The following is a 113,187-nucleotide window of genomic DNA, read 5'->3' on the forward strand; positions in this document are numbered from 1 at the left end:
GGAAAACCGGGTGGCAGTGGCAGCACCGCCCGCTCCAAGGACACCGCCCAGCACGGCCGTCGACTGCATCAGGGAAGGGTCCTTGCTGGCGGCCACCAGCCGGGCTGCCTCCTGGTACCCGCCGAGATTGTGGCCCGGTCCCAGTCCGGCCTTTTCTCCACCCCGGACATAGAGGTCATTGGTCACTGTCACCGTGACTTGGTTCCGGGCGTCCCGGTTGGCCACGCCGTCGCTGCCCGGAACCCAGTCCGTGCGGTGTTCCAGATGGAGGGTGCTGACGTCGGGGGGAGGCGTGATGCGTGAAATGGGCGACCCTGCAGTCAGGACGTACTTCATGTCGTACTCCTTCAGGAACTCCCGGTCTGCCGCCAAGTTCATGGCGTGGATGCCGCCCTGGCTGTAACCCACTGCCACCACGTCCGCTCCCGGCCGGGCGCCGGCCGCCCGGAGCGCCTGGAGGACACCGGCATTCACCTGCCGGGAGCTGCTGCCAAGGGCATCGGCAATCCCGGCAAGATCGAAAGGATTGGTGCCGTTGTCTTCGTCATGCACCTGGGTTCCCGGCACCACCACCACGTATGCCTTCGCACCCCTGTTGTCCACCTCGATGACTTCGATGTAGCCGCTGCCGCGCTCCTCCACCAGCCTGACCCGTTCAAGCAGGCCGGCGGGAGTGGAGTCCAGGTCGATGGGCACACGTTCCTGCTGCCGGGCCGTAACCGCGCCCGGACGCAGCGCGGGGTTGATTCCCTCAACCAAAGACTTCAGCAGCGGCAGGTTGGTGACCGCATTCGCCACCAGCATCTCCATGGCATCTCCATTGAGGAATCCTGTCCGCCAGAAGTCCACGTGCTTCTGGAGTTCAACATCCGGATCCGACAGGCCCAGCATCCACTGCGTGTGGGCCGCCGATTCGGCGATATCGTAGTCCCGCCTGCAGCTCCGCACCTGGCTGCTGATCCGCTGCAGCTCCAGCCGGACCCGGAGGAGCGCGTCCCGCGCCTCCCCCACGGCAATGAGCGCGGCAGTCCCCGTGCTTCGCGGCTGGTTCTGGTAGGAACCAAGCTCCTGCCACGTCCCGGAAAGTTCCGCCTCGATCGAAGCGAGGCGGGCGGCGAGTCTGTCGAGCTTTCCGGCCCCCACATCCAATTCCTCCAACTGGACGGTGATGCCGCCCACGCCACCTGAAACTGTCAGGATCCCGTCCGGGGGCGGGGGTGAGACGTGGATGGGTCCTCCTGAGCCGGAGGGTGTTGCCTCGGCCATCAGGAACGGTTGCCAGGTGAACAATCGGCGGTCAACGCCGCCCGTGCGTGGGCGGCCACTGCGGCAGAAGCTTCCCGCAGCCGGTCCAGCGCCCTCCGCACCGCCACCGCCTGCAGGCTTACCGAATCGCGGTACGCCTGCCCGGCGGGCGATTCCCAGTTCGCCAACTGAATCTCGTGAAATCCTGCAAGTACCTCTTCCGTCCTGTCAGAGCATTGGGCCACCCTTCGGCCCAGTTCCTGGACTTCAAGGCTGACGCCCAGCCCGTGGCCCCATATTCCGTCCGTCGGATCGTTCCCCATGCCAGCTTCCTGTCGCCGCCTCCCGGGCCCATGATTCGCCCTGACCTTGCTGTTTCCAACGCTAGGGATGCCCCCTTCCCGGGGTAAGCGCCGCCGCCGGCTATGTGGATAAGTAACGTGGATACCGGGCTTAAGGCCGCGCGGGACTTCGTGAAAGAATCAGCACATGCCTGAAACTGCCGCCACAGCTGATACCCGTACGCCCTCAGGACGCCTGGCCCTCGCCGCGTCATCGGAAAAAATCGCGCTCGGACCCCTGGACGGCCGCTACCAGTCCGCCGTCGCGCCCCTCGTTGACTACCTGTCCGAGGCAGCCCTGAACCGTGACCGCGTTGCCGTGGAAGTCGAATGGCTCATCCACCTGACCAGCAACAATGTGCTGCCGGGCGCCGGGCCCCTGAGCCGGGCGCAGCAGGACCAGCTCCGCGCCGTCGTCACCGAATTCGACGCCGCCTCCGTGGCCGAACTCGCAGAGATCGAGGCCGTCACAGTCCACGATGTCAAGGCCGTGGAGTACTACATCGGCCGCCGCCTGCCCGCGATCGGCATCGAAAACCTGACCGCCATGGTGCACTTCGGCTGCACCTCCGAGGACATCAACAACCTGTCCTACGCGCTCGGGATCAAGGGTGCCGTGGAGGACGTGTGGCTTCCTGCAGCACGTGCCCTGGTGGCCCAGATCAGCAAGATGGCGGAGGACAACCGGGCCGTCCCCATGCTGTCCCGGACCCACGGGCAGCCGGCCACCCCCACCACGCTGGGCAAGGAGCTGGCTGTCACCGCGCACCGCCTGACCCGCCAGCTGGACCGGATCGCCAAGACGGAGTATCTGGGCAAAATCAACGGCGCCACCGGCACCTACGCCGCCCACGTTGCGTCCGTACCGGGCGCCGACTGGCAGCACGTCTCCAAGTCCTTCGTTGAAGGGCTCGGGCTGACCTGGAACCCGCTCACCACGCAGATCGAGAGCCACGACTGGCAGGCAGAACTCTATGCCGACGTCGCGCGTTTCAACCGCATCCTGCACAACGTCTGCACGGACATCTGGAGCTACATCTCCATCGGTTACTTCGCGCAGATTCCTGTTGCCGGCGCCACGGGTTCGTCCACGATGCCGCACAAGGTCAATCCCATCCGCTTCGAGAACGCAGAAGCGAACCTGGAGATCTCCAACGGCCTGCTGGACACCCTGGGCGCAACGCTGGTCACGTCCCGCTGGCAGCGGGACCTCACAGACTCCTCCAGCCAGCGCAACATCGGCGTGGCCTTTGGCCACTCGCTGCTCGCCATTTCCAACGTGGCCAAGGGCCTGGAGCGCCTGGACGTCGCTGAGGACGTGCTCGCCGGAGACCTCGATACCAACTGGGAAGTCCTGGGCGAGGCAATCCAGATGGTGATGCGCGCTGAGGCGATTGCCGGCGTCGGAGGCATGGAAAACCCCTACGAGCGGCTCAAGGACCTCACGCGGGGCCAGCGCGTCGACGCAGCACGCATGCGTGAGTTTGTGCAGGGTCTGGGCCTTTCCCCGGACGCCGAGGCACGCCTCCTGGACCTCACGCCGGGCAAGTACACGGGCATCGCTGACCAGTTGGTGGACCACCTGAAGTAGGCCCCGGAGCAGGGCAGGAACGTACGACGGCGGCGCCGGGCTCCCAAGGGGGCCCGGCGCTTTTCTGCGCCCCGGCGGCGTGACAACCCTTTCCGCCGTGCGTCGGCCACCTTCCGGGGTGCGAAACTGGAACCATGAAGTTGCTCCTGATCCGCCATGGCGAAACCCCCGGCAATGTGCTGGGCCAGTTGGATACCGACCACCCCGGCCCCGGACTGACCGAACTGGGCGAACGCCAGGCGGAGGCGATGGCGCGCTCCCTTGCCAACGAACGCATCAACGCCCTGTATGCCTCCACACTGATCAGGACCCAGATCACCGCTGCACCGCTGGCGCGGCTGCACACCCTTGATATCGAGGTACTGGACGGGCTGCACGAAATCGAGGCGGGCTCGCTGGAAAAACTCACTGACCACGAATCCCACAAGCGGTATATGGGGACGGTTATCTCCTGGGCGGCCGGGGACCTGGATCTCCGGATGCCTGCAGGTCCCGACGGCCACGCCTTTTTTGAACGGTTTGACGCCGCCATCGCCGAAGTGGCCCAGCGGGCCGAAAGACAACAGCATGGCACCGTTGCCGTGGTGAGCCATGGTGCCGCGATCCGCACCTGGGCCGGGCTCCGGGCGGACGGCGCCGACCACGAATTCGCCGCCCGCCACGTCCTGGCCAACACCGGGATCGTGGCCTTGGAGGGCGACCTGCGTGCGGGCTGGAACCTGATCCACTGGGACGGGAGCCCGGTGGGAGGCCTTGCCCTCGCAGACCCCACCGCCGAGGACCCTACGGGGCGGGACGTGTCCGCTCCCTAAACCCGCTGCCGGTGGCGCCGCGGCGAAAATATGCGCATTGCCCTGCACGGGACTGCGTCCGCCTGCATCCGCTGGGGGCTGTAGCTGCGCTGGCCGTCCCGGCTTCCTTCTCCGGGCACTGGCACCACGGGAATCAGGCGGGCCGCCATCGCTGCGGCGCCTGCCGCCGTCGGCCGTTCCCTGGGATCCATGGCGGTGAGGGCACGCAGCAGGACGGCCCATTCACGGAGCTGGTCCGGAACGTCCGGGGACCGAAGGGTCCGCGCCACGAGGGATTCGATGGCGGTGCCCGGAAACGCCTTGGAGCCGGTGAGAAGCTCCAGCAGGACCAGGCCCATCGAGTACACGTCCCAGGAGGGTTCCACTGCGCCGCCGGATGCCTGCTCGGGGCTCATATAGTGCATCGTGCCGAAGGAAATTCCGGGCTCGGGCGCAGACCCCGCTGCGGCGGCGATGCCAAAATCAATGATCCTGACGGGACTTCTGCGGAGGCCGCTCAGCATCAGGTTGGCCGGTTTGATGTCCCGGTGAACAAGTCCGTTGGAGTGAACATGCGCCAGCGCGCCGAATATATTCCGTGCCCACAGCGCAACATCGGCCGGACCGGGGTGCTGTCCCCGGATGGTTTCGGCCAGGCTCGTGCCGAAAGCCAGTTCCTCCACCAGAAAGGGGCGCCCGGAGTAGAGCCCGCCCCCAGGCATGACGCCCTGGGCGAGAAGCCGCGCAATGGAGGGGTGGTTGAGCTTGGCCAGCACGTCGGCCTCATTGCGGAGCCGCTGGTGCTGCTTGCGGCCATTGGCTGACGCGATCTTCACTGCAGCATCAGGACCACCCTCCAGGTCAACCGCGCGAAAGACCTCGGCAGCGGCCCCCCGGCCCAGGCGTTCCCTGAGCTGGTAGCGCCCGGCAATAAGACCGCCGGCCCCGGGTTTCATCGGGTCAAGCGGAAGTGCCGGCGCTGCTGGCGCCGCGATGCTCATGCGGAAAGGGTGACGGAGGCGCGCGGTGCGCGGAGATCGGCTGCAGGCGCGGCGTCCAGCTGGAACCCGCAGGCGCAGCGCCATACTGGCGGAAGCTCAACGCCTCCCGTATCGGCTGGCCTGAACGTGTAGCTGGCACCTTCCCATCCCACGGCCGGCGTCACCAACTGCATGGCGGCACCGCAGTGGACCGCCGGCTCTCCCTGCGGCGCAATGGTGCCGTCCAGGGGAACTTGCAGCAGCCCGCTCGTCACGTAAGGCACGGCAGCGCCGGGACGGGGCGGTGAAACTTCGGTGAAAGAAAACAACACACTCACGACTCCGTTGGGAAGTAACCTTGGGACGATCGTAAGCTTACATATAACTAGGTCATCTAGCTAGTCCAGCTAGTGAATTTTATTGTTGCCGGCTTCAGGAGCGTGAAGGGCGTCGGTCATCCGCTGGAGGAAAGCGACCACCACGCGAGCCTCCTCAGCGGTGAGCCCTTCAGCTACCTGCATCATCCGGCGATGCATGGCACCAAGCGTTTCGCGGACTTCCTTGTCCGATTCGACCGTGGGGATGACAACCACAGAGCGGCGGTCGGTGGGGTGCGGCTCGCGGCGAACATGTCCACTGGCCACCAGCCTGTCGATCAGGGAGGTAGTGGAAGCGCTAGTAATATTGAGGAAATGGCTCAGGTCCTTGGGGACCACCTGCTTGCCGGAGGCCTGCACGCGCAGCAGGTACCGGAGTGCAAGAATGTCGGTTTCCCCCATGCCCATGGAGTCCCTGGTGGAGCGGCGGACTTCCGTCTCGGCTGCCCGATAGTCCCGGAGTGACTTCAATACCGCAGCACTGGAGTCCAGCTGCCCGTCGGGTCCGTACCAGTAACCGGACCCCTCGTTGCCCATAGAAACCATGCAATTATTCTAGACCAGCTTGTAACTAGGCTGCCAAGCAACCCACGAATGCGTTCCAACTGCTCGTTATCCAGGTGCTAACCGCCAGGAAACACCTCCGTAACTCCTCCCGCCTAGCCTTATCAGGCATACCCCTCCGGCGAATCGAGGCAGATATGCAGACCAATCCAAGGCTGAACATCCGGCAGGTCTCCTGGTCCCACCCTGTTGGCGCCGACCTCCGCCGGGCCCAGCAGGCCGAACTTGACGCCCGCTTTGGCCGGCCTGACCACGAACCCGGCCAGCCGCCGTCGGGCGCCGACTGCGCAGTCTTCCTGGTGGCATACGACAAGGGCTCCGGGCAGCCAGTGGGCTGCGGGGGACTACGGCTCCTCGATTCATCAACGGCCGAAATCAAGCGTCTCTACGTACTGCCCTACACCCGCGGGTCCGGCGTAGCCAGCTCCATCCTGGCAGCCCTCGAAGCGGAGGCACACAAGCAGGGGATCACCCGCATCAAAGCGGAGGCAGGGTCAGCGCAACCGGACGGCCGGAACTTCTACGAGAATTCGGGGTTTGAGGCCATCCCGAACTTTGGCCCCTACCTGGGGGTGGAACACTCCTACTGCTACGCCAAAAGCATCAATGCCCGCAGCGCGGCCCACACCGCCATGGCCTAGCACCGGAGCCCTGGCACCGCGCGTCCTGCAGGTGTCACCCGGCACCGTCACACTGGGAGTGCAGGCGGTCCTGTCAGCTAATCTCAGCCTATGGAAACAGCGGACATCACTTTCCGGACCCGCAAGTGGGTCCGGCCCGAGGACCTCAACGCCAACGGCACGCTCTTCGGTGGCAGCCTGCTGAAGTGGATTGACGAAGAAGCCGCCATCTACGCCATCCTCCAGCTGGGAAACGGCCGCGCCGTCACCAAATACATCTCGGAGATCAACTTTGTCAGCTCCGCCGTCCAGGGCGACCTCATCGAGATGGGCCTCACGGCCACCCGGTTCGGACGGACCTCCCTGACCATGCGCGCCGAGGTCCGCAACATGATCACCCGGCAAAGCATCCTCACCATCGAGGAGATCGTCTTCGTGAACCTGAACCAGGACGGCAAGCCCGAACCGCACGGCTACACGGAGATCACCTACGACCGGGACCGGATCCCCACCCATCACCTGACCGGGACCGTCGCCAAGGACTAACGTTCGCCCCTGGTTCACACCCAGGGCCCCCACCGTTTTCCCAACTGGACCAATGTGGGCAGCCGGCTGTTTATCGAATCGATAGCTATAACAGCCCGGTTTTTGTCATGCCCGGCTATAGGCTGTGCGGACATGCTCCGATTCCAGTCCAGAAATGAGTCCTGATCGTGCGTAAATTGCAGACTTTGGTTGCCGCCGCCGTCGCCGTCACCCTCCTCGCCGGATGCGGTGGTGGTTCCACTCCGCCGACGTCATCGGGGGAAGCGACCGGCGCTCCGGCAGGTGGTTCCGGGGACGCTTTGGTTGTCTATACCAACTCCAACGGAGAGGGCCGGGGCGATTGGCTGGCCGGCAAGGCGGCCGAGGCCGGGTTCAAGATTGAGATCGTGGGGGCCGGCGGTGCCGATGCCACCAACAAACTCATTGCCGAGAAGAACAATCCCATTGCGGACGTCGCATTTGGCCTGAACAACATGTACTTTTCGCAAATCAAGAACGCGGGTGCGTTGGAGGCCTACCAGCCTGCCTGGGCCGGTGATGTGGACAAGGGACTTGGCGACGGGGAGACGTACTGGCCCCTGGTGAAGCAGGCCATCCTCCTCGGCTACAACTCTGACAAGTTCACCAAAGAAGCAGCACCGAAGGACTGGACCGACCTGTGGACCAAGGACGAGTTCAAGGACCGTTATGAAAGGGTCACAGGCCTGGGAACCGCCACAGCCCAGTTGGTTTTTGCCGGCATCCTCTCCCGGTACCGGGACGACTCCGGTGACTTGGGTATCTCGGACGACGGTTGGAAGCAGGTTGAGCAATACTTCAAGAACGGCAGTCCCGCCGTTGCGAAAACCGACCTGTTTGCCCGCATCGCGTCCGGCGAAGTGGACATGGGCCAGATGCCGTCCTCGATCATCGCCGAGCGCGAAAAGTCCTTCAAGGTGAACGTCGACACGGTCATCCCTACCGTTGGCGTCCCGCTGGCGGTGGAGCAGATCGCACTGGTGAAGGGCACCAAGAAGAAGGAGCAGGCGCAGAAATTCATCGACTGGTTCGGCAGCGTCGAGGTTCAGGGCGAGTTCGCCCAAAAGTTCAATTCCATGCCCGTCAACAAGGCGGCCCAGGCAAAGGCAAACCCCGACGTCGTGGGCTTCTTTGCCGACCTTAAGCAGCAGGACATCGACTGGGGCTTCGTCCAGAAGAACATGGGTGCCTGGGTGGAGAAGATCGAGCTCGAATACATGACGTAACCTGCCCTGCCAGCCGCCGTTCCCGCGTTCCATCAGACAGGTATGCCATGATCCGCTTGGAAAACATTGAAGTTACCTTTGGCGGCTTCACCGCCATTCCGCACCTGGACCTGCATGTTCGGCCCGGCGAGTTCTTCACCCTCCTGGGACCCTCCGGTTGCGGAAAGACGACGGCGCTGCGCACCCTGGCCGGCTTCATCCAGCCGTCCAGGGGTACGGTCCGTGTCGATGGCAAGGATGTGACCCGCCTTCCCAGTGATAAGCGGCAGGTGGGCATGGTGTTTCAGAACTATGCCCTGTTCCCGAGCATGAGTGTTTGGGAAAACATCGCCTTCGGACTCCGGGTCCGGAAGGAAAAACCGGCAGACAGCGACCGACTTGTGCGGGACATCGCACGGCGCGTGGAGCTCAGCGATGAACAGCTGGCGAAGAACGTGGCGGAGCTGTCCGGCGGACAGCAGCAGCGGGTTGCCGTAGCGCGGGCCCTGGTGCTGCGGCCAAAAATCCTGCTGCTGGACGAGCCACTGTCCAATCTTGACGCCAAGCTCCGCCACCAGCTGCGCCAGCAGCTCAAGGACCTGCAAAGCGAGTTTGGCATCACTACCGTCTATGTCACCCACGACCAGGACGAGGCACTTGCCATGAGTGACCGCGTTGCGGTCTTCAACAAGGGCGTCATAGAGCAAGTGGGTACGCCGCAGGACATTTACGACCATGCGGCTACTGAGTTTGTCTGCAATTTCATCGGCGACAGTTCCGCGCTTACACCTGAATTTGTCTCAGAGGTCAACAGACTCTCAGGCGCCGGCCTCAGCGCCGACGCCAGATCCTACCTGCGTGTGGAAAAGGCCTCCCTTGACCGCCCCGCTGACGGGGGCACCGCCGTCGGACTTCCCGCCACCGTTGTTTCCCGCACTTACCACGGCCTGCACAGCCGCTACGTGGTGCGCAGCCACGGCGCGGACATCCGTCTCCTGGTCAGGGAGGACGGAAGCAGCCACCCGGAGTCCGGCACGAACACAACCGTCTACGTCCAGCCTGAGCACATCCTCCAGTACCGTCCAGGCAGTGGTGCCGCACTACGCCAGGACCAGGCGGTTGCCCTGCCATGAGCACCAACACCACAGTGCGCAGCATGGGTCGATCACCTTTCGTCCTGGTGGTGGGCGTGATCCTCACCTGGTTTATTGCCGCGTTCCTGGTATGGCCCAACGTCAACATCCTGATTGCCACCTTCTTTCCTGACGGGAGCTTTTCGGGCCGCGCCGCGGAGAAACTGTTTTCCTCGCAGCGGGCCATGAAGGCATTGGGCAACAGCTTCCTCCTGGCCGTGGCTCTGTCTGTCACCGTCAACCTGGTGGGCGTCTTCATTGTCCTGGTCACCCACTACTTTCGGATCAGGGGCTCGCGCATCCTCTTCCTGGGCTACGCCTCCACCTTCATCTATGGCGGCATCGTGCTGGCCGCGGGGTACAAATTCATCTATGGCGACAAAGGAATAGTCACCACACTGCTGGTCAAGCTGATCCCCGGAATGGACCCAGCGTGGTTTTCCGGATTTTTCGCCGTACTGGTAGTCATGACCTTTGCCACCACCACCAACCACATGCTGTTCGTCGCGAACGCGCTCAAGGGCATCGACTACCAGACCATCGAGGCCGCGCGGAATCTTGGCGCCTCAACCTGGACCATCCTGCGGCGCATCGTCCTCCCAATGCTCAAGCCCACGCTGTTCGCCGTCACCATCCTGTCGTTCCTCACCGGCCTGGGCGCCTTGAGTGCCCCGCAGGTGCTGGGCGGCCGCGATTTCCAGACCATTACGCCGATGATCCTGACGTTCACCAACAGCCCCACATCGCGGGACCTGGCGGCGCTGCTAGCCGTGATCCTGGGCCTGGCCACTATGCTGATGCTCGCCGTCATGTCCCGGCTGGAGAAGGGCGGCACCTATTTCTCGGTGTCCAAGGTGTCCTCGGAGCTGCAGAAGCAGGACATCACCAACCCCGCAGCAAATGTGGCCGTGCATGCCGTGGCATATGTCCTGTTTGCCGTCTATACGCTCCCGGTGGTGTTGATCGTGCTTTACTCGTTTGCCGACGGCGCAGCCATTCAGACGGGGCAGCTGTCGCTGGCGAACCTGACGCTGGACAACTACGTCCGCGTCCTCACCCAGCAGTCCGGGCTCCGTCCGTTCATCGTCAGTGTTGTGTACAGCGCCCTGGCCGCCGTCATCGCCGTCGGCGGACTGCTCTTCGTGGCCCGGCTGCTGCAGAAATACAAAAACTGGGTGTCCTCGGCCTTCGAGTACCTGCTGCACATCCCATGGATCCTGCCGTCCGCGCTCCTGGCTTTGGGCCTGATTGTCAGCTACGACCACCCGAATCCCCTGGTGGGGGGCGCCGTGCTCACCGGAACCACGGTGATCCTGCTCATCGCCTTCGTCACTGTGAAGATTCCATTCACCCTCCGGATGCTTAAAGCGTCCTTCGCGTCCGTGAACTCTTCTTTGGAAGAGGCTGCGGCCATCATGGGCGCCAAGACCCTGTACGTCTTCCGGCGTATCCTCCTGCCGCTGGTGCTCCCGGCGGCAGCAGCCATTACGGCCCTGAACTTCAACAGCCTCCTGGACGACTATGACACCGCCATCTTCCTGGCCCATCCGCTCGTGCAGCCGCTGGGCCTGGTGATCAAGGCCAACACCGATGGGGCCGAAGGCACTGAGGGCGTCGCTAACACGTTCGTGTATACGGTGCTCCTCATGGTCATCACCGGGGTGACGATGTACCTCGTGTACGGCAGGTCCGGGCGGCGCAGGGCCAGAAAGCAACTGCCCACGGACTCTCCCGGCCGGCAGGCCTCCGGCCCGGTACTTCCCGGCACCCGGGCCCCGGGCGAGGACGACGCTACACGCCCGGCCGCTGCCGTCCGCTGACTACCTTCCCGCACCGCTGCCGACGGCGGCCCGCTTGTTCCGCCGTCGGGCCAGGTTGAGCAGGCGGTCGCGGAGCGGCTGGCCACGGTCAGCGAGGGCTATGCGTCCGAGCGCCGAGGAGGCGAGGCTCACGGCGCGCGTCCGGAGCCGCCGCCTGAGGTCAAAGGCACGGAGTGCCTGGTTTTCGGGCAAGGTGTTGAGCAGGTCTGCGAGTGTTACGGCGTCCACCAATGATTCGCAGGCGCCGCGGCCCAGGGTGGGCATCATTGCGTGTGCCGCATCCCCGATGAGCACTGCCCGGCCCCGGACGTAAGAGTGCAGATGCGGCACTGTCCACAGGCGCTGGACCAGGCATGCCTCCGGAGTGGCTGTGGCCAGCGCGCGCCGGATGGAAGGCGCATGGCCGGCGTAACGCTCCCGGGCCTGTTCCAGCACTAACGGCACATCGATTCCGTACGGGCCAAGTCCGGACCGGTAACTGGCGTACCAGAAGGACCCGCCCCGGGCGGCTGCCATGCCGAACAAGTCGCCGCGGCCCCAGTACTCGCCCACCTCATCCGGGGCGACGGGAGTCGGGAGGGTCCCCCGGAGGGCAAGGTAGGGCGTCAGGCGGGCATCTGTTCCGGGGCCCCACGCCTTGCTGCGGACCACACTGTGAACGCCGTCAGCGCCGACCACCAGTGCCCCGTCCCTGGGCAGTTCGCGTATTTGGCCGGTGATTCGATGGACGCTTGCAGGGACGGCGGCGTCGAGGAGCTGCAGCAGGTCGGCCCGGGAGATGCCGAACATGTCCCCGGCATCGACGGTGATCCACGGTTCGCCCTGGGCGTTACGGACCGATCCGCTGCCGAGGACCGGGCTCACCGCCCGCGCCTGGTCCAGTATCCCCAGCCGGGCCAGGGCGCGCTGGGCATTGGGCCACATCCCCAACGCGTTGCCCACTCCGGGCAGCTCCGGCCGCTTTTCGTACACCGTCACGTCGAAGCGGCCTGCGTCCAGGGCTGCCGCAAGGGCAATCCCGGCGATGCCGCCACCCACGATCGTGATGGTCTCCATACCCGCGATTTTACTACTTTTGTAGTGATTTGGAAGGGGCCACATTACACTGGGCAAATGCCGGACAGACGCATCCAACTGCTTGACGCTGCCCTGGCCGTGGTGGCTGACAAGGGCATGAAGGGACTCACCCACCGCGCCGTGGACGGCGCCGCAGGCCTCTCCCAGGGCACCACGTCCAACTACTACCGCAGCCGCACCGCCTTGGTTGAGGCCGTCCTGGACCGGCTGCTGGAGCTGGACTCAGCCCTCCTGGCCAATCAGGCGCCGGCAGGCCCACCGCGGGATATTGGGGAGCTGGCCGGACAGTTGGCGGCCCTGGTGCTGGCACTGGCCGGACAGCATGCCGACTTGACCCGCGCCAGGCTGGCACTCTCACTGGACAGGCCCGAGTCTGTGACCGCCGGCCACTTCCAGCTGGTGGGCGGCCTGGAACAGGCCCTTGCCGGGCTGGGAGTGCCGGACGCTCGAGCCCGGGCAAGGGATGTTGCCGACTATGGCGACGGGGTGCTGTTGCACCTCCTTACCGTAAGACGGGACGAAGAGCCCGACGCTGCCGCCATCGCGGCGGCAGTCCGGCGGCTGCTGGGTTCTTAGGCGCCGGCAGGCCGGCCCGTATACGCCTCAGCCAGGTAGGCCCTTCCATGGCGGGAGGAGACCACGGAGTTCAGTTCACCGAGCTGCCGGGCGCGGGAGAAGTCATCGGCGTCGGCGGGAGTGTGCAGCATGGTGGTCATCCAGTAGGAGAACTGCTGCGCCTTCCACACCCGGTCCAGGGCGCGGTCGCTGTAGGTCCCCAGCAGCAGGTCGGAGCCGGAGTTGTAGTGGCTGTCCAGCCCCTCGAAGAGGACCTTGACGTCGTTGATGGCCAGGTTGAGGCCCTTGGCGCCGGTGGGCGGCACGGTGTGCGCGGCGTCGCCGGCCAGGAAGAGGTTGCCATGGCGCATGGGAGTGTGGACGAAACTGCGGAAGGGGAGGACCATCTTCTCGATGACCGGCCCTTCCTTGAGTTCAAAGCCGTTGCCGTTGACCCGGCTGCGGAACTCTGCCCAGATCCTGTCGTCATCCCATTCGGCCACGTTCTCCTTGGGATCGCACTGGAAGTACATCCGCTGCACGGCCTCAGTGCGCTGGCTGATCAGGGCGAAGCCGTTGGCGGAGTTGGCGTAGATCAGCTCATCGGAGCTGCGCGGCGCTTCGGCCAGGATGCCGAACCAGGCGAAGGGGTATTCGTGGAAGTACCACTTGCGGTGCGCCTCCGGAACCTGGAAGCGGCAGTGGCTGCGCGATCCGTCTGCGCCCACCAGGAAGTCGGCCTGGATCTCGAAGTCCACGCCTTCGGAATCGGTGAACCAGACTTTCGGGCTGCCCTCCAGATCATGGACGGACGTGTCCGCGACGCTGTAGCGGACGTCGCCGCCGTCGTCCTTCCTACGTGCGGCAAGGTCCAGGAAAACGTCCGTTTGGGGGTACAGCCATACGGACTCCCCCACAAGGTCCTTGAAGTCGATGCGGTGGCTCTCGCCGTTGAAGCGCAGCTCGATGCCGTCGTGCCGGTCCCCGTCGCGCAGCACCCGGTCCGAGACGCCGCTGTCCACCAGCAGGTTGGCGGTGCCATGCTCCAGGATGCCGGCGCGCACCGTGTGGGAAATTTCTTCATGGCTGCGGACCTCGATCACCGTGGATTCGATGCCTGCCTTTGCCAGGAGATGGGAGAGCATCAGCCCCGCCGGGCCGCCTCCCATGATGGCCACCTGGGTGGTGATGACTTTTCGTGCCATGGCTGCGTCTCGCTTCGTTGCGGGGCCCGGGAAAGGGCCGGAATGGTTGCCTGGCTTCAGTGTGCGGGAAGGAGGGTGACACGCGTTACAACTGTTCCGTTCAACGGAAGAGACGACGACCGGCGCCTGGTCGAACCGCGGAACAGTCAGGCCCCGGCCAGGCCCCTGGCGATGCCGCGGGCGGCCGTTTGCAGTGCCGGCACCAGGGCCTGCAGGCGCATCTCCTGCAGCGGCACCACGACGCCCAGCGACGCAACGGCCTGCTGGCGGCGATCCAGCACGGGCACCGCGATCCCCCAGGTGCCGGCGTCCACCACGCCTTTGAGCTGCGCGAAGCCCTGGCGGGAGGTTTCGGCCAGCAGCCCCCGGACGTCCGCCGCAACCAGCTTCCCGTCGGGGTCGGCGAACTGGTCCAGGTACTCCTGCTGCAGCGCCTTGTCCTGGTGGGCCATGAGGGCCAATCCGGCGGATGAAATATGGACGGGCATCCGGCCCGCCACCTGGGCCCGGTTGGCCACCGAGCCCCGGCGGGACAGCCGCTCCACGAAGAGCGCTTCCCAGCCGTCCAGCACCGCGAGGTTCACATTCTGGTTCAGGACCTGCTGGATGTCCTCCATGAAGGGCATGGCCGCCTGCCGAAGCGCCAACGCCGGCGAGGCGCGGTTCACCAGCTCCCACAGCCGGAGTCCGGGCCGCACCATGCCGCCGGGAGCGGTCTCCAGCAGCCCATGGCCGGCGAGCTGCTGCACCAGACGGTGGGTGGTGGTCAGCGGAAGGCCTGCCCGGTCAGCCAGGTCGGACAATCGCAGGGCACCGATGTCCTGGGGGAAGGCGGAGATCAGCCGCACGATCCGGTCCACCACCGAATCCCCCGAGCTTGAGTTCGCCACGGCCGCATCCCTTCCGTTCAATGGGAAGTCCAGCGTACCGCGCACGGCGCAAACGCAGGCTGGAAACCCGGGCCGGAAAGGCGGTCAGGCCGCCATCGTCCGCTCCGTGATCCTGCGCCGCTGCCTGATGCGGCGCCACGCGCCGGGAGCCAGCACCACGGCGATGCCGACGACGGCGCCGATCACCGTCTCGATGATGCGGTCCCGCAGCAGGATGGAGGGTGAGGCCGGGACCACCAGCAGTGTTGAGACCAGGGCGAGGGGTGTCACGAACACCTGGGCCAGCAGGTACTGGCGGATGATGAACATCTCCGCGCCGAACTGGCACAGCGCCATCACCAGCACGGTCTGCCACGGCTGCAGGCCCACCAGCAGCACGGCAGCCAGGACCAGCAGGCCCAGGACGGTGCCGATGATCCTTTGGATGCCGCGCCGCACCCGGTGCCGGGTGGTGTGGCCCACCAGCGGCACCACGGCAGCCACCATGGCCCAGTAGTTGTGCCCGAACCCCAGGCGCTCCCCGGCCCAGGTGGCCAGGGCACCGGCGAGGCCGGCGGCCAGCAGGTACCCGAGCCCCTCAAGCCAGGCCGCGCGCTTCTCCGCGGGCGTGCGCCGGATGCGGGGAGGCCGGGTCCAGGGAGTGCGGTGGCTGCGCAGGATCCGGGACGAGAAGCCCACCAGCAGGGCGAACCCCGTGGTGAGGACGGCCACCAGCATGCCCTGCCACAGCGGCGGCTGGTTGGGAATGGAGGCGATGGCGGCGAAGGCGAAGATATGGAACAAAGAGCCCGCCGGGCGCAGTCGAAGCCAGGAAATGGCAACGGAACAGGCTCCTGCCACCAGCGTGGTGGCCAGGACCAGCAGCCAGGTGTTGGCGGCGGCGTCCAGGCCCCAGGCCGGACCCATCCGGGCCGCGAGCGCTGCCAGGAGCATGACCAGCAGCATCAGCAGCCCGGCCCGCAACTGCAGCACAAACCGGACAGCGTGGGGTTCACCGCGGCCGTAGATCCCGGTGAAGGCGCCGAAGGACGCGAAGATTGCCAGGTCCAGCCTGCCGAGCAGCACCAGCGTGATCAGTGGAACGAAGACGCCCACGGCACACCTCAAGGCGGGGTGGTGGTCCTTGTTGCCGGGGCCAATGCTGAACATTTCAGCAAGCATCTTCACGGGCAGCGCCTTCCTGCGGTTCCTGGGTGGATTTTCACGGGCGGCCGCGCTGACGTTCCTGGTAAATCCTACGGGGCGGGCCCTGGAAGTGCCCCGGCGCGTTCCCCTGAATGGAATCAGGAGGCAACGCAGCGGAAACAGCGCAGGACGATGCTGGTGTCATGAAGCGCCCTGCAAACCACACGCCCGCTGCCGAATTGCGCTGCGAGGTCTGCGGCCTGATGCCCGACCCGCCCAAGGCGCGGCTGACCCTGGCCAACATCGCAGTGATGCTGCCCATAGAGCTGCTGGTCCACGCCCTGATAGTGGAAACCCACCTTCCCTATGTGGCCAAGGTCCTGGTGCTGACCCTGACCGCGACAGTCCTGGTGATCTGGGTGGCCGAGCCTTCAGCGGCCCGGATGCTGCTGCGCTGGCTGCACGCCCCGGCCCTCCGGCACCGGCGGCAGCTGGCGTCGGCGCCGTCCCTTTGGCGGGCGCGCACGCTGCTCAGGGACCAGCCGGGGTCACTGCAGCGGATCACGGCGGCATTGGCCCGGCTGGACACCAACATCCTGAGCATCCACGTCCACCCGGTACCGGACGGGGTCCTCGATGAATTCGTCCTCTCGGTCCCCGGCGAGGTGGGCGAGCACGAGCTGCTGGCGGCATTGCACGACGGCGGCGGCAGCCGTCCGCACGCCTGGCCCACTACTGCGCTGGCCATGGCGGACGGGCAGACCAGGGCGCTCAGCCTGGCCGCGAGGATCGCTGCCGCCCCGGACGAACTGCCCCTGGCGGTGGCCGAGCTTTTGCACGCACGGATTGTGCCGTCGTCGGACGCCGGCTTAAAAGTGTCCGACGACGGGACGCACCTCAAGATCCCCACCGCCTGGCACGGCCCCATCACCTTCGCCCGGCCGGGAGAGCCGTTCACTCCCGCGGAGTCGGCGCGGGCCCACCGGCTGGCGGAACTGGCCGAGATCATGTCCTACCGGCTGGCCGGGTCCCCAGCAGCGCGTTGAGGCCCCACCCCACGACGGTCACCAGGACAATGGCGCCGGCCATGGACGCCAGCTGCACCGGTGTGGACAGGATGCCAAGGCTGACAATCAGCGTGGTGGCGCCGGCAGGAGGGTGCGGCAGGCCAAGCCAGGTCAGAAACAGGGTGGTCAGCCCAACCGACAACACGCCGCTGAGGACATGCAGCGGCGTCAGCCCGCCCACCGCAGCGGAAGGCTGGTCCTGCAGGCCCAGCCCATACAGGCAGAGCGCCCCCGCGGCCAGCCCCACGCCGTGGCCGACCAGGGTGTTGATGGGCCTTGATGCCTTCTGCTCAGGCGACTCGAAGAACAGCATCACCGTGGGGCCGAGGCTTGGGAACAGCCAGGGAAGGTGTAACAGGAGGCCCACCAGGCCACTGACGGCAAGGACCAGGATACTCAGGACGCCGGCGTAGATGGCGGCGCCCAGCTTGTCCCAGCGTTGCTTTGCGCGGTCCAGGAGTGCGGTTGTCATGGCTGCTCCTCTCTGCGGGTGCGTCTGGCGGCCGGGGAGTTTTCCATGCCGCCCTCCCCCCGGCCTTACCCCATGCGTGGCGGTCACAATCCGTCAGAAAGTCCCTGCCGGCTTCCCGGGAGCAAAAACCCTTGACAGTGGTCCGTGTCACTTCTACCGTTGTTTTTGGGATCCCAAAACGGGATCCCAAAAGCGCACTTCCCGCTCTACGCTCCGGATCGTCCAGCGGGCCTTTTCCCCACCGGCAGGCCACCGCCCTGCCAGGCAAACTACTCCACATCCATTCGCATCCTCCCCATCCGTAAACTTCCCCGTGAAGGAGAAGCTGTGTCCATCCCAAACACTGAAACAACGGCCACGTCTGACGAGGCCACGCCCGGCACTACCGAAACGCGCGGAAAGGACGGAACGCAACGGCGCACTTCCGTCCGCTGGAAAATGTTCCTGCTCCTGCTCGTCCTGGTTGCCGTCAACTACATCGACCGCGGCTCCATTTCAGTCGCGCTCCCTATCATCCAAAAGGAATTCAATCTCGCCCCGGAGCTTGTGGGCCTGCTGCTCTCCGCCTTCTTCTGGACCTACGCCCTCATGCAGATCCCTGTGGGCCTGCTCATCGACAAGTTCGGTCCCCGCAAAGTGATGACCGCTTCCTGTGTGGGCTGGGGCGCGGCAACTGCCGCATCAGGGATGGCCGGAGGCTTCCTGAGCATGTTTATCGCCCGCCTCGGCATCGGCGTGACCGAAGCAGGTGTCATGCCGGCCGGCGGCAAGCTCAACGCCATCTGGATGCACAAGTCGGAGCGCGGCCGCGGAGCCACCATTTTGGACGCCGGCGCCCCACTGGGTGCAGGCCTCGGCGGCATCCTCATCGCCGGCCTCATCGCCGCAACGGGCAGCTGGCGGAGTTCCTTCGTCATCGCCGGCGCCGCAACAGTCCTGATGGGCCTGGCCGTCTGGTGGTACGTCCGCGACAACCCGCGGCAGCACCGCGGTGTCAATGCCGCCGAAGCCGAGTACATCGAAGCCTCGCACGCTGCCGAGGATGCCGAAGCCGAGCTCGACGGCAGCCAGGGCAAGCGCGCGCTGCTCCCCTACCTTAAGTTCCGCTCCTTCTGGGCCATGTGCTTCGGCTGGCTCGGCTTCAATGGAGTGTTCTATGGCCTGCTGACCTGGGGCCCGCTCTACCTCGCCCAGGCCAAGGGCTTCGACTTGAAGACCATCGGCTGGTCCACCTTCGTCATCTTCGGTGCCGGCTTCGTGGGTGAAATCCTGGGCGGCACCATTGCGGACAAGTGGCGTGCGTCCGGCGCCTCAGCCAACCGGGTGATGCGCACCCTCCTGGGCATCTCCAGCGCCGTGGTGATCGGCGGCCTGGTGGGCGTCACCGTGGTCCCGGACCCCACCACCGCGGTGGTCCTGCTCTCCCTCGTCATGTTCTTCCTGCGCTGGGTAGGCCTGTTCTGGAGCATCCCCTCCATCCTTGGCGGCCGCACCAACGCGGGCGTCCTGGGCGGCGCCATGAACTTCAGCGGCAACATCTCCGGGTTCGTCACTCCGATCGCCGTCGGCCTGATCGTAGGGGCAACGGGTTCCTACACCTGGGCGCTGCTGTACTTCGTCGCTTCCGCGGTGATCATGGGCGCCTCAGTGCTCACCCTGAACTACAACAAGCGGCTTCCTGTCTAAGCTGACCCTCGCAGGGAAACTTGCAAACAACGCCCCCGCAGCCGGGAGCAGTGCCACACGAAAATCCGAATGGAGCATCATGCTGACCGCCGAAGAGACCCAGGACAAGGACCGCCCCCTCCGCGAAACCGTCCGGGACACCCTCCGCACCAGGATTTTCGAAGGACACTACGCTCCCGGCACGCGGCTGGTGGAGCGCGACCTGGCAGCCGAATTCTCCGTTTCCCGGCTGCCGGTCCGCGAGGCCCTGCGCATGCTCCGCCAGGAAGGCCTGATCAGCGACCGCGGCGCACGCGGGGCCGAAGTGAGCAGCCTCAGCCCCAAGGACGTGGAGGACCTCTTCGACGTCCGCCAGTCCCTGGAAGTCCTGGCCTGCCGGCTCGCCGCCAGGCGGGCCACCGCAGAGGATCTCGCCTATTTGAAGGGGCTGCTGGACAACGCGGAGGCCTTCCTGGCCAAGGGAGCGGTCATGGAGGCGCACCGCTCCAACAGCGAATTCCACGACGCCATCACCGCCATCGCGGACAACAACTTCCTCAAATCCGCCCTGGAACCCCTCCAGGGCCGGATGCACTGGCTGTTCCGGCACGTCAGCGACCTGCCCGAACTCATCCGCGAACACCGCGACCTGTACGCCGCCATTGCCAGCGGCGATCCGGACAAGGCAGCCGCCCAATCCGCATCCCACATCGGAAAGTACCGGGACCAGTTCCCGGAGGACTTCCAGAAGACCGAACCAGAATTCCACCGGAAGAGAAAATGAAACTCCTGGTCATCAACCCCAACATCAGCGCCGATGTCACGGCGCTGATTGAATCCGAGGTGCTCCGATCCGCCTCCCCCGGCACCGAACTGCTGGTCCGGACGGCCGGCCACGGCGTGGAATACATCGAGACCCGCTTCGAATCGCTGATCGCCGCCGGCGCCGTGGCGGAGCTCATCGCCGAACACACCCGCCCCGGCGCTGACCCGGTGGATGCCGTGGTGGTGGCAGCCTTTGGCGACCCGGGCATGCCGGCCCTGAAGGAACTGGCGGACGTGCCGGTCATCGGCATCACCGAAGCCGCATTGTGCGCAGCCGCACTGCAGGGCCACCGTTTCTCCATCATTGCCATCTCGGACCGGATCAAGCCCTGGTACCGGGAGTGCGTGGAGCAATTCGGCCTTGCCGGGAGGCTGGCCTCCATCCGTTCCATCAATGACTCCCTGAACAGCATCGCCTCCGTGCAGCAGGACTTCAGGGAAACCCTGCTGGCACTCAGCCGGCAGGCCGTGGCTGAGGACGGCGCCGACGTCGTCATCCTTGCCGGTGCCCCGCTTGCCGGCCTTGCCCGCGAACTCCGGGGGCAGATTCCCGTCCCTGTGGTGGACGGCATCTCCGCCGGCGTCCGGATGGCCGAGGCCGTCGCCGCACTCCAGTCCGGTCCGCACCGGGCCGGCGCCTTCGCCCCGCCCCCGGCCAAGGACCGCAAGGGACTGTCAGGCAACCTGGACGCGGCCCTCGCCGCCCGCCAGGAACATGCCGGCACTCCCCAGCCCACCGCCTAGCCACAGCCCACCAACTTCAGGAGGACACCGATGTCCCGCCAGCCTCAACTCGTTATTGCCAACGCCACCGTGGTGAACAGCCACGGCCGCCAGGAAGCGCACATCGTGGTGCAGGACGGACGGATTGCCCGGCTTGTCGACACCGCCCAGCCCGTGCCCGCGGCGGACAACACCATTGACGCCACAGGCAAGCTGGTGATCCCCGGCGGCGTGGACGGACACTGCCACGTTGCCCAGGTGACCGGGCGCTTCCGCACCCTGGACGACTACCGGACCACCTCCACCGCAGCGCTGTGGGGCGGGACCACCACCATCATCGATTTCGGCATTCCCCGCGACGCCCAGGAAACCCCGCTCGCCGCCGCCCTGCATAAGAAGGAACTCGCCACGCAGTCCCGCTGCGATGTTGCCCTCCACGGTTCCGTGGTCAGCTGGGACGAAACAGTCCCGTGGCAGCTTGAGCAGCTGGCAGCGGAAGGCATCAGGTCGGTGAAGATGTACACCACCAACCGGGGCAGCACCATGGCCGACGGCGACACCATCCTGAAGGTCATGCGGGAGATGGTGCGGCTGGACGGGTTGACATACATCCATGCCGAGCACGATCCGATCATTGCCGACTGCACGGGGCAGCACGCCCAGGATGGCCGGATCGGCATCGAACACCTGCACCGGACCCGGCCGGAGCTGGCCGAGGAGATCTCGGTCAAGGAGACCCTGGCCATGGCCGAATACACGGGCGCCCCGGTCTACTTCGTCCACCAGTCCACCCCCGGCGCCGTGGACCTGGTGAGCCAGGCACGGGACCGCGGGCTGGAGGCGTACTCCGAGACCTGCCCGCATTACGTGACGTTGGACGACTCCGTGTACGGCTCGAGATTCCCCGAGTGGTTCGCGTGCTGCCCGCCCATGCGCAGCGCGGAAACGGTGGCTGCCCTCAAGGAGCGGCTGGTCTCCGGCGCCATCCACACCATGTCCTCCGACCACTCCTGCTACGACCTGTCCCAGAAACGCGAGCGCACCGATGACGTGCGCGCCATGCCCCACGGCTTGCCCGGCGTGGAGACGCGGATGCCGGTCACGTTCACCGCGATGACATCCGCTGGGGCAACCGTGGAGCAGTTCGTGGAGGCCTTCGCCGCCGCGCCTGCACGCATCAACGCCGTGCCCGGCAAAGGCCGCATCGCCGAAGGGTTCGACGCCGACCTGGTACTTTTCGACCCCGCCGGGGAACGCACGGTGGACGGCTCAGCCCTTCACATGGGAACGGACTTCTCACCCTTCGACGGGAAGGCACTCACCGGCTGGCCCGCCGTCGTTGTTTCCAATGGGCAGGTGGTCCTGGACGCGGACGGCTTCCATGACCCCGGGGCCGTGGGCCGCTTCATCAACCGCAACGGCTTCCGGGAGCACCGGTCCGGTGCCCCCGAAGCCTCCCAGCTCACCGCCGCCCTCTAGGAGCCACCATGCCCGCAACCACACGCCCACGCAGGATCGGCATGATCGTGCCGTCCTCCAACACCTGCCTGGAACCCCAGACCTACCGCATCCTGGGCAGCCGCACCGACGTCACCGTGCACTTCACCCGGATCCCCGTCACCCGCATCGCCCTCGACGACTCCTCCGACCGCCAGTTCGACCCGACAGTCATGCAGGAGGCAGCCGGGCTGCTGGCGACGGCCGATGTGGACGTGATTGCCTGGAACGGCACGTCCGGCTCATGGCTGGGCTCGGCGCACGACCGGGACCTGGCGGCCGGGATCACCGGCGCCACCGGCATCCCGGCCACCACCTCCACCCTGGCCTACCTCGAGGCCTTCCGGAGCTTCGGCACGGAGCGGATCGGCTTGTTCACCCCGTACACGGAGGACGTGAACCACCAGGTCATCGCGTCCTACGAGCGCGAAGGCATCAAGACCGTGGACCACCGGGCGCTGGGCCTCAGCGACAACGAGTCCTTCGCCCGGGTCACCGACGACGAAATGCGCCCAGGCTCCCTGGAGCTCGCTGCCGCCGCCCCCGACGCCCTGGTATACCTGTGCACGAACCTTTACGGGGCCAACATCACCGCGGAGATCGAGGACGCCACCGGGGTTCCGGTGCTGGACTCCGTGGCCGTCACCCTCTGGCATGCCCTGAAACTGGCAGGCGCGCCGCTGCTCGAGCCCCGGTGGGGCAGGCTGCTGGCGTAAGGAAGCCTACATGCGCAGGGTCAGGGCACCGGGCTCCATGGTCATGAGCACGTGCTTGCCCTGGCCCTCGTGGTCCCCGTCCAGCTGGTAGTCGTCCTTGTGCTCCAGCGTGATCTCAACGGTCTTGCCCTGGAAGTACTCCACGGCGGTGTCCTTGCCTCGGCCCTTGCCGATGATGCCGGCCAGTACGGAGAACCAGCCCAGCTTGCCGTGGTGCGGCGCCAGGACCGCTACGTCCAGCAGGCCGTCGTCCACCTTGGCGTCCGGGAAGATCTCCAGGCCGCCCTGGACCTTGCCGCAGTTGCCCACCATGACGCTGCGGACGCCGCGGTGCACCACGTCCTTGCCATCGATGACCACGGTGGCCTTGATGGGTTTGCCTTGCAGGTTGCGGATGCCCGCGTCCACATAGGCGAGCCAGCCCACCTTGTGCTTCAGTTCCTGGTTGGTGTCGGCCATGATCGTGGCGTCGTAGCCCACGCCGGCCATGACCAGGAACAGCTGTTCCTCGTCAGGATCGCTGCGGCGGGCCCGGACCACGTCGATCTTCCGTTCGGTGCCCACGAGGGCTCCGGACAGGGCGCCGTCATAGTCGGTCACGTCGATGCCCAGGTTGCGGGCCAGCAGGTTTCCCGTTCCCAGCGGCAGCAGGCCCATCGGGATGTCGCTCCCGGCCAGGACTTCGGCGACGCAGCGCACTGTGCCGTCGCCGCCGGCGGCGATGATAAGGTCCGCCCCCTGCGCCAGTGCTTCCTTCGCCTGCCCGACGCCGGGATCCTCCTCCGTGGTCTCGAACCAGAGGGTCTCGCCCCAGCCATTTTCCTGGCAGTGCTTGGCCATGAGCTCCCGCACGTCGATGTCCACCGTCTTTGCGGGGTTGATGACGACGGCGGCACGTTTCGGTGAAGGGGAATGGTTCTCAGTCATGGCGTCCTCTGATGGCGGATGGAAAGCAAGCTTCTGAAAGAAGGGTAACCCGCGCCTGGTGCCTTTCCATGCCTACAGCGCCTTCACGGCACCCAGCACCTGGGCCAGGGAGTCCTTGGCGTCGCCGAACAGCAGTGACGTCTGCGGCTGGTACAGCAGGTCGTTCTCGATGCCGGCAAACCCGGGGCGCATGGACCGCTTGAGGAACACCACCTGCCGCGCCTCCGCCACCTCCAGGATGGGCATCCCGTAAATCGGCGAGCCGGACGAGGTCTTTGCTGCCGGGTTCACCACATCGTTGGCGCCCACCACCAAGGCCACGTCCGTCGTCTTGAACTCCGGGTTGATCTCGCCCATCTCCTTCAGCGACTCGTACGGGACGTTGGCCTCGGCCAGGAGCACGTTCATGTGGCCCGGCATGCGGCCGGCTACCGGATGGATCGCGAAGTCCACCTCGATGCCGCGGGCCTCCAGGGCCAGTGCCAGTTCGGCGGCCGTGTGCTGGCCCTGGGCCACGGCCAGGCCGTAACCCGGAACGATGATCACCCGCTGGGCGTACCCCAAAAGAACTGCCACGTCCTCTGCCGACGACGAACGGACCGGGCGGTCGCTCACGGCGGTGGACCCCGCCGTCGAACCTCCCCTGAAAGCCCCGAACAGGATGCCCGCCACGCTCCGGCCCATGGCGGCGGCCATGGCACGGGTGAGGATGGTGCCCGACGCCCCCACCAGGGTCCCTGCCACCACCAGCAGCACGTTGCCCAGCACCAGGCCGGACGCCGCGACGGCCAGGCCGGTGAAGGCGTTCAGCAGCGAGATGACGATGGGAACGTCCGCGCCGCCCACGGGCAGCACCAGCAGGACGCCGGCGGCGAGGCCCAGGGCCAGCAGCAGGACCGCAAGGGGCAGCGAACCAGTGACGACCACGGCCACGCCGGCGGCCACCGCGGCGAGCAGGACCGCGGACATCACCACCGGCAGGCCCGGGAACACCACGGGCCGGGTGGTCATCAGTTCCTGCAGCTTGGCGAACGTCAAGCCCGAGCCAGCGAAGGAAACGGCACCCACCAGGAGCGTGAACACGATGGCCACCCGCACCCAGGGATTGTCCGAATGGGCCAGTTCCAGAAGTGCCACCAGGGCAGCCGCGCCACCGCCCACCCCGTTGAAAAGGGCAACCAGTTGCGGCATCTGCGTCATCTTCACGCGCCGGGCCACCGGCGCCGCCACTGCGCTGCCCACGGCGATCGCCGCCAGGATCCAGGGAATGTTGTCCAGCCGGGCGGACAGGAACACCGTGACGACGGCGATCAGCGCCCCGAGTGCGCCCACCAGGTTTCCCCGCCGGGCCGTTCGCGGGGAGCTGAGGCCCCGCAGGGCCAGGATGAAGCAGACCGCCGCGGCGAGGTAGAGCAGGGAGGTCCAGACGGGATCGAGGAGGCTCATTTGCCGCCTCCCTTGGGTTCGACGGCGCGGGCCTTGGCCGTGTCCTTCTTCGCGTGGAACATATGCAGCATCCGGTCCGTCACCACGAACCCGCCCACCAGGTTGGCGGTTGCAAGGACGACGGCGACCAGCGCCACCGCCAGGACCCAGGAGTCTGCTGCCTGGCCGGCCACAATGATGGCACCGACCAGGATGATGCCGTGGATGGCGTTGGCGCCGGACATGAGCGGCGTGTGCAGGGTGCTGGAGACCTTGGACACCACTTCGAAGCCGACGAACACCGCCAGTACCGTGATGGTCAGCAGCGCTGTTCCGTCCATCAGAGCGCCCCTTCCTGCCGGGCCGCGGCCGTGGCGGGCTCTGCGGCGGTACGTGCCCGGGCCGTCAGCAGCTCCGCCGTGGGCTGGTGCCGTACCACGCCGTCGTGGGTGAGGCAGGCGCCGGCCACCACTTCGTCGTCGAAATCCAGGTTCAGGGTGCCGGGGCCGTCATCGGCGCGGACCAGCAGGGCCAGCAGGTTGGCCACGTTCTTGGCGTAGAGGCGGGAGGCGTCCGAGGCCATGGCCGAAGCCGGGTCCTTGAGGCCCACCAGGGTGATGTGCCCGGTTCCGTCGGCGGTGGGGATCGGGATGTCCTGGCCCGGCACCGACCCTTCCACGTTGCCCCCGGATTCCGCGGCGAGGTCGATCACGATGGATCCCGGCCGCATGCCCTGCACCATCTCGCGGGTCACCAAAAGGGGCGCCGGCCGCCCGGGGACTGCCGCCGTCGTAATCAATACGTCCGATTGCGCCACGTGCGGCGCCAGCAACTGCCGCTGCCGGGTGCCGGCGTCGGAGCTCAGCTGCCGGGCGTAGCCGCCGGCCGCCTCCGCCGTCTCGAGGTCCAGGCGGACGAACGTGCCTCCCATTGAGGCGACCTCGTCCGCGGAGGCGGGGCGGATATCGTTGGCGAAAACCCGGGCACCCAGGCGCTTGGCGGTGCCGATGGCCTGAAGTCCAGCCACACCGGCGCCGAGCACCAGGACCCGGGCGGGCGGGACGGTTCCGGCGGCGGTCATGTACAGCGGGAAGAAGCGGGGCAGCCGGATGGCCGCCTCCAGCACGCAGCGGTACCCGGCCACCAGCGCTTGGGAAGTCAGGGCGTCCATGGACTGGGCGCGGGAAATGCGGGGCACCAGTTCCAGGGCAAAGGAGGTCACCCCGCTGTCCGCGAGCGCCTGCACGGCCGGCAGTTCGGACGACGGCGACGCGAGCCCCACGGTAACGGTGCCCCTTTTCAGGGACGCGGCAGTGTGCGGGTCAAGGGGGCGGACGTGGGCGAGGATGTGGAGGGCAGCAATGTCCAGCTCCGGGACGATGGTGGCGCCGGCCTTTTCGTATTCCTGATCAGCATGCCCCGCGGCGTCTCCTGCCCCGGTTTCCACCAGGACCTCCAGCCCCAAACCTGCCAGTTGCCGGACGGTGTCCGGAGTGGCGGAAACACGCCGCTCACCCTCCCGGCGTTCCCGCGGTATGCCCAGTTTCACCCGGTGACTCCCTCTTCCCGACAAGCAGTGCAGCGGCTCTGCTGCACGCAGTTGGCTAGAGTCTAGGGCCACGGCTGCCGGGACGGGAGTGGGGCGGCCCGCTTGGATGGCAAACAGTTATCTCGCGCCGCGTGCCGATCTGCGCAGCGACGGTCCGGTCCGCTGCGCAGGGACAGTCCCTGCGCAGCGGGACCGGAGGCGGCTGCGCAGTGCGGGGTGCCTGCTACCCGCGGGCCGTGAGGTCTGCCGAAATGAGCTTCGCCGTGGCCACGATCTCCTGCGCCACTGATGCCAGGTAGGCGTCCCGGTCCGGCTTCGCATCGACGGACTGGGCCTGCAGGGACACGTTCACCGCGGCCACCACTTTGGATCCGTCGTACACAGGAGCGGCTACGGACATCAGGCCCAGCTCCAGTTCCTGGTCAAGCAGGCACCAACCTTGCGCGCGGACGGTCTCCAGCACAGCCAGCAGGTCCTGGACAGATCCGAGGGCACGCGGTGTCAGCGGTTTGATGTCGGCAGCAGCAAGGTATGCCTTGAGCTCTGCCGGCGGCAGGGACGCGAGCAGCACGCGGCCCATCGAGGTGGCGTAAGCCGGGAAGCGGGTGCCCACCGTAATGCCGATGGTCATGATGCGCCGCGTGGTCACGCGGGCGATGTAGGCGATGTCCGTGCCGTCCAGCACGGCGGCGGAGGTGGACTCCCCCAGTTTGAGGGACAGTTCCTCCAGGTGCGGCTGGGCCAGCTGCGGCAGGGACAGCCCCGAAAGGTACGCGTAGCCCAGCTGGAGGACCTTGGCCGTCAGCGCGAATGTTTTGCCGTCGGTGCGCACATAGCCCAGCTCCACCAGGGTGTGCAGGAACCGTCGTGCGGTGGCCCGGGTCAGGCCGGTGCGGCCTGCCACCTCGGTGAGCGTCATGACCGGACGGTCGGCGTCGAAGGCACGGATCACGGCCAGGCCCCGCGCCAGCGACTGGACGTACTGGTCGCTGGCCTGCGGGGCGGGCTGGGTATCGGTACCTGCGGCGTCGGTCATGGTTACCAATCCTAGGGCTGTCCTCAGGCGGCAGCCTTGAGGGGAACGGGAACGAGTTCCTGGAGCTCCTCGAGGGTGCAGCCGAAGGTTTCACGGACGGTGACGCCGTCGGGGCCGGTGAGGAAGACGCCCTTGTCCGTGTAGATGCGGGTGACGCAGCCGACGCCGGTGATGGGGTAGGTGCAGGACTCGACGATCTTGGAGGCGCCTTCGCGGGTCAGGAGGGTCATCATGACGAACACGTCCTTGGCGCCCGTGGCCAGGTCCATGGCACCGCCGACGGCGGGAATCGCCCCGGGTGCCCCGGTGTGCCAGTTCGCCAGGTCACCGGTGGCGGATACCTGGAAGGCGCCCAGGACACAGATGTCCAGGTGCCCGCCGCGCATGATCGCGAATGAATCGGCATGGTGGAAGTAGGACGCGCCGGGGAGTTCGGTCACGGGGATCTTGCCGGCGTTGATGAGGTCCCCGTCGATCTGGTCCCCAACAGCCACAGGGCCCATGCCGAGCATCCCATTCTCCGTGTGGAGGGTGATGTTCTGTTCGTCGGTGAGGTAGTTGGAGACCAGGGTGGGCTGCCCGATTCCGAGGTTCACGAAGGATCCCGGGGCGATGTCCTTGGCCACCAGCCGGGCCAGGTCGTCGCGGCCGAGTGGGGTGGCGGAGGTCTGGAGGGTTGTTGCGGTGCTCATCTCAGGCCACCTTTCCTGCTGTGTTGGAGGTGCCTTGGCCGCTGCCGGCAACCTTGACGATGCTGTTGACGTAAATGCCGGGGGTGACCACGTTCTCCGGGTCCAGCGCCCCCGTGGGGACGATCTCCGAGACCTGGACGATGGTGTGCCTGGCGGCCGCCGCCATGATGGGCCCGAAGTTCCGGGCGGTCTTGCGGTACACCAGGTTGCCCTTGCCGTCGGCCTTGAGTGCCTTGACCAGGGCGACGTCGGCGTGGATGGGGGTTTCGAAGACTTGCCATTTGCCGTCCAGGAAGCGGGTTTCCTTGCCCTCGGCGAGCATGGTGCCGTAGCCGGTGGGGGTAAAGAACCCGCCGATCCCGGCGCCCGCGGCGCGGATGCGTTCGGCGAGGTTGCCCTGTGGCACCAGTTCCAGCTCGATCTGCCCGGCCTTGTATTTGGCGTCGAAGTGCCAGGAATCGGACTGCCGCGGGAAGGAGCAGATCATCTTCTTCACGCGGCCTTCCTTGATGAGCAGGGCCAGGCCCTGGTCGCCCTGGCCGGCGTTGTTGTTCACCACGGTCAGGTCCGTGGCCCCGCATTCGAGCAGGGCGTCGATCAGTTCGAACGGCTGGCCGGCGTTGCCGAACCCGCCGATCATCACGGTGGAGCCGTCCTTGATGCCGGCCACGGCATCGGCCACGGTGTCTACGAAATTCAGCATCTCTCTCAGCCCTTCACACCAGCAGTTACGTTTTCGAGCACGACGGCCAGGCCTTGGCCGACTCCGATGCAGATCGCCGCGACGCCCCAGCGTTCACCGGAGGCCTGCAGGCTCCTGGCGAGGGTGCCCAGGATCCGGGTCCCGGAAGCGCCCAGCGGGTGGCCCATGGCGATCGCGCCGCCGTGCCGGTTCACGATTGTGGGGTCTATGCCCCAGGCGTTGATGCAGGCCAGGGACTGGGCAGCAAAGGCCTCGTTAAGTTCGACGGCGCCCACCTGGTCCCAGCCGATGCCCGCCTTAGCCAGGGCCTTGTTCGCCGCCTCAACGGGTGCGTAGCCGAAGTACTGCGGATCGTTCGCGTGCGCCCCGCGACCGGCAATGCGGGCCAGCGGGTCCAGCCCCAGCAGCCCGGCGGCAGCTTCGGAACCCATCCAGGCCGCGGAGGCGCCGTCGGACAATGGCGAAGCATTCCCGGCAGTGACTGTGCCGCCCACCTCATCGCCCTCGGGTTCCTTGCGGAACACGGTCTTCAGCGCCGCCAGCTTCTCGGCGGTGGACCCCGGGCGGATGCCCTCGTCCCGCACCAGGTCAGTTCCCGGCACCGGAGCCACGAGACTGTCATAGAACCCTTCGTCCCAGGCGGCCGCGGAGAGGTTATGCGAGTTGGCGGCGAACTCGTCCTGCGCCTGGCGGGTCACGCCGTACTTCTCCCGCAAACGTTCCGTGGCCTCGCCCAGGGAGATGGTCCATTCCTTGGGCATCGCCTTGTTCACCAAGCGCCAGCCCAGCGTGGTGGAGGCCAGCGTCATGTCCCCGGCCGGGTAGGGCTTCTCGGTCTTGGGCAGCACCCACGGGGCACGGGACATGGATTCGGCGCCGCCCACCAGCATCAAATCGGCGTCGCCGGCGTTGATCTGGCGGGAGGCGATGATTGCGGCATCCAGGGACGATCCGCACAGCCGGTTAATGGTGGTGCCCGGGATGGACACCGGGAGTCCTGCCAGCAGCGTGCCCATCCGGGCGATGTTGCGGTTCTCCTCACCGGCGCCGTTGGCGTTGCCGAACACCACCTCGTCAATCCGCTCAACATCAAGGCCGGGGGCACGCTTCACGGACTCCTTGATCACGTGCGCGGCAAGGTCATCCGGACGGACTGCTGCGAGGCCGGAGCCGAACTTGCCGAACGGGGTGCGCACGGCGTCGTACACAAAAGCCTGGTTCATGGGGTTCCTCAAATTCTGTCTGGGATTCCCAACCAGGTAGCAGTTAATGTCGTTTTGGAGCCCCATAACGACATCTGCTGCTACCTAGTTGGGCTGGGGTTCTTCGCTGTGGGTGCTGTCCAGCTCGCGGAAGACCTGCTGTGCCGTCTTGAAGGCGGTATTGGCGGACGGGACGCCGCAGTAGATGGCGGTCTGCAGCAGGATTTCCTTGATCTCGTCCCTGCTGAGGCCGTTCCGGAGGGCGGCGCGGATGTGCATGGCCAGCTCTTCCCAGTGCCCGTGGGCCACCATGGCGGTGATGGTCACGGCGGAGCGCATTTGGCGCGGGAGCCCCGGCCTGGTCCAGATTCCACCCCACGCGATGCGGGTGATCATGTCCTGGAAGTCCTCGGTGAACTCATCCTTGTTGGCGTTCGCCCGGTCCACGTGCGCATCACCCAGGACTTCGCGCCGGACCTTCATGCCGCCGTCGTAAATCTCCTGGCTGGTGGCTCCGGGCTGGACCACCCCGTGCCGTTCGTTGCCGCTCATTTGGCTGCTCCCTGTGATTCGGCCCAGCTGATCAGGCTGCGCATCAGGTCTGCCACGTGTGCCGGTGCCTCGGCGGGTGCCAGATGCGCCATGCCCGCAAGCGTGACCGCGGTGGCGGTCCCGCCCGCTGCGGTGATTCCTGCCGCGACTTCGTCAGCCATTTCCGGTGTGGCCACGCCGTCCAGCGCCCCGGCGATGACCTGGGTGGGGACGCGGATGCTGCCGAGTTCGCTGCGGACATCGAAGGAAGCCAGGGCCTCGCAGCAGAAGGCGTAGCTGAAGCGGTCGGCGTCCCGCAGGGCATGCAGGAGCCGGCTGCTGAACTCGGGTTCCCGGTCCATGAAGCCCGGTGCGAACCAGCGCTGCGCGGAGCCCTGGATCATCACGGGCGTGCCCTGGGTGCGGACGGTTTCGGCGCGCTCCAGCCAGCCCTCCGGCGTGCCGATTTTGGCACCGCTGTTCTGCACGGACAGGCTCTTCAGCCGTTCCCCGTGCTTGATGCCGAGCTGCAGGCCCACCGCGCCGCCCAGGGAGACACCGGCGTAGTGGAATGCCTCACCGGGGGCGATCGAATCGACCAGGTCCACCACGGCGTCCGCGAGGGCCGCGACGTCGAACGTTTCGGTGGCGGCGGGCGAGACACCGTGGCCGGGGAGGTCCCAGGCCACCAGGTCGACGTCAGTGCCGAGCAGGGTGGCCACGCGGTTCCACAGGATGGAGGAGGTGCCCAGTGAGGGGCCCGCCACCAGCAGGGGGTGATCGCCCAGGGGTCGCTGGGGTGACAGCAGCGCTGCTTTGAGGGCCGGTTTAGCCACGGGGAGCTCCGTTCACTTCGGGGGTCGGGGATACAAGGTCGGGGTAGGCCGCCAGGATGCGGCGGGAGATTTCGGCCGCCTGGCCAAGGTAGCTGGCAGGGTCCAGAAGTTCTTCCAGCCGCTGGTCGGGGACGACGGCGGCGGGGACGGCGTCGCGGAGCAGCCTGCGGTAGGTGCCGGCTTGCTCCGCCGGGGGCGCCTGTAGGGTCCGGTCCACCACGTCCTGCAGCTGCTGCTTGCCGTTGCGGCCGTCCTTCCCGTCCAGCAGCGGTGCCACCGCTGCGTTGATGCCCTCAGCCAGCAGCAGCGGGCCGGCAAGATCCAGGTTGCGGCGCATGGCGTCGGGGAAAACCTGCAGCCCTTCGGCCAGTTCGCGGATATGGCCGGCGGCGCCGAGGGTGAGCGCCAGCAGCTGGCGCAGCGCCGGCCACTCGCTGTGCCAGGCGCCGTCCGGGCGTTCGTCATTGAAGGTGGCGGCAGCCAGGTGCAGCTGGGCAGCCAGCCCGGGTGCCTGCAGTGCCGCACTGCGGACCAGGACAGACAGGACGGGGTTTTGCTTCTGCGGCATGGCGGAGGACACCCCGCGTCCGGCGGCGCGCGGCTCGGCCAGCTCGGCCACCTCCGGGCGGCTCAGGAACAGGACGTCCGCGGCGATCTTGCCGAACGCGTCCAGGACCGACGCCAGCGCGTGCCCAAGGGACGTCACGGGCAGGCGGTTGGTGTGCCAGGGAGCCGCTGCGGGGGCCAGGCCCAGCTGGGCTGCCAGGGCATCGGCCAAGATGAAGGGGGTGGCGGAGGAGCCTTCCGTCAGTACGGTTCCGGCCGCGAGTGTTCCGGCGGCCCCGCCGAACTGGACCGGGAACTCCAGGCCTTCCAGCTGCCGGCCGGCGGCGGCCACGCCCTGGAACCACTGCGCAGCCCGCAACCCGAAGGTATAGGGAAGCGAATGCTGGGTCAGGCTCCTGCCCACGCACAGTGTGCCTTCATGTTGGCCGGCCAGGGCGGCCAGCGCCGTCGTGGTGGCTTTCAGATCTGCGAGTACGGCGTGCACGGTGTTGCGTGCCACCAGCATCAGGGCGCTATCCAGCACGTCCTGGCTGGTGAGGGAGGTGTGGACGGCTTTCCCGGCGCCAACCCCGGCGGTATCCAGCGCTGCCACGTTCTTCCGGAGGTCCGCCAGCAGCGGAATCACCGGGTTGCCGCCGCCCTGGGCACGGAGCGCAATATCGGCCAGGTCGTAGCGGCCCGCTTCGGCAGCGGAAACCACGACGGCGGCGGAACCGGCAGGTGCCAGGCCGGCCCCTTGCAGCACGGCTGCCCAGCCGGATTCGACGGCGAGGATTGCCGCCAGCACAGCCCGGTCCCCTGTCAGCGCCGCCACGAGTGGTGACGCTGATACGGGACTGAGCAGGCCGGCGTCGGCCTCTTCCGCAAAGGCGCGCAGGTCTCCGGGGGCGGCGTTGGTCACTGGAAGTCCAGGAAGACCGTCTCGCCCTCACCCTGGAGGCGGATGTCCCAGGTGAGGCCGCCGTCCGGGTCGCGGCGGGCGATCAGCGTCTGGCGGCGTTCCGGATCCAGCAAGCTAAGCAGCGGGTCATTGGCCAGGGCCTCGGTGTCCTCGGGCAGGTAAATGCGGGTGAACAGGCGGTTGGTGAGGCCGCGGGCGAAGAGCGCCACGGAGATGAACGGCGCCGCCCCCGGCTTGGTGGGGCCGGGGTTGACGGTGGTGAAGGTGAAGACGCCGGAGTTGCCCACGGCGCCGCGGCCCCACCCGGTGAAGGTGTAGCCGTCACGGACCAGGGAGCCGGTGCGCTGGACAACCTTGCCCTCGGCGTCCGGCTGCCAGATTTCCAGGATGGCGTCCGGGATGGTGTGGCCGGCGCCGTCGTAAACGGTGCCCTGCAGGCGGATGGAGCCCGGGAAGCCGGGAGGCAGCAGCTCGTTGTCCTTTTCGAACGGAAGCGCGTAGCCGTAGAAGGGGCCTACGGTCTGGCCGGGGGTGGGTACCAGTTTGGTGCTCATCGTCTACTCCTCGTCACCTTCTGCGCCCAGCGCCTCGTTTTCCGTCCAGGTCCGCTTGGGACCGGTCAGGACGATGTCCCAGTTGTACCCCAACGCCCACTCGGGCTCGGTGAGGCTGTGGTCGTACGTGGCCACCAGCCGGTCGCGGGCGTCCTGGTCCACGATGGTCTGGTAGATGGGGTCCAGCGGGAAAAGCTGGTCGCCCGGGAAGTACATCTGGGTGATGATGCGCTGGGTGAACTCGGTGCCGAAGAGCGAGAAGTGGATGTGGGCGGGGCGCCACGCGTTCAGGTGGTTCTTCCACGGGTAGGCGCCCGGCTTGATGGTGGTGAACCGGTAGGAGCCGTCCGGTCCGGTGATGCAGCGGCCGATGCCCGTGAAGTTGGGGTCGATGGGAGCCGGGTGCTGGTCGCGCTTGTGGATGTAGCGGCCGGAGGAATTGGCCTGCCAAATCTCCACGAGCTGGCCCGTTACCGGACGGCCGTCGCCGTCCAGGACCTTGCCGGAAACGATGATCCTCTCACCCAGCGGCTCGCCGTTGTGCTGGATGGTGAGATCCGATTCCAGGGCGTGCACGTCCTGGTGCCCGAACGCCGGCGAGTACAGCTCGATGGTTTCGGGGTCTGCGTGCTGCAGGCTCTTGGTGGGGTGGCGCAGGATGCTGCTGCGGTACGGCGCGTAGTCCAGGCGCGGCTGGGTCTCGGGCTGGCCACCGTCCTTGAGCGCCCGCTGGTAGGCCTCGCCGATGGCGCTGATCTCTGCGCTGAGGTCCGCCTGTGACTCGATGGCCTTGTCCAGGGGCTGGTGGGCAGCCTTCGGTTCAGCCGGGGGCACGAGTTCCTCCGACTCCAGCTCCGCGGTGATGTCTTCCGGCATTGCTGGCTCCTTTCCGGTTGGTTGTTCTCTTAAAGGTCTGGCTTGATGGTTCAGGTGCGGTGCAGGGAGTCGTACTGGACTGCGTGGCGCACCGGGGCATTGGGGGCCCCGTAGCCGTCGTAGTTGCCGCGGCGTTCCACCATTTCGAAGAACACGCTGCCCACGGTGGCCGTGTAGAAGTGCAGGAACTCGCCGTCGGCGTCCCGGTCGAACAGGAGGTTGAGCTCCTGCAGGGTGGCCAGGAAACCGGTCTCGAGGTCGAACCGGGCGTCCAGGTCCTCGTAGTAGTTGGCCGGGATCTGCAGGAATTCCAGGCCCCGGTCCCGTGCCGCCCGCGCGGTGGCCACGAGGTCGTCCACGGCGAACGCGATGTGTTCCTGGTAGGTCTTCCGGGCTTCGTTCTGCGCCTGCTGTACCGGTGCCAGGTTCAGCACCAGACGTACGTCGCCGTTCGAGGCCTGCATGACCTGCGAGCGCACCAGCCCGCTGGGGCTGGGCACCTCCGCGAACGGCTGCGGCTCCAGGGCCAGTGCGCTGGTGTAGAAGAGGACTGCCTCATCGAAGTGCTGCCACGGCTGGGCAAGGTTGACGTGGTCGATCACCGCGCTGGCTCCGGCGGAAGGGTGTTCCAGCCCTTCCCCGAACTCATGGGTCCATGCCGCGGTGCCGTCAGGGCTGCCCTGGCAGAGGAAGATCTCGGTGGAGTCCGGGGCGGAGATGCCCTGGAACACTTCCTCGTCCGCCTGCACCTTGCGGGCCACCACGGGGGCCTTCAGCTGCTGGGCCCGGGCGGAGGCAATCACGGGGGAATCGACGTCGAACCCCAGCGCCGCGATGGCTGGTTCGGCGTGCTGCGCGGCCTGTTCGTTGATGATCACGCGGGCCTGGCCCATGGTCCACAGCTGGACGTCCTTGGTGCGGTGCCGGCCTTCGAACGCGAAGCCGAGCTGGCCAAGGAGCCGCTCCAGCTGCGCGGTGTCGTCCGCCTTCACCTCGGCGAAGTTGAAGCCGGCAGGCTCGTTCACCTTGGGCAGCGTGGCAAGTTCCATGGGATAACGACGGCGGAGGCCGGCTCCGTCGTTCGGCGCCCCCTCGGCGTCCGCGAGCCATTTGGCGCTCTGCTCTTCAAGCCAGATGAGCGAACGCATGGCGTCCACGGCAGTCCGCTCCACATCAGACTGGCGGAAGACGTCGTTGAAGACCTCCAGCGAAACAGGTCCGGTGTAGCCCGCACGGACCACGTGGCCCATGAACTTGGCCAGTTCAAACTGCCCCTCGCCCGGGAAGACCCGGTAGTGGCGGCTCCAGGACAGCACATCCATGGAGAGCTTGGGGGCGTCCGCCACCTGCACGAAGAAGATCTTGTCCGGGTTGAACGCCTCGACGTGGGAGGTCTCCCAGTCACGGGACAGGATGTGGAAGGAATCCAGGCAGGTCCCCAGGTTGGGGTGGTCCACCATCTCCACCAGCCGGTAGGCGTGCTCGTAGTCGTTGACATACTTTCCCCAGGCCAGCGCTTCATAGGCCACCTTGACGCCGTGGTCACCGGCCAGGTTGGCCAGCTGTGCCAGCTGTTCGGCGCGGAGGCCGTCGTCGTCGATGCTGGCGGTGGCCACGTTGGAGCACACCAGGATGGTGTCCATGCCCAGCCGGGCCATGAGCTTGAACTTGGCCTCAGCCCTGCGGAGGTTGGCCTTGAGCACGTCCGGGGTGACGCCGTCGAAGTCGCGGAACGGCTGGTAAAGGTCAAGGCCAAGTCCCAGGTCCGCGGCCATCTTCCGCACGTCCTCGGGACTGAGCGGCGAGGTGACCAGGTCCTGTTCGAAGATTTCGATGCCATCGAAGCCCGCGATGGCGCACGCCTGCATTTTCTCCTTCAGGGTGCCCGACAGGCAGACGGTGGCAATTCCGGTGCGCATCAGGCGTTCACCTCCTCGGCGGCCACAAGCTCCAGGAAGTGGCTGCGCATGCGGTCCGGATCAGCATCCAGGCCCGTGAAGATCCGGAACGCATCCGCAGCCTGGCCCACGGCCATCCGCCCGCCGTCCAGGACGTCACAGCCCTTGCCCCGGGCAGCCCGGACCAGTTCGGTGTCGATGGGGCGGTAGACGATGTCCGCCACCCAGTGCCGGGACTCCAGCAGGTCCAGGTCCAGCGGCACACCGGGGTGGGCGGCCATGCCCACGGGGGTGCAGTGCACCAGGCCGTCGGCCCCGCGCATCAGCTGCGGCAGCTCCGCCGTCGTGCCTGCCGTCACGGTGCTGTCCGGGAAAAAGGCCGCCAGCTCGGCAGCCCGGGCCCCGGCCCGCATCGGATCCACATCCACCAGGTGCAGCGTGCGGACGCCGGCGGTCAGCAGGGCGTAGGCGACGGCGGATCCGGCACCGCCGGCACCCAGCTGCACCACACGGTCCAGCCGGGCTGCGGGGAGGCCGGACGACAAAGCGGCGGCGAAGCCGGAGAAGTCAGTGTTGTGGCCGATGAAACGGCCGTCGCGGATCACCACGGTGTTCACGGCGCCCAGCCGGCGGGCGTCCGGGCTCACCTCGTCCAGGTGCTGCAGGACCAGCTGCTTGCAGGGGTGGGTGATGTTCAGGCCGTTGAAGCCAAGGGTCCTGGCGCTGTGCAGGATGGCGCCCACCGACTCTCCGGTCAGGCCCAGCTCCAGCAGGTCGATGGGGCGGTACAGGTAACGCAGGCCCTGCACGTCACCTTCCCGTTCGTGCATGGGCGGCGTGAGCGATGGCGTGACGCCATCACCAACCAGTCCCACCAGGTAGGACTCAGTTCGATTGCTCATGCGTGCAGCTCCTTTGGTACGGCACCGGGCAGGCGCGGAAGTTGGGCGCGCTGCGGGGTGACAGGGATTACGGTACATCAATTGTTCACTTATCGCACTGTTGTTCTACATACGAACAACCGGGCTCCAAGAACACGGGATTTCTTTGGCTGCTAGCGCTGCGGCAGCCTTGCGGCGAGCTCCGCGGCAGCTTCCTGCAGCAGCGGAACGTGGGCCTTCAACTCCTCGAGGCCCAGGCGGAATACCGGCACGGCAGTTGCGAGGGATGCGAAGGCATGGCCCTGGCTGTTGAGCAGCGGGACGGCCACGGCGCGCATGCCGGCCTCGTTTTCCTCATCCATGACGGCGTAGCCCTGCCGGCGCACCTGCTCGATTTCGGCGCGGAATGCATCCCGGCCCGTGATGGACTTTTCGGTGAGCGCTTCGAGCGGCAATTCCGCCAGGAGCCTTTCCCGCTCCGCGTCCTCGGCGAAGGCCACCAGGGCTTTCCCGACGGCGGTGGTGGACAGGGAGCCCAGGTGGCCGGGGTCGCTGGTCACCCGGAACATCTGGGGACCGTCCACCTTGCTGACCGTCAGGTGATGGTGGCCGTCGCGGACGCTGAGGATGGTTGCCTCGCCGGTCTCGGCGGTGACCCGGCGCAGGACGGGCGTCGCAGTACCGGCGAAACCATGATGGTTGGACACACGCTGGCCCAGCTGGAAGATGCGCAGGCCCAGATGGTAGCGGCGGCCGTCCGGCTCATAGTCCACAAAGCCGTCACGGGTCAGGGATCCAAGCAGGCGATAGGTGGTGCTGAACGGCAGTTCCGCCCGGCGGGAAATCTCCGCGGCGCTGGCACCGCGGGGCTCGTCCCCCAGCAGGACCAGCAGGCCCAGGGCTTTGCCCACCATGTCCGTACGGTCCGCAGGACGGCCGCCGACCTTGGCTTCCGGGGGCATGGCGTTCACGGGCTCTGCGGCGGCGGGGACGGCAGCAGCGGATTCTTCATTGACCGCTGTGGTTTGGTTCACACTCATGGATCGATGTTCCCACAATGTGAGAGCTATTTCTAGATGGTGATTATTTTCTTGACAGGTGACTGCCCTCACAGTCATAGTTTCTGTATCGCACAAGTAGCTCCCACCATGTGGCTACGAATGCTTGGGTCTTTTCCGGACTCCAGCCGCATCGCGCCCCGCCCGCACCCAGGCAGCGGCGGCTGCGACCCCCAGATCCACATCCGCGACAATGTCGTCACACCAAAGGAACACCATGAGCCAGACACTTCCGTCCGCCGGGGCGGGTGCCCTCACCTCCGCCGGGACGCCCAAGAAGGCCGCCCTCGCCAGCTTCCTGGGCAGCGCCGTCGAATACTATGACTTCTTCATCTTCGGATCCGCTGCCGCGCTGATCTTCCCCAAGGTCTTTTTCCCCGATGCAGACACCAACGCTGCCATCATGTCCTTCGCCACCTTCGGGTTCGCCTATGTGGCGCGTCCCGTGGGCGCCATCATCCTGGGCCACTTCGGTGACCGGGTGGGCCGCCGGAAGGTCCTGATGTTCACCCTGCTGCTCATGGGCGCGTCGACGTTCGTGATCGGCTGCCTCCCCGACTTCCGGACTGTCGGCTGGTGGGCTCCGGCCCTCCTGGTGATCGCCCGCCTCTGCCAGGGCCTCAGCGCCGCCGGTGAGCAGGCCGGCGCCTCCTCAATGACCCTCGAGCACGCCCCGGACAACCAGCGGTCCTTCTTTACCTCCTGGACCCTCACCGGTACTCAGGGCGGCCAGATCCTCGCCGCCCTGGTCTTCATCCCCGTCCTGGCCCTGCCGGATGAGATCAAGTACGGCATTGGCTGGCGCATCCCGTTCTGGCTCAGCGCCGTGGTGGTCATCGTTGCCTTCTTCATCCGCCGCACGCTGCACGAACCGCCGGCCTTCGAGGAAGCCCAGAAGAACGCCCAGATCTCCAAGCTTCCCGTCGCCGACCTCCTCAAGGGCCACTGGCGCGACGTCCTGCGTGTTGTCGCCTGCGCCTTCATCGCCGCCGTCTCCACCGTGTTCGGCACCCTGGCCATCAGCTACGCCAAGACCGTCGCCGGCGTGGACGGCACCACCACCCTCTGGCTCGTCGTGGGCGCCAACCTGGTGGCCGTGGGCACCCAGCCGCTCTTCGGGAAGCTCGCGGACAGGATCGGCCGCAAACCCGTCTTCATCTACGGTGCCGTGGCCAGCGCAATCCTGACCCCGCTGTTCCTGCTCAGCCTGGAATCCGGCAGCATTCCGCTGATGTTCGTTGCCGCCATCGGTTTCTTCTCCTTCGGCTACGCCGCCTCCAACGCCGTCTGGCCGTCCTTCTACGCCGAGATGTTCAGCACCAAGGTCCGCTTCTCGGGCCTGGCCATCGGCACCCAGCTGGGCTTCCTGATGGCAGGCTTCGCTCCGGCCATCGTGGCTGCCATGGGCGGCATCAAGCCCGGCGGATGGGTGCAGATCAGCATCTTCACCGCCATCATCTGCACCATTGCCGCAGTCTCCGCCCTGACCGCCAAGGAGTCCTTCCGGACGCCCACCAAACTGCTGGGCCTGAAGTAGGAGCGCCACACGCGCGCGTTCCTGCCCAGTTACTGATTAGTCAAAGCCCGCCACCTCCGGAAACGTCCGGACGTGGCGGGCTTTTGCGTGCGATCCGCAGTGGAACGGTGGCAGTAACCGGGCAGGAATGCACGACGGCGGGGGTCCCCGCTACCCCCTGCCGGTCTCCAATACCGAGGCCAGGTCGAAGTTGACCGGTTCCTCCAGTTGTTCGTACGTGCAGGATTCCGGGTCCCGGTCCGGCCGCCAGCGGTTGAACTGGGCAGTGTGCCGGAACCTCTCTCCCTCCATGTGGTCGTAGCGGACCTCCACCACCAGTTCGGGCCGCAGCGGAACGAACGACAGGTCCTTCCCGGCGCTCCACCTGCTGCCTTCGGCGTTCCGCGGGGTCCGTTCCCCCTCCTCCTGCTTTGCCCAGGCCCAGGGGTGGTTGTCGAAATCCGTCACCAGCGGCTGGAGCTGGTCAAACAATTCCTTCCGGCGCTTCATGGGGAAGGCGCCGATCACGCCCACGCTGGCCAAGCCGCCGTCGTCCTTGTACAGCCCCAGCAGCAGGGAGCCGATAGCGTCCGGCCCGCTCTTGTGGAGCCGGTAGCCCGCCACCACGCAGTCCGCCGTACGCTCGTGCTTGACCTTGAACATCACCCGCTTGTCCGGTTCGTACCGGCCGTCCAGCCGCTTGGCCACGATGCCGTCCAGCCCGGCCCCCTCAAACTGCTCGAACCATTGGGCGGCGGTGTCCTTGTCCGTGGTGGCGGCGGTCAGGTGGACCGGAGCGCTGCTGGCCGCGAGCGCCTTCTCCAGCGCCGCCCGCCGCTCGGAAAAGGGCCTGCCGGTGTAGTCGTCGCCGTCCAGTGCAAGGAGGTCGAACGCCACGAAACTTGCCGGCGTTTGCTGGGCCAGCAGCTTTACCCGGCTGGCGGCGGGGTGGATGCGCTGCTGCAGGGCGTCGAAATCCAGCCGGTCGCCGGCGGCGCCCACCAGGATGATCTCGCCATCCACCACACAGCGCTGCGGAAGGTTTTCCTTCAGCGCGGCCACGAGCTCCGGAAAGTAGCGGGTCATGGGCTTTTCATTCCGGCTGCCGATCTCCAGCTCATCACCGTCCCGGAAGATGATGGACCGGAAGCCGTCCCATTTGGGCTCGTAGCTAAGGTCACCGCTTCCTGGAATGCCGTCAATACCGCTGACGGCCTTGGCGAGCATGGGCGGGACGGGCGGCATCACGGGAAGTTCCATAGTGCCCATTCTTGCCCGGCCCGTACCCTGGGCGGTAGGGCGGCACGGCGACGGAAGGGTTTTCAGCCGGCCAGCAGCCAGACCACCAGGACCAGCACGGGCGCCGCGGCGGCCGTGGAGAGCAGGATGGTTTCCCGGGCCACCGCCACGCCCTTCCCGTATTTGCTGGCAAACAGGAACACATTCTGGGCGGAGGGAAGCGCCGCCATGAGCACCACGCCCAGCAGCATGCGGTGGTCCAGGTCAAAGAGGAAGCGGCCGACGACGAACGCCACCGCCGGCATCACCGCGGACTTGAGTGCCGTGGCAGTGAGGATTTCGGCGGTGTGCCCGCCGCTTCGAAGCATTTTGGTTCCGTGCAGCGACATCCCGAATGCCAGCAGCACCACAGGGACGGCAGCGCCGCCAAGGAGCGTCAGCGGTGCCATCACCGGGGCCGGGGGCTGTACGTGGAACGCGGCCAGGACCACGCCCAGGAGTGAGGCGATGATCATGGGGTTCCGGAAGGGCTGGGTCAGCATGAGCCGGGGCGAGAACCGGCCGGCTTCGGAGAGGTCCAGCAGGGTCAGGACCAGGGGGGCGAACAGGAGCAGCTGGACCAGCAGGACCGGGGCCACAGGGGTGGCGTCCCCCAGGGCGTACAGGGTGATGGGGATGCCGATGTTGTTGGCGTTGACGTAGGAACCGGCCATCGCGCCAACCGCCGTTTCAGCCAGCGGCCTTCGGAACCAGATCCGGCTGGCGGCCACATAAAGAAGCGCCGTGACGGCCGCCGTGATCAGCGCGAGCGGAACATAGGCGGAGAAGACCACGGAGAGGTCAGATTTCAGCACCACCGTGAAGAGCAGCACCGGGTTGGTGATGAAGAAGGCCGTACGGGTCAGTGCCGAGATGGTGGGTTCGTCACCCAGTCCACACCGCGCAGCGATATAGCCCACGGCGATGACCACGCCGATCACCGCCAGTCCAATGAGCACACCGCCCACGTGGGGTACTTCCTTCCGGTTCCGCCGCATCCTGCGCCCCGGAAGGGCACAGTATTACAAGTCTTAAACTTATCGGACAAGTGCCCCTGCTTTCGGTACCTGTCCATCCCACAGCCGAGGTACCCCTCGACAGGCCGCCGCCGGGACGGTACAGCTTAACGATGGTTACCGTCGGCTTCCACGCATCCCACGAACAGATCAGTCCCGGCCAGTTGCTCAAGGACGTCCAGCACGCCGAACGCGCCGGCTTTGACGCGGCCATGTGCTCCGACCACATCGAGCCGTGGTCCGCCCGGCAGGGGCACTCCGGCTTCGCATGGTCCTGGCTGGGTGCGGCGATGGCCATCACCAGCCTGCGGTTCGGCGTGGTGACCGCACCCGGGCAGCGCTACCACCCCGCCATCATCGCCCACGCCTCCGCAACCCTGGCCTGCATGTTCCCCGGCAGGTTCTGGTTCGCCCCCGGCAGCGGCGAAAACATGAACGAGCACATCACCGGCGATGCCTGGCCGGCCAAAGACATCCGGCAACGCCGGCTCGAAGAGTGCGTGGACGTAATCCGCCGCCTGCACCGCGGGGAGGAGGTCAGCCACCGCGGGCTGGTCACCGTGGAGCAGGCGCGGATCTGGGATGTCCCCGAATCCCCGCCCCCACTCATCGCCCCTGCCATCAGCGTGGACACGGCCCGCCGCGCGGCAGCCTGGGCCGACGGCCTGGTCACCGTCAACCAGCCGGCGGCGAAGCTGCGGGACATGCTCGCCGCCTACCGCGACAGCGGGGGTAAGGGCAAGGCGGTGCTGCAGGTGCACCTGTCCTGGGCCGGCAGCGAGCAGGAAGCGGCGGCCGTCGCCCTGGACCAGTGGCGGACCAACACGTTCGCCCCGCCCATCCCCTGGGACCTGCCCTCCGCGGGCCATTTCGACGGCGTGGGCGAGCACGTGGGCGAGGAACAGGTGCGCAGCGCGGTCAATGTTTCCGCCAGCCTCAATGCGCACGCAGACTGGCTGTCTGAATACGTGGAACTGGGCTTCGATGAGCTGTACCTGCACTTCGTGGGGCAGCGGCAGGATGCCTTCATCGATGCCTTCGCCGCTGAGGTGCTCCCGCAGGTCCGCACCCCTGACCCGGCCGGAACGGAACCGCAGCTTGCGGCGGCAACCGCCAGCCCGGCGTCGGACACTCCGGCATGAGGATCGCCGAGACCTCGGACCTGTGGTGGAAGAATGCGGTGATCTACTGCCTGGACGTGGAGACGTTCTTCGACGACGACGGCGACGGCGCCGGCGATTTCGCCGGCCTTACCCAGCGGGTGGACTACCTCGCTGCGCTGGGCGTGACCTGCATCTGGCTGATGCCGTTCTACCCGTCCCCGGACCGCGACGACGGCTATGACGTCACGGACTTCTTCGGCGTGGACCGCCGCCTTGGCACGCTGGGCGACCTGGTGGAATTCATCCGCGCCGCTAAGGACCGCGGTATGCGCGTAATCGCCGACTTCGTGGTGAACCACACCTCCGACCAGCACCCCTGGTTCGTGGAAGCCCGGAAATCCACTGACAACCCGTTCCGCGACTTTTATGTGTGGCGAAAGGACACTCCCCCGGACACGTCCTCGGAGGTGGTGTTTCCCGGGGAGGAGAACTCGCTGTGGACCCTTGATGAGGCTACCGGCGAGTGGTACCTGCACATGTTTGCCAAGTACCAGCCTGACCTCAACGTCACCAATGCCGGCGTGCGGGACCAGATCGCCAAAGCCATGGGACTGTGGCTGGAACTGGGGCTTGACGGTTTCAGGCTGGACGCCGTGCCGTTCTTCCTGGAAACCCGTGGCGCACCCAAGGACGAGGCAGCGAACATCAACCCGCACGGCTACCTCTGTGCGCTGCGCAGCTTCGTGAACCGGCGCAACGGCAGCGCCGTGCTGCTGGGGGAGGTGAACCTGCCCTATAAGGAGCAGCTGGAATACTACGGTGGCCCCGAGGGCAACGAACTGAACATGCAGTTCGACTTCCTGGCCATGCAGCACATCTATTTGTCCCTTGCCAGGCAGGATGCGCGCCCGCTGGCCGAGACGCTCAAGAGCAGGCCGCCGATCAACCCGGACAACCAATGGGCCATGTTCGTGCGCAACCATGACGAGCTGACACTGGACAAGCTCAGCGACGGCGAGCGCCAGGAAGTCTTCGCCGCGTTCGGGCCGGAGAAGAACATGCAGATCTACGGCCGCGGCCTCCGGCGGCGGCTGCCTCCGATGCTCGGTGGCGACCAGGAGCGGATCCGCATGGTGTATTCCCTCATGTTCTCGCTGCCCGGCACCCCGGTGCTGTTCTACGGCGAGGAGATTGGCATGGGTGAGGACCTCCGGCAGAAGAGCCGCGCCGCAGTGCGCACGCCCATGCAGTGGAACACTGAGAAGAACGGCGGCTTCTCCAATGCCAAGGCATCAGAGCTGGTGGCCCCGCTGGTGCGCGGCGAATACGGGCCGGAGAACGTCAACGCCGCTGCGGCCAAGCGGGACCCGGAATCGCTGTTCAACTTCATGGCAACGCTGATCGCGCGCTACCGCGAGGCACCAGAGCTGGGGTGGGGCTCGTTCGGGATCATCGACCAGCCGGAACCCGCGGTCTTTGCCCACACCTGCAGTTCGGACGGCGGGACGCTGGTGCTGCTGCACAACTTGGGCGAAGAGCAGGTGTTGGTCACCGGACGGGTGGGACCGGAGGATGGCCCGCGCCAGGCTTACCGGGACGCCATGCTGCTGGACCTGTTCGACGGCGGCAACGCCCCCTTGGAGCCCGACGGCAGCTTCACGGTGGAACTGGGACGCTACGGCTGCCGCTGGTTCCGCGTGCACCGCAAAGGCGACCGGCTGGCACCGTAACCCGCCGCCCGCCGTCGGGCTTTATGAAAAGATCAACCATGCACGCAATGCAGCACTCCAGCAAGCTTGAAAACGTCCGGTACGAACTCCGGGGCCCGGTACTGCAGGCTGCCAAGAACATGGAGGCTGAGGGGCACCGGATCCTCAAGATGAACCTCGGGGACACGGCGCCGTTCGGCCTGGAGGCGCCGGAATCCGTGGTGGTGGACATGATCCACCACCTCCGCGGCGCCCAGGGCTACAGCGACTCAAAGGGCATCTTCACGGCACGGACCGCCATATCGCAGTACTACCAGACGCGTGGCCTGATGAACATCGGGGTCGAGGACATCGTGATTGGCAACGGCGTCAGCGAATTGATCTCCATGAGCCTTCAGGCGTTCATGGAAAACGGCGACCAAATCCTGGTCCCGGCCCCGGACTACCCCTTGTGGACCGCCGCCGTGACCCTCACCGGCGGCAAGCCGGTGCACTACCTCTGCGACGAGGCGGAGAACTGGTGGCCGGACATGGCAGACGTGGAAGTAAAGATCACCAGCCGCACCAAGGGCATCGTGATCATCAACCCGAACAATCCCACCGGTGCCGTCTACCCCCGCCACATCCTGGAACAGTTCGCGGCGCTGGCCCGGAAGCACAACCTGGTCCTGTTCTCTGACGAGATCTACGAGAAGGTGCTCTACGAGGACGCCACGCATATCCACACCGCCTCCGTGGCCGAGGACGTGTGCTGCCTGACCTTCAGCGGGCTGTCCAAGGCCTACCGGATGCCGGGCTACCGGGCAGGATGGGTGGCCATCACCGGGCCGCTTGCCGCTACCGCCGCCTACCGTGAAGGCCTTGAGCTGCTGGCTTCGCTGCGCCTGTGCGCCAACGTTCCTGCCCAGCACGCCATCCAGACCTGCCTGGGCGGCTACCAGAGCATCGAGGCCCTGGTGCAGCCCGGCGGCCGGCTGCGGGAGCAGCGGGACCTTGCCCACCAGCTCCTTACTGCCATTCCCGGCGTAACGTGCGTGCCGGCGTCGGGCGCCATGTACCTGTTCCCCCGCCTGGACCCGGAACTCTATCCGATCGCCAACGACGAGAAATTCGTCCTGGACCTGCTCCGGGACCAAAAGATCCTGATCTCCCACGGCTCGGCCTTCAACTGGCCCGCGCCGGACCACTTCCGGTTCGTCATCCTTCCCTCGGTACTGGACATTGAGGAAGCTGTCCGGAGGATTTCCACCTTCCTTGCCGCCTACCGCAACGGCAGCGACGCCTGAAAGCGACAGACACGAAACCGGTGCGGCGCGAAGAACTAACCGCACGCTAACCGCGGGGAAACCGCTGCGCAACATTCGCGGCCCACACTGGGTAGTGCAGGCAAGAGCCGGCACCAGCTCCAGCCAGGAGGCCCCCGATGTTGAAGAAAGCGACCACGCATGTAACCAGAATCCGCGCACTGGACCAGCTCCACCGCGGTGACGAAATCGAAGCCCGCCTCTCCGTGGGACCTTCCTACGACGACGTGGTGATCCGCCGCGGCAGCGTGCAGGAAACGGCGCCCGGCATCGGAGTGGTGTGGATCCTGGACCGGATCACGGGGGTCCGGAAGGCCATCAATACGGACGAGTGCAGCGTTTGGCGCGTGGCATAGCGAACTGGACGTGGGGCTGCGGGCGCAGCCAGTAAGGGCTGCCCGCGCCTTGCCCGCTTCCCTCTCAGCCGCCCGCGACAGACTGGATCACCAGGACTTCCTGCCCCGGCGCCACCTCGGTATCCAGGCCCTGCAACCGCCGCACCTCGTCACCGTTGACGTAGATGTTGACGAACCGCCGCAGCGCGCCGGTTTCGTCACGAAGCCGCCGGCCCAGCACCGCATGGTCGGAGGCCACCGCATCAAGCAGGCTTCTCACCGTCAACGGCCCTTCCGCGGGCGCAGTCAGCACCGACTGCCCGCCGGCCAGGGGCTGCAGGACACTGGGCAGCAGCAGCGAAATCTCAGCCACCTGCCACCACGGCTGCCCTGACGCACAGGACATCCGGCAGGTGGGAAGCCACCTCCCTGAACGTCTCCCCTTCATCCGCACTCGCATAGACCGTCCCGCCGCGCGTACCGAAGTACACCCCGGCGGGATCTGCGGTGTCCACGGCCGCCGCGTCCCGGAGCACGCTGTTGTATTCGTGCTCAGGGAGTCCGGTACTGAGGCGCTTCCAGGTGTTCCCGGCGTCGTCCGTGCGGTGGACGGCGAGCTTTCCTTCGGGAGGGATGCGTTCGCCGTCGGCCTTCAGCGGAACAACCCAGGCGGTGCCGTCCCGGCGTGGATGGGTGAGCATCACGAAGCCGAAGTCGGCCGGCAGGCCCTCCGCGATGGAGTTCCAGTTGTCTGCGTTGTCATCCGTCCGGTAGACCCCGTGGTGGTTCTGGGCGTACAGGCGTCCTTCCACCGCGGCATCCGCGGCGATCTTGTGCACGCACTGGCCGAACTCCGGGTTGGGGTCCGGCATGAAGTAGGCCGAGATGCCCTTGTTGCGTGCTTCCCAGGAGGTGCCGCCGTCGAGCGACCGGTACACGCCGCCGGTGCTCATGGCAACATACACCGTTTCCCCGGCCGGCTGGACCACGATCGAGTGCGCAGCCGCCCCGCCGTAGCCTGCTCCCCATTCAGTGCGGTGCGGGTGGTCCCACAGGCCGCGGTTCAGCTCGAAGTGCTCCCCGCCGTCCGTGGATTTCCAGACGGAAATCGGTTCTGCTCCCGCCCACACAACTCCTGGACGGGACTCGGCGTCCGGGTAAATCTGCCAGACGCGCTCAAGTGCCGCCCCTGTGTCCTCCGGGAACGTGATGGCGCCCTGTTCCGGCTCGGACCAGGTGGCACCAAGGTCATCCGAGTGGGCCACCGTTGGTCCCCAGTGCGGGCTGCGGACACCCACCAGGATGCGGGTGCGGCCCTCCCTGGTATCGATCCCGATGCTGGGGATCTCCGACATAAGGAAGTGCGGGCCCGTGAAGGACCACTCCTGCCGGTCCCGGCTGGTGGCCAGCCAGAGCCCTTTCTTGGTGCCGATTGCCAGGACGAATGATTCTGCCGCCGTTGCCATGCGCTCCATGCAACCACCGCAGGGGCCCGCCCGCAATGCTTTTCACCCCTGCCGTCACCCCTTCCGATCCGGCAGGGGCCTCAGTCGACGAACTCGGACTGCGTTTCGATGAAGTCCCAGTCCGCAGCCGTCAGTACGGCAGCGGGATTGCCGGGGTGCGGGCCGCCGGCTTCGGCAATGCCCTGGAGGACCGGGAGCGGCAGTTCGTCGGCACGGAGGTTCCCGCGCAGCCACTCCTTGCTGTCGAGGTCCAGGTCCAGCCACCACATGAAGATTTCCATGAATCCCCCTTCCCGGGTTGGTTTAAACGTTAGGCGTGGCCCCGACGGCGGACAAGGTGCTGCAGCGGAAGCAGGTGGGCGCAGGCGGTGCTTAGGGTACTGGCAGGTAACGTGGCTGGTCAGCGCCCGATAAAGACGAGTACTCCCTACTGGCGACTGCCGCAGGACGCGCCCCTAGCCTGAAATCTCAAAGCAAGCTGACCGTGCTGCTGGGGCATACGGCGTCACCGCTGACCTTTCCTCGCCATGGTCCGTTTCACACATATATGGGGAGACAACATGAAACGCACCTTAGCAACAATGGGGGTGGTAGGGCTTGGCCTTATCAGCCTCACAGCGCCTGCCATCGCGGCTTCCGACCAAGCGGTGCTCGTCCACTCGGACGGCAGCGCCCTGATACCGCTGGAGATCAATGTCAACGGCGGCGGCAACGCCGGCGGCGGAACCGACAACGGCGGCGGCAACGGCGGAACCAACAACGGCGGCGGCAACGATGGCGGCGGTGGGGGCACCAACAACGGCGGCGGCAACGGTGGCGGCGGTGGGGGCACCAACAACGGCGGCGGCAACGGTGGCGGCGGTGGGGGCACCAACAACGGCGGCGGCAACGGCGGCGGCGGTGGGGGCACCAACAACGGCGGCGGCAACGGTGGCGGCGGTGGGGGCACCAACAACGGCGGCGGCAACGGCGGCGGCGGTGGGGGCACCAACAACGGCGGCGGCAACGGTGGCGGCGGTGGGGGCACCAACAACGGCGGTGGGGGCACCAACAACGGCGGCGGCAACGGCGGTGGCGGTGGTGGCACCAACAACGGCGGCGGCAACGGCGGAAACACAGGCGGCGACACCGGCGGCGGCGACACCGGCGGAAACACAGGCGGCGAGACCGGCGGCGGCGACACCGGCATAAACACCAACACCGGCATAAGCACCAACACCGGAACCGACACCAACACCGGAACAGGTCTCGTCACTGTGGTTCCGAACGCTACAGTCCCCGCCAAGAAGCCGACTGCCGCACCCAAGGCTGCTGTCCCGGCCCCGGCCGCCGTCGGAACCAACCAGGGCTACAACGCCCAGACGGCGGTGGGAGCACCTGACGGCTTGCCCGGCTGGCTCGTAGGCCTGGGAGCGCTGGCTGCCGCAGGGACCGCGGTGGCAGTACGGCGCCAGTCGCGTCCGATGCACACGGCCGGCTAGCCGGAACACCGCCACTACAGGTGGCCCTCTGACAAGGAAGGCGTTCTGCCAGTGCCCGGCAGGACGCCTTCCTTCCACCTCCGCCGACCCCTAAGGAATGCAATGCGCCAGCACCGAAGCCAACACGCAGCGCCCCTGCGGCGCGGCATCCTGCGGTGGAACCGGGGCGATCTGGTCATCCTGGTGTGTGGATTCCTCGCCTTCCTGTCGTTCACGTTCGGCGCTCCCCTGTTCCAGCCTTCGGCCTTGTCCCACCCCGCAACCCTTTCCCACCCCACAGCCCTCGCCCACCCCGCACCGCTGCCTGCTGCCGGGAATGCCCCTGCGGCCACGGCACCCTCTGATGGCGGGGCCGCGGACGGGGCAGCTCCGATCGCGGAGACCGGCGGACCGGCCGGGGCAGCTGTGCCGGCCAACCCTGCGGACGCCCAAACGCCGGGCTCTCCGGGAGCGGCAGGGCCCGAACTTCCTGCTGCTGCCCCGCCCGTCCGCATCCATTACCCAGCCGCGGACTTTGACATTGCAGTCCACCCTCTGGACCTTGACGGCGAAGCCCAATCCAGCCGGACCATCGAACCCCCTGCCACCAAGGATGGGTACTGGCTTACCCCGTTCGGGATTCCCGGCAAGGGTTCCGGCAACACTACCTACGTCATTGGCCACAGCTGGGAGGGTGCGGACGCCCCCTTCAACCACTTGAGCTCCGCGGCCGCCGTCGGCGACAGCCTGGAAGTGGGGACTACTGAGGGAACCATTACATACCGGGTGGACAGCATCACCACCTACGTGAAGTCCGGCCTCAAGGACAGCCCGGTGTGGGACATGGTGCCCAACCGGCTGGTCCTCATCAGCTGCTACACCGAGGATCCCTGGGGCAAGAACGTGGTGGTCACTGCGTACCCCGCGCTTTCCTGACGCCTTCACTGCAGGCGTCCCTTAGGCCTCGGCGCGCTGGTTCGCAGGGCCCAACGTACCTGTTCACACCAATCAGGGCGGGCGGACAATTGTCTGCATGACATGGGAAAACTTCGACGTCGCCCCGCTGCTGGTGGGAATCATGCCCAAACAGCACCCGGAGGTTCTCCGGGCTGCGGCCATGCTGGCCTCCCGGCTCTCCGTGCCGCTGGTCTGCGCCTACGTGGACGAAGCCAGCTACCTGGTGGAATGGGATCCGGCCCGCTCCGCCCACCGGCTTTCCCTGCACCCGGACAAAGATGACGACATGCTGGCACTGTCAACGGAGTTGAAGGAACAGGTCCAGGCAACAGTGGACAAGCTCCCGTCCGACGGCAGGTCCATCCAGTGGTCCTTCCGCACTCTGACGGGGGACCCCGCCCGGGCCCTGGCCCAACTGGCCGCCGAAGTGGACGCCCCAATGATCATTGTGGGCACCTCCGAACGCGGGTTCACGCATCGGCTGTCGGAGGCCCTCAACGGCTCGGTGGGGCAGTGGCTAAGCCACCACCAAGGCCGGCCGGTGCTGGTGGTTCCCTACCGGATGCCTGCTCACGAGGACAGGCCCTGAGCAGCGGAATTCCGGGGGAAATACGCACGTTGGAGGCCGGCTTAAAGTAAAGCGAAAGTAGTTATTCGTGGTGCTGGCGCGGGGCCGGTACCAGCCAGTAAGCTGATTCAAGCAAGGCCGGTCCACTCCAGTGGAAACCGGGATTGCCCAAGAGCTGCTCCGGAGTGCGTATCCCCCAATAACGCACTCCGGAGCTTTTTTGTGCCCTTAAACCTGCCGCCGGACCACGGACATATACCCCCTGGGGGTACTTGCACTGATACCCCCTCAGGGTATATGTTTACTGCATGAACGCTATCGAAGAAGCCGTCGCGGCCCTGGCAGCTGACGCTCCGGCCACGGAGGCCGGCGGTGCAGTCCATCACGGCTACACGGGAAACAAGGATGCATACCTTCGCCGGCTGAAGCGCATTGAGGGGCAGGTCCGGGGCATTGCCCGGATGGTGGATGAGGACAAATACTGCATCGACATCCTCACCCAGGTTGCCGCCGTCACCAAGGCCCTGCACGCCGTCAGCCTCGGGCTGGTCGAGGAACACATCGGCCACTGCGTGGTGGGTGCCGCCTCAGAACCGGACCCGGAAGCACGCGCTGAGGCCATCGATGCCAAGGTCAAGGAAGCCGCCGACGCCATCGGCCGCCTCCTTCGCTGACACCACTCACACCCAAACCCCGGCCACCGCTGGCCCCCACAAAGGAGCAAGCCATGAGCACCACCTCCCCCACCACCACGACCATCAGCGTTTCCGGCATGACCTGCGGGCACTGCGTGTCGGCCGTCAGTGAAGAACTCGAGGCTCTGGAAGGCGTTGAAGCAGTGGACGTCGATCTGAACGCCGGCGGCATTTCCACCGTGACCATCACCTCAAGCAAGGAACTCCCGCCCTCCGACATCGGGGAAGCCGTCGCCGAGGCGGGCTACCTGGTCGTCGCCAACGAGGCCTAGAAACCTCAACACCACCGGAAAGCTGACATGAGCCACCAAGAACTGCTGCACCAACCCGGCACCCGGATCGTCGAACTGGACATCGAGGGGATGACCTGCGCGTCCTGCGTCAACCGGGTGGAGAAGAAGCTCGGGAAGCTCGACGGCGTGTCGGCAACGGTCAACCTCCCGCTGGAATCCGCCTACGTCACGGTCCCCGAGGGGATCAGCGACGAGCAGCTGGTGGACACGGTCAACGCTGCAGGCTATACCGCAAGCGTCCGTGCGCCGCGCCGTCCGGCCGGCGATGCCGGGGACTTGCGGCAGCATGCGTCCAAGCGAGGAACGAGCGAGCATGCAGAGCAAGTGTCCGGCGTCGCCGCGCAGCTCCGCCCGCGCCTCATCCTCGCCGCGGTTCTGACGATCCCGGTGTTCCTGGTCAGCATGGTCCCGGCGTTCCAGTTTCCGAATTGGGGCTGGGCGGCGGCGGTGCTGGCGTTGCCGGTGGTCACGTGGGCGGCGTGGCCCTTCCACCGCGCTGCGGCCATCAACGCGAGGCACCTCGCCTCAACCATGGACACACTAGTATCGCTCGGCGTGGCGGCCGCCTACCTGTTTTCGGCGTGGCAGCTGCTGGCGGACCCCCGCATGACGGAGCATCCCGGCATGGAGGGCATGCCCGGGGGACTGTACTTCGAGGTGGCGTCGGTGGTCACCACCTTCCTGCTCCTGGGCCGGTACCTGGAGGCCAATGCCAAGCAAAAGGCAGGCGACGCGCTCCAGGCCCTGCTGAACCTGGGCGCCAAGGATGCCACCGTCCTGCGCGGCGGCCTGGAAGAGAAGATCCCTGCGGACCGCCTGCAGGTGGGCGATGTCCTGGTGGTCCGGCCGGGCGAGAAGATCGCCACCGACGGCGTGGTGGTGGACGGCGCCTCCGCCGTGGATGCCTCCCTGGTCACGGGTGAGTCCGTCCCGGTCGAGGTGGGGCCGGACAGCCGCGTCACGGGTGCAACCATCAACACCTCCGGCCGCCTGCTGGTGAGGGCAACAAGGGTTGGCTCGGAAACCACGCTGGCGCAGATGGCGCGCCTGGTATCGCAGGCGCAGACGGGCAAGGCCCCCATCGCGCGGCTCGCCGACCGCATCAGCGCCGTCTTTGTCCCGGTGGTCCTGGCCATTGCCGCACTGACGTTCGTCCTCTGGCTCGTCCTGGCCGGCCCGGGAGCCGACGGCAGCACCCTTCGGGAGGCATTCACGGCCGCCGTCGCGGTCCTGGTGATCGCCTGCCCATGCGCACTGGGCCTGGCCACCCCGGTTGGCCTGCTGACGGGCACCGGCCGGGGCGCGCAGCTGGGCATCCTGATCAAGGGGCCCCAGGTACTCGAGGACACCCGCACAGTGGACACCATCCTGCTGGACAAGACGGGGACCGTCACCACCGGCGTCCTCGCCGTGGACGCCACGGCAGCGTTCCCCGGCTTCCAGGAAGGGGACGTCCTCCGGCTCGCCGGAGCCGTTGAGGCCGCCAGCGAGCACCCGGTGGCCCGCGCCATTGCGGCAGCAGCAGCTTCCGCCGCATCTTTGGCCCTTGCAGCGCACGAAGGCGGCGCGTCGCCTTCCGCGCATTTGCCGGCAGCTCACCTGCCGGCAGTCCAGGGGTTCAGTTCCGCCGCGGGCGGCGGCGTATCCGGGACCGTCGAGGGCAGGCACGTGATGGCTGGACGGAGCGGCTGGCTGGAGCAGAACGGCATTGCCCTGGACGCCGGCCAGCAGGCACAGTTGGCAGCTGCCGAGGATGGCGGCGCCACCGCCATCTGCGTCGCAGTGGATGGAACGCCGGCCGGCATCATCAGCCTCAGGGACACCGTCAAGGAAGGCTCCGCCGCCGCCGTCGCCCGGCTGAAGGCGTTGGGCCTGCGGCCCATCCTGCTGACCGGGGACAACGCCGCCGTCGCCGCCCGGGTGGCAGCCGCCGTCGGCATCGCTCCGGACGATGTCCATTCCGGCATCCTGCCGGAAGGGAAGGTGGAGGCAGTTCGCAAGCTCCAGGCAGGCGGAGCCACGGTGGCCATGGCCGGGGACGGCGTCAACGATGCCGCGGCGCTTGCACAGGCGGACCTCGGAATTGCGATGGGCTCCGGGACTGACGTGGCCATCGAAGCCGCCGACCTGACGGTGATGGGCAACGACCTCGCCCAGGTGGCCCAAGCCATCGAACTGTCCCGGAAGACGCTGGGCACCATCAAGACCAACCTGTTCTGGGCGTTCTTCTACAACGCCGTGGGCATCCCGGTGGCCGCCCTGGGCCTGCTCAACCCCATGATCGCCGGCGGGGCCATGGCGGCCAGCTCGGTCCTGGTGGTGGCCAACTCGCTGCGGCTGCGCAGCTTCGGGAAGCCCCGGCGCTGAGCTTTGTTGGACCCCGGGGCAACCGGTCAGGCGGCGCCGTAACGTTCCGCGGCGCGCGCCCTGGCCTTGGCCGCTTCGGCCTCCCGGTCCTTCGGCGGCGCCTGCGTCACCAGTGAATCCAGCAGGTGCTGCGTGATGTGCGCTATCTGGTGCACGGCCTCGTCAAAGGCCTCCTGGTTGGCCTTGGACGGCTTGGTACTGCCGCTGACCTTGCGAACGTACTGCAGGGCCGCCGCGTGCACTTCCTCCGACGTGGCGTGCGGCTCAAAGTTGTGGAGGGTTCGGATATTCCGGCACATAACGCCATGCTAGGCTCTTCCAACGCCTGGGATCGACCCTTTTTTCATGGTCTTCACCCGGCGTCGATGGGGAGCCCGGCATGGGCAGGGCTGCCCATCGACACTGTTTGGGGGCCGGGATAGGTTTTAGGCAATGGATCTTCCGGATGAGCCGGGGGGCCGCTGGGGATGCCGATCTGGTTCGGATCCACTACCTAACAAGGAGAAACTGATGGCTATTTGGGGTGCAGACGTTGAGCAGCTTCGCCAGCTCGGCAGCAAGCTTCAGGCAGGGGCGTCCGAGATCGAGACGCAGAAGTCCACTCTCACCAAGGTCCTGAGCGGCACCGACTGGAAGGGCCCGGACGCTGACAAGTTCCGCCAGGAGTGGTCCGGAACCCACACCACCATGCTGACCAAGGTTGCCGAGGCACTGAAGGAAGCCGGCAGCCAGGCCAAGCGGAACGCCGAGCAGCAGAGCCAGGCCTCCAACTAGGCTTACCGCCGCATTCCGGCGCGGGGCAGGGACACCGAAAGGTGTCCCTGCCTTTTTATTGGCGTCCGACGGCGGCGCCTGGCTTGGCGGGCCTTCGCGCCTAAGGGATGGGCTCGACGTCGTTCGCATGGTCCAGCGGGGACGCCGGCACCCGGGTACCCTTGCCGCCGTCGTTGGAGGCAGCGGCGGCGGGCGGACGCAGCTCGTCGAGCCGGACCAGGATGACGCCGCCCACGATCAGCAGGCCGCCCACGAGCTGGATGGCACCGGGAAGTTCCCCCAGCAGCAGCCACGCCCAGACCACGGCGAACAGCACCTCGGTGAGTGACACAAAGGACGCCACCTTGGAGCCGAGGGCCCGGGCCGCCATCACTCCCGAAACGTACGCCAGCACGGTGGCCAGCACCACCAGACCGGCAAGTGAAACCCACCACGGCACGGTCCAGGGGCCCAGGGCTGTGTCCGCGGCGCCGAAGGCCATGGGCAGCAGGCCCGTGGCGGCAGCGAGCCACATGGCGGCGGCACCCACCATGAGGCCGCCGGAGGCCAGCACGATGGGCGGCAAGGTGTCATTTTCCTTTGCCGTGATGAAGAAGTAGATGGCCAGGCAGACCGCCGCCGCCATCCCCCACAGCACACCCACCAGGTCAACCTTGACGGCCCCGGTCAGGTCAAGGACCAGCACCAGCCCGGCCAGGGACAGCAGCGTCCCACCCGCAGTCAAGACGCGCGGGCGCCGGCGGCTTGCGGCCCAGAGCCAGAGGACGATGATCACCGGAGCCAGGTACTCCAGCAGGAGCGCGACGCCCACGGAGAGCCGGGCCACAGCGTTGAAGTAGAACAACTGGCATGACGCCACCCCAATGAGCCCGAACAGCACGATGGTGAGCCAGTTGTCCTTCAACTGGCTCCAGCGGCCCTTTAGTGCCCACGCGGCGGGCAGCGCAAGGATCAGGGCAGCTCCCGTCAGGCGGGCCGTCACCGCAGCCCCCGGGGTCCAACCGGTTTCCAGAAGCGACTTTGCGAAGGATCCGGACAGGCCAAAAACGGCGGAGGAAAACAGCGCGATGCCGAGCCCGGAAGCCTGGAAGCCGGCATGCCCGATGGGCAGTTCCCGGGCGGGGGTGTGATTTTGGGCGGCAGGCACCGTCGCCTCCTGTCAGGAGTAAAGTGGGGTAACGCCCATGACACTACGCTTGGGTGCTGTAAGGAGTCAACATGGTTTTCGCCCCTGACACGGAAGTGGCGCTGCGGACGGTGGTGAACCTCATCAACACCGCCGCGAACGGCAGGGAAGGGTTGGCCTCCGTTGCGGACCTGGACAGCTTCCTGGCCGCGGAGGGATTTTCCGGTTCCCGCAGCCGGGATGCGGGCGAACTGGAAAGCGTGCGGCAGTTGCGGCGTGAACTGTGGGCACTGTGGGCAGCGGATGAGGACGCCGCTGTGGACAGGGTCAACCGGCTGCTGCGGGATGCCAACGCGCTGCCGCAGCTGATGAAGCACGACGGATGGGACTGGCACCTTCATGCCACGGCGCCGGAGGCACCCCTTGCGGACCGGATGAGCACCGAGGCAGCCATGGCCCTGGCTGATGTGATCCGCAGCAAGGAGATGGACAGGCTCCGGGTGTGCGGGTCAGAGGACTGCGATGCGGCCGTGCTGGACCTGAGCCGCAACCGGTCCAAGCGGTACTGCGACACCGGCAACTGCGCCAACCGGGCGCATGTTGCTGCCTACCGGGCCCGGCAGGCAGCGGCGGGATAATGCCCTTGGTGCGCGTTGACCTGCCAGATGGCAGGAGCCGGTGCAATCGGGAGAGCCGCAGCTAGCGCTGGGGCGTGCCGTCCGTGTCCTCGCCGGATGCCGGCGGGTTCTGGCTGCCGGGAGCACCGAAACCGTGGCCCGGCGCTGCCTGGGATGGCCTCTTAGGTGCCGAGCTCAGGTTCACCCCTGATCCCTTGCCCAAGTGTTCGGCGTTCTCCTTGTAGCTCATCGACAGCATTGCGGCGACTACCAGGGTGGCAATGAAGGCGATGCCGGCGGCGGTGAAGGCAAGGTCGAACCGGGGTGCGCGGGCGCTTCCCCCGGAGGCGAAAATCAGCACTGCAACGAAGGCGACGACGGCCCAGAATGCCGAAAACATCAGCGGCCCCTTCACCGAGGTCCGCAGCTTGCGCGGTTTTCCTTGATGCTGGTCAGCCACAGTGGTTCCTCCCTGCAGGCGGCGCACGGCCGGCCTGGTTTACGAATTGCGGTGTCGCACCGGATTTTCTACAGAAAGTAGAAGGGCGCTCCTCCTAGTTTACGGCTTCCCCGCGCCGGCACGGGCATCGTGCCGAAGCGTGAGTCCGGAAAGTACCCACAGGACACCGGAAATAATGGCGCCTCCACCGGCAACGCCCAGCAGTGCATGGGCGCCGAGGTTGATGAAAAAGGGCAAGAGCACTGCGGTTCCGATCCCGATCACGCCGGACGCAATCCAGTCGCGGGCAAGAACATGGCGGCCCCTGTACTGCAGGCCGCAGGCAAGCTCGAGAATGCCGGCCACGCCCAGGCCCAGGGCTGCGATCACCCCGAACAGCAGGTCGCTGTGCAGGAGGAGCACGGCGAAACCGGCACCTGCCAGGACCGCTCCGCCGGCGGACAGCAGCTTGCCGGGCGCCGAGTTCTGCGCAAATCCGGCTGCGGGGACGGTCCGCAGGCTAACTACGCCGGACGCCAGGAGGTAGAGTCCTCCGGCCCAGCCCATGACCTCCACAGACGGTGACGTCCAGAAGACGGTTACCGCACCAAACACCAAGGCAGCGGCCGCGCGGAGCAGGACCGGCTTCCAGAGGTGGTTACGGGGCGTGGTTCCGGGAGCTGCGCCCGTGGGGGTGGATGGTTGCGTCACCGGTCCAGTTTAGTGGCGGCAGCTGGAAGACCTAACCGGCTGCTGCCCGGCCGGCTTGTCATGCTGCGCCCCGGCCTTAGGCAGGACCTCACTGTCAGGCAGAGCCCAGCACCATCCAGCGGTCCGACCGGGCACGCAGGCCAAGGGTCACGGCACGCGCCGCCATGTACCCCAGCGCGAAGGCCACCCAAAGCCACCCGAGCCCGGCGCTGCCGGCAGCACCTGACAGCGCAACCCCCGCCAGGAGCGGCAGGTAGACCACAAGGTTCACCAGCCCCGCCAGGGCGAGGTACCGGGCGTCCCCCGCACCGATCAGTACACCATCCAGGACAAACACGTAGCCGGCGATCGGCTGCCCGGCCGCCAGGATCCAGAGGGCAACGGTGAGCACCTGCTGCACCTCGGGATCTGTCGTGAACAGCAATCCGGCCCACGGGGCGGCCGCTGCCAGCAGCAGGCCCGTCACCACGCCGAAGCCCGCACCCCAGCGGACCATGGTCCGGGTCAGCAGCCGGGCCCTGTCCGCATTGGACGCACCAAGTTCCTTCCCGATGAGCGCCTGCGCAGCGATCGCCAGGGCATCCAGGGCGAACGCCAGGAAGGAAAAGATGGTCATGGCCAACTGGTGGGCGGCAAGGTTGACTTCGCCCTGGGCCGTCACCACCAGCACCGTGGCCAGGATGGCGGCGCGCAGGCTGAGCGTGCGCAGCATCAGCCAGGATCCCACCCGCGTCATGCTGCGGATGCCCCGCCAGCTGGGAAGCAGGCTGACACCATGCCGGACGGCGCTGCGCCGCACCATCACCAGGTAGACAGCCGCCATGGCCCACTGCGCCAGGGTGGTACCCACCGCCGAGCCCACCACAGACATTCCCAGGCCGTAAACAAGCCACAGGTTCAGGAGGATATTGGCACCGAATCCTGCCGTGGCCACCACCAGCGGTGTGCGGGTGTCCTGCAGTCCGCGGAGCACGCCGGTGCCGGCAAAGATCAGGAGCATTGCCACCAGGCCGGGCATGGACCAGCGGAAGTAGTCGATGGCAAAGGTCCGGACGCTTCCCTCGGCGCCCATCAGATCGATCAGCGGCTCTGCCGCCGCGAAGCCTGCGACGGCGAGGAGTGCACCGAGGAGCAATGCCAGCCAGACGCCGTCGCGCCCCGCCGCCAGGGCCTTGCCCAGCTGCCCGTCACCAATGGCGCGGGCTACGGCGGGCGTGGTGGAGTAGGCCAGGAAGACCATGAGTCCGACGGCGGTCTGCAGCACCGCTGAGGCCAGTCCCACCCCTGCTAGCTGCGCAACACCCAGATGCCCCACGATGGCGGAGTCCGCCAGCAGGAAGAGGGGCTCGGCGACCAGGGCGCCGAAGGCCGGGACGGCAAGGCGGAGAATCTCGCGGGCATGGCCCTGGGTGCCGGTCATGGCGGGGAGGGCGGGTTGTTGGGGCACGCTGCCAGCTTAATGGTGACTGCAGACAGTGAGCCGCCGCGCATGAGAAAGGCCACAGTCCGTCGTATTTAGTTGACACTTCAACGAATTGCTTGGGAGAGTGGTATCCATGAACCAGTCACGACTCACCACCACGGCCCTCGCCGCCCTGCGCATCATCCTCGGCTTCCTCTTCGCAGCCCACGGATGGCAGAAGTTCAACGAATGGACCATCGCCGGCACGCAGGCATCCTTCGCCAAAATGGGCGTACCGGCAGCCGAGTTCATGGCACCCGCCATCGCCGTACTGGAACTCGCGGGCGGCCTTGCCCTCATCCTGGGGATCCTCACCCGCGTGGTGGCCGCCCTCCTCGCCCTGGACATGCTGGGTGCTCTCTTCCTGGTGCATGCTCCCGCCGGCGTCTTTGCCGCCAATGGCGGCTACGAACTCGTCCTGCTCCTGGCGGCGGCCGCATTCGCCCTGGCACTCACCGGAGCCGGCCGGCTTTCCCTGGACCGCATACTGTTCGGCCGCGGCAATTCCCGGCTGGCCGTCCTGGCCTAGGAACACCCGCTACAACGCGTGCGACGGCGGCTGGCCACCCAAGGTGCCGGGCCGCCGTCGGGCGTTTAAGGGCGTTGCCCCAAGGCCCTCCGGACGCATCGACCCATCTGCGACAGAACATTCGGGACTCGGTTGGGAAAGTTGGGAAAACGCTTGCCACGTGACTGCGGCGGCTGGTAAACCAGAAGTTGTTGCAGTGAAAGCTGCACCACCCGCACCCAGGTCTCAGTTATCCACAACGGGTGTTTCCCGGAACGCCATTCCCCGCGCCCATGATCCAGATGGAACGCCGCGGCACGTTTGAATCGTTCCAATACCGCTCCCTGGGAACCGCTTTGCCGCTCATCGAAGGAGATGTCAGTCAGTGAACCAACCCCCGCAAGCGATCCCCCGGCCCCCCGAAGGGCCACCATCCCGCAGGCGCCCTGCCATGGCTGCCGTGCGTGCGCTGACGGCGACAGCAGCGTCCGCCGCCCTCGCCTTCACCGGCCTGCCCGCCGTACACGCCGAGACGGCACTGCCTCCCGTGGGAAGTGGATTCAAGTTCGACTTTGGCCCCGGCGCAACCGCCGAGGGTTACGCGGCCGTGAATGCCGGCACGCAGTATTCGGCGGGAGCAAAATTCGGCTTCACGAACACCACCGTCACCTCCGGCGCCGACCGCGGGACGGGAGATGCCCTCCGGTCCGACTTCGTCCAGGCCCAGGGAAGTACCTTCCTGGTTGACCTGCCCAACGGGGACTACACGGTAAAGCTCATCGCCGGCGACGCCACGGAAGCGACGAACATCGCCATTACCGCGGAGAACATGGCCAAAGTCCAGGCCACGGACAAGCCTGCGGGCCAATACCTGGAGATGGAATTCCCCATCTCCCTGGTGGACGGCCAGCTCAACCTCGACATCAGCGGCACTGCCGCCAAGATCAACTCCCTGGTCATCGCAGCCCGGGCCCCGCGCACGGGCACCACCGATCCAGGCGTCTACCTTGCCGGCGACTCCACTGTCCAGACCTACGACGCCGGGTACGTTCCGCAGGCGGGCTGGGGACAAATGATCGACCGCTACTTCGACAGTGCGGTGACCTTCCGGAACCACGCCATCGGCGGGCGGAGCTCCAAGAACTTCATCAGCCAGGGCAGGCTGGATGAGATCCTTCGCGTCATCAACCCCGGGGACTACCTGATGGTGCAGTTCGGCCACAACGACGCCACCATCGGCGTTGACGACCGCTACGCCTCCCCCGCCGACTACAAGGAATACCTGCGGACCTACGTCCACGGGGCGCGCCAGCGCGGCGCAGTCCCTATCCTGGTCACCCCTGTGGGCCGGCGCGATTACGACGAGGCTACCGGCAAGTTCAACGTCAGCTTCCCGGAATACGTCGCAAAGATGCAGGAGCTGGCAGCTGAAGAGAACGTGGCCCTGGTGGACCTCTCCGCTTCCAGCCGCGCCTACTACGACTCCATTGGGCCCGAGGACACCAAATCGGTGTTCCTTCATGTGGACGCCGGGATCTACCCCAACCGGCCCACCGGAACCGTGGACAACACGCACTTCCAGGAGTACGGCGCCATCCAGATTGCACGCCTGGTGGCCAACGGGGTGAAGCAGCTCAACCTTCCGCTTGCTGCACGCGTCAAGGAGATCGCGCCGCCGTCGTCCGTTCCCGCACAGCCGCAGGGCCTGGTGGCGGGCAGCATCTCCAACGCCGGCGCGCTCTTGAAGTGGCAGCCGGTTGACGGCGCGGACATCTACAAGGTGTACCGGAAGCTGGCAGCCGAACCGGACAGCGAATACAAACTGACCACGACGGCCACCGTGGCCACAGCCAACCTCGCAGGCCTTGCTGAAGGCACGGCGTACAGCATCCGGGTGGCGGCCATGAACGGCAAGGGCCTCTCCGAGCCCAGCACACCGCTGGCGGTCACCACCAAGCTGGCCAAGTACAAGTTCGACTTCGGCCCGGCGGGAGCGCCGGTGGAGCCCGGCTACACCGAGGTCAACCGGACCATGCCCTACACACCCGGGCGTGGATTCGGCTTCAAGGACATCTCCGTCCTCAGTGACCGGGACCGGGGCGCCGTCACCAGCAACCTCCTGCGCGACTTCGTGCTCAGCGGGTCCAGCTTCGAATTCCAGCTTGACGTGCCCAACGGCACCTACGCGCTCAAGACCTACCACAGCGACTGGATCGGCTCCACCAGGACCGATGTTGCCGCCGAGGGCACGGCGTTCGGACAGGTGTCCTCCAGCAAGGCTTCCTCCGCCACCAAGATCATCAACCAGGTCCTGGTTACGGACGGCCAGCTGAACCTCACCATCAGCGGTTCCGGCCAGCGGTTGAACGGGCTGGAGGTGACCCCGCTGCTGGTGGGGCCCACCAACCTGCACACCACCGCTGTCAATGCCGGAGCCGAACCGCCCACGGTGGACCTGGCTTGGGACGCCGTGCCTGACGTGGGTTCCTACAAGGTCTTCCGGCAGGCATCCTTCGAGTCCGAGCCTCAGGTCATCGCGTCCGGCGTGAAGGAGGCGGCGTACCGGGACACCACCGCATTTGCAGGGCTGAACTACAAGTACTTCGTCACCGCCGTCGACAACACCGGCCTGGAGTCGGTTCCCTCGAACACGCTGGAAACCGCCCTGGTGGATCCCGCCACGCCGGCGCCCGCAGCCCCGGGCAAGGTGGATGTCAAAGCCGTGGAAAAGACGAGCGTCATCCTGAAATGGCAAAAAATCAAGGATGCTGCGGCCTACCAGGTGTACCGCTCCACTTCCCCGGACGGCCCCTTCGAATACGCAGGCCGCGCCACTGAGGTGAATTTCACGGACTTCACCGTCCTCACCACCATCCGCTACTACTACCGCGTCACGGCAGTGAACAAGGGCGGCGAATCTGCACCCTCCCCCGTGGTGGGCACGGAGAAGGTCACTGTGGTGAACCGGCAGATGGAGAACCTGGACCGTGCACCGGTGGCCCTGCTCACCGGCGACGGCGTGCGGGTGGGCTGGCGCATGCTGGGCCTGGACCCGGAGCAGGTTGGCTTCCACGTCATCCGCGACGGCGTCCAGCTCACCGACGAGCCGATCCGGGACAGCACCACCTTCCTGGACCCGGCAGGAACGGCTTCCTCCAAGTACGTCATCAAGGCCGTGGGCAACGGCGGGGACCAGCTCACCGCAGAGTTCCAGCCAATGTCCCGGAACTACCTGGCCGTCAAGCTCGACAAACCGGCGGACGACTACACCAAGGACGGACAGCCCTACACATACTCTGCCGGGGACGCCAGCGTGGCGGACCTGGACGGCGACGGGACTTACGAGATCCTCCAGATGTGGTCCCCGTCCAATTCCAAGGACAACTCGCAGTCCGGCTACACCGGAACCGTGTACGTCGACGCCTACAGGATGGACGGCACCAAACTCTGGCGCATCAACATGGGCCCCAACATCCGGGCCGGTGCCCACTACACCCAGCTGCTCGCCTACGATTTCGACGGCGACGGCAAGGCCGAAGTGGCCATGAAGACGGCGGACGGCACGCGTGACGCAGCCGGAACCGTGATCGGAAACGCCGGCGCTGACTACCGCAACAGCAGTGGCTACGTGCTCACCGGACCCGAGTTCCTCACGGTCTTCCATGGAGCCACGGGCACCATCATGGACACTGTGCCTTACGATCCTCCCCGCGGAGACGTGGGCGCGTGGGGCGATACGTACGGAAACCGGGTGGACCGGTTCCTGGGTGCCGTGGCCTACCTTGACGGCGAGCACCCGTCCATGATGTTCAGCCGCGGCTACTACACCCGCACCGTGCTGGCCACCTATGACCTGGTGGGCGGCAGGATCAGCAAGCGCTGGACCTTCGATTCGGATGTTGCCGGTACCCAGTACCGCGGCCAGGGCAACCACAACATGTCCGTCCTTGACGTGGATGCTGACGGCAAGGATGAATTCGTCTTTGGTTCAATGACCATCGACGACAACGGCAAACCGCTCTACAGCACCGGCCTGGGCCACGGGGACGCCATCCACACGAGCGACTTCGATCCGTCCCGCCCCGGGCTGGAGACCTTTGCCGTGCACGAGGAAATGGGCGCCAGCGGAAACCTGGGCGCAACCTTCCGGGATTCGAGGACGGGCGAGGTGCTGTGGAGCATCCCCGCTGTCAAGGACACCGGCCGCGGCGCCATGGGAGACGTGGATCCCCGCTATCCCGGCGCCGAGGGCTGGGCCATCGGCGGTGACGCTGCCTGGAATTCCCCCACGGGCCAGCTGCGTTCCGTCAAGGGTGAGCTGATTTCGGAAAAGATCCCGGCAGCCAACTTCCTGGCGTGGTGGGACGGTGACCTGCTGCGCGAAATTGTCGACCACGACTGGGATGCAGCAGCCAGCAGCGGAACACCCAGCATCGCCAAGTGGAACTGGGAAACCCAGTCCAGCGACCGGCTGCTCACCGCAACGGGGGCCAAGTCCAATAACGGCACCAAGGGAACGCCTGCCATCCAGGCCGATCTCCTTGGCGACTGGCGGGAGGAAATTGCCTGGCCCTCCGCGGACAGCACCGAGCTGCGCATCTACACCACCACGGCCACCACGGCCACCCGGCTCCGGACCCTGATGCACGATCCCGTGTACCGCCAGTCGGTGGCCCGCGAAAACGTGGCCTACAACCAGCCCCCGCACCCGGGCTTCTTCATCGGGGTGGGGATGGAGCTGCCGGCCCAGCCGGACATCTTTTACACCCGCCGGTAGGCATAGCACCCTCAGCTGCCCCGTCCGCCGTTTCGGCGGGCGGGGCAGTTTGTTTCGGGCACAACCGGCCGGTAACCGGGGCCCTCAGTAAGATCGCAGCATGACTGAGACCGGCCGCCCCAACTCCGTGACCCTCCGCTTCCTCGCCGCACCCACCGATGTGGGGCACAGCGGCTCCGTGGACGCGGGCACGGTGCTCGAATGGGTGGACAAGGCCGCCTATGCTGCGGCAGTGGGATGGGCCAAGTCCTACTGCGTCACCGCGTACGTGGGAAACATCCACTTCGCCGATCCCGTCAACAGCGGCGACATGGTGGAGGTGGAAGCCACCATCGTCTACACCGGCCGGTCCTCCATGCATATCCACACCGTGGTTTCCTCCGGCGACCCGAAGGGCGGCCCTGCCACCATGCGCAGCCAGTGCATGGTGATCTTCGTGGCCGTCGGCGAGGACGGCAAACCCATCCCGGTTCAGCAATTCGAACCCGGCACGCCCGCTGAGATCGAACAACGGGACCACGCACTGGCCAGGATCAAGGTCCGCGAACAGATCGTTGAAGCCATGAACCGGCAGGAATATACCGATGCGGGCACTGCCGAACGCGTGACGTTGAGGTTCATGGCTGCCCCCACCGACGTGAACTGGGGCGGCAAGGTGCACGGCGGCATCGTCATGAAATGGATCGACGAGGCCGCGTACGTGTGTGCCTCACGCTACTGCGGGATGGATACCGTGGCGGTCTTCTCCGGCGGCGTGCGCTTCTACCGCCCGCTGCTGATTGGCCACGTGGTGGAAGTGGAGGCCCGGCTGGTTTACACCGGGACCAAGGGGATGCACATCGCCGTCCACGTCCGCTCGGGCGACCCGAAAGGCCGTGAACTGGCCCTCACCACGTACTGCCTCACCGTGATGGTGGCGCGCGACGACGAGGGCAACTCCGTGCCTGTTCCGGTCTGGGTGCCGGTCAGTGATGAAGACAAGCGGCTGCACGCCCACGCGCGCGAACTCCTGGAGATCCGGGGAACGGCGCCAGGCAACCGCCTGCCGAACCACCTGCTCACGCAGGGCTGACCTAGAAGCCTCCACCGCCGGTGTCGCCGGCCATATTGGCGAAGCGGGAATAGTGGCCCTGGAAGGCCACCACAATGTCCTTGGTGGGACCGTTACGGTGCTTGGCCACCAGGATGTCCGCTTCCCCGGCACGGGGTGATTCCTTGTCATAAACGTCCTCGCGGTGGAGCAGGATGACCATGTCGGCGTCCTGCTCGATGGAGCCGGACTCGCGGAGGTCAGAGACCATGGGCCGCTTGTCCTGCCGCTGTTCGGATCCACGGTTCAGCTGGGACAGGGCGATCACGGGGACCTGGAGTTCCTTGGCCAGCAGTTTGAGGGCACGCGAAAACTCGGAGACTTCCTGCTGGCGGGACTCCACCTTTTTTCCCGAGCTCATGAGCTGCAGGTAATCCAGGATGACCAGCTTGAGATCGTGCTGCTGCTTCAGGCGGCGGCACTTGGCGCGGATTTCCATCAGGGACATATTGGGGCTGTCGTCAATGAACAAGGGGGCATCATTCATGCGGCCCATGGTGGTGGCGATCTTTGACCACTGCTCATCCTTGATGGTTCCCTTGCGGAGGTCCTGGAGGCCGATGGTGGCCTCGGCGGACAGCAGGCGCATGGCGATCTCGTTCCGGCCCATTTCCAGGGAGAACATCACGGTGGAGAGATTGTTCTTAATGGCCGCGGAGCGGGCAAAGTCCAGGGCGAACGTCGACTTACCGACGGCCGGGCGGGCTGCGATAACGATCATCTGGCCGGGGTGGAGCCCATGGGTGAGCTCGTCCAGCTCGTAGAAGCCGGTGGGCACGCCCGTCATGCCCTCTCCGCGGTGGCCGGACGCCTCGATTTCGTCCACGGTGGACTCCATGACGTCCTTCAGCACCACGTAGTCCTCGGCAGTGCGGCGCTCGGCGACGGCGTAAACCTCCGCCTGCGCCTGGTTGACCAGGTCCTCCACCTCGCCGTCCGAGCCGTAGCCCAGCTGGACGATCTTGGTTCCGGCGTTCACCAGCCGGCGAAGGACTGCCCGTTCGGCCACGATCTCGGCGTAGTAGCCGGCGTTGGCTGCGGTGGGGACCGTCTGGATCAGTTCGTGGAGGTAGGCAGGGCCGCCGATCCTGTTGATCTCCGCGCGCTTGGTGAGCTCATCGGACACGGTGACCGCGTCCGCGGGCTCCCCCCGGCCGTAGAGGTCGATGATGGCCTCATAGATGGTCTCGTGCGCCGGACGGTAGAAATCCTGCCCGCGGAGGATCTCAACGACGTCAGCAATGGCATCCTTGGACAGCATCATGCCGCCCAGGACCGACTGTTCGGCAGCAATATCCTGCGGGGGCTTCCGGCTTGCGTCCGATCCACGGGTTGTGTCGACAGGGTCCAGATGCGCGATTGACAAAGCTGCCGTCCTCCATTTGTGCCGGGCCTGGCGGCCTGGCGATCCATCCTGTTCGCGGCAGCCGACAACCGGCTCCGCCACCCGTCCAGGTCTACCCGCAGGCCCTGACAATCAAGCGCCGGGGTCCGGACGCCGGGCTCCGGCCGGAGTTATCCCCACTATCCACAGCTTTTCCACAGAGACGCGCAGGAGGCGGTCCGCCGGGGTCCGAACCATGGCAGGAACGCCCTTTTTGGGCTGGGGAGAACAGGTACCCCGCTACGCTAACCGCCGTGGCCCCAGCCGCAAAGCCAGCAGTCTGCACAAGCTGTGGATAACCTGTGCAGTACGGGGAATACCTTGTGCACAGCCTGTGGGGAACCTTGTGGATATCAAACTTTTTTCCTCCGCCATATGGCGCTGACCTGCGGAAACGCTCACGCCAGCATGTGGAGTAAATATTTCTTCCAAGGAATTTCATCCACAGGTCCTGGTGGAGGTTGCCTTGGGGAAACAGGGCGGAAGGCGCGGGGCGGGAGTGTTTGGCCGGGGACGTGTCGCTTCTCATATTCCCGGCGGGACGTTTGACGTGCCGCCATGGGCGCTGTATGCGAAGCAGTGAATATTGCTGTGGATAACTGCGATCTGGAATAAGCTCTACATATGGGCGATCTACTGCTGGTGCTGTTGCCGGCGATAGTTTTGGTGGCGCTTATGTGGGGCATTGCCACCGCCCTGCGGCCGCGCGATGCCGGGACGTCGGAGGCCGAAAAGTACCAGCGCGAACTCGCCGAGCGTTCTGCCCGGCACTATGCAGCCCAGGTCGAGGCGGCCACCGCGGCACGCGCACGGCTGGAGGCGGCCACCCGCCCAAGCCAAAACAGGCAGCAGTACATCCAACAGCAGGAACATGGCTGGGCGAATGGCCAGCCAGGCAACAACACCTGGCGAGGGCCAGGAAGTACATAGAACGGCTCATGAAATGGAATCGCTTGTGGTCCCGGTCCTTATCCTGCTCGCCGTGGTTGCGGGAGTCACGCTCGCTTACCGTGCCGCCCGCAGGCGTAAAGCAGCCCACGCCTCCTCCCAGACCCATCCTGTTGCCACGCCGCAGGAACTGGCGCGGACTGCGGCGGCCCGGCTGTCCGAAGACGAACACCGGCGGCTGTATGCCTTGATCGCGCAGGGCCAGGCCATGGCCGCCATCAAGCTCTACTACGAGGTCACCGGAGAGGGGCTGAGGGCCTCGCGGGACGCCGTAGGGGCCCTGGCGGCGCACCCGCAGCCCTACCGGAGCCCGGAGCCGGCGCAGGCGCCCGAGGAGGACGACGACGAGCCACAGAGGTTTCCATACCGTTACCGCGCGATCGCCAGCAAGGGGGACGTAACCCGCGAAGTGAGCAGCAACATGCTTAACGACGAGATCTACGGCAGGATCCGCACCCTGGCCCGCAGCGGTGACACTGAAGCGGCAGCCAATGCATTGACCAGGCACTCTGACATTTCCCTGAAGCAGGCCCGGGAGTTCATCGCGCTGCTGGATGACTAATATCCCGTACTGGTCCAGCGCAACCCGCTAAACAAGGCGTATGGCCGGAACCCCATCCTTGCGGATGCGGTCCCGGCCATACATGTCCTGATTGTTGTTACCCGGCTCAGGGCGAAGACGATCCGGGGTGCGGCCTGCTACCCGGCACCGCCAGTGGAATCGTAATAGGACCAGTACCGGTTTGTGGCGTTCACATCAGCGAGCACCAGCAGACCGCTGTTGGCCGTGCCCCGCGCAGAACTGTTGAGGTTCTGCTTCGTCGATGTCACGTTATGCACATACTGGTCGGCATCCACGATACGGGCGGTCTTCGTGGTGGTGAATTTGATGTCGTTCAGCGGCGTGGATTTCTCGTAGATGGCACCCCCCGAGCTGGTGCAGACACCGGCGTTCGTGGTGCCGCTCGGCTTCGGATAGGTTGCGAAGGTGCGCACCTTTTGCGCTGCCTCGTCGATCATGACGATCACCCTGTTCGGGCACTCAGCAACGGTGGCGATCGTACTTGCGGTCCAGGTCGAAGTCGACGTATTCAATGACAGCAGCTGGATCAGCGGCTGGGACGATGATGTGTAGGAGGTTTTGATTGCAGCAAAGACCTTGTCTGCCGTAGCGTCCAGCCACTTCAGGTTCATGTGGTCGTCGCCGCTCCGCTGCCCCTTCACCGCGGCAACTGGAGTGGTCCAGGTGGTTTTGGACGCTCCGTCGACGTGGTAGCTCCAATACATGCCGTCAGTGGAGTCCCCCACCTGCCTGCTCCACATCACGCCGATCTTATTGCCGCTATAGGCGATCACAGCGGAGTTATCGTCCACGGACACACTGCTCAACGATGCCGGATGGGCGAACGGCGTGCCCCACGTGGCGCCATCCGTGCCAGTGACGTTCATATAGATCCGGTTCCCCTGCTGCCAGGTGGCCCAGATACGGCCTGTCGAGTCCTTATCAATGGAGATGGTCTCGATTTTTTGGTTGTTGATTTGGGTCGATCCCAGACTGGTGTACGACTTGGTGCTCGAGTTGTAGCTGTAGCGCCGCATCGTCGTCGGGAAGTTCGGTTCGGCCGGCAGGCCGTCATTGACGAACCGGAAGCTCGCGACATACAACGTCTTCCCGTCCCACAGGACGTCATGATGCGTGTTCGCCCTGGACTCGGTCACCACACCCGTACTGGTCCACGACTTTGTCGAGGCATTGAACCGGAAGATGCGGAAGCTGGAACTGGCGGCATCCCACAGGTTCCCCCACCAGATCCCGTCATTGAACCACAACGAATTTGTTTGCCGCTTGGTACCGGTCGGCGTCCCCGTTCCTGAGTGCGACGGGCCTTCCGTTCCCACGTCACCCGTGGCGGCGGATGCGCCCACGGGTGCCACCAGCCCAGCAAGCACAACCAGCAGCGCTGTCAGCAGTGCGGGCAACCCCAGCCGGGATCGACGCAAGCGGCCGCTCCCGGGACTGGCAGGTCCCCTTCTGTAAAAAGGCCAGGAAGCTCTGGCAGCGTGATCGTGCCCGTCCCCGTCGGATATTTGATGGTCTCTCAACTTCACTCCCCGGTGTTGAATTATCAGTCAACCCCCAGATTGCTCAGTGTTGGCTGTGGCGCCACCAAAAACAATCCCCGGCGCGCCCCCTAAACCCTGCGGCCCCGACCCCCTAACCCCCGAGCGCACCAGGGAGTGACGTCAGTTCCATCGCTGGCCCCGGACGGATGCGGCACACTCCGCCCCTGTCAGTGACTGGCGGAAATGCCTGCCAGCAGCTGCTCGAAGGGGAGGGACTCCAGCGGGGCGGGTTTCCGGCCGGGCTGCGGCCCGTCGAGCAACCGGGCGAGCTCACCGGCGGCCCGCTCGACCCGGTCGGCGAGTGACGCCCCGCCCTCTTCGGCGGTTCCCCAGTCCTGCGGTCCGGCAAAGACGCCGGTTGCAGCGATGCGCGTGCGGAGGTAGCTGAACAGCGGCCGCAGTGCGAAGTCCAGGACCATCTGGTGCCGGTCGGTGCCGCCTGTTGCACCCAGCAGTACCGCCTTGCCGTCCAGTGATTTCGGGTCAAGGACGTCCATGAAGGATTTGAAGAGGCCACTGTAGGAGGCGCTGAAGACCGGCGTTACGGCAATAATGCCGTCCGAGGCCTCCACCCCGGCGATGACCTCCGCCAGGCGTGGCGCAGCGTAGCCGGTGACAAAGTTGTTGGCGATGTCCACGGCCAGGTCCCGGAGTTCGACGACGTCCACGGCCACTTGGTAGCCACTTGCCCTGAGCTGCTGCTCGGCGGCTGACGAGAGCTGGTCAGCCAGCAACCGGCTGGAGGATGGTACGCCCAGCCCTGCGGAAAGGACGGTGATACGGCGGGTTTCCATGGCGTTCTCCTGGTTCTCGTTCACTCAGCATATATGCATATGCATCTATGCTGAGGAACTGCCGCAGGCATGGAAGTATTCCCGGACCCCAATTCCAGGCCACGGGATCAGGTCAAAGCAGGACAGTTCCCCGGATGCAGGTGGTGGAATCACCACCCACCCAGATGTCCCCGCCCTCAGCACTGACGTGGATGCGCCCGGACCGGCCCAGGACGGTCCCCTGCGAGGCTACGTATTCCTCCGGTGCCCTGCCGCTTCCTATGAGCCACTGGGCGGCACCGGCGTTGAAGCTGCCCGTGACCGGATCTTCCGCCACGGCATCACCGGGCAGGAAGGTGCGGACCTCGAAGTAGGCACTGGCGCCGGGCCCGTGGGGCCCGATGACTCCGACCTTCAGGTCACCCATCGCCGCCGGATCCGGCTCAAGAGCCAGCACCTGCGCCGCTGACTCCAGCAGGACACCGATCCATTCGGGGCCATTCACCAGCCAGGACGCGTCAAGAATGGCTGAAACAGGCAGCCGCAGCGCCGCGGCCAGCTGCCGGCGCACAGCCGCATCCACCGGTCCGAAACGTGTCAACGGCGGGGCCGCGAAAGCCAGCCTCCCGCCGTCGCGCTTTATCCGGACCAGCCCGGCGGCGCACTCCTGCACCACGTGATCGTCGGATTGGGATACTCCCCCGGCCTGCAGCCAGGCATGGGCCGATCCCAGGGTGGGATGGCCTGCGAACGGGAACTCCTCGCTGCCGGTGAAAATGCGGACCCGGTAATCCGCGCGCGGATCCTCTGGGGGCAGGAGAAAAGTGGTCTCGGAAAGGTTGGTCCAGTTGGCGAAATGCTGCATTGTTGCCGTATCCAGCCCTTGGGCATCGAGCACGACGGCGAGGGGGTTGCCGCGGTAGGCCTGGCCGGCAAAAACATCTACTTGGTGGAAGGGGCGGCTGCGCGGTGTCGGTTTCACCGCAGCAGGCTACCACCGGATAACGAAAGACCCCCGCCGCCGGAACCGGCAACGGGGGTCTTCTGATGCAGTTGAGGACTACTTTCCTGCAACCACGTCGAGTTCGATCACGGCAGCAACGTCAGCGTGGAGGCGGACGTTGGCCTGGTAGGAACCAACCGACTTGATGTGAGCCGGCAGTTCAACCTTGCGCTTGTCGATCTTGCCGAGGCCGGCGGCCTCAACAGCGTCGGCAACGTCGCCCTGCTTGACGGTGCCGAACAGGCGGCCGGAATCGCCGGCCTTGACGACCAGCTTGACCGGCTTTGCGGACAGTGCAGCGGCCTGCTTCTGAGCATCTTCCAGGGAAGCGTGCTCGCGGGCGGCGCGGGCAGCCTTGATGGACTCAACCTGCTTCTCGCCACCCTTCGACCAGGTCAGGGCGAAGTTGCGGGGCAGCAGGTAGTTACGTGCGTAACCATCCTTGACCTCGACAACATCGCCAGCAGCACCGAGACCGGTTACTTCGTGGGTCAGAATGAGCTTTGCCATGTTAGTTAATCCCTTCCTTAGCCGCGGCCAGCGCCGGAGTAAGGCAGCAGAGCAACTTCGCGGGCGTTCTTGATTGCCTGGGCGATCTTGCGCTGTTCCTGCACCGTGACGCCAGTGACGCGACGGGCGCGGATCTTTCCGCGGTCGGAGATGAACTTGCGCAGCAATGCTACATCCTTGTAGTCGATGACAGTGATGTCAGCGGCCTTCAAGGGGTTGGACTTTGGTTTGGGCTTACGGAGTTCAGCCTTAGCCATCGTGGAGCTCCTATTCTAGGGAGCCCGTGGATATTGATCCACGGGATGGTGGTGGTCCGACGACGGCAGTACCTTGGGTGCCTTTCGGCACCCCGGCAGCCCCGCGCCGGGCCGTTGTTTGGGTTTTAGAAGGGAGGTTCGGAATCGGGGCCGTTGCCCCAGCCACCTGCATTGGAGACTCCGGGCGTAGCCCAGGGATCGTCCTGTGCAGCCTGCTGGTTGCCGCCACCCCAGCCTCCGCCGGCGTTGCCGCCCTGGTTTCCACCAGAGTTGCCGCCGCCGAAGCCACCGCCGCTGTTGCCGCCGCCGAAGCCGCCCCCACCCTGTCCGCCGGAGCGCTGGGTGCGGTTGACCTTGGCGTTGGCGTAGCGCAGGCTGGGGCCGATCTCGTCGACCTCAAGCTCGATAACGGTGCGCTTTTCGCCTTCTTTTGTTTCGTAGGAACGGCTCTTCAGGCGGCCGGTAACGATGACGCGCATGCCCTTGGTCAGGGATTCGGCAACGTTCTCGGCTGCTTCACGCCACACAGCGGCGCGGAGGAACAGGGTCTCCCCGTCCTTCCACTCGTTCGACTGGCGATCAAAGGTGCGGGGGGTGGAAGCGATGGTGAAGTTCGCTACTGCTGAACCGGACGGTGTGAACCGCAATTCCGGGTCATTGGTGAGGTTACCGATGACCGTAATGGTGGTCTCGCCTGCCATCTACTGCCTCCTTGTTCGATCCTGGGTGAAGAGTGCGTTTCCTGCGGGGTAAAGAATGAAGCCAGGTGCTGAATTACTCAGCAACAACCTTCTGCTCTTCGGGGCGGGTGATCTTGGTGCGCATGATGGTCTCGTTAAGAGACAGCTGGCGGTCAAGTTCCTTGGCGGTTTCCGGCTTGGCGGTGAAGTTCACCACGGCGTAGATACCTTCGGACTTCTTCTTGATGTCGTAGGCCAGACGGCGACGGCCCCAGATGTCAACCTTTTCGATGGTTCCACCATCGTTGGTGATGACGTTCAGGAACTTCTGAAGCGACGGCTCAACGGTACGCTCTTCGACCTCGGGGTCGATGATTACCATCAATTCGTAAGGACGCATATGTGAACCCACCTCCTTTGGGCTAAGCGGTTACGGCATTTCCGTAACAGGAGGTTCATTTGCGATTCCGTGCAATGCCTTGCCCCGGAACGGTGGCAGGACGCAGCACAGACTTCAATATCCTAGTGCATTTGGACCCGATAGGCGATTCGCGCTTGACTCAAGGCTAGTGGCGTGGTGCAGCGCGCGCAGTCCGGGCCATGGGCTATGTGGAAAACCAGGCCTATCATCTGACGTATGCGTGCACCCTTGATGGCCTTTGGGATCGCGGCCTTGTTCCTGGCCGGTTGCTCGGCTACTTCAGCCCAGCCCATGACGGACTCGGCCGCGGCAAAGCTGGACTGGGGCACGCCGATCGCCGGTGACGAGTTCAACTACGCCGGCGCTCCGGACGCCGCCAAGTGGACCGTGTACGACAGTGACGGGCACGCGGGAAACGGCATTCGCCATCCCCGCCAGGTCACGGTGGATGGTTCCAAAATGGTCATCACCGGAACGCCGGACGGGACAACCGCCGGAATCAGCGCCAAATTCGGCCTCCAGCTGTACGGGCGCTGGGAGGTCCGGGCGGCCGGTTCCGGTGACGATGAATACCATCTGGTGTCGATCCTGTGGCCGGACAGTGGAAACTGGCCCTGTGACGGCGAAGTCGACTACGCAGAGACCACGGGTGACTGGAACCGGATCAGTTTCTTCCATCATTACGGATGTTCGAACTCGAAGACATCCATGGCCAAGGCCCTCGACGTCAACGAGTTCCACAACTACGCAGTTGACTGGTCTCCCCAAGGCATCGTCGGCTACGTCGACGGGGTCAAGTGGTTTGAAGACAACGACCCCGCCCACCAGCCTCCCGGTTCAATGCACCAAACGCTGCAACTGGACTGGTTTCCGGACAGCACTCCCAACGGACCCGGCGAGATGCGGGTGGACTGGGTCCGCGTCTATGCGCAGGGTACCCCCTCTACCTGACGCCCGAACGTGCTAAACCCCCAACGTACGTAACGCGGCAAACAGACCTGCCCCTCCACCCCCGGCCCCGCCGAAAGCACGCCATTCCCCACGTAGGAGGCGATACAAAAGGCGAGTACTCACTACCGGTGTTTACCTGCCCGGCCTCACCTACGCTCGATTCTGCCGGCGGCGTTTCACGGCCGGGGTTTCGAATCCGTCTACGGGCACTGGGTGGATTGGCCCGGGCCGGAGCTGAATTCGGCCGACACCAATCAGACAGGGGAGGACTATGAGCACCAGGCGGGCGAAGGCACTGCACTTCGACATTCACGGCCGCGTCACGATCAGCGTCGACGCGATGGCGCCCACGGCGAGGCAACTTCAGAGCATGTTGGCGTGTTTCGCCACCGATACTGAACGGCAGCCCGACATCATCGTCGACGACCAGCCGGAACCCATGCCCGATGCCGGTTTGGTCGAGCATGAGCTGGCGTACACGGACAACAGCGTGCGCTTCCAGGCGGACCGCGTCCAGGTAGTCAGGGATGCAGACCAGTGGCGCGTACACGGGCCGGGGGAACTGCTGACTTCCGTGGTACCGGTTCTCGATGCCGCCATGATCGGCAAGGGAGCGGCCATGATCCATGCCGCAACCATGGCCTATAAGGGCCACGCAATCGCACTTCCCGCTGCCGGCGGCACCGGCAAGACGAGCACCGCCGCCAAGTTGATGCGGCGCGAAGGATGGTCGTTCATGGGCGACGACTGGGCATTCCTCGCAGAGGACGCCACACTGCTCGGTTACGCCAAGCCCATGTTCATCAAGCCGCATCACCGCGCAATCTACCCTCACCTCTTCGAAGGAGCGCGCAAGCCACTCGTACCTTCGCGGTTCTCCGGAAGCATCGGACGGCTCACCACCGTGGTGCACCCGTTCGTTATCCGCTACCCGCGCCTGGCAGACTTCTCCCGGCGGTGGTCTCCTGAGCACCGGATGGTCACCCCCGAAGCCGCCTTCCCCGGCAGGAAAGTCACCACCTCGGCGCCGCTTGCCGCAGCCATCTACGTCGAGCGCTACGAGGGCTCCAGCTCCAGGGTTGTCGAGAAGTCGAGGGACTGGATGATCGACCGGATGATCGGCAACTTCCACATCGAGATGGCCGGATTCTCGCAGCGGGTCGTGACCGGCCTGGCCGCAACCTCCGTCGTGCCATGGCGCGAGCACTTTGCGGCGAAGGGCCTGGTTTTGAGCAAAGCCCTTGATGGGCGTCCCTGCCACCTGTTCCAGATCCCATCCGCCTACTCCGCGGACCAGGCATCGGACGATATTGTCCGGCACCTGGACGAGCTGCTGCCGTCGATCCTCGACGAGCAGGCTTAAAGGGGGACACCGTGGGCTACAGTACAGCAGACGTCACCGCGGTCGTTCCGGCCCGCAACGCAGAGCAACTGCTTCCGCGCTGCCTCGAAGCCCTGCGCCAGTCCGGTGTCGCAGAAATCATCCTGGTGGACGGGTTGTCCACCGACCGCACTGTGGAAATTGCCCATGCGGCCGGCGCCAGGGTCCTCAGTGACGAGGGGCGGGGCCTGCCCTGGGCCCGCACGCTCGGTGTCCAAAGCAGCAGCACCCGCTGGGTCCTGCTCGTGGATGCCGACGTGGTCTTCGGTGCCACGGGGGTCGCGGACCTTCTCATCGAGTTGGTGGAGGACGGGTACGACGCTCTCCAGGCCGGCCTGGAGAGCGTCGCCGGGCCCGGCTACTGGGGTCAGGCCCTGGCGCACCACCATCGCACCGGGCGCAGCCGCAACTGGTTCGGACTTGTCGCGACGCTCGTCGACCGGGACCTGATGCTGGGCCTCGGCTTCGATGACGCATTCAAGTCGGGCGAGGACATCGAACTGCGGTGGCGGATGCGGCAGTCAGGCATGAAGACAGGGGTCTCGCAGCGGGTCATGGTGGAGCACAGGTTCGCGGCAGACGACTTTGACTTCGCACTGGACCAGTTCCTCATGGATGGTACGGGCCTGGGCCGGATGGTCCGCAAGCATGGCTGGGGTGGCGCCAGGCTGGCGCTCCTGCCCGCCGCCGCGGCAGTCCGCGGCAGCGCACTAAGCCTCGCCGCAGGCCAACCGAAATGGCTGCGCTATTACATCGCCTTCTGCTGGTACAACTATGCGGGTATGGCGAGGGGTTTAGGTCGTGACGGCTGAACGTGAGCTCGTTCCAACGGAGGCCCCGCCCGTCGTCCGGCATTCCCCCCTGCGCAGTTCGCTCGGTCTGGTCCTGGCCAAGGCTGCCCAGACGGGCACGGGGTTCGCCTTCTGGGTGGTAGCCGCGCACGCGACGTTCGACCGTGAGGTAGGGCTCACCACTGCCGCGGTTTCGGCGGTGATGATCTGCACCCAGCTTGCAGTACTGGGCACCGGATCCGCTGTCATCGTCTCGGTGGGACGGGGGGAGCCGCCAGCACGGGTGCTGGACGCGGCGTTCGGCATCGTGGGCGTGGCAGGAACCCTGCTGGCCCTCGGCTACCTCGTGCTGGAGTTGTTCGTGGCACCGGACACAGCCCCGATGTCTGTCCTCTTCTGGATGACGTTCGTGGTAGCCGCCGTCACGGGAACGATGTGCACCGTGCTGGACCAGGCCCTTGTAGCGTTGGGACGCGGCAGCAGCGCAACGCTGAGGTACACGTTGGGCGGGCTGGTCTCGCTCGGGGCCGCTGCAGCAGTGGCATGGCTGGCCCACGGCGCCTCAGCCGACGTCCTGATGGCCTGCTGGACCCTCGGCTCGGCTGCCTCCTGCATCATCGGTGCCATCCAGTTGAGAAGACTGGTCGGCTACCGGCCGCGACCGTCCCTGCACCCTGCACGCGGACGTTTGTTACTGAAGATGGGGATTCCAAACCAGCTCCTCACCCTCACCGAACGCGCCCCCGGGCTGGTGCTGCCACTCCTGCTTGCGCACTTGGTGTCACCGGAGGTGGCCGCGTACTGGTATCCCGCATGGATGATGGCCTGGGCTGCCTACACCGCACCAATGCTGATAGGCATCGTCCAATTCTCCGAGGGTGTCCGTGAACCGGCCCGTCTGGCGGCAACTACCTGGGCCAGTTTCCGTTGGTCCCTCCTTTTTGGCGGCCTCGCTGCCATGGTCCTCATCGTCTTAGCCCATCCTCTGCTCCATCTGCTCGGTGACAGGTACGCCAATGCCTCCACCAGCACCCTGCGGTTGTTGGCCGCCGGAGTGCTGGCATATGCAGTGCTGCAGGCCTACAACTCCGTTTGCCGGGTTCTGGGCCTCTATACGGAGTCCATTGCGGTCGGGGTGATCCTCGGAGCGGCCCTCTGCTCCTCAGCCCTGTTGGCCGCCGGCAATGGCTCCAGCGCCATGGCCCTTGCGTGGCTGGTGGTGCTCTCCGTCGGTGCCGTCATCATCGGACTCCGGCTTATAGCTATTCTCCGCCGCACTAAAAAGGAGGCATCATGACCAGCACGCTAAAGGAGACCATCCGACCCCAGGCGCGCTGGAAACCCCGCGACATCTGGTGCGCAGTGGCTGGCGGGGTGTCGCTCGCACTGGCTGTGTGGGCCGCCTCCACGGTGGTGCTGCCCGTGAACAGTGACGTGGGGCTCGTCGGCGTGCTGCCCTTCCCGTTCTGGGCAGGCGTCCTGATCCTCAACGTCGCCTTCGTCATGGCGCTGCGGGGGGATGCCGCAGGCCCCGCACGAAGCCCCGTCATGGTATGGCTCCTGGTGGTACTGGTTCTCGTTCTCTTCGGTGCCGCAGTCTTCGTGACGGACATACCCCGGGGTGAAGTCGCGTTCCGCCACCTCGGCATCGCGGACGCCATGTCACGCAATGTGGCGATCGACCCCAACATCGACGCGTACTTCAACTGGCCGGGCTTCTTCGCCCTCCTGGCGACCGTCCTCGGGGCCACCGGGCTCGATCCCGTGACCCTGGCACTTTGGGCACCGGTATTTAACGTGGGCCTGTGGCTCGTGGGCGTGGCCGTGGTGACACGCAGCCTGACGAGCGACCCGCGGCGACGCTGGCTGGTGCTCTGGCTCTTCTGCCTCGGCAACTGGCAGGACCAGGACTATCTTTCCCCCCAGGCTTTCGGCTTCTTCCTGTACCTGGTGGTGGTGGCGCTGGCGCTCGGCCCGCTGGCCGCAAAGGCCCCGCCCTTCCGCGGATTCCGGCGCGCCGACCTGGCAGCGTGGTGGCGTGGCCGGTACCCTGCCGAGTCCCGGCCGGGCCACCGGGTGGCCGCCCTGGCGGCAACCCTCCTGCTGATCGTGGTCATTTCTGCCAGCCACCAGCTCACGCCGTTCATGGTACTGATCGCCCTTACCGCCCTTACCTTGAGCGGACGCCTCCTGCCCAGCAGGCTGCCCCTGATCGCCGGCGTCGTACTGATGCTCTGGCTCGTCTTTCCCGCAAGCACGTACCTCCTGGGCCACCCGCCCCTGGCGGACGCAGGCTTGCAGACCGCCATCGAGGCGAATGTCGTCGACCGGACGAACGGGACTGCCGGCCACGTGCTGGTGGTGCAGGTCCGGATAGCCCTCACTCTCCTGCTGTGGACGCTCGCCGCGATAGGAACGGTACGTGACTGGCGCAGGCGGCGTCTTGACCTCCGGGTGCTCCTGCTCGCCGTCACCCCTGTGTTCCTCTTTCCCGCTCAGTCCTATGGAGGGGAAATGCTCATCCGCATATCGCTGTTCGCGCTCCCCTTCGTCGCGCTGCAGGCGTCTTCGGTCCTGCTTCCCACGACCACCGGATACCGGCCCTCTTCCCGGGTTGCCGGTGGCCTCGTGCTCACCTGCCTGGTGTTCGCCGGGATGACCGTGACAGGCCGCTTCGGCAACGCCCAGTATGACGTGTTCACCGACGACGAGATATCCGCCGTCGCCACCCTGGACCGCATGGCGCCCCCTGGCTCGGCCATTATCTCGGCTGCCCATCCAACACCATGGCGCAACACGGACTACCTGGGACACCGATACCGGACCATTGAGGACCTCTGTCCACCCGACCTGTCCGCTGCAACGTGCGGGCCAGTCGTCTACCATTACGCCAAGCACAATGCCGCCGGCAGCTATCTGCTTCTAATGAGTTCGGCGGAGTCGAGCCTGGTAGTCCAGGGTCAGACCACTCCAAGTGGATTCGATGAGCTGGAAGCCTGGCTCGATGCCCAGGACGGCGTGGAACTCGCTTACAGCAACAACAACGCACGCGTATACAGGGTGGAACCATGAACTTCCGGGAATTGAGCCGGCCTACGCTGGCGCTGGGCATTGCGGCCGTGGTGCTGTCCCTGGTCACGCTGGTCGGGTTGCCGACACCGCTGCAGACGGTCGCCGCGATAGGCGTCCTTATCCTGCTCCCGGGCCAGGCGCTCGCCCGGCTCGTCCCAACCACCGACGCCGCCCTGGGCGTGCTCCTCGTCCTGGGACTCGGCCTGGCCACACTCACCGCCGTGTCCACGGCCATGTTCTACCTCACCGTATGGTCGTGGCAGGCGTGCGTCGTGACAATGGCCGTCATTACTGTCCTCGCCTGCCTGGCGCGGGCACGGCAGGAGGTCGCATCATGATGGAACTGGCAGGAGTACTTGCGGCCGCCGTGCTGCTCGTCACCCTCGTAACCCTCGAGGTCCGGAGACTCGGACCAGACACCGGGCAAACCACGGGGCAGACCGCAGGGCAGCCTGCAGGCCCGGCGGTCCAGAACCGGGCAAGGAACAGCAGGATCGTCGTCGGCATCATGTGGGCGGCTTTCCTGCTCCTCCTCCTGCCGCGCGTCCTCGGACTGCTTACGTGAGCCTGGGCCGCGCGGCACGCTGGTTGCTTCTCAGCGACCTCCACCTGGACGTGTCCGACGACGATCCCCGCCATCCGGGCAGGGTTCTGCCGGAGTTCATCCGCAGCCAGCTGCCCGCAGCCCCAGGTCCGCAGCAGCACCTCGTCTTCGTTGGTGACACCTTCGAACTCGCAGGGTTGAGCGAGGATGAGAGCCTGGCCCGGCTTGAATCCATCCTCGCCCGGCACCCGGACACGTTCCGGTCGCTGGAAGCGTGTGCGGCGCGCGGCGTCCAGCTGCACTTCGTGTGCGGGAACCATGACGTGGAGCTGGCCCGGCCCTCCGTGGCCGCGCGGCTTTCCGCGCTGCTGGCGCGGGATGACCCCACGCGGGTCCGGGTGCACCCGTGGCTCCTGTACGTCCCCTCCGTCCTCGTGGCCGAGCACGGGCACCTGCACCACGCGCTGCACCGGATACCCGAGGTGCTGCGGACTGCAGTCAATGGCACTGACGAGCTGGACCTGCCACCCCTCGCCGCCTGGCACGCCCAGCCGGCGGCATCGCGCCTGAACCGTGCCGGCGCCGTTGCCCTGGCCTGCCTGGCCTCAGAACGCGCGGAACGCCGTATCCGCCGCCCCGAATACGACGAGCTGCTGCAGACCGAATCGCAGCGGCTCAGGCTCAACGGGACCGCCGTGCGCGAGCTGGCACGCCTGTCCCGGTTCCGGACGGTGTCGGCGCTCCCGCTCACCGCCACCCGCATGGTGCTTGCGGCCACCGGGCGCAATGTCAGGAGTGGACAAGCTCCTGCTGCTGCAGCCCGGGTGGCCGGGATTCTTGACACGCACGCCTCCACGGTTGCCTGGTACATCTCCGCCCACACACACCGGGCGATTGAATCGGCACTGGAAACGTCCTCAACCCGGTACATCAACACCGGCACCTGGTCATCGGACATCCGCGGCCAGGGCCCGGATGTACTGGACCGCCAGGCCTTCCCCTATGCGCTGATCGATGTAGCCGACGACGGCACCACAGGCGGCGGCCTGCGGTACTGGCACCCGGACGCCCCCTGACCCCCACCTTGCGGCTGTGAAGCGTCGGGAGACAGCCCTTGCAGCTCCTCGGAACGGCACGCGCAGGCAGCTGATGGAGCTCCCCATAGGAAAGACCTCTTAGGTTGGCAGCAACCTAAGAGGTCTTTCCTGTTGGCGACGAAACCTTGCCTAGAAATCCACCCTCATTGGACTTCCCGCCACACCGCACCCTGCGGAGTGGCGGTCAGCTGGGTGCTGGAGGAGTGGGCCATCCGGCGGCCGCGCAGGTAGCCGGCCGAGGTGAAGGCCAACACCGCCAGGACCGAACCCGCACGCCCCAGTCCCATGGGGTTGTCGCCCCGGCTCCAATCCCGGATTCCCGAGAACACGGCGCGCGGGAGGGTGCTGCGGACATAACGCCGCTCGGGACCCAGGGCCCGCTTGTGCCCCACAACGTGGCTGACCTGTGCTTTGGACAGACCCTCCGACCAGGACCTCGAGAGCATGTAGCGCACAGTCCCCCGCTCCTCCGGAACGTGATGCCGAACCAAGGCCGCCGGTTCGTAAACGATCCTGGAGCCGGGTGTGCCCATGGTGGAGCGGATGCAGATCTCTGTCTCCTCGCAGCCAAGGGGCAGATTGCCCTGCCGGCCAAGCGCGATGTTGAAGCCGCCAACCTGCCGGAGGACATCGAGCCGGAAGGACATGTTTGCCCCGATGAGGTTCCGGACTTCGGAGGCAACAGTGGGCATTCCCCGGTGGCTGCACCCAACGATCCAGTCCAGTTCTTCACCGAAGTAACCCGGGCGGCCCCGGTCCCATACGGGCTCGACGCGGCCGCCAACGGCCAGCACATCCGGATCGTCGTAAAGGACCAGCAGGCGCTCCAGCCAGTTGGGCATGGCCACGGCATCGTCGTCGAGGAAGGCCACGATGTCGCCCTCGGCCAGACCAACACCTGTGTTACGGGCGCCGGAAAGGCCCGGAGGGCCTTCGCTCTGCACCACTGTCACATCATCGACAATCGCCAGGAGCCGCTCGTACAGGTCCTCATTGTGGTCGACGACCACCAGGATCTCCTGGGGGGCGACAGTCTGGGCGCGGACAGACTCGATAACATCCAGCAAAAGGTCCCAACGACGCTCGGTGTAGGCGCAAATCACGATCGAAACGCTCGGACGGACAATACGATCCAACATGCTAAGCCCCCTGAACCAATGCAAGAATGCTCTGCGGGTCCGTCGGGGTCCGCGGAACGCTGACGTTGGCATAGGCGTACTTGACCCGGCGGAGAGCTTCGGGCCGGGCGCCGGCCGTGGGTGCCTCCCACATGACGCATTCGTGGGCCAGCTTCCGCAGCACCCGCCAGCCGTCGCGGAAGGTCTGCAGGTTGGACGCTCCGGAGATCCGGTCAAGTTCGATGCTGGGAACTTCCGCGATCCGGAGGCCGGCCCTGGCCGCCCGGACAATCAGCTCAGTCTCGATTTCGAATCCGTCTGATTCCAGCTGCAGGATATCGAGGCATTCACGTCGAAACGCAATGTATCCGTAGCAAAGATCGGAGTAATTGCTGTGCAGCACTGCGTTGGCCAGCTGGGTCAGCGCCTGGTTGCCGGCTTTCCGCAACCGGGTGAGGTCTTCCGATCCCCCACCGGTGACATGTCGCGATCCCTTGACGAAGTCATAGTCATGCTGGAGCGGGGAAACGAACCATCCGATCTCCTGCGGGTCCATGCTGCCGTCCGCGTCGAGCATGACAATGATGTCACCTGAGGCGGCGGCGAACCCTGAGCGAAGGGCCACGCCCTTCCCCTTGCGTGGCTCATTGACAATGACAAGATTGTCGCGGATGGCCTGGGCTACCCCCACGGTGTTATCGGTGGACCGGCCATCCACGATGATTACCTCATCGACGTAGGACGGCATCCTGCGAAGGACCCATGGAATGTTCCTGGCTTCGTTCAGTGTAGGAATGACGACGCTGACGGAGGCCTTACCGGGCTCCGCGCCCTGCATCGCTAGAGTTATTGGGAGCTGGATGGAAATGGACAAATACCTCACCACTTCATGACGTGTGCGGATAGTTACAATGAACCCGCCCGCTTGGAAGCCGAGCGCGACTTTGACGCTTTATCCGGTCATGGGTCTGGTCTCGGGCCCCAGCTCTCGTTAGCCTTTGACTCTGGCCGTGACGAAAGCCTATTTGGACCTGTTTCGAGTGTCACCAGTAGCGAGTACTCAGTTTCTACAGCTGGATTTCCTGCAATAAGGCAAGTACAGGGTTATAGGACTGATACGGATATTAGGTATAGGGGATATTGCGTTCCCCAAGGTTTAAAGTAGGGGGCTGGCCACCCCACTCTTCGTGATTCACCCCGGACAGCCGGTGCCGGCGCTGCTGGCCGCGGTTTCCCGGGCCTTGACGACGGCGGCGGCAGGGCTCCGCCGGCGGAGACGGGACGGAGACGGGACCTTGGGCAATTATGATCCCAATCTTGATGCAATCCAGCGGCAAATAGCCCGATGGCGGGTTTATATTCGCATGTATCGGCCTGCGCTTTGGGGTGGCGGGGCCGGCATTTAATCCGGCAGTACAAGAAAGCGGTCTCCTTCTTCGACGATTGGGGACGCCATGCCGCTTGTGGGTCGAAACAAAGAAATAGACCGGATTCTTTCCGCGATCCGCGGGCCCAAGGAAACGGCCCTGGCGGTCATCGGCGGCCGGGGCATGGGCAAATCAGCCCTGTTATCCGGAATACGCTCCCTCTCCGATTACCGGACCGTCTTCCTGTCCCCCAGCGGCGCCGAATCAGGCTGGCCGCTGTCCGGGCTGACCGTGCTCCTGAACGAAATGGACGATCCAGTCCTCAACCGGGCTGCCGATGAACTGATGCGGTCCAGTGCGAAGGCAATGACCGTGCCTGCCGTGTCCGCCATGCTGCTTGGCAGCCTGCACCAGCGCGCATCGTCGCGGACCATCATCGTGATTGACGACGCCGACACACTCGATCCCGCCACCCAGTCAGTCATTGGGTTCCTGGCGCGGAGGCTGGCCGGCACGGAGGTGGTGCTGTTCGCCGGCATGCGGCAGGAACGCCCCGGAAGCCCGCTCAGCGGCCTTCCGGCGCTGCACCTGCAGGCAATGAGCCACAGCGACACCGTGCGGATGCTCGAAGGCATCCCCGCTGGAAGGACCACGACGGCGGCGGCCCACGCAGTTGCCGCAGCCACCGGCGGCAACCCGCTTGCCGCCGTCGAACTTTATAACCGGTTGCTGGCGAGGTACGCCGATGGCAGGTATGCCCTTCCCGTCCCGCTGTCCACCCAAAGCAGCTTTGACGCAGAGCACTCCTCAGCAGTGGCGGCGTTGGCCCCCGGGACGCGTACGGTGCTGGACCTGCTGGCACTCTCCTACCGCAGCGACGTCTCCACTATCGTGAAGATCCACCCGGAGGCGTGGACTGCGGCAGAGGAATTGCTGGCTGCCGGCCTGGTGAAGAGATCGGGACAACACCTCTGGATTGCGGACCAACTGCTGCGGGGCCATGTCTACGCTGCCATGCCGCAGGAGGCCCGCGCGGCCAACCACCGTGCCATGGCGGAAGCGGCACGGGACACGGACCGCCAGGTCCGCAGCTGGCACTTGAGCTTTACCGCCTTGGACCGTCGAACTCCGTTCCAGCTGCTCCGCCACGCGGTGGACCTGGTCCGGGGAGGCGAACTGGCTGTCGCCGTGGAGTTCATTGAGCGCGCCCTCGCCCTCAACCCGTCGGAAGCGGAAACGGCTGAACGCCTGACCGGACTGGCAGAACTGCTCTTCTCACGCGGCGAATTGGTATATGCGCGCCGGTACGTGGAATGGGCGCAGGGAATGACGCGCGACCCCGCCCTGATCCTGCGCCTGACCGGACTGTCCTTCGAAATCCAGTTCGTCCAGGGCGCCGCCGTGCGGTGCAGCATGGTGCAGCGGCTTGTGAAGGAGTTTGGCCAGCACCAGCCGGGGTATTCAGCGGGTTTGCTGGCCGTCGGCGCCCTGTATTACGCCGAGCGGTGGGAGCTGAAGGAGGCCGCTGAGCTGCTGCGCCAGGCCAGCGCATTCCGCGGCTCCGCATCCGTGCAGCACGTGGCCGTTGCCGAACATGCCAGACTCCTGCTCGAATCCATCAGCGGCGCGAGGCCCAACCCGGTGCGCAAGCACGAGCAGGCCGGCAAGAGCGCCCCGATGGGCAGCGCCCGCCCGGCCGGTCTCCTGCTGCGTGGCCGGGCCTTTACCTACGCCGAGCAGCATGAAAGCGCCCGTGAAACCTTCGCGATGCTTCACGGTTCCGCCGCACCGGAGCACGCCAATTGGCATCAAACCGCAGCCCTCATGGCCATCGATAATGAGATCCGTGCCGGAAACGTGGGAGCGGCCATCAGGCTCATCGACGAACTGGAGCTGTCCGAACCCGGGATGAATTACCACCGGGGAACGCGGCACCTGTTCCGGGTTTGGCGTGCCTGCTCGCTGGGCGATGACGAACTCGCGCGCGTCGAGGCCAGTGAAGCCCAAAGATATGTGCGGGCCGGAAACCACCCTGCCCTGACGGCACAGCTGGCGGCCTGTCAGGGCCACTTTGCCCTCCTGCGGGGTGATCTGGCGGAATCCGTGGCCCAGCTGGCCAGGGCAGCCGAGATTGGAATGGGCCTGGGCAATCCAACCCTGCTGCGCTGCGAGGCCGACCTGGTGGAGGTTCTGGTCCGCCTGGGCCGGCACCGCGAGGCCACGCAGGCGCTGCAGCGACTCGAAACCCGCCCGGTGGGGCTGCGCTCACCATGGCTGCTGATGGTGGTTGCCCGGAGCCGGGCTATGCTTGCCGATGGCGAGCAGTCCCTGCATCTCTTCAACCAGGCGGTTGAGGACAGGAACGGGCACAGGCTCGAGCGGGGCAGGACCCTGATGTGCTACGCGGAACGGCTCCATGCCTTCGGCCGGCTGCGCCACGCACGGGAGGCCTTGCTTCGGGCCAAGGTGATGTTTGATGAGGCCGGGGCAGATGCCTGGACCCAGCATGTGGACGCCCTCCTGCTGGACGAACGGTGGGAGCCCGCCCGCCCGCAGGGCAATCCGTCAATGCTGTTGCTCGCGGACCATGAGCGGTCCCTGGCCATGATGGTGGCCCGGGGCATGCGCAACAAGGAAATAGCAGCCACGCTCTATGTTTCCGTCCGCACGGTCGAAGTACGCCTCACGGCCATCTACCGCAAACTCGGCGTCGAGTCCCGGGCACAGCTGACGGCCCTTGCCGCAGGCAAGGCAACCACCGCTGCGCAGCCGTACGTTCTGCCTGTCCTGTAATGGCGCAGGCACCCGCAGTTTCCACATAGTTCCCAGGCGGAATCCACAAAGCCTTCGACGTCCAGCCGGAAGATGTGGGCCCGGCGCATATCCTTGTGCCACGTTCAGAGGACGTCAGGCACGGCCGGAAAGGTACAGCATGGAGCGGACCCCAGTAACGAACCCCCGGCAGACTGCTGCCTGAGCGATCACGTGAGCGAACTGATCCTGGTAAGTGCCAGTGGCCTGGCGCGTGAAGTGCTGGCCATGGTCCGCAGCAGCGGCCAGTACGACGTTGTTGGGCTGCTCGACGATGACAGGGAAATGGCCGGTATCACCGTGGACGGCGCCCCCGTCCTTGGCAGCATTGATGATGCCGTGAACTACACGCACGCCTTCCTCCTGGTGTGCATGGCCGCGAGCAGGGAACGCGAAGCGGTGGTGTCGCACCTGGCTTCCCTCGGCATCGGCGAATCGAGGTACGGCACTGCGGTGGACCCTTCAGTCCAGTACCCGGAAGGCTGCCGGGTGGGGCGCGGCACCATCCTCCTGCGCAACGTCACCCTTACTGCCGCCGTCACTTTGGGTTCCCACGTGGTGGCCATGCCATCCGCCACGTTCTCTTACGACGTGGATGTATCCGACTTTGCGACGTTTGCCGCCGGCGTTTCACTTGGGGGTGGCGTCAGGATTGGCAAAGGCGCCTATCTCGGACTGAATTCGAGCGTCCGGGAACGAACGTCGGTGGGAGACTATGCAACGATCGGCGTGGGCGCGGGGGTGCTCAGCAATGTTCCCGACGGCGAAACCTGGGTTGGGGTGCCGGCCCACGAGATTGACCACGGAATGTACAGCTACGGCAGGATCCGTTAGCGCTGCGCCTCAGTCCGAAAGAACAGCTCCGTCACAGCGGCCAGGCGGCGCGGATCCTCAACCCCGCACAGCTCCCGCGCTGAGTGCATGGACAGCAGCGGCACACCGACGTCGACGGTCCGGATTCCCAGCCTGGTAGCGGTGAGCGGGCCAATGGTGGAACCGCAGGGCACCACGTTGTTGGACACGAATTCCTGGTACGGAACGCCTGCTTCGCCGCAGAGCCGCGCCCAGAAGGCTGCGCCGAACGCGTCGGTGGCATAGCGCTGGTTGGCGTTGATCTTCAGCAGCGGACCCCCGTTCAGCACGGGGTGGTTGGCGGGGTCGTGCCGCTCCGGATAGTTGGGATGCACTGCGTGCCCGGCATCGGCGGAGAGGCAGAACGACGCCGACAGGGCCTGCCGCCGCTGGCTCACCGTCGCGCCCAGGCCGTCAGAGATGCGCACCAGCACGTCCTCGAGGATGGGCCCGCATGCCCCTGAGCGGGAGTTGGAGCCGATCTCCTCGTGGTCGAACGCGGCAAGGACCGCAATCGGTCCGCCCTCAGCTGCAGTGCCCGCATGCGCGGCCAGCGCCGCCAGGCCGGCGTGGGTGGCTGAAAGGTTGTCCAGCCGCCCTGACGCGAAGAACTCCCCCTTGCCCCCGAAAACCGCCGGTGCCTGCGTGTCCGCCATGACGACGTCGTACCCGCCAATCTGGCCCGGATCAACGGATGCGCCGGCAACGGACGCTGCCAGCACACCCAGCAGGTCGGAGTCCGCCGGATTCCCCAGCCCCCACACCGGGTTCATGTGGCGCTGCTTGTCCAGCGTCAGCCCGTCGTTGACTGCCCGGTCCAGGTGGATGGCCAGCTGCGGGAAGCGGAGCAGCGGCCCGGTGGCCGTGAGGTGCTCGGTGCCGTCGAGCATCACCAGCCGGCCCGCGAGCCGCAGCTCGCGGTCCAGCCAGGAGTTCAGCAGGGGGCCGCCGTAGATCTCCACTCCGGCCTGGAGCCAGCCGTGGGCACCGGTGGTGGGCTTGGGCTTGAGCTTGAACGACGGCGAATCGGTATGCGCGCCCAGGATGTTGAATCCCGTGGCTGGTCCCGCACCTTCGGGGACCAGCCACGCGATCAGGGCGCCGTCGCGGATGATGAAGAAGGAACCGGGCCCGCCCTCCCACGGCTGCAGCTCATCCAGGCGGGTGAACCCGGCCTCCTCCAGCCGCCGGCCCCCCTCATGCGCAGCGTGGAAGCTCGACGGCGATGCGCTGACATAGGCGCCAAGGTCCTGGATGTGGTCTGCGGCAGAGGAAGGCAAAGGCATGGTCCCGAGTCTAGCGAAGCGCCTACTCGGCAGGTGCGGATGCAGCCTCGGCTGCCACGGCCGGCTGTCCGGCGGTGGCATGGCCCTTCCCGCGGTAGCGCAGGACGCCCACCGCCACTACGACGGCGGCCAGTGCAAGCGAGAGCAGCAGGGACTCGCGGGTGGATTCGACGATCACCATGCCGATCAGCAGCGCCACGATGCTGATGATCGCTGCCCAGGTGAGGTACGGGAAAAGCCACATCTTCAGCTGCAGGTCCTTCGCTGCCGCTCCCATGCGCCGTCGGAGGACCAGCTGCGAGGCGGAGATGACCAGCCACACGAACAGTGCGATGGCACCGGAGGTGTTGACCAGGAAGAGGAACACCGTGTCCGGGGCAATGTAGTTCAGGCCAACCGTCACGAAGCCGACCACGGTGGAGGCGAGGACGGCGGCAGCGGGGACGCCCCGGCGGGAGATGCGGGTCCACGCACGCGGCGCGTCACCCCGGGTGGAGAGGGAGAACAGCATGCGGCTGGCGGTGTAGAGGCCGGAGTTCAGGCAGGAGAGCACCGAGGTCAGCACCACCACGTCCATGATGGTTCCGGCGCCCGGGATGCCGAACAGTTCGATGACCGCTACGTAGGGGCTCTTGGCCACAGAGGCCGAGTTCCACGGAAGCAGGGTGACCACTACGGCGATGGAACCGATGTAGAAGACCAGGATGCGCCACACGGTGGACTTCACGGCCTTCTTGACGGCGTCCACGGGGTTTTCGGATTCGCCGGCGGCAATGGTGGCGATCTCGGCACCGAAGAAGGAGAAGACCACCACGAGGATTCCGGCCAGGACAGCGCCCGGACCGTTGGGCATGAAGCCGCCGTTGTTGATCAGGTTGCTCAGGCCGGGGGCCGGGACGCCGGGGATCAGGCCCAGGATGGCGGCGGCGCCGAAGACCAGGAAGAGGACGATCGCTGCCACCTTGATGGAGGCGAACCAGAACTCGAACTCACCGTAGGACTTCACCGAACCGAGGTTGGTGAGCGTCAGCAGCACCATGAGGACCAGGGCCCAGACCCACTGGTCAATGCCCGGCACCCAACGGTGCATGATGGCTGCACCTGCGGTGGCCTCGATGCCCAGGACGATGATCCAGAACCACGCGTAGAGCCAGCCGATGCTGAACCCTGCCCAGCGGCCCAGTGCCTTGTCCGCGTACGTGGAGAAGGAGCCGGTCTCCGGGTTTGCGGCGGCCATCTCCCCCAGCATGCGCATGACCAGGATGACCACCAGGCCGGCGGCAGCGTACGCGACGAGGATGCCGGGGCCCGCCTGCTGGATCGCGGCGCCCGAGCCGACGAAGAGGCCGGCCCCGATGACGCCGGCGATGGCGATCATGGACAGGTGCCTGGGTTTCAGGGACTTTGAAAGTTGCTGGTCAGCATGCATGGAAGCGCCGTCCTGTTGGGGAAATAGCAGAGGTTGGGCGAGGTGCCGTGGCGGACCACCGGGGACCGTGTGATGCACCACATCGTCGTTTCACCCTAGGTCCGCCATTATGCGCCTTGCTTTGTGCACTCCAACAGACCTGGTTGTGCCCAACAGGACGTGACTCCAAGCAGGAACCATCAGCGGCAAATAAAGTTTCCTCTTAGGCACTTTTGTAATGTGCCGGAAACCACGCGGCGTTCGTTCCATGCGGGACGGACGCCGCGGTGCGGACGCCGCGGTTCCCCCTAGACGTCCCGCCGTTTCAGCAGGACTGCGGCGAGCAGGACGGGGATGACCACCCAGCCGCCGAGGACCAGCGCCGCCTGCCAGGCTTCCAGTGTGTCGGGAACGTGCTGAGCGGCCGTCAGCGGCTCAACCGTGTTGCCCGGCAGGTACTTCCGGGCCTCCTTGAAGAAGTCCCCGGGGATGAGCTGGAAGGCGATGGGCGCCACAAAGAAGATGCCCACCAGGCTCATGATGCCGCCGGCGGAATTCCTGATCAGCGTGCCGAGCGCCATGCCGATTGCGGCGACGGCTGCCACGTAGATGCTGTTGACCAACAGGAGCTTCAGGGACTGCGAACTGCCAAGATCCAGAGTGAGCCCATAGTTGTCCAGGATGGGCACGGCCACCAGTCCGGCCACCCAGGTGGACACAGCGGTGACCAAGAACGATGTCAGCATGACCACCACGAGCTTTGCCGCGAACGCTGGCAGCCGCCTGGGCACGGCTGCGAAAGTGGACCGCGCCATCCCGGTGGTGAACTCCGAACTCATGAGCAGCACGCCGAGGGACCCCAGGATCAGCTGGGCGAAGGCGATGCCGGAGGTGGGCACGCTGACGGCGAGGTCGCCGCCCTGGGCGGCCATCCGGGCCGCGGCCTGCGGATCCCGCGTGGCGGCGTCGGCGAACTGGCCGGTCCCCCATGCGGAGAGGGCGCCGAAACCCACCATGACCACCGCGGTGGAAGCCAGCAGGATCAGCGTGGAAAGGAGGCTGCGGAACTTGATGACTTCCGAGTTCAGCACCCGGAGGAATGTGGGGCCGGGCAGGGAGCGCCCGCCGTTGCGGACGTTGCGGCTCCCGGCGGATGCTGCAGGTTCGGGCGAGGACGTGGATTCAGTGGCCATTGCGCTCATTACTTGCTGACCTCCGCAGCGGGAAGGGAGTGGTATTCGACGTCGTCCTTTGTCAGTTCCATGTAGGCCTCCTCGAGGCTTGCGACGAGCGGCGTGAGTTCGTAGACCATGACCTGGTTTTCCAGGGCGGCCGCCGCGATTGTTCTGGGCTCCAGGCCCGTCACTTCAAGCATTTCCCGTTCGGGGACGTCAATGGATGCCCCCCGTGCGGCAAGAAGCTGGTGGAGCCGGCCAGGTTCGTCCGTGCGGACGCGGACCCGGGATTGGCCCTTGCCGGTGATGATGTCGTGGATGGGTGCGTCGGCAATCACGCGGCCGCGTCCAATGACGATCAGGTGGTCCGCGGTCTGCGCCATCTCGCTCATCAGGTGGCTGGAAAGGAACACCGTGCGTCCCTGCCCCGCGAGGTAACGGACCAGGTTCCGCACCCAGACCACGCCTTCCGGGTCCAGGCCATTGACGGGTTCGTCGAGGATGAGGGTCTGCGGGTCCCCCAGCAGGGCCGCGGCAATGCCCAGCCGCTGGCCCATTCCCAGGGAGAAGCCGCCGGCCTTCTTGCGTGCCACGGCGTCCAGTCCGGTCATCTCAATGACCTCGTGCACCCGGGACTTGGGGATGCTGTGTGTGGCGGCCATGGCCAGCAGGTGGTTGTAGGCACTGCGGCTGGTATGCACGGCCTTGGCGTCCAGCAGTGCACCCACTTCGCGCAGGGGTGCCTTGTGCCGGACATAAGGGAGGCCGTTCACGGTGACGGATCCCGACGTCGGCCGGTCCAGTCCCATGATCATCCGCATGGTGGTGGACTTTCCTGCGCCGTTCGGGCCCAGGAAGCCTGTCACTTGCCCTGCCCTGACGGTAAAGCTGACACCGGCCACGGCGGTTTTGGCGCCGTAGACCTTGGTCAGCCCGTTTGCCTCGATCATGGAGAATCCTTTTGCACGGCAGCGCGGGGCTGCGGACGGTGTTTGGTGGATGTTCATGCCCTACGCTACCGACGCCCGGGCAGGTTTTCCCCGGAATCAGGGATGATTCAGGGGAGAATCAGGGTCCGCCTCCTGCCGCCGCCACTGGTCAGCGGCGCGGCGAGTAGTACGTCAGGGCCCTCGGCTGGATCCGGTAGGCAACGCTGCGGACTCCGGCCAGCGCTTCTCCATCCACTGCCAGCGCCATGGGCGCGCCCCCGGCGTCAATCCTGACTTCCGTGGCCTCACGCAGGTGGGTGATGCTGGAACCTGCCACCGTGCCCGTCAGCACGGACCACAGCAGCCGCACCCGTGCGAAGGATTCATCGGCGGTAATCATCCGCACATCCAGCACCCCGTCATCCATCACCGGCCGGAGAAGCGGCGCATGGTCCCGGGGGTAGAACCGGCCCCGGCCAAGATAGGCGATCCACACCTTGTGCACCACTCCGTCCACGGACAGCGTGATGGGGGTGCCCGCGGCAAAGGTCCTGAACATCGCCACGACGCCGGCCAACGGCTTCCCCAGCGCCGGCTGCAGGTACTCCCGCCGCCGCACGAAGTTCGGGTACAGGCCGATGCTCGAGGTGTTGAGCATGACCAGTTCGGATACCTCTGGGCTTCCCGCCAGGCCACGTTCCGCGGTTACGACGCCGATGTCAGCCAGGGCCGCATCACCTTTGCCTGCCGCTTCCACAGCATCCTTCAGGCTTCCTGTCCCCGCGTCGCGGGCAAAGTGGTTCAGGGTTCCCCCCGGCAGGACCAGCAGGGGAATGGAACGTTCGACGGCGGCAGCGGCTGCCGCTCCCACGGTTCCGTCACCGCCCCACACGCCCAGGGCGCGGGTACCGGGGAAGTCAGCGGTGGCGGCAATCCGCTGCAGCAGGTCCTCGTCAGGCTGCACGGTGTTTATATGCGCCTTGGGAAATACTTCCTTGAGCGCTGACGCGGTTTCCTCCTTGAACGACCCGCCCAGAGTGTTCACCACGATGCTTAGGCCCTCGCCGTCCGGCAGCTCAGGTGCACTGGTCCAGGCCCTGGTGGTTTGCGGTATCGGCGGACGGACCGGCCACCAGTGCCGTGTCACCAGGGCGGCACCGGCACCAAGCGCTGAACCGAAGAGGACGTCCGAGGGCCAGTGCGCGCCGGTGTGCACCCTTGAGTAGGCAACTCCCAAGGCGGCGGGAGCCAGGGCGGCACCCACGGCGGGACGAACAAGGCCGGCGCCGACAGCAAACGCTATGGCAGACGCTGAGTGCCCCGACGGCATGGACGAGCTCGTGGGCTGCGGATGCACGAAGCGGAAGACCGGCAGGTGCTCGGGGAGCGGGCGGGTCCGGGGGAGCAGTGTTTTAAACACCACGTTCGTGACGGCGGAGGCCACCCCCTGGGCGAGCAGGCCGTGCAGCGCGGCCCTCCGGGTCTTGCCTGGGAAGAGTGCCAGGACCGCCGCCGCCCCCATCCAGAGTTTGCCCTTGTTGGCTGAGGCTGAGAGCCGGCGAAAGAACGTGTCATGGTTGCCGCCCGGGAGGTTTGATACATGCTTGAGAAGGTATCTATCGAGGCGGCTTACCCAGCTTCGTCCCCGCGGCCTTGCGCTTTGCATGTGATCACCCTAACCCCAAGTGCTACTCCCGCTCAGCGGCCCGCTCCCCGCTCCGCAGGGGCCTTGCGGCTCCGGCCAGAAGCAGGGCCACCAGGATGGGCGCCATGATCGCCAGCAGGGCAGTGTGGATACCGGTGAGGTCACCCAGGTAACCCAGCAGCGGGGGTCCTGCGAGGAAGGATATATACCCGAGGGTGGATACAACCGAAACGCGGGCAGCGGAGTGCTGTGGGTCATCGGAGGCAGCGGACATGCCCATTGGGAAGGCCAAGGCGGCACCAACGCCCCAAAGGGCCGCGCCGATGCCGGCGAGCCAGATGTTGGGGGCCAGCACAAAGAGACCCAGTCCGGCAGCTGCCGCGGCCATGCTGGCCCGCAACACGGTGACCCGTCCGTACCTGTCGATAACGCGGCCGCCGAGGAACCGCATGGCCGTCATGGCAAGGACGAAGAGGGCGAACATAAGCGCCCCGGTTGACTCGGAGGCCGCGAGTCCGTCCACCGATGCCTTGGCAATCCAGTCGTTGCCAGCGCCTTCAGTGAGCGTGGCGCCGAGGACTACTACGCCGATCAGCAGAGTCCTGCTGTCCCTCCAGGCGGAAGGTCCCTTGGCCGGCTTCGGTTCCCCTTCGGCGGGGGCGGTTGAGATGTGAGGAAGGAAATAGCGCGGAACCACCAGGGCCACGAGCACCACCACGGCGGCAATCACCAGGAGATGCAGCGGGAGGTCGATGCCCAGGGTGGAAAGCCCTGCCCCCACGAGGGCTCCAACGAATGCGCCGCCGCTGAAGGCCGCGTGGAACTGGGGCATGATGGTGCGGCGGAGCTTATGCTCCACGTCGGCGCCTTCGATGTTTTGTGCCACGTCCCAGAGCCCGATGCCAATGCCGAAGAAGAACAGCGACACGGCCGTTCCGGGAATGGACGTGGCCGAGAGTGACAGGGCAATGCCCACGCCTGCCGCCGCCGCCAGCAGGCCGGCAAAGCGGACCGTGTTGGCGGTGCCAATCCTGCCGACCACCAGGCCGGCGGTGGGCAGTGCCAGCAACGAGCCCACGGCCGTGCACAGCAGCAGCGTGCCCATTTGGCCGGACGTGATGTGCAGCGTTTGCGTGACGGCAGGGATCCTGGCCGCCCAACTGGCGAACACCAGTCCGTTGATGCCGAAGACCACGAACGTGGCTGCGGCGGCGGCCCTCAGGCCGGCCTGCTGTTCGGTGCCGGTGTTGGTGCTCATACGCTCACTACTTCCACAGAGTATTTTTCGAGTTCGGCTTTGTCCCTGGCGCTGAGTTTCCGGTCCGTCACGATCACATCCACCCGGTCCAGGCCGGCGACGAGTACCCGGGCATTGGCGTGCCACTTCGCTGCTGAGGCGGCCACCACCACGCGTGCCGCCGACTCCAGGCCGGCTTTCTTTACCGCTGCATCCTCCAGGTCGTGGGCCAGCAGGCCGTCGTGGAAATCCACGGCGCAGGGCGTGACCACCGCGGTGTCAAAGCGCAGCGACCTGATGTTGGACTCGGCCAGGGGCCCGCGGAAACAGAGTTCGCCGGGCACCACGCTACCGCCGGGCAGCAGCAGAGTGGGGCGGGCGCCCCCGGCATTGTCCCCGCCTGTGGCTGCATTGAGGGCCTGCAGGGACATGGGCATCAGGGTCAGTTCCCGGCCAAGCGCTGCCCGGGCCACCTCCGTTGCCGTACTGCCGCTGTCAAGCCAGACATGTTCACCCCGGACCAGCAGTCCCGCCACGGCAGCCGCGATGCGCTTCTTCGCGTCCTGGTCCTCCAGCTCGCGCTGTCCATAGCCGGGGTTCTGTCCGTGGCCGATCAGGCTCCGTGCACCGCCGTGGACCCTTCGGAGGACGCCATGGCCTGCCAGTACTTCAAGGTCCCGGCGGATGGTTGCGCCGGAGGCGGCACAGGCCTGCATCAGGTCCTCGACGCTTACCTCGGGCTGCCGCCGGAGGATTTCGGCAATGGCCCGGTGCCGCTCATCGGTCTTCATGAGCATATGCTAACAGTCAATGATCATTTGCTCAGTAAGAAAGAGAGATAACGGTTTGCTCCATCAGTTACGGCTGCTAATCCATCGGTATAACAGCCATATCTGATAGGGCAACCTCTCAGCGGACGCGGTCAACCCTTTGTTCGTCCCATACCGGCTCAGCCGACTCGTAAACCTTCCCGTCGGAGCCGAACACCAGGAACCGGTCGAATGTCCGCGCGAACCAGCGGTCGTGGGTGACCGCCAGGACGGTTCCTTCGAAGTGGTCAATGGCCCGTTCCAGTGCTTCAGCCGAATGCAGGTCCAGGTTGTCCGTGGGTTCGTCGAGCAGCAGCAGGGTGGCACCGCTGAGCTGCAGCAGGAGGATCTGGAACCGTGCCTGCTGCCCGCCAGAGAGGGACTCATACTTCTGTTCCGACTGTCCTGCAAGCCCGTAACCGTCCAGTGCACCTGCGGCTGCCTCCCGGCCAAGGCCGGAACGGTGTTCATCGCCGCGGTGCAGGATTTCCAGCAGCGTCTTTCCCAACAGGTCGGGACGGACATGGGTCTGGGCGAAGAATCCGGGCCGGATCCTGGCGCCCAGTTTCACGGTGCCTTCGTGCGGTACCTCTGCGATCTCCACGTCGGAAACCGGCAGGTGCTCGCGTTCGGGGTCGGTGCCGCCGGTGGCCAGCAGCCGAAGGAAGTGTGACTTGCCGGAGCCGTTGGAGCCCAGCACGCCCACGCGGTCGCCGAACCAGACCTCTGTGGAGAAGGGCTTCATCAGCCCGGTCAGTTCCAGCTGCTCCGCCACGATGGCACGCTTCGCGGTCCGCCCGCCCTTGAGCCGCATCTGCACGTTCTGCTCGATGGGCAGTGCCTCCGGCGGCCCCACTTCAAGGAACTTGGCCAGCCGGGTCTGGGCGGCATGGTAGCGGTTGGCCATATCTGAGCGGAAAGCGGCCTTGTTCTTGTACATGTTGACGAGTTCCTTGAGCTTGATGTGCTCCTCGTCCCAGCGTTTCCGCAATTCCTCGAACCGTGCGTTCCGGTCCGCCCGCGCCTCCACGTAGGATCCGAACCCGCCGCCATGGATCCATGCGGCGGCCCCGTTGATGCCGGGCTCCAGGGTGACAATGCGGCCGGCAGCGTTGTTCAGCAGTTCCCGGTCGTGGCTGATGAAGAAGACGGTCTTCCTGGACTCATTCAGCTTCTCCTCCAGCCAGCGCTTGCCGGGCACGTCAAGGTAGTTGTCCGGTTCGTCCAGGAGGAGGAGATCGTCCGGGCCGGCGAACAGTGCCTCCAGCACCAGCCGCTTTTGCTCGCCGCCTGAAAGGGTCGACGCCGGGCGGTGCTGTGCGCGGTCAAACGGCAGTCCCAGCGCGGCCATGCAGACCTCATCCCAGACGGTCTCGACGTCGTAGCCGCCGGCGTCCCCCCAGTCCACGATGGCCTGGGCGTAGCGCATCTGAGTGGGTTCGTCGTCGTGCTCCATCATGGCCAGTTCGGCGTCATCAACCTCGCGGGCGGCGGAAGCCAGCGCCGGGGGAGCGGCGGACACCAGGAGGTCCCGGACGGTGGAGCCGTCCCGCACCTGCCCCACGAACTGGCGCATGATGCCCATGTTTCCGGAGCGTCCAATGACACCCTCGTCCGGGACCAGGTCTCCTGCGATGATCCGGAACAGCGTGGTCTTGCCTGTGCCGTTGGGTCCGATCAGGGCGGTCTTGGTGCCGTCCGGAACCTTGAAGGTCACCCCGTTCAGGAGCTGGGTGCCGTCGGAGAGGAAGTAGTCGATGCCGGAAACGTCAATATGGGCCACACCGTCAATCCTCCCATGGCCGTCCCTAGCCGGCGGCGGTGAGGAATTGCTTCAGCAGCGGGCCGGAGGTGGTGGCGCCCAGGCCGCCGTCCTCCACGAAGACGGCCACGGCCAGGTCGCCGTGGACGGCCACGATCCAGGCATGGGTCTTCGGCGGATTCTCGTTGCCGAACTCGGCGGTTCCGGTCTTCGCTCCGACAGGCGCCCCGGGAACGCTCGAAAGGAAGCCGGCGTGGCCCGACGTAACCACCGCACGCATCATGTCTGCCAGTGACGCAGCCTCCGCGGCCGTGATCGGCTTGTCGGAAGCCGTGGATGGTGCCTCGGCGGTCGCCGTCGCGGAAGGTGCGGCGGCAGGAGCAGTGGAGCCCGCCGTCGTTCCCGCAGCCGGAGCCCCCGCATCGGGGTTGAGCACCAGTTGCGCGGAGACGGGGGCGCCCTTGGCCACCGAGCCTGCCATGATGGCCGCGGACAAGGGGGAGAGCAGTACCTTGCCCTGGCCGATCATGGACGCTGCGTGTTCGGTGCCCTGGGCCTGCCCGGGAACCGAACCGAGGAAGGCTTCAGCACCAAGTTTCGGCGCTTCGACCGCCACCCCCATGGACGTAGCGGCGGCTTCCAGCTGGCCCTGCGACACCGCGTCCCGCTGGGAAATGAAGGCGGTATTGCAGGAGTGCGCAAAGGCGTCCCGCAGGGTCACTGCACCCAGGGAGGTCTCCGGGTACCCTTCGGAGTTCTTGAAGGTCCGCCCGTCCACGGTGAGCGTGGGGGTGCACTGGACGGTGGAGTCCGGCGTCATCCCGTTGCGGAACATGGCCAGCGAGTCCACCATCTTGAAGATGGAACCCGGGGCGTACTGCCCCAGCATGGCTGTGTTGTACCCGTTGCTGCCCGGCCCCGAAGCCGCTGCCAGCACGGCACCGGTGGAAGGCCGAAGGGCCACGATGGCTGACGCCGGCCCCACTCCCTCCAGGGTGCTCTCGGCCAGGGTCTGCAGCCGGGGGTCAAGGGTAGTCTTCAGCGGCGTCCCAGGCTTGGGCTCCACCTGGAAGAGGACGCGCCGGGGGTCGGTGCCGGCGGACTGGATTTGTTCCCGCGTAAGGTCGGCGCGTTGGGCACGGATGACCACGGCGTCCGATCCGCGGAGCTGTTCGTCGTATTGCTGCTGGAGCCCGCCGATGCCCGTGACGTCTCCGGGAGCCAGGGCACCATCGGACGCTTCGATCTGTTCGGCCGTGGCTTCCCCCACCGAACCGAGCACGGCACGGGCAAAGGTCCTGCTCGGAGCCAGGGGGATCGATGCCGGAATGCCGCGGGCGCCCGGGATGGCCCGGATCTGCTCATCGGAGATGGTCCTTCCCTCTTCCCGCAGGGTGATGGCCCGAACGAAGGCCTGCGCACCGGCTGCCTTGACCTGCTGCACGTAGGCGGCAGGATCCACCCCTACAAGGGCCGCCAGTTTTCCGGCGGAATCGGCAGGGTCCGCGCTGCCCAGCTGGGGCTTGTCGATGCCCACGTTCACCACGGGACGGTAAGTCACCAACGGGACGTCTCCGGCGCCAAGGATGTCGGCACGCTGAGGGGACTGGGATCCCTTGGTCACAATTTCGCTGTCCCCGAGGCCAGGCACCAGGAGGCCCGGATTCCAGACGGTGAGCCATTTGTCGCCGGACTTCCTGAAGTTCGCCGGGATGGTGTACTTCCACTCCGCATCGCCAAACTTCCAGGTGTAGTTCAACGGGGCGGAGGCCTTATCGCCGTCCAGCGTGAGTCCGCCCGCCTGGACCTCGGGCTTTTGCGGATCCAAGGCCGCAAAGACCTGGTGCAGCTGGTCATTGGCTGCGGCGGCGTCCTTGCCGTCAAACGCAACCGATCCCACGTCCAGGGCCGATACTGCCGTGGCCAGCTGTTGTGCCGCGGCTTCGGCGCCGGACTTTCCGTCGTCGCAGGCCACCAGCGAGGTTCCCAGGATGAGTGCAGCTATGGCAAGCGAAAGTTTTGTTGATTTCCCCATGGCGCCATTATCCCCCGGGCCGGCCACCGAGGACGCCACCGGCGTCCTCTGCACCTGCCGCTTCGGAACCTAGAGACCCAGGTCCGGCACCGGCAGTTTGAAGACATCCTTCAAAGCGTGCTTCGCGGCGTGCATCCCGGGCATGCCCGTGACCCCGGGACCCGGCGGTGTCGACGACGAACACAGGTAGACGCCCAGCAGCGGTGTCCGCCACGGGACCGGCGACACTACCGGCTTCCGGACAAGGCCACGGAGGTCCATGATGCCGGCGCTGAAATCGCCGCCAATGTAGTTCCGGTTGTACTCGGCCAACTCCGCTGCGGTGATGGCGTGTGATTCCACCACCAGGTCGCGGAAGCCCGGGGCGAACCGTTCCAGCTGGGCCGCAACCTGGCTGGTCATGTCCTTTGTGGAGCCGGAAGGAACATGGCAGTACGTCCACAGTGTGTGCCGGCCTGCCGGGGCGCGGCCGGGGTCGAAGCGGGACGGTTGGGCCACGAGCACATAGGGCCGTTCAGGGTGCCGTCCGGCACTGACCTCGTTCTCCGAGCGTGCCAACTCGGCCCGCGTACCGCCCACGTGCACGGTGCCGGCGTCGGAAAGTCCTCTGGCTTGCCATGGCACGGGGCCGGACAGGATGAAGTCAACCTTGCAGGATCCGTTGCCGTAGCGGAAGCGCTCCAGGGCCCTCCGGTAGCGTCCGGGAAGTGAGGACCCTGCCATGTCCAGCAACCCCTTGGGTGCCACGTCCAGCAAGGTGGCACGGGTGGCAGGAAGCTGCTCCAGCCGGTCTATGGGGGTTCCGGTGTGGATGACGCCCCCGTGGGCGCGGATGTCGTCCGCGAGTGCTGCCGCGATGGAGGCGGAACCGCCGCGCGGGATGGGCCATCCGCCGGCGTGCCCCAGGGCGCCGAGCATCAGCCCGGCTCCCGAGGCTGCCAGGGACGGCAAATGGGAGACGGCGTGGGCGGCTACCCCGCTCAGGAGTGCGGGCGCCAGTTCCTCCCGGAACCGAAGGTTCCACAGCCCGGTCCCCTGTTCCAGGGTCCGCAGTCCGTAGACGCCGGCCACCAGCGGGTTCCGGGGGATCCGGAGGAGCTGGTTTTGGGTGAAGTCCATGACGTCGTCAATATGGCGGACCAACGGTTCCATGAGCCGCCGGTACGCGGGCCCGTCCTGGCCCAGTCCCTCGACCGTCCGGTCCATCGATTTGTAGGCCAGGGCTGCCCGGCCGCCTTCCAGCGGTGAACCGAATGACACGTCCGGGGTGATGAGGTCCACCCTGCGGGGCAGCTCGAATGCCCGGAAGAACGGGGAGGCCAGGGCCATTGGATGCACTGCGGAGCAGACGTCGTGGAAATGCCCCGGCTGCATCAACTCGGTGGTCCGCGTTCCGCCGCCAATCTTTGCTGCGGCCTCAAAGACCTCCACAGAAAGTCCGGCCCGTGCCATGACCGCAGCTGCCGAGAGTCCGTTCGGGCCCGAGCCCACTACCGCCACGTCAGGCACGGGCCCCCTCCTTCGAAGTGGGGAATGAGGCCGGGCGCAGTGGCTTAAGCCGCATCCGGTCCGGTACGTTCGCGAACGGCCCCCCGTGCGGATCGTCGAGATGGTGCCGGCGGATGGGATCGTAGGTGGGATCGTAAATGTCCCACACGACGCGCGCCATCAGGTACGCCACCGCGGCCATGTGCGCGGCGACAGCCAGGACGTAGTAGGGCATGTCCAGGTTGTGCTGGGAGGAACCTGCGCTGGTCACCTGTCCAAGGTACATCCAGATCGCAGCCCAATGCAGGGCTTCGATACCCTGCCAGACCAGGAAGTCGTGCCACCGCGGCCTTGCCAGGGCCAGCAGCGGAATGAGCCACACCACGTATTGGGGCGAATAGACCTTGCCGGTGAGGATGAAGGCCGCGACGATCAGGAACACCAGCTGCGCCAGGCGGGGGCGGCGGCGGGCGGTCAGGGCAACAGCGGCGATGCCCGCGCAGGCCACAGCAAACAACGTGACGGACAGAACGTTGACCCCGCCGGCGCCGATCCCGGACCAGCCCAGTCGGTCCGCCACCAGGTTGTAGGCAAACCAGGCTGAACTGTAGCCGGCGCCCCGGTCTGCGCTGTACTCAAAGAAATAGGCCCACCCGGCAGGGTTGGCGGCGGCAAAGGGGAGATTGACCAGGACCCAAGCGGCGGCTGCGCTGCCCCCGGTCACCAGCAGCGGGCGCCACCGTCCGGTGCGCACGGCAAGCAGCAGAATGGCGCCCAGCACCAGGAGCGGATACAGCTTGGTGGCGGTTGCGAGGCCGATCATGAGCCCGGCGGGAACAAGCTGCTGCCGGGCGAAAAAGTACATTCCAAGTGCCAGCAGGAACGCAGCCCACAGATCCCAGTTGATGGTTCCGGCCAGGATGATCCCCGGCGCCACGGCCACCATGGCGGCATCCCAGGGCCTGCGGCCGGGCATGCGGGCAATCACCAGCACGGTGGCCATGGCCACCGCCGCGAGCAGCACGGCGTTGATGTCGAAGTAGGCCAGGGCCCGCGCACTTGCCTCGCCGCTGGGCACCAGCCACGCCGTTACCCCCGCTATCAAGCCGAGGAGCACCGGGTATTCGAACTGGCTGCCGCTGCCCAGGATGGGAAAGACTCCCGCCGCCATGCCGCGGTTCCGGAACAGTTCGGGGAAATCCGAGTAGCAAGTGGCATAGAACTGCGTGGGAGTTTCCCAGCCGTTGACCCTGCAATACCCTTTCAGCAGGATCCCCGCCAGGGCTGCCAGCGCCGTGAGGACAATGAGAACCCGTTCCACCGAATAGATGACGGGGGAGACCACGCCGGGATCCGACCTGGTCCCCAGCGGGCCGCCGATCACCTCGGTGAATTTTTGCAGCAGGGGATCACTGCGGCTGGGCACCACGATTCGGGGCCGTCGTTTACCGTCCGGCGCCTGGCTCTCGTGCATGGCATCGAGCTTACAGCCGGCCCCGTCCCGCGGGATCGGGGCCGGCCGTCAGCGCAGACCGCCCATCTGCTGGTGCATGAGCACGAAAACGTCGTTCCTGTGCTGCTCCAGCAGGGCAGTGTTCAGGGAACTGCGGCGCTGCAGGGGACGGGACAGGAGCCCCATGATTATTCGCATCAAGGGAGCCACCTCCTTTCTTCGGAAATAGGGCGCAAAAGCGCATGGGAAATTAGCGCCGTATTTCTGCGCGCAAAAGCGGCGCGAATTAGGGCGCAAAAAATCAATTGAAGGGGATTAGCGGGAATTGCGCACAAAGAGCACAATCTCGGCACTGAGCACCGTGAGCCAAGCGTGGAGCACGGCCCCGGGAAAGAGTTCTGACGAACGCGGGATTATGCGGCTGCGCAGCGGGTGCCGGGGCACCAGCAGTTCCGGAAAGCAAGCCGGAAACTCAACGGGGAAGCCGCGCGGCCCTGCCAGGGCACATTCCCGGCCTGGGCCGTGCGGAGCGGGTGTCCGGGAAGCCGGCGCTTGTTAGCGGCGCCGCAGCAGGCCCGGGAGGGCCGCCGCCCGGCGGTAGCCGGAGTTGACCGAAGCCACGCACGCGTCATCAGCAAAGGCCGGGAATGCATTGATGGGGGCATTCCATTCGCCAGTCAAAGTCATCATTATCCCAACCTCCTTTTCTGCTGTCCGCTGCGTGGGGTGCAATGCGGTCAAGGACCCGGGCAGATCACCGTGGGGTCAGGAATAAAGGTACCGCAGGATTCCATGGAAGACCAGCAATTCCGGGGAAAAGGACGAAACTTTTTGAATAAAGAGATTCAAAGGCCCCAGCGCACAATAGCGGGTGTCTTTTTATCCCAGCCAAGCGTGCAGACTTTCGCCGTGCCAAGAATGAAATGCCGGCCTTCGGTGGGCGGCAATTCCAGCCAGCGCGCCGTGAGGATGCGGGAGAAGTGTCCGTGCGCCACGATCAGCACGTTGTCCATCCCGGATTCCAGGATCCGGCCGATGATCTTGTCCGCCCTGGCGGCCACCTCGTCGAGTGTCTCACCGTTGGGCACGCCATGCGTCCAGATCAGGTAGTCGGGATTGTCCTTGCGGATGAGGTCCGAACTGATCCCCTCGTAGTCTCCGTAGTTCCATTCAACGGCGAGTGGTTCATGCCGGGCATCGGGGAAGCCAGCGAGTTCGGCCGTCCGCCGAGCGCGCCGGAGCGGGGAGGTGAGCACCAGGTCGAAGTCGACGCCGTCCAGTACCTTGCGGGCCTCCACGGCCTGCTGCTCGCCTTCCACGGTCAGCGGGAGGTCCGTGAGGCCCGTGTACTGCCCGCTCTTGGACCATTCGGTTTCGCCGTGGCGGAGGATCCAGAGCTGGGGGCGCGGGGCAAAGGCGGGGTTGGTCACTTGGACTCCTCAACGGGTGAAGGTTCGACGACGGCGGGAGGGGCTTCGGGGCCGGGTGCGGCAGGTGCGGATTCAGCCTGTTCGGCCCACCACCGGAGGAGGCGCGCCTCAGCTTCTTCGGTGGGCAGTGGTCCGTGTTCCATCCGTTCATTCAGGAGGAACTTGTAGGCGCGGCCCACCACAGGCCCCGGTTTGATGTCCAGCAGGGCCATGATCCGGGCTCCGTCCAGGTCCGGACGCACCGCGTCCAAGGACTCCTGTTCGCGGAGGGCTGCGATCCTGGCCTCCAGGTCGTCGTAGGCGAAGGCCAAACGCTCGGCTTTGCGCTGGTTACGCGTGGTGACGTCGGAGCGGGTCAGGCGGTGCAGCCGCTCCAGCAGCGGGCCGGCGTCGGTCACATACCGGCGGACAGCGGAATCGCTCCAGCCCGCATCGCCGTAGCCGTAGAAGCGCATATGGAGCTCCACCAGCCGTGCGACGGCCTTAATGGTGTCGTTGTCGAACCGCAGCGCCTTCATCCTCTTGCTGGTGAGCTTGGCACCCACCATGTCGTGGTGGCGGAAGCTCACCGCGCCGCCCGGTTCGAAGCGGCGCGTCGCCGGCTTTCCGACGTCGTGCATTAATGCTGCGAAACGCAGCACGAAGTCCGGGCCGGGCACGGGCCCCTCCGCGTCGGTTTCAAGCTCTGCTGCCTGTTCCAGCACCTGGAGGGAGTGCTGGTAGACGTCCTTGTGCCGGTGGTGCTCATCGGATTCGAGCCGGAGGGCGGAGACCTCGGGCAGCACATGCTCGGCCAGTCCGGTGTCCACCAGGAGGTCAATCCCCACGCGTGGCCGGTCTCCGCAGACCAGTTTGACCAGTTCGTCCCGGACGCGCTCGGCGGAAATGATCCTGATCCGGTCCGCCATGCCCGTCATGGCCTCCCGGACGTCGCCGGAGACCGAAACTCCCAGCTGCGCGGCGAACCGGGCGGCCCGCATCATCCGGAGGGGGTCATCGGAGAAGGACGCTTCGGGCGCGCCGGGGGTGGCCAGCACGGAGGCGTGGAGGTCGCGGACGCCGCCGAAGGGGTCCACCAGTTCCATGGAGGGCAGCTTCAAGGCCATGGCGTTAATGGTGAAGTCGCGGCGCAGCAGGTCGTCGGTCAAGGAGGAACCGAACGCCACCATCGGCTTGCGGGAGTCGGGATCGTACGCCTCGGCCCGGTACGTGGTGATCTCGATCTGGAAGCCGGCCTTGCGCATGCCGATGGTGCCGAAGGCGCGGCCGATCTCCCAGAAGTTGTCCGCCCACTTCTTGATCAGCGCCACGGTCTGGTCCGGGGTGGCGTCAGTGGTGAAGTCCAGGTCGGGGGAGGTCCGGCCAAGGAACAGGTCGCGCACGGGACCGCCCACCAGTGACAACTCGTGACCGGCGTCCACGAACCGCTGCCCGAGCTCCAGGACCACCGGGTCCACCTTGAAGTCGACAGTGTGGGAATCAATCTTGTGATGTGCGTGCGACATAGTTCCTTAAGCTTGGCAGAAACCAGCGCCGCGGCAGTCCAAAAAAGCGTCACGATCCGCGCGGATTGAGGTTCCATGCCGGAAAGTGCGTCATATCCCGTCCATGTTGGTGTCATGTTCCGGTCATCACCGGAGGGCAACAGTCGTTAGAGTGGACTCCATGGCCCATCCAGTACCGAGCGCTCCCGGCAGGAGGACGAACGCACCATTGCCGTCGGCAATCGGGGCGCACGTTGCCCCTGCCCAGCAATCGGCACCGGCGTCCCTGCCTACGGTGGAGGAAGTCTCGGCCGGCGGCGTTGTGGTGGATACGTCCGACGCCGAATTGAGGGTTGCGATCATCGCCCGCCTTAACAGGGGTGGACGCCTGGAGTGGTGCCTGCCCAAGGGGCATCCGGAGGGCAAGGAAAACAACGAAGAGGCCGCGGTCCGGGAAATTGCCGAGGAGACCGGCATCGAGGGCACCATCCTGGCGCCGCTTGGCAGCATCGATTACTGGTTCACCGTCAGCGGCCACCGGGTCCACAAGACCGTGCACCATTACCTCCTGCGTGCCACGGGCGGTGAACTCACCATCGAGAACGATCCCGACCAGGAAGCCGTGGATGTGGCGTGGGTGCCCATCCAGGAACTTGCACGGAAGCTGTCCTTCCCCAACGAACGCCGTATCGCCGACCTTGCCCGCGAGGTCCTGCCCGGGCACCTCTAAGCCCGAACGCCGCCGTCGCCATTGCGGTGTTAAGTGCCGGTGGGTGAGACGATGAAGTCGATGTCAGCTACCAACTTTCCTTCAGACCGGTCCGGCCGGCCCGATGACGCCGCACCCGACGGAGTGCCCCCGGAGCCGGCGGCTCCGGACATGGCCCAGCCCGCAGCAGCAGGGGCCAGCGAGACCCGTTCCAGCGCCATCATGGCGGCCGGCACCCTCGTCTCGCGTTTCCTGGGCTTCGGCAAGACCTGGATGCTCGGCACCGCCCTGGGCCTGGGCTCAACGGTCAACGACACGTTCATCAACGCCAACAACCTGCCCAACCTGATCTTCCTCTTGGTAGCCGGCGGCGTGTTCAACGCCGTACTGGTCCCGCAGATCATCAAGGCCAGCAAAGCCCCGGACAGGGGAGCGGACTACATCAGCCGGCTGCTGACGCTGGCGGTGCTGCTCCTGCTCGGCCTGACGGCACTGGTCACCCTGGCAGCGCCGGGCGTGATCGAACTGACCACGCAGGGCTATTCACCACAGCAAAAAGCGCTGGCAGTGGCTTTTGCCTTCTGGTGCCTGCCGCAGATCTTCTTCTACGGCCTCTATGCCCTGCTCACCCAGGTCCTGAACGCCAACGGCGCCTTTGGGCCCGCCATGTGGGCACCCATCCTGAACAACCTGGTGGCCATCGCCGGCCTGGGCATGTTCATCTGGATCTTCGGCACCAACGAACTCAACCCCCACACGCTGGACAACTGGGGCCCCACCCAAACGCTCCTGGTGGCCGGGTTCTCCACCATCGGCGTGCTCTCCCAGACCGCCATCCTGCTGGTCCCGGTCTTCCGGCTCAAGCTCGGCCTCCGCCCCCGCTTCGGGTGGCGGGGCGTTGGACTGGGCCACGCAGCCAGGCTGAGCGTATGGACGCTGCTGACGGCCGCCGTCGGGCAGCTGGCCTTCCTGTACGTCATGCGCATCGCCACCATCCCAGGCGCCGAACGCATCCGGCTAAAGGAGGCGGGGAACCCGTCCGCCGACACCCTTCCCGGCAACGCAGTCCTTGAAGTGGCCAGCCAGCTTTACCTGCTGCCGCACTCGATCATCGCGCTGTCCCTGGCCACGGTGCTCTTCAACCGCATGACCAGGGCGTCCCAGGACGGCAACCGCGCGGAACTGCGCGATGCCCTCTCGCACGGCCTGCGGACCATGGCAGTGGCCACTGTCTTCGGCGCCCTGGCGCTGTTTGCCCTGGCCGGCCCGCTGGGCATGTTCTTCTCCGGCGGCTCACGGCAGGACGGCGTCATGCTGGCCCAGACGCTGACCATCCTGGCCCTCAGCACGCCGTTCATGAGTGCCAACTTCATGATGTCCCGCGTGTTCTACGCCAACGAGGACGCCCGCACACCGTTCTACGTGCAGCTGCTGCTCGCGGTGGTGTACGTGGCCGGTGCCTTTGCCATCCAGTTCCTGCCGGTGGGCCAGATCATCTATGCCATCGCCGTCCTCTACATGGTGGGCAACATCCTCTCCGTGGTCATCAGTGCGTTCTTCCTGCGGCGCATGCTGGGCCACCTGGACGGCCCGCGGATCGCCAACTCGTACATCCGGATGGGGTACGCGGCCCTTGGCTCGGCCATTGCCGGTGCCGGCGCCCTCTGGCTCCTGGGCAGCTACAACCCGGACGGTTTCGCATGGCAGAACCGACTCACCGCGCTGGTCACCGTCGTTGTGGTGGGCCCCGTCATGCTCGTGGTGTATTTCTTCCTGCTCAAGCTGTTCCGGGTCTCTGAGCTCAACGACCTGCTGGGCAGGTTCGGCCGCGGAGGAGGCCAGGCCGCTGCTCCGGAAGCCGGGGACACGCCGTCGCCCACTTCCGGTGAAGGTGCGGAGGGGGAGCGCAATCACCGCCCCGAGCGGGCCACCACGTCCGTTGATACCGGGCTTATCCCCCGGATTTCGGGCGAGTTCGACGCCGTCTCCTTCCGTGCCGGCCCGGATCCGGAGCGCGGTGCCCGGCGGCAGGAAACGTACGACGACGGCGCGCGGCAAGGTGCCGACGGCGCCTACCTGCCGGGTGAGGACCAGCCGGGCACTGCCCGGGGCGGCCTGCTCAGGGAGCAGATCCCGCTTCCGGGCCGCCGGACGTACCAGGGCAAGGCCGGCGAGAACCCGTATTTCAAGAACCGGCGCAAGCGGAAAAAGTGAGTCCCATCCTGTCCGGCGCACGTCTTCTCCACAGCCGTTTGGGGCGGATCGGCTAGGATCGAACAGGTACAGGGGTAGTTGCATTCGCGGTTTTGCCATGCGCGGCACCCGAACGGCGGTTGCGTCATCAGACCGGCAATCCCGGACAGTCTAGGAGGAACACGTGTCCAACCCGATCGATGTCGGATCAGTACTGGGCGGCCGCTACAAGGTCACCGCCACAGTGTTGGCCTCGCACGACCACGATCTGGTGCTGGACGGTGTGGACCAGGTCCTCAACCGCCCCGTCAGTATCCTGGTCGCCGGACCGGAGAACACCGAACAGGTTGCCCAGAGTGCCCGCGAGGTCGCCACAGGCGAACGTCCCGGCACCGTGCAGGTATTGGACCTTGGCGTCACCGAGGACGCCACCTACCTCATCACCAACCACACGTCCGCGGCAGACCTGCTGGACCTGGCGGTAACGCCCAATCCGCCCTATGTGGAGCCGTTCTTCACGGACACCTTGGGCAGTGAAATCTTCGGCCAGCCGCGGTCACACGAGCCCGAGCCGTACGACGAGGAAGACCACGTCGACGCCGGATACATCAACTACGCCGATACGCACCCCAGCCAGGTTGATCCCTACCGGTCCACTTCGGCCGTACCGCCCAGGCCTACTGCCCGTCCCGCCGCCCAGCAGCCCGCCGCGCCCGGCCGCACCGGCGCAGCTGGTGCAGGTGCAGGTGCTGGTTTCGGTTCTGGCGTCGGGGCCGCCGCTGCTGGTGCTGCAGGTGCCTCCGCTGCTGGTGCAGCGGCTTCGAAAGCCGGAGGCGGAGCCTCCCGAATCGATCCGGACGCCACTGCCGCACAGCCTGTCGCCCCTTATGACCAATCCCTGCAGGCGCGCACTGGTTCCACGGATGCAGATACGGGCCCCAACGATACGGCTGCCACAAGCACACCCCAGCCGCGGGTCCAGCCCTCCGAAGAGGACCGCACTCCGAAGGTTTCCCGGTGGTCCGATGACGACTATGCGCAGGCAGGGGACAAGGACCACTACGAGGACACTCACGAATCCCCGCAGGAACAGCGTCCGGCAACGGGCAAGCCGGCCTTCTTCGCGCGTGCAGCGGCACCCGCTGCCGCCGGTGTGGCGTTCGCTGACCGTAACGATGACGACGATGACCGTGATGAGCCCGAAAACCAGCCTCGTTCGATGCGCTGGTTGGTTGGCGGCCTCCTGGCCGTCGTGCTGATCGCCGGGCTGATCTTCGCCGTGACCAACCTCGGCAGCCTCTTCACCTCCGAACCGCAGGCCAAGCCGACAGCCGCCCCGGCAACTACCAACTCCCAGGCGTCAGCACCTGCAACGCAGGCAGCACCGTCTGCGCCGCCGGCAGTTCCACCCGCCATTGAGAGTGTCAGCCGGCAGGGGAACTTCGACTTCGCCGCAACCTTCGATCGCGATCTGATCAAGGCCTACGACGGCAACGCCGCCAGCTACTGGTCCGACATGGAGTTCGCCACCGAGAACTGGGGCGGCTTGGCGCCGCAGGGCGTTCCCCTTGTGGTGAAGCTCAAGGGCGCTGCAACTGTCTCTTCCATCACGCTCTCCCAGCTTGGAGGGTCGGGCGGCAACATCACGGTCTACACCAATGACCGGCCTTCCATGGACGGAGCCAAGGCAGTGGGGACCAACAGTTTCACGTCCACCGACCTGAACATGCCGCTCCCGGAACCGGTCCAGGCGCAGTACGTTATTGTCTCCATCAATTCGCTCCCCAAGCTGGCAGCTCCCAAGACCCGGTACGGCTACGGCCTCCGGTTGGCTGAAATCAAGGTCCAGTAGCAGAGGTCCCACGAGCAAGGGCCGGAGTACGCGTCATTACGGCCCTGCATATTACTGCCGCTGTTACTGCTGCCGTCCGGGCAGTCGCGGAGGGAATGTAGTCTGGAAAAAGCGCCCTGCGACGGCTGGTCTCCCTTCTTCCCGGATGGTTTACCTTGCCCGGGCGATGGAATATTCAGCACGCGCGCACAGTTGTGCCATGTGGCCGGCCTCCACCGGGAGGCGAGTCGAACAAGGAAGAGGTTCACGCTCCAGTGACCATCGAAGAAAAGACGGCGTCCGACGTTCGCGACGTCATCATTGTGGGCTCAGGCCCGGCAGGCTATACGGCAGCCGTCTATACAGCCAGGGCGAACCTCAAGCCTCTGCTGCTGGCAGGATCTGTGACGGCCGGCGGCGAGTTGATGAACACCACTGACGTGGAAAACTATCCGGGCTTTCCTGACGGGATCATGGGGCCGGACCTCATGGAGAACTTCGAGAAGCAGGCAGCGCGCTTCGGGACCGAGATCCAGTTTGAGGACGTCACGGCTTTGGAGCTCGAGGGTCCCGTCAAGACGGTGACCATCGCCACGGGGGAGACCTTCCAGGCTAAAGCGGTCATTCTCTCCACCGGTTCTGCCTACAGGGAGCTGGGTCTCCCCAACGAGAAGCGCCTGTCAGGACACGGCGTCAGCTGGTGTGCAACCTGTGATGGTTTCTTTTTCAAGGACCAGGACATCGCTGTCATTGGCGGCGGTGATTCGGCAATGGAGGAGGCCTTGTTCCTCACCAAGTTCGCGAAATCGGTAACGGTTGTTCATCGCCGTGATTCACTGAAGGCCTCTAAGATTATGGCGGACCGTGCACTCGCCCACGAGAAGATCAAGTTCGTATGGAACAGCACCGTGGATGACGTGCTGGGAACCGCCAAAGTGAGCGGTCTTCGGTTGAAGAACCTGTCGGACGGTTCTGTGTCCGATCTTGCCGTCACCGGTGTCTTCGTCGCTATCGGCAACGATCCCCGCACGGACCTCGTCAAAGATGTCCTCGAGTTGACCCCGGACGGAACCATAGCCGTGGAGGGTCGCAGCTCCAGGACGAGTGTCCCCGGCGTATTCGCTGCCGGCGATGTTGTGGACCCCACGTACCGCCAAGCCATCACCGCTTCCGGTTCGGGCTGCGTGGCGGCAATTGACGTCGAACACTACCTGGCAGACCTGCCGGCATAATCTGCGCCCATTGATATCCGAAGAGAAAGATAAGGTTATGAGCAACGCTAAAGATGTAACTGACGCAAGTTTCGGCGCCGACGTACTGTCCGCCGAGAAGCCGGTAATCGTAGATTTTTGGGCCGAATGGTGCGGCCCTTGCCGCAAGCTCGGTCCCATCCTGGACGAAATCTCTGTCGAGTACAGTGAAAAAGTTAACGTCGTCAAGGTCAATGTTGATGACAACCCTGCCATTGCCGCTGAATATGGAATCACGTCCATCCCTGCCGTGTACCTGTTCCAGGGCGGCGAAGTGAAGAGCACTGTCATCGGAGCCAAGCCCAAGCAGTTCTTTGAGAAAGAATTCTCTGACGTTCTTTCATAATTGCCTGCCCCAGTCACAAGCAGGGGAGTTACCCACACGAGAATGGCCACCTCCTTTCAGCGGTGGCCATTCTTGTTTAAGCCGAACAGCGTGCGCTGGTATCATCCTGATGTTTCACGTGAAACTCCTGCGGTACCTGTCCCTTTCTATGGTTTCAACCGCCAGCAAAAAACCGCCTCGATTGAGGGCCTCGCGCCGGCCATAAAAGCAATGGGTGGGTACGCTGCGGTAGCAGCCGCTGTACAGTCGAAAGATGCGGCGAAGGGCACTAATGACTCGGATTTTGGACTGGAACTTGATACAGCCAGCCCTTGCAGCGCTACCCGTTGCCTTTCCCCCGGAGCACCCAGCTCAGGTGGTAGTGAAGGGGAGGAGCAC

Annotated in this window: 108 protein-coding genes (1 of these 108 only partly in view); 47 read left to right on the forward strand and 61 right to left on the reverse strand. The window is 66.0% G+C overall.

Going from position 1 to position 113,187, the window contains the following annotated elements:
- Both FBY36_RS08235 and FBY36_RS08240 read right to left on the reverse strand, forming a co-directional pair.
- Positions 1-1,266, reverse strand: partial view of a hypothetical protein gene (locus tag FBY36_RS08235; protein WP_235008761.1) — the 5' portion only. 81 nt of this gene lie to the left of the window's left edge; the window shows 1,266 of its 1,347 coding nt (coding positions 1-1,266); the start codon lies at positions 1,264-1,266; the stop codon falls past the left edge of the window.
- Positions 1,266-1,568, reverse strand: coding sequence for a hypothetical protein (locus tag FBY36_RS08240; protein ID WP_142118452.1), 303 nt, complete (start codon positions 1,566-1,568; stop codon positions 1,266-1,268). Before FBY36_RS08240 ends, FBY36_RS08235 begins: the two co-directional genes overlap by 1 nt.
- A gap of 166 nt (positions 1,569-1,734) precedes the next feature.
- On the opposite strand from FBY36_RS08240, the gene purB reads away from it, so the two are divergent.
- Together purB and FBY36_RS08250 are read left to right on the forward strand one after the other, a co-directional pair.
- The gene (gene purB, locus FBY36_RS08245) at positions 1,735-3,177 is read left to right on the forward strand and encodes an adenylosuccinate lyase (RefSeq protein WP_142118454.1); all 1,443 of its coding nucleotides are present in this window, start codon (positions 1,735-1,737) and stop codon (positions 3,175-3,177) included.
- Positions 3,178-3,311: 134 nt separating this feature from the next.
- Positions 3,312-3,989 (forward strand): histidine phosphatase family protein, encoded by a 678-nt coding sequence (locus tag FBY36_RS08250; protein WP_142118456.1) that lies wholly within the window; start codon positions 3,312-3,314, stop codon positions 3,987-3,989.
- Here the strand turns inward: FBY36_RS08250 and FBY36_RS08255 are convergent.
- From FBY36_RS08255 to FBY36_RS08265, 3 genes are all read right to left on the reverse strand, one after another.
- Positions 3,986-4,969, reverse strand: coding sequence for a serine/threonine-protein kinase (locus tag FBY36_RS08255; RefSeq protein WP_142118458.1), 984 nt, complete (start codon positions 4,967-4,969; stop codon positions 3,986-3,988). The genes FBY36_RS08250 and FBY36_RS08255 overlap by 4 nt on opposite strands.
- Positions 4,966-5,280 carry a hypothetical protein gene (locus FBY36_RS08260; RefSeq protein ID WP_142118460.1) on the reverse strand — a complete coding sequence of 105 codons (315 nt, stop codon included), beginning with the start codon at positions 5,278-5,280 and terminating at the stop codon, positions 4,966-4,968. The genes FBY36_RS08255 and FBY36_RS08260 overlap by 4 nt, the downstream gene beginning before the upstream one ends.
- 75 nt (positions 5,281-5,355) lie before the next feature.
- Positions 5,356-5,871 carry a MarR family winged helix-turn-helix transcriptional regulator gene (locus FBY36_RS08265; RefSeq protein ID WP_142118462.1) on the reverse strand — a complete coding sequence of 172 codons (516 nt, stop codon included), beginning with the start codon at positions 5,869-5,871 and terminating at the stop codon, positions 5,356-5,358.
- Positions 5,872-6,026: 155 nt separating this feature from the next.
- Between FBY36_RS08265 and FBY36_RS08270 the strand changes: the two genes are divergently transcribed.
- The 5 genes from FBY36_RS08270 (at position 6,027) to FBY36_RS08290 (ending at position 11,231) form a co-directional block, all read left to right on the forward strand.
- A complete protein-coding gene (locus FBY36_RS08270; protein WP_142118465.1) occupies positions 6,027-6,530 on the forward strand; it encodes a GNAT family N-acetyltransferase in 504 nt (167 codons plus the stop codon).
- Positions 6,531-6,620: 90 nt separating this feature from the next.
- Positions 6,621-7,055 (forward strand): acyl-CoA thioesterase, encoded by a 435-nt coding sequence (locus FBY36_RS08275; RefSeq protein ID WP_082566804.1) that lies wholly within the window; start codon positions 6,621-6,623, stop codon positions 7,053-7,055.
- A 167-nt stretch (positions 7,056-7,222) separates the two neighbouring features.
- Complete coding sequence (locus FBY36_RS08280; RefSeq protein ID WP_142118467.1) at positions 7,223-8,299, forward strand: extracellular solute-binding protein; 1,077 nt, start codon at positions 7,223-7,225, stop codon at positions 8,297-8,299.
- Positions 8,300-8,346: 47 nt separating this feature from the next.
- Positions 8,347-9,411, forward strand: a complete 1,065-nt coding sequence (locus tag FBY36_RS08285) for an ABC transporter ATP-binding protein (protein WP_142118469.1) — start codon at positions 8,347-8,349, stop codon at positions 9,409-9,411.
- A complete protein-coding gene (locus FBY36_RS08290) occupies positions 9,408-11,231 on the forward strand; it encodes an ABC transporter permease (RefSeq protein WP_142118471.1) in 1,824 nt (607 codons plus the stop codon). The genes FBY36_RS08285 and FBY36_RS08290 overlap by 4 nt, the downstream gene beginning before the upstream one ends.
- On the opposite strand, the gene FBY36_RS08295 is transcribed toward FBY36_RS08290, so the two are convergent.
- Complete coding sequence (locus tag FBY36_RS08295) at positions 11,232-12,287, reverse strand: FAD-dependent monooxygenase (protein ID WP_142118473.1); 1,056 nt, start codon at positions 12,285-12,287, stop codon at positions 11,232-11,234.
- 57 nt (positions 12,288-12,344) lie between these two features.
- Here FBY36_RS08295 and FBY36_RS08300 point away from each other — a divergent pair, with 57 nt between their 5' ends.
- Positions 12,345-12,884 carry a TetR/AcrR family transcriptional regulator gene (locus FBY36_RS08300; RefSeq protein WP_142118475.1) on the forward strand — a complete coding sequence of 180 codons (540 nt, stop codon included), beginning with the start codon at positions 12,345-12,347 and terminating at the stop codon, positions 12,882-12,884.
- Here the strand turns inward: FBY36_RS08300 and FBY36_RS08305 are convergent.
- From FBY36_RS08305 to FBY36_RS08315, 3 genes are all read right to left on the reverse strand, one after another.
- Positions 12,881-14,068, reverse strand: a complete 1,188-nt coding sequence (locus tag FBY36_RS08305) for a 4-hydroxybenzoate 3-monooxygenase (RefSeq protein ID WP_142118476.1) — start codon at positions 14,066-14,068, stop codon at positions 12,881-12,883. The two genes, FBY36_RS08300 and FBY36_RS08305, sit on opposite strands and share 4 nt — an antisense overlap.
- A 146-nt stretch (positions 14,069-14,214) precedes the next feature.
- The gene (locus FBY36_RS08310; RefSeq protein WP_142118478.1) at positions 14,215-14,958 is read right to left on the reverse strand and encodes an IclR family transcriptional regulator; all 744 of its coding nucleotides are present in this window, start codon (positions 14,956-14,958) and stop codon (positions 14,215-14,217) included.
- An 84-nt stretch (positions 14,959-15,042) separates the two neighbouring features.
- Positions 15,043-16,125 carry an FUSC family protein gene (locus FBY36_RS08315; RefSeq protein WP_142118480.1) on the reverse strand — a complete coding sequence of 361 codons (1,083 nt, stop codon included), beginning with the start codon at positions 16,123-16,125 and terminating at the stop codon, positions 15,043-15,045.
- A 161-nt stretch (positions 16,126-16,286) separates the two neighbouring features.
- On the opposite strand from FBY36_RS08315, the gene FBY36_RS08320 reads away from it, so the two are divergent.
- Positions 16,287-17,129 (forward strand): ACT domain-containing protein, encoded by an 843-nt coding sequence (locus tag FBY36_RS08320; RefSeq protein WP_142118482.1) that lies wholly within the window; start codon positions 16,287-16,289, stop codon positions 17,127-17,129.
- On the opposite strand, the gene FBY36_RS08325 is transcribed toward FBY36_RS08320, so the two are convergent.
- Entirely contained in the window at positions 17,089-17,622 is a 534-nt protein-coding gene (locus FBY36_RS08325; protein WP_142118484.1) for an HPP family protein, read from the reverse strand. The genes FBY36_RS08320 and FBY36_RS08325 overlap by 41 nt on opposite strands.
- Positions 17,623-17,949: 327 nt before the next feature.
- Here FBY36_RS08325 and FBY36_RS08330 point away from each other — a divergent pair, with 327 nt between their 5' ends.
- From FBY36_RS08330 to FBY36_RS08350, 5 genes are all read left to right on the forward strand, one after another.
- A complete protein-coding gene (locus tag FBY36_RS08330) occupies positions 17,950-19,308 on the forward strand; it encodes an MFS transporter (RefSeq protein WP_142118486.1) in 1,359 nt (452 codons plus the stop codon).
- A 79-nt stretch (positions 19,309-19,387) separates the two neighbouring features.
- Positions 19,388-20,071 (forward strand): GntR family transcriptional regulator, encoded by a 684-nt coding sequence (locus FBY36_RS08335; protein ID WP_142118487.1) that lies wholly within the window; start codon positions 19,388-19,390, stop codon positions 20,069-20,071.
- The gene (locus tag FBY36_RS08340; RefSeq protein WP_142118489.1) at positions 20,068-20,856 is read left to right on the forward strand and encodes an aspartate/glutamate racemase family protein; all 789 of its coding nucleotides are present in this window, start codon (positions 20,068-20,070) and stop codon (positions 20,854-20,856) included. Before FBY36_RS08335 ends, FBY36_RS08340 begins: the two co-directional genes overlap by 4 nt.
- A gap of 30 nt (positions 20,857-20,886) precedes the next feature.
- Positions 20,887-22,314, forward strand: coding sequence for an amidohydrolase family protein (locus FBY36_RS08345; protein WP_142118491.1), 1,428 nt, complete (start codon positions 20,887-20,889; stop codon positions 22,312-22,314).
- An 8-nt stretch (positions 22,315-22,322) separates the two neighbouring features.
- A complete protein-coding gene (locus FBY36_RS08350; protein ID WP_142118493.1) occupies positions 22,323-23,048 on the forward strand; it encodes a maleate cis-trans isomerase family protein in 726 nt (241 codons plus the stop codon).
- Between the two features lie 6 nt (positions 23,049-23,054).
- Here FBY36_RS08350 and FBY36_RS08355 read toward each other — a convergent pair whose 3' ends face one another.
- The 16 genes from FBY36_RS08355 to FBY36_RS08430 all read right to left on the reverse strand — a co-directional run bounded on the left by FBY36_RS08355 (position 23,055) and on the right by FBY36_RS08430 (position 38,666).
- Positions 23,055-23,975 (reverse strand): diacylglycerol/lipid kinase family protein, encoded by a 921-nt coding sequence (locus FBY36_RS08355; RefSeq protein WP_142029499.1) that lies wholly within the window; start codon positions 23,973-23,975, stop codon positions 23,055-23,057.
- 72 nt (positions 23,976-24,047) lie between these two features.
- A complete protein-coding gene (locus FBY36_RS08360) occupies positions 24,048-25,421 on the reverse strand; it encodes an NAD(P)(+) transhydrogenase (Re/Si-specific) subunit beta (protein ID WP_142118495.1) in 1,374 nt (457 codons plus the stop codon).
- Positions 25,418-25,741 carry an NAD(P) transhydrogenase subunit alpha gene (locus tag FBY36_RS08365; protein WP_142118497.1) on the reverse strand — a complete coding sequence of 108 codons (324 nt, stop codon included), beginning with the start codon at positions 25,739-25,741 and terminating at the stop codon, positions 25,418-25,420. Before FBY36_RS08365 ends, FBY36_RS08360 begins: the two co-directional genes overlap by 4 nt.
- Positions 25,741-26,949, reverse strand: a complete 1,209-nt coding sequence (locus tag FBY36_RS08370) for a Re/Si-specific NAD(P)(+) transhydrogenase subunit alpha (protein ID WP_142118499.1) — start codon at positions 26,947-26,949, stop codon at positions 25,741-25,743. The genes FBY36_RS08365 and FBY36_RS08370 overlap by 1 nt, the downstream gene beginning before the upstream one ends.
- Positions 26,950-27,172: 223 nt before the next feature.
- Entirely contained in the window at positions 27,173-27,985 is an 813-nt protein-coding gene (locus FBY36_RS08375) for an IclR family transcriptional regulator domain-containing protein (RefSeq protein ID WP_142118501.1), read from the reverse strand.
- 23 nt (positions 27,986-28,008) lie between these two features.
- A complete protein-coding gene (locus FBY36_RS08380; RefSeq protein ID WP_142118503.1) occupies positions 28,009-28,677 on the reverse strand; it encodes a 3-oxoacid CoA-transferase subunit B in 669 nt (222 codons plus the stop codon).
- Between the two features lies 1 nt (position 28,678).
- Positions 28,679-29,380 carry a 3-oxoacid CoA-transferase subunit A gene (locus tag FBY36_RS08385; protein WP_142118505.1) on the reverse strand — a complete coding sequence of 234 codons (702 nt, stop codon included), beginning with the start codon at positions 29,378-29,380 and terminating at the stop codon, positions 28,679-28,681.
- 5 nt (positions 29,381-29,385) lie between these two features.
- Positions 29,386-30,603, reverse strand: coding sequence for a thiolase family protein (locus tag FBY36_RS08390; RefSeq protein ID WP_142118507.1), 1,218 nt, complete (start codon positions 30,601-30,603; stop codon positions 29,386-29,388).
- Between the two features lie 84 nt (positions 30,604-30,687).
- Entirely contained in the window at positions 30,688-31,134 is a 447-nt protein-coding gene (pcaC, locus tag FBY36_RS08395; protein WP_142118509.1) for a 4-carboxymuconolactone decarboxylase, read from the reverse strand.
- Positions 31,131-31,949, reverse strand: a complete 819-nt coding sequence (locus FBY36_RS08400; RefSeq protein ID WP_142118511.1) for an alpha/beta fold hydrolase — start codon at positions 31,947-31,949, stop codon at positions 31,131-31,133. Before FBY36_RS08400 ends, pcaC begins: the two co-directional genes overlap by 4 nt.
- Entirely contained in the window at positions 31,942-33,417 is a 1,476-nt protein-coding gene (locus FBY36_RS08405; protein WP_142118513.1) for a lyase family protein, read from the reverse strand. Before FBY36_RS08405 ends, FBY36_RS08400 begins: the two co-directional genes overlap by 8 nt.
- On the reverse strand, positions 33,414-33,971 hold the full coding sequence (pcaG, locus tag FBY36_RS08410; RefSeq protein ID WP_142118515.1) for a protocatechuate 3,4-dioxygenase subunit alpha: 558 nt from the start codon (positions 33,969-33,971) through the stop codon (positions 33,414-33,416). Before pcaG ends, FBY36_RS08405 begins: the two co-directional genes overlap by 4 nt.
- Before the next feature lie 3 nt (positions 33,972-33,974).
- Complete coding sequence (pcaH, locus tag FBY36_RS08415) at positions 33,975-34,847, reverse strand: protocatechuate 3,4-dioxygenase subunit beta (protein ID WP_142118517.1); 873 nt, start codon at positions 34,845-34,847, stop codon at positions 33,975-33,977.
- Between the two features lie 50 nt (positions 34,848-34,897).
- Entirely contained in the window at positions 34,898-36,766 is a 1,869-nt protein-coding gene (locus FBY36_RS08420; protein WP_142118519.1) for a bifunctional sugar phosphate isomerase/epimerase/4-hydroxyphenylpyruvate dioxygenase family protein, read from the reverse strand.
- Complete coding sequence (locus tag FBY36_RS08425) at positions 36,766-37,647, reverse strand: shikimate dehydrogenase (RefSeq protein WP_142118521.1); 882 nt, start codon at positions 37,645-37,647, stop codon at positions 36,766-36,768. Before FBY36_RS08425 ends, FBY36_RS08420 begins: the two co-directional genes overlap by 1 nt.
- Before the next feature lie 152 nt (positions 37,648-37,799).
- A complete protein-coding gene (locus FBY36_RS08430) occupies positions 37,800-38,666 on the reverse strand; it encodes an IclR family transcriptional regulator (protein WP_200830465.1) in 867 nt (288 codons plus the stop codon).
- A 235-nt stretch (positions 38,667-38,901) separates the two neighbouring features.
- Between FBY36_RS08430 and FBY36_RS08435 the strand changes: the two genes are divergently transcribed.
- Positions 38,902-40,221, forward strand: coding sequence for an MFS transporter (locus FBY36_RS08435; protein WP_142118523.1), 1,320 nt, complete (start codon positions 38,902-38,904; stop codon positions 40,219-40,221).
- A 150-nt stretch (positions 40,222-40,371) separates the two neighbouring features.
- Here the strand turns inward: FBY36_RS08435 and FBY36_RS08440 are convergent, their stop codons facing one another.
- Both FBY36_RS08440 and FBY36_RS08445 read right to left on the reverse strand, forming a co-directional pair.
- Complete coding sequence (locus FBY36_RS08440; protein ID WP_142118525.1) at positions 40,372-41,460, reverse strand: ATP-dependent DNA ligase; 1,089 nt, start codon at positions 41,458-41,460, stop codon at positions 40,372-40,374.
- Positions 41,461-41,522: 62 nt separating this feature from the next.
- A complete protein-coding gene (locus FBY36_RS08445) occupies positions 41,523-42,446 on the reverse strand; it encodes an AEC family transporter (RefSeq protein WP_142118526.1) in 924 nt (307 codons plus the stop codon).
- A gap of 161 nt (positions 42,447-42,607) precedes the next feature.
- Between FBY36_RS08445 and FBY36_RS08450 the strand changes: the two genes are divergently transcribed.
- The 4 genes from FBY36_RS08450 (at position 42,608) to FBY36_RS08465 (ending at position 46,966) form a co-directional block, all read left to right on the forward strand.
- On the forward strand, positions 42,608-43,636 hold the full coding sequence (locus tag FBY36_RS08450) for a TIGR03885 family FMN-dependent LLM class oxidoreductase (protein WP_142118529.1): 1,029 nt from the start codon (positions 42,608-42,610) through the stop codon (positions 43,634-43,636).
- Positions 43,633-45,327 carry an alpha-amylase family protein gene (locus tag FBY36_RS08455; protein ID WP_142118531.1) on the forward strand — a complete coding sequence of 565 codons (1,695 nt, stop codon included), beginning with the start codon at positions 43,633-43,635 and terminating at the stop codon, positions 45,325-45,327. The genes FBY36_RS08450 and FBY36_RS08455 overlap by 4 nt, the downstream gene beginning before the upstream one ends.
- 38 nt (positions 45,328-45,365) lie before the next feature.
- Positions 45,366-46,592 carry a pyridoxal phosphate-dependent aminotransferase gene (locus FBY36_RS08460; RefSeq protein ID WP_142118533.1) on the forward strand — a complete coding sequence of 409 codons (1,227 nt, stop codon included), beginning with the start codon at positions 45,366-45,368 and terminating at the stop codon, positions 46,590-46,592.
- 137 nt (positions 46,593-46,729) lie between these two features.
- Complete coding sequence (locus tag FBY36_RS08465) at positions 46,730-46,966, forward strand: hypothetical protein (RefSeq protein ID WP_142029520.1); 237 nt, start codon at positions 46,730-46,732, stop codon at positions 46,964-46,966.
- Positions 46,967-47,030: 64 nt separating this feature from the next.
- Here FBY36_RS08465 and FBY36_RS08470 read toward each other — a convergent pair whose 3' ends face one another.
- The 3 genes from FBY36_RS08470 to FBY36_RS08480 all read right to left on the reverse strand — a co-directional run bounded on the left by FBY36_RS08470 (position 47,031) and on the right by FBY36_RS08480 (position 48,692).
- Positions 47,031-47,351: a MoaD/ThiS family protein gene (locus FBY36_RS08470; protein ID WP_442858235.1), complete on the reverse strand. Its 321-nt coding sequence runs from the start codon at positions 47,349-47,351 to the stop codon at positions 47,031-47,033.
- Positions 47,311-48,420, reverse strand: a complete 1,110-nt coding sequence (locus FBY36_RS08475) for a WD40/YVTN/BNR-like repeat-containing protein (protein ID WP_142118537.1) — start codon at positions 48,418-48,420, stop codon at positions 47,311-47,313. Before FBY36_RS08475 ends, FBY36_RS08470 begins: the two co-directional genes overlap by 41 nt.
- A 71-nt stretch (positions 48,421-48,491) precedes the next feature.
- Entirely contained in the window at positions 48,492-48,692 is a 201-nt protein-coding gene (locus tag FBY36_RS08480) for a hypothetical protein (protein ID WP_142032552.1), read from the reverse strand.
- 279 nt (positions 48,693-48,971) lie between these two features.
- Between FBY36_RS08480 and FBY36_RS08485 the strand changes: the two genes are divergently transcribed.
- The 6 genes from FBY36_RS08485 to FBY36_RS08510 all read left to right on the forward strand — a co-directional run bounded on the left by FBY36_RS08485 (position 48,972) and on the right by FBY36_RS08510 (position 54,751).
- Positions 48,972-49,892 carry a hypothetical protein gene (locus FBY36_RS08485; protein ID WP_142118539.1) on the forward strand — a complete coding sequence of 307 codons (921 nt, stop codon included), beginning with the start codon at positions 48,972-48,974 and terminating at the stop codon, positions 49,890-49,892.
- 102 nt (positions 49,893-49,994) lie between these two features.
- Complete coding sequence (locus FBY36_RS08490; RefSeq protein WP_142118541.1) at positions 49,995-50,807, forward strand: class F sortase; 813 nt, start codon at positions 49,995-49,997, stop codon at positions 50,805-50,807.
- Positions 50,808-50,904: 97 nt separating this feature from the next.
- Positions 50,905-51,417, forward strand: a complete 513-nt coding sequence (locus tag FBY36_RS08495; protein WP_142118543.1) for a universal stress protein — start codon at positions 50,905-50,907, stop codon at positions 51,415-51,417.
- A 287-nt stretch (positions 51,418-51,704) separates the two neighbouring features.
- Positions 51,705-52,070 (forward strand): metal-sensitive transcriptional regulator, encoded by a 366-nt coding sequence (locus tag FBY36_RS08500; RefSeq protein WP_142118545.1) that lies wholly within the window; start codon positions 51,705-51,707, stop codon positions 52,068-52,070.
- A gap of 53 nt (positions 52,071-52,123) precedes the next feature.
- Entirely contained in the window at positions 52,124-52,363 is a 240-nt protein-coding gene (locus FBY36_RS08505) for a heavy-metal-associated domain-containing protein (protein WP_142029527.1), read from the forward strand.
- Between the two features lie 27 nt (positions 52,364-52,390).
- The gene (locus FBY36_RS08510) at positions 52,391-54,751 is read left to right on the forward strand and encodes a heavy metal translocating P-type ATPase (protein WP_142118547.1); all 2,361 of its coding nucleotides are present in this window, start codon (positions 52,391-52,393) and stop codon (positions 54,749-54,751) included.
- A gap of 26 nt (positions 54,752-54,777) precedes the next feature.
- Here FBY36_RS08510 and FBY36_RS08515 read toward each other — a convergent pair whose 3' ends face one another.
- Positions 54,778-55,050 (reverse strand): DUF2277 domain-containing protein, encoded by a 273-nt coding sequence (locus FBY36_RS08515; protein ID WP_142118549.1) that lies wholly within the window; start codon positions 55,048-55,050, stop codon positions 54,778-54,780.
- A gap of 211 nt (positions 55,051-55,261) precedes the next feature.
- Here FBY36_RS08515 and FBY36_RS08520 point away from each other — a divergent pair, with 211 nt between their 5' ends.
- Positions 55,262-55,525 carry a WXG100 family type VII secretion target gene (locus FBY36_RS08520; RefSeq protein ID WP_056335858.1) on the forward strand — a complete coding sequence of 88 codons (264 nt, stop codon included), beginning with the start codon at positions 55,262-55,264 and terminating at the stop codon, positions 55,523-55,525.
- Positions 55,526-55,625: 100 nt separating this feature from the next.
- On the opposite strand, the gene FBY36_RS08525 is transcribed toward FBY36_RS08520, so the two are convergent.
- Positions 55,626-56,672, reverse strand: coding sequence for an EamA family transporter (locus tag FBY36_RS08525; RefSeq protein WP_235008762.1), 1,047 nt, complete (start codon positions 56,670-56,672; stop codon positions 55,626-55,628).
- 71 nt (positions 56,673-56,743) lie between these two features.
- Between FBY36_RS08525 and FBY36_RS08530 the strand changes: the two genes are divergently transcribed.
- The gene (locus FBY36_RS08530; RefSeq protein ID WP_142118551.1) at positions 56,744-57,289 is read left to right on the forward strand and encodes a CGNR zinc finger domain-containing protein; all 546 of its coding nucleotides are present in this window, start codon (positions 56,744-56,746) and stop codon (positions 57,287-57,289) included.
- A 61-nt stretch (positions 57,290-57,350) separates the two neighbouring features.
- On the opposite strand, the gene FBY36_RS08535 is transcribed toward FBY36_RS08530, so the two are convergent.
- From FBY36_RS08535 to FBY36_RS08545, 3 genes are all read right to left on the reverse strand, one after another.
- The gene (locus tag FBY36_RS08535; protein ID WP_142118553.1) at positions 57,351-57,728 is read right to left on the reverse strand and encodes a hypothetical protein; all 378 of its coding nucleotides are present in this window, start codon (positions 57,726-57,728) and stop codon (positions 57,351-57,353) included.
- Positions 57,729-57,827: 99 nt separating this feature from the next.
- The gene (locus tag FBY36_RS08540; protein WP_142118555.1) at positions 57,828-58,418 is read right to left on the reverse strand and encodes a hypothetical protein; all 591 of its coding nucleotides are present in this window, start codon (positions 58,416-58,418) and stop codon (positions 57,828-57,830) included.
- Positions 58,419-58,512: 94 nt separating this feature from the next.
- Complete coding sequence (locus tag FBY36_RS08545) at positions 58,513-59,838, reverse strand: MATE family efflux transporter (RefSeq protein WP_142122553.1); 1,326 nt, start codon at positions 59,836-59,838, stop codon at positions 58,513-58,515.
- A 136-nt stretch (positions 59,839-59,974) separates the two neighbouring features.
- Between FBY36_RS08545 and FBY36_RS08550 the strand changes: the two genes are divergently transcribed.
- From FBY36_RS08550 to FBY36_RS08560, 3 genes are all read left to right on the forward strand, one after another.
- Positions 59,975-60,409, forward strand: a complete 435-nt coding sequence (locus FBY36_RS08550; protein WP_142118557.1) for a DoxX family protein — start codon at positions 59,975-59,977, stop codon at positions 60,407-60,409.
- A gap of 430 nt (positions 60,410-60,839) precedes the next feature.
- Positions 60,840-65,165: a rhamnogalacturonan lyase family protein gene (locus FBY36_RS21075; protein ID WP_327436692.1), complete on the forward strand. Its 4,326-nt coding sequence runs from the start codon at positions 60,840-60,842 to the stop codon at positions 65,163-65,165.
- A gap of 100 nt (positions 65,166-65,265) precedes the next feature.
- Complete coding sequence (locus tag FBY36_RS08560; RefSeq protein WP_142118561.1) at positions 65,266-66,237, forward strand: acyl-CoA thioesterase; 972 nt, start codon at positions 65,266-65,268, stop codon at positions 66,235-66,237.
- Between the two features lies 1 nt (position 66,238).
- Here FBY36_RS08560 and dnaB read toward each other — a convergent pair whose 3' ends face one another.
- Positions 66,239-67,621, reverse strand: a complete 1,383-nt coding sequence (gene dnaB, locus FBY36_RS08565) for a replicative DNA helicase (protein WP_142118563.1) — start codon at positions 67,619-67,621, stop codon at positions 66,239-66,241.
- A 642-nt stretch (positions 67,622-68,263) separates the two neighbouring features.
- Between dnaB and FBY36_RS08570 the strand changes: the two genes are divergently transcribed.
- Positions 68,264-68,569 (forward strand): hypothetical protein, encoded by a 306-nt coding sequence (locus FBY36_RS08570; RefSeq protein ID WP_142118564.1) that lies wholly within the window; start codon positions 68,264-68,266, stop codon positions 68,567-68,569.
- 13 nt (positions 68,570-68,582) lie between these two features.
- On the forward strand, positions 68,583-69,149 hold the full coding sequence (locus FBY36_RS08575) for a hypothetical protein (protein ID WP_142118566.1): 567 nt from the start codon (positions 68,583-68,585) through the stop codon (positions 69,147-69,149).
- A 137-nt stretch (positions 69,150-69,286) separates the two neighbouring features.
- On the opposite strand, the gene FBY36_RS08580 is transcribed toward FBY36_RS08575, so the two are convergent.
- The 7 genes from FBY36_RS08580 to rpsF form a co-directional block, all read right to left on the reverse strand.
- A complete protein-coding gene (locus FBY36_RS08580) occupies positions 69,287-70,513 on the reverse strand; it encodes a hypothetical protein (RefSeq protein ID WP_235008763.1) in 1,227 nt (408 codons plus the stop codon).
- Positions 70,514-70,878: 365 nt separating this feature from the next.
- Positions 70,879-71,505 (reverse strand): FMN reductase, encoded by a 627-nt coding sequence (locus tag FBY36_RS08585; RefSeq protein WP_142122554.1) that lies wholly within the window; start codon positions 71,503-71,505, stop codon positions 70,879-70,881.
- 112 nt (positions 71,506-71,617) lie between these two features.
- Positions 71,618-72,466: a PhzF family phenazine biosynthesis protein gene (locus FBY36_RS08590; RefSeq protein ID WP_142118570.1), complete on the reverse strand. Its 849-nt coding sequence runs from the start codon at positions 72,464-72,466 to the stop codon at positions 71,618-71,620.
- Between the two features lie 78 nt (positions 72,467-72,544).
- Positions 72,545-72,997: a 50S ribosomal protein L9 gene (gene rplI, locus FBY36_RS08595; protein WP_142118572.1), complete on the reverse strand. Its 453-nt coding sequence runs from the start codon at positions 72,995-72,997 to the stop codon at positions 72,545-72,547.
- A gap of 17 nt (positions 72,998-73,014) precedes the next feature.
- A complete protein-coding gene (rpsR, locus tag FBY36_RS08600; protein ID WP_003800144.1) occupies positions 73,015-73,254 on the reverse strand; it encodes a 30S ribosomal protein S18 in 240 nt (79 codons plus the stop codon).
- A gap of 125 nt (positions 73,255-73,379) precedes the next feature.
- A complete protein-coding gene (locus FBY36_RS08605) occupies positions 73,380-73,955 on the reverse strand; it encodes a single-stranded DNA-binding protein (protein ID WP_056335900.1) in 576 nt (191 codons plus the stop codon).
- Between the two features lie 73 nt (positions 73,956-74,028).
- A complete protein-coding gene (rpsF, locus tag FBY36_RS08610) occupies positions 74,029-74,334 on the reverse strand; it encodes a 30S ribosomal protein S6 (protein ID WP_015939036.1) in 306 nt (101 codons plus the stop codon).
- 237 nt (positions 74,335-74,571) lie between these two features.
- On the opposite strand from rpsF, the gene FBY36_RS08615 reads away from it, so the two are divergent.
- The 8 genes from FBY36_RS08615 (at position 74,572) to FBY36_RS08650 (ending at position 82,170) form a co-directional block, all read left to right on the forward strand.
- Positions 74,572-75,306: a glycoside hydrolase family 16 protein gene (locus FBY36_RS08615; protein ID WP_235008764.1), complete on the forward strand. Its 735-nt coding sequence runs from the start codon at positions 74,572-74,574 to the stop codon at positions 75,304-75,306.
- A 271-nt stretch (positions 75,307-75,577) separates the two neighbouring features.
- Positions 75,578-76,669, forward strand: a complete 1,092-nt coding sequence (locus FBY36_RS08620) for a hypothetical protein (RefSeq protein ID WP_142118573.1) — start codon at positions 75,578-75,580, stop codon at positions 76,667-76,669.
- An 11-nt stretch (positions 76,670-76,680) separates the two neighbouring features.
- Complete coding sequence (locus tag FBY36_RS08625) at positions 76,681-77,499, forward strand: glycosyltransferase (protein WP_142118575.1); 819 nt, start codon at positions 76,681-76,683, stop codon at positions 77,497-77,499.
- Complete coding sequence (locus FBY36_RS08630; RefSeq protein WP_142118577.1) at positions 77,489-78,775, forward strand: polysaccharide biosynthesis protein; 1,287 nt, start codon at positions 77,489-77,491, stop codon at positions 78,773-78,775. Before FBY36_RS08625 ends, FBY36_RS08630 begins: the two co-directional genes overlap by 11 nt.
- Positions 78,772-80,550, forward strand: coding sequence for a glycosyltransferase (locus tag FBY36_RS08635; protein ID WP_142118579.1), 1,779 nt, complete (start codon positions 78,772-78,774; stop codon positions 80,548-80,550). The genes FBY36_RS08630 and FBY36_RS08635 overlap by 4 nt, the downstream gene beginning before the upstream one ends.
- Positions 80,547-80,888 (forward strand): hypothetical protein, encoded by a 342-nt coding sequence (locus tag FBY36_RS08640; RefSeq protein ID WP_142118581.1) that lies wholly within the window; start codon positions 80,547-80,549, stop codon positions 80,886-80,888. The genes FBY36_RS08635 and FBY36_RS08640 overlap by 4 nt, the downstream gene beginning before the upstream one ends.
- Positions 80,885-81,115, forward strand: coding sequence for a hypothetical protein (locus FBY36_RS08645; RefSeq protein WP_142118583.1), 231 nt, complete (start codon positions 80,885-80,887; stop codon positions 81,113-81,115). The genes FBY36_RS08640 and FBY36_RS08645 overlap by 4 nt, the downstream gene beginning before the upstream one ends.
- A complete protein-coding gene (locus FBY36_RS08650; protein WP_142118585.1) occupies positions 81,112-82,170 on the forward strand; it encodes a hypothetical protein in 1,059 nt (352 codons plus the stop codon). Before FBY36_RS08645 ends, FBY36_RS08650 begins: the two co-directional genes overlap by 4 nt.
- Positions 82,171-82,334: 164 nt before the next feature.
- On the opposite strand, the gene FBY36_RS08655 is transcribed toward FBY36_RS08650, so the two are convergent.
- On the reverse strand, positions 82,335-83,330 hold the full coding sequence (locus FBY36_RS08655) for a glycosyltransferase family 2 protein (protein WP_142118587.1): 996 nt from the start codon (positions 83,328-83,330) through the stop codon (positions 82,335-82,337).
- A 1-nt stretch (position 83,331) separates the two neighbouring features.
- Entirely contained in the window at positions 83,332-84,147 is an 816-nt protein-coding gene (locus FBY36_RS08660; protein WP_142118589.1) for a glycosyltransferase family 2 protein, read from the reverse strand.
- A gap of 616 nt (positions 84,148-84,763) precedes the next feature.
- On the opposite strand from FBY36_RS08660, the gene FBY36_RS08665 reads away from it, so the two are divergent.
- On the forward strand, positions 84,764-87,469 hold the full coding sequence (locus FBY36_RS08665) for a LuxR family transcriptional regulator (protein ID WP_142118591.1): 2,706 nt from the start codon (positions 84,764-84,766) through the stop codon (positions 87,467-87,469).
- Positions 87,470-87,661: 192 nt separating this feature from the next.
- Positions 87,662-88,321 carry a PglD-related sugar-binding protein gene (locus FBY36_RS08670; protein WP_142118593.1) on the forward strand — a complete coding sequence of 220 codons (660 nt, stop codon included), beginning with the start codon at positions 87,662-87,664 and terminating at the stop codon, positions 88,319-88,321.
- Here the strand turns inward: FBY36_RS08670 and FBY36_RS08675 are convergent.
- The 15 genes from FBY36_RS08675 to FBY36_RS08735 form a co-directional block, all read right to left on the reverse strand.
- Entirely contained in the window at positions 88,318-89,625 is a 1,308-nt protein-coding gene (locus FBY36_RS08675) for a M18 family aminopeptidase (protein WP_142118595.1), read from the reverse strand. The genes FBY36_RS08670 and FBY36_RS08675 overlap by 4 nt on opposite strands.
- Positions 89,626-89,647: 22 nt before the next feature.
- On the reverse strand, positions 89,648-91,054 hold the full coding sequence (locus tag FBY36_RS08680; protein WP_142118597.1) for an amino acid permease: 1,407 nt from the start codon (positions 91,052-91,054) through the stop codon (positions 89,648-89,650).
- Positions 91,055-91,341: 287 nt separating this feature from the next.
- Positions 91,342-92,235: an ABC transporter permease gene (locus FBY36_RS08685; RefSeq protein WP_142118598.1), complete on the reverse strand. Its 894-nt coding sequence runs from the start codon at positions 92,233-92,235 to the stop codon at positions 91,342-91,344.
- Positions 92,235-93,158, reverse strand: coding sequence for an ABC transporter ATP-binding protein (locus FBY36_RS08690; protein ID WP_142118600.1), 924 nt, complete (start codon positions 93,156-93,158; stop codon positions 92,235-92,237). The genes FBY36_RS08685 and FBY36_RS08690 overlap by 1 nt, the downstream gene beginning before the upstream one ends.
- Before the next feature lie 148 nt (positions 93,159-93,306).
- Positions 93,307-94,803, reverse strand: coding sequence for a bifunctional phosphatase PAP2/diacylglycerol kinase family protein (locus FBY36_RS08695; RefSeq protein ID WP_142118602.1), 1,497 nt, complete (start codon positions 94,801-94,803; stop codon positions 93,307-93,309).
- 22 nt (positions 94,804-94,825) lie between these two features.
- A complete protein-coding gene (locus FBY36_RS08700) occupies positions 94,826-96,040 on the reverse strand; it encodes an MFS transporter (RefSeq protein ID WP_142118604.1) in 1,215 nt (404 codons plus the stop codon).
- Positions 96,037-96,810, reverse strand: coding sequence for a DeoR/GlpR family DNA-binding transcription regulator (locus FBY36_RS08705; protein ID WP_142118605.1), 774 nt, complete (start codon positions 96,808-96,810; stop codon positions 96,037-96,039). The genes FBY36_RS08700 and FBY36_RS08705 overlap by 4 nt, the downstream gene beginning before the upstream one ends.
- A 118-nt stretch (positions 96,811-96,928) precedes the next feature.
- Entirely contained in the window at positions 96,929-98,611 is a 1,683-nt protein-coding gene (locus FBY36_RS08710; protein WP_142118607.1) for an ATP-binding cassette domain-containing protein, read from the reverse strand.
- Positions 98,612-98,636: 25 nt separating this feature from the next.
- Positions 98,637-100,625 (reverse strand): penicillin-binding transpeptidase domain-containing protein, encoded by a 1,989-nt coding sequence (locus FBY36_RS08715; RefSeq protein ID WP_142118609.1) that lies wholly within the window; start codon positions 100,623-100,625, stop codon positions 98,637-98,639.
- A gap of 69 nt (positions 100,626-100,694) precedes the next feature.
- Positions 100,695-102,134, reverse strand: a complete 1,440-nt coding sequence (locus tag FBY36_RS08720) for a phytoene desaturase family protein (RefSeq protein WP_142118611.1) — start codon at positions 102,132-102,134, stop codon at positions 100,695-100,697.
- The gene (locus FBY36_RS08725) at positions 102,127-103,587 is read right to left on the reverse strand and encodes a glycosyltransferase family 87 protein (RefSeq protein WP_142118613.1); all 1,461 of its coding nucleotides are present in this window, start codon (positions 103,585-103,587) and stop codon (positions 102,127-102,129) included. Before FBY36_RS08725 ends, FBY36_RS08720 begins: the two co-directional genes overlap by 8 nt.
- A 48-nt stretch (positions 103,588-103,635) precedes the next feature.
- Positions 103,636-103,764: a hypothetical protein gene (locus FBY36_RS21000; protein WP_268815551.1), complete on the reverse strand. Its 129-nt coding sequence runs from the start codon at positions 103,762-103,764 to the stop codon at positions 103,636-103,638.
- A gap of 357 nt (positions 103,765-104,121) precedes the next feature.
- Entirely contained in the window at positions 104,122-104,256 is a 135-nt protein-coding gene (locus FBY36_RS21005) for a hypothetical protein (RefSeq protein WP_268815552.1), read from the reverse strand.
- A gap of 155 nt (positions 104,257-104,411) precedes the next feature.
- Positions 104,412-104,996 (reverse strand): histidine phosphatase family protein, encoded by a 585-nt coding sequence (locus FBY36_RS08730; RefSeq protein ID WP_018769863.1) that lies wholly within the window; start codon positions 104,994-104,996, stop codon positions 104,412-104,414.
- On the reverse strand, positions 104,993-106,501 hold the full coding sequence (locus FBY36_RS08735; protein WP_142118615.1) for a CCA tRNA nucleotidyltransferase: 1,509 nt from the start codon (positions 106,499-106,501) through the stop codon (positions 104,993-104,995). The genes FBY36_RS08730 and FBY36_RS08735 overlap by 4 nt, the downstream gene beginning before the upstream one ends.
- A 208-nt stretch (positions 106,502-106,709) precedes the next feature.
- On the opposite strand from FBY36_RS08735, the gene FBY36_RS08740 reads away from it, so the two are divergent.
- The 5 genes from FBY36_RS08740 to trxA all read left to right on the forward strand — a co-directional run bounded on the left by FBY36_RS08740 (position 106,710) and on the right by trxA (position 112,809).
- Positions 106,710-107,210 (forward strand): NUDIX hydrolase, encoded by a 501-nt coding sequence (locus tag FBY36_RS08740; protein WP_056335973.1) that lies wholly within the window; start codon positions 106,710-106,712, stop codon positions 107,208-107,210.
- 60 nt (positions 107,211-107,270) lie between these two features.
- Positions 107,271-109,403, forward strand: a complete 2,133-nt coding sequence (gene murJ, locus FBY36_RS08745; protein ID WP_142118617.1) for a murein biosynthesis integral membrane protein MurJ — start codon at positions 107,271-107,273, stop codon at positions 109,401-109,403.
- Between the two features lie 163 nt (positions 109,404-109,566).
- Positions 109,567-111,234, forward strand: a complete 1,668-nt coding sequence (locus FBY36_RS20555) for an ABC transporter substrate-binding protein (protein WP_160141883.1) — start codon at positions 109,567-109,569, stop codon at positions 111,232-111,234.
- Between the two features lie 254 nt (positions 111,235-111,488).
- Entirely contained in the window at positions 111,489-112,445 is a 957-nt protein-coding gene (gene trxB, locus FBY36_RS08765; RefSeq protein WP_142118623.1) for a thioredoxin-disulfide reductase, read from the forward strand.
- 37 nt (positions 112,446-112,482) lie between these two features.
- On the forward strand, positions 112,483-112,809 hold the full coding sequence (gene trxA, locus FBY36_RS08770) for a thioredoxin (RefSeq protein ID WP_142118625.1): 327 nt from the start codon (positions 112,483-112,485) through the stop codon (positions 112,807-112,809).
- Positions 112,810-113,187: the final 378 nt, after the last annotated feature.

Origin of the sequence: Arthrobacter sp. SLBN-122, assembly GCF_006715165.1 — a bacterium.
Lineage (GTDB): Bacteria > Actinomycetota > Actinomycetes > Actinomycetales > Micrococcaceae > Arthrobacter.

What these genes read in the sequence shown, in the direction of transcription:
- FBY36_RS08355 (WP_142029499.1), bottom strand. Translation starts at nt 23,975, where the DNA reads ATGACTGAGAACCATTCCCCTTCACCGAAACGTGCCGCCGTCGTCATC.
- FBY36_RS08305 (WP_142118476.1), bottom strand. Translation starts at nt 14,068, where the DNA reads ATGGCACGAAAAGTCATCACCACCCAGGTGGCCATCATGGGAGGCGGC.
- FBY36_RS08385 (WP_142118505.1), bottom strand. Translation starts at nt 29,380, where the DNA reads ATGCTGAATTTCGTAGACACCGTGGCCGATGCCGTGGCCGGCATCAAG.
- rpsR (WP_003800144.1), bottom strand. Translation starts at nt 73,254, where the DNA reads ATGGCTAAGGCTGAACTCCGTAAGCCCAAACCAAAGTCCAACCCCTTG.
- FBY36_RS08425 (WP_142118521.1), bottom strand. Translation starts at nt 37,647, where the DNA reads ATGAGCAATCGAACTGAGTCCTACCTGGTGGGACTGGTTGGTGATGGC.
- FBY36_RS08450 (WP_142118529.1), top strand. Translation starts at nt 42,608, where the DNA reads ATGGTTACCGTCGGCTTCCACGCATCCCACGAACAGATCAGTCCCGGC.
- FBY36_RS08430 (WP_200830465.1), bottom strand. Translation starts at nt 38,666, where the DNA reads ATGAGTGTGAACCAAACCACAGCGGTCAATGAAGAATCCGCTGCTGCC.
- FBY36_RS08725 (WP_142118613.1), bottom strand. Translation starts at nt 103,587, where the DNA reads ATGCACGAGAGCCAGGCGCCGGACGGTAAACGACGGCCCCGAATCGTG.
- rplI (WP_142118572.1), bottom strand. Translation starts at nt 72,997, where the DNA reads ATGGCAAAGCTCATTCTGACCCACGAAGTAACCGGTCTCGGTGCTGCT.
- FBY36_RS08545 (WP_142122553.1), bottom strand. Translation starts at nt 59,838, where the DNA reads ATGACCGGCACCCAGGGCCATGCCCGCGAGATTCTCCGCCTTGCCGTC.
- FBY36_RS08690 (WP_142118600.1), bottom strand. Translation starts at nt 93,158, where the DNA reads ATGATCGAGGCAAACGGGCTGACCAAGGTCTACGGCGCCAAAACCGCC.
- FBY36_RS08240 (WP_142118452.1), bottom strand. Translation starts at nt 1,568, where the DNA reads ATGGGGAACGATCCGACGGACGGAATATGGGGCCACGGGCTGGGCGTC.
- FBY36_RS08475 (WP_142118537.1), bottom strand. Translation starts at nt 48,420, where the DNA reads ATGGAGCGCATGGCAACGGCGGCAGAATCATTCGTCCTGGCAATCGGC.
- FBY36_RS08335 (WP_142118487.1), top strand. Translation starts at nt 19,388, where the DNA reads ATGCTGACCGCCGAAGAGACCCAGGACAAGGACCGCCCCCTCCGCGAA.
- FBY36_RS08620 (WP_142118573.1), top strand. Translation starts at nt 75,578, where the DNA reads ATGAGCACCAGGCGGGCGAAGGCACTGCACTTCGACATTCACGGCCGC.
- FBY36_RS08490 (WP_142118541.1), top strand. Translation starts at nt 49,995, where the DNA reads ATGCGCCAGCACCGAAGCCAACACGCAGCGCCCCTGCGGCGCGGCATC.
- FBY36_RS08250 (WP_142118456.1), top strand. Translation starts at nt 3,312, where the DNA reads ATGAAGTTGCTCCTGATCCGCCATGGCGAAACCCCCGGCAATGTGCTG.
- FBY36_RS08420 (WP_142118519.1), bottom strand. Translation starts at nt 36,766, where the DNA reads ATGCGCACCGGAATTGCCACCGTCTGCCTGTCGGGCACCCTGAAGGAG.
- FBY36_RS08470 (WP_442858235.1), bottom strand. Translation starts at nt 47,351, where the DNA reads ATGTCCTGTGCGTCAGGGCAGCCGTGGTGGCAGGTGGCTGAGATTTCG.
- FBY36_RS08285 (WP_142118469.1), top strand. Translation starts at nt 8,347, where the DNA reads ATGATCCGCTTGGAAAACATTGAAGTTACCTTTGGCGGCTTCACCGCC.
- FBY36_RS08320 (WP_142118482.1), top strand. Translation starts at nt 16,287, where the DNA reads ATGAAGCGCCCTGCAAACCACACGCCCGCTGCCGAATTGCGCTGCGAG.
- FBY36_RS08500 (WP_142118545.1), top strand. Translation starts at nt 51,705, where the DNA reads ATGAACGCTATCGAAGAAGCCGTCGCGGCCCTGGCAGCTGACGCTCCG.
- FBY36_RS08705 (WP_142118605.1), bottom strand. Translation starts at nt 96,810, where the DNA reads ATGAAGACCGATGAGCGGCACCGGGCCATTGCCGAAATCCTCCGGCGG.
- FBY36_RS08495 (WP_142118543.1), top strand. Translation starts at nt 50,905, where the DNA reads ATGACATGGGAAAACTTCGACGTCGCCCCGCTGCTGGTGGGAATCATG.
- FBY36_RS08640 (WP_142118581.1), top strand. Translation starts at nt 80,547, where the DNA reads ATGAACTTCCGGGAATTGAGCCGGCCTACGCTGGCGCTGGGCATTGCG.
- FBY36_RS08350 (WP_142118493.1), top strand. Translation starts at nt 22,323, where the DNA reads ATGCCCGCAACCACACGCCCACGCAGGATCGGCATGATCGTGCCGTCC.
- trxA (WP_142118625.1), top strand. Translation starts at nt 112,483, where the DNA reads ATGAGCAACGCTAAAGATGTAACTGACGCAAGTTTCGGCGCCGACGTA.
- FBY36_RS08585 (WP_142122554.1), bottom strand. Translation starts at nt 71,505, where the DNA reads ATGGAAACCCGCCGTATCACCGTCCTTTCCGCAGGGCTGGGCGTACCA.
- FBY36_RS08520 (WP_056335858.1), top strand. Translation starts at nt 55,262, where the DNA reads ATGGCTATTTGGGGTGCAGACGTTGAGCAGCTTCGCCAGCTCGGCAGC.
- pcaG (WP_142118515.1), bottom strand. Translation starts at nt 33,971, where the DNA reads ATGAGCACCAAACTGGTACCCACCCCCGGCCAGACCGTAGGCCCCTTC.
- murJ (WP_142118617.1), top strand. Translation starts at nt 107,271, where the DNA reads ATGTCAGCTACCAACTTTCCTTCAGACCGGTCCGGCCGGCCCGATGAC.
- FBY36_RS08665 (WP_142118591.1), top strand. Translation starts at nt 84,764, where the DNA reads ATGCCGCTTGTGGGTCGAAACAAAGAAATAGACCGGATTCTTTCCGCG.
- FBY36_RS08575 (WP_142118566.1), top strand. Translation starts at nt 68,583, where the DNA reads ATGGAATCGCTTGTGGTCCCGGTCCTTATCCTGCTCGCCGTGGTTGCG.
- FBY36_RS08455 (WP_142118531.1), top strand. Translation starts at nt 43,633, where the DNA reads ATGAGGATCGCCGAGACCTCGGACCTGTGGTGGAAGAATGCGGTGATC.
- FBY36_RS08485 (WP_142118539.1), top strand. Translation starts at nt 48,972, where the DNA reads ATGAAACGCACCTTAGCAACAATGGGGGTGGTAGGGCTTGGCCTTATC.
- purB (WP_142118454.1), top strand. Translation starts at nt 1,735, where the DNA reads ATGCCTGAAACTGCCGCCACAGCTGATACCCGTACGCCCTCAGGACGC.
- FBY36_RS08605 (WP_056335900.1), bottom strand. Translation starts at nt 73,955, where the DNA reads ATGGCAGGCGAGACCACCATTACGGTCATCGGTAACCTCACCAATGAC.
- FBY36_RS08255 (WP_142118458.1), bottom strand. Translation starts at nt 4,969, where the DNA reads ATGAGCATCGCGGCGCCAGCAGCGCCGGCACTTCCGCTTGACCCGATG.
- FBY36_RS08675 (WP_142118595.1), bottom strand. Translation starts at nt 89,625, where the DNA reads ATGCCTTTGCCTTCCTCTGCCGCAGACCACATCCAGGACCTTGGCGCC.
- FBY36_RS08715 (WP_142118609.1), bottom strand. Translation starts at nt 100,625, where the DNA reads ATGGGGAAATCAACAAAACTTTCGCTTGCCATAGCTGCACTCATCCTG.
- FBY36_RS08295 (WP_142118473.1), bottom strand. Translation starts at nt 12,287, where the DNA reads ATGGAGACCATCACGATCGTGGGTGGCGGCATCGCCGGGATTGCCCTT.
- FBY36_RS08685 (WP_142118598.1), bottom strand. Translation starts at nt 92,235, where the DNA reads ATGAGCGCAATGGCCACTGAATCCACGTCCTCGCCCGAACCTGCAGCA.
- FBY36_RS08510 (WP_142118547.1), top strand. Translation starts at nt 52,391, where the DNA reads ATGAGCCACCAAGAACTGCTGCACCAACCCGGCACCCGGATCGTCGAA.
- FBY36_RS08460 (WP_142118533.1), top strand. Translation starts at nt 45,366, where the DNA reads ATGCACGCAATGCAGCACTCCAGCAAGCTTGAAAACGTCCGGTACGAA.
- FBY36_RS08660 (WP_142118589.1), bottom strand. Translation starts at nt 84,147, where the DNA reads ATGCAGGGCGCGGAGCCCGGTAAGGCCTCCGTCAGCGTCGTCATTCCT.
- FBY36_RS21000 (WP_268815551.1), bottom strand. Translation starts at nt 103,764, where the DNA reads ATGCGAATAATCATGGGGCTCCTGTCCCGTCCCCTGCAGCGCCGCAGT.
- FBY36_RS08290 (WP_142118471.1), top strand. Translation starts at nt 9,408, where the DNA reads ATGAGCACCAACACCACAGTGCGCAGCATGGGTCGATCACCTTTCGTC.
- FBY36_RS08375 (WP_142118501.1), bottom strand. Translation starts at nt 27,985, where the DNA reads ATGACCGACGCCGCAGGTACCGATACCCAGCCCGCCCCGCAGGCCAGC.
- FBY36_RS08300 (WP_142118475.1), top strand. Translation starts at nt 12,345, where the DNA reads ATGCCGGACAGACGCATCCAACTGCTTGACGCTGCCCTGGCCGTGGTG.
- FBY36_RS08505 (WP_142029527.1), top strand. Translation starts at nt 52,124, where the DNA reads ATGAGCACCACCTCCCCCACCACCACGACCATCAGCGTTTCCGGCATG.
- FBY36_RS08655 (WP_142118587.1), bottom strand. Translation starts at nt 83,330, where the DNA reads ATGTTGGATCGTATTGTCCGTCCGAGCGTTTCGATCGTGATTTGCGCC.
- FBY36_RS08735 (WP_142118615.1), bottom strand. Translation starts at nt 106,501, where the DNA reads ATGTCGCACGCACATCACAAGATTGATTCCCACACTGTCGACTTCAAG.
- FBY36_RS08615 (WP_235008764.1), top strand. Translation starts at nt 74,572, where the DNA reads ATGCGTGCACCCTTGATGGCCTTTGGGATCGCGGCCTTGTTCCTGGCC.
- FBY36_RS08635 (WP_142118579.1), top strand. Translation starts at nt 78,772, where the DNA reads ATGACCAGCACGCTAAAGGAGACCATCCGACCCCAGGCGCGCTGGAAA.
- FBY36_RS08270 (WP_142118465.1), top strand. Translation starts at nt 6,027, where the DNA reads ATGCAGACCAATCCAAGGCTGAACATCCGGCAGGTCTCCTGGTCCCAC.
- FBY36_RS21075 (WP_327436692.1), top strand. Translation starts at nt 60,840, where the DNA reads ATGGCTGCCGTGCGTGCGCTGACGGCGACAGCAGCGTCCGCCGCCCTC.
- FBY36_RS08680 (WP_142118597.1), bottom strand. Translation starts at nt 91,054, where the DNA reads ATGCATGCTGACCAGCAACTTTCAAAGTCCCTGAAACCCAGGCACCTG.
- FBY36_RS08570 (WP_142118564.1), top strand. Translation starts at nt 68,264, where the DNA reads ATGGGCGATCTACTGCTGGTGCTGTTGCCGGCGATAGTTTTGGTGGCG.
- rpsF (WP_015939036.1), bottom strand. Translation starts at nt 74,334, where the DNA reads ATGCGTCCTTACGAATTGATGGTAATCATCGACCCCGAGGTCGAAGAG.
- FBY36_RS08480 (WP_142032552.1), bottom strand. Translation starts at nt 48,692, where the DNA reads ATGGAAATCTTCATGTGGTGGCTGGACCTGGACCTCGACAGCAAGGAG.
- FBY36_RS08700 (WP_142118604.1), bottom strand. Translation starts at nt 96,040, where the DNA reads ATGAGCACCAACACCGGCACCGAACAGCAGGCCGGCCTGAGGGCCGCC.
- FBY36_RS08530 (WP_142118551.1), top strand. Translation starts at nt 56,744, where the DNA reads ATGGTTTTCGCCCCTGACACGGAAGTGGCGCTGCGGACGGTGGTGAAC.
- FBY36_RS08340 (WP_142118489.1), top strand. Translation starts at nt 20,068, where the DNA reads ATGAAACTCCTGGTCATCAACCCCAACATCAGCGCCGATGTCACGGCG.
- FBY36_RS08360 (WP_142118495.1), bottom strand. Translation starts at nt 25,421, where the DNA reads ATGAGCCTCCTCGATCCCGTCTGGACCTCCCTGCTCTACCTCGCCGCG.
- FBY36_RS08265 (WP_142118462.1), bottom strand. Translation starts at nt 5,871, where the DNA reads ATGGTTTCTATGGGCAACGAGGGGTCCGGTTACTGGTACGGACCCGAC.
- FBY36_RS08440 (WP_142118525.1), bottom strand. Translation starts at nt 41,460, where the DNA reads ATGGAACTTCCCGTGATGCCGCCCGTCCCGCCCATGCTCGCCAAGGCC.
- FBY36_RS08380 (WP_142118503.1), bottom strand. Translation starts at nt 28,677, where the DNA reads ATGAGCACCGCAACAACCCTCCAGACCTCCGCCACCCCACTCGGCCGC.
- FBY36_RS08695 (WP_142118602.1), bottom strand. Translation starts at nt 94,803, where the DNA reads ATGCAAAGCGCAAGGCCGCGGGGACGAAGCTGGGTAAGCCGCCTCGAT.
- FBY36_RS08390 (WP_142118507.1), bottom strand. Translation starts at nt 30,603, where the DNA reads ATGAACCAGGCTTTTGTGTACGACGCCGTGCGCACCCCGTTCGGCAAG.
- FBY36_RS08345 (WP_142118491.1), top strand. Translation starts at nt 20,887, where the DNA reads ATGTCCCGCCAGCCTCAACTCGTTATTGCCAACGCCACCGTGGTGAAC.
- FBY36_RS08550 (WP_142118557.1), top strand. Translation starts at nt 59,975, where the DNA reads ATGAACCAGTCACGACTCACCACCACGGCCCTCGCCGCCCTGCGCATC.
- FBY36_RS08560 (WP_142118561.1), top strand. Translation starts at nt 65,266, where the DNA reads ATGACTGAGACCGGCCGCCCCAACTCCGTGACCCTCCGCTTCCTCGCC.
- pcaH (WP_142118517.1), bottom strand. Translation starts at nt 34,847, where the DNA reads ATGCCGGAAGACATCACCGCGGAGCTGGAGTCGGAGGAACTCGTGCCC.
- FBY36_RS08515 (WP_142118549.1), bottom strand. Translation starts at nt 55,050, where the DNA reads ATGTGCCGGAATATCCGAACCCTCCACAACTTTGAGCCGCACGCCACG.
- FBY36_RS21005 (WP_268815552.1), bottom strand. Translation starts at nt 104,256, where the DNA reads ATGATGACTTTGACTGGCGAATGGAATGCCCCCATCAATGCATTCCCG.
- FBY36_RS08275 (WP_082566804.1), top strand. Translation starts at nt 6,621, where the DNA reads ATGGAAACAGCGGACATCACTTTCCGGACCCGCAAGTGGGTCCGGCCC.
- FBY36_RS08365 (WP_142118497.1), bottom strand. Translation starts at nt 25,741, where the DNA reads ATGGACGGAACAGCGCTGCTGACCATCACGGTACTGGCGGTGTTCGTC.
- FBY36_RS08465 (WP_142029520.1), top strand. Translation starts at nt 46,730, where the DNA reads ATGTTGAAGAAAGCGACCACGCATGTAACCAGAATCCGCGCACTGGAC.
- FBY36_RS08435 (WP_142118523.1), top strand. Translation starts at nt 38,902, where the DNA reads ATGAGCCAGACACTTCCGTCCGCCGGGGCGGGTGCCCTCACCTCCGCC.
- pcaC (WP_142118509.1), bottom strand. Translation starts at nt 31,134, where the DNA reads ATGAGCGGCAACGAACGGCACGGGGTGGTCCAGCCCGGAGCCACCAGC.
- FBY36_RS08645 (WP_142118583.1), top strand. Translation starts at nt 80,885, where the DNA reads ATGATGGAACTGGCAGGAGTACTTGCGGCCGCCGTGCTGCTCGTCACC.
- FBY36_RS08325 (WP_142118484.1), bottom strand. Translation starts at nt 17,622, where the DNA reads ATGACAACCGCACTCCTGGACCGCGCAAAGCAACGCTGGGACAAGCTG.